97 protein-coding genes, 1 tRNA gene and 1 pseudogene (2 of these 99 running past the window's edge) are annotated in these 115,343 nt (G+C 68.3%); 42 read left to right on the top strand and 57 right to left on the bottom strand.

The features are described 5' to 3' along the window. The 5 genes from DMC64_RS36985 to DMC64_RS36965 form a co-directional block, all read right to left on the bottom strand. Positions 1-1,036, bottom strand: partial view of a hypothetical protein gene (locus DMC64_RS36985; RefSeq protein ID WP_125737293.1) — the start only. 4,448 nt of this gene lie to the left of the window's left edge; only the first 1,036 of its 5,484 coding nucleotides appear in the window; the start codon lies at positions 1,034-1,036; its stop codon lies beyond the left edge, outside the window. A 226-nt stretch (positions 1,037-1,262) separates the two neighbouring features. Next, positions 1,263-2,420 carry a homoserine O-acetyltransferase gene (locus DMC64_RS36980; protein WP_233629953.1) on the bottom strand — a complete coding sequence of 386 codons (1,158 nt, stop codon included), beginning with the start codon at positions 2,418-2,420 and terminating at the stop codon, positions 1,263-1,265. Between the two features lie 25 nt (positions 2,421-2,445). After that, on the bottom strand, positions 2,446-3,180 hold the full coding sequence (locus DMC64_RS36975) for an FAD:protein FMN transferase (RefSeq protein ID WP_199755214.1): 735 nt from the start codon (positions 3,178-3,180) through the stop codon (positions 2,446-2,448). After that, positions 3,177-3,602: an FMN-binding protein gene (locus tag DMC64_RS36970; protein ID WP_125737292.1), complete on the bottom strand. Its 426-nt coding sequence runs from the start codon at positions 3,600-3,602 to the stop codon at positions 3,177-3,179. The genes DMC64_RS36975 and DMC64_RS36970 overlap by 4 nt, the downstream gene beginning before the upstream one ends. Before the next feature lie 19 nt (positions 3,603-3,621). Continuing rightward, on the bottom strand, positions 3,622-4,965 hold the full coding sequence (locus tag DMC64_RS36965; RefSeq protein ID WP_125737344.1) for a ferric reductase-like transmembrane domain-containing protein: 1,344 nt from the start codon (positions 4,963-4,965) through the stop codon (positions 3,622-3,624). Positions 4,966-5,375: 410 nt separating this feature from the next. On the opposite strand from DMC64_RS36965, the gene DMC64_RS36960 reads away from it, so the two are divergent. Next, positions 5,376-5,846, top strand: a complete 471-nt coding sequence (locus tag DMC64_RS36960; protein ID WP_233629952.1) for a nucleoside deaminase — start codon at positions 5,376-5,378, stop codon at positions 5,844-5,846. Positions 5,847-6,105: 259 nt separating this feature from the next. Further along, the gene (locus tag DMC64_RS36955) at positions 6,106-6,591 is read left to right on the top strand and encodes a hypothetical protein (RefSeq protein WP_125737290.1); all 486 of its coding nucleotides are present in this window, start codon (positions 6,106-6,108) and stop codon (positions 6,589-6,591) included. A 123-nt stretch (positions 6,592-6,714) separates the two neighbouring features. Here DMC64_RS36955 and DMC64_RS36950 read toward each other — a convergent pair whose 3' ends face one another. Then, positions 6,715-7,263 (bottom strand): MarR family winged helix-turn-helix transcriptional regulator, encoded by a 549-nt coding sequence (locus DMC64_RS36950; RefSeq protein WP_125737289.1) that lies wholly within the window; start codon positions 7,261-7,263, stop codon positions 6,715-6,717. A gap of 72 nt (positions 7,264-7,335) precedes the next feature. Here DMC64_RS36950 and DMC64_RS36945 point away from each other — a divergent pair, with 72 nt between their 5' ends. From DMC64_RS36945 to DMC64_RS36935, 3 genes and pseudogenes are all read left to right on the top strand, one after another. After that, positions 7,336-8,193, top strand: a complete 858-nt coding sequence (locus DMC64_RS36945) for a VOC family protein (protein WP_125737288.1) — start codon at positions 7,336-7,338, stop codon at positions 8,191-8,193. Beyond that, a complete protein-coding gene (locus tag DMC64_RS36940) occupies positions 8,193-9,233 on the top strand; it encodes an alcohol dehydrogenase catalytic domain-containing protein (protein WP_125737287.1) in 1,041 nt (346 codons plus the stop codon). The genes DMC64_RS36945 and DMC64_RS36940 overlap by 1 nt, the downstream gene beginning before the upstream one ends. Positions 9,234-9,908: 675 nt before the next feature. Next, positions 9,909-11,044, top strand: a pseudogene (locus tag DMC64_RS36935) (IS256 family transposase); the annotation flags it as partial. 47 nt (positions 11,045-11,091) lie between these two features. On the opposite strand, the gene DMC64_RS36930 reads toward DMC64_RS36935, so the two are convergent. From DMC64_RS36930 to DMC64_RS36920, 4 genes are all read right to left on the bottom strand, one after another. Then, on the bottom strand, positions 11,092-12,150 hold the full coding sequence (locus DMC64_RS36930; protein ID WP_125737286.1) for a hypothetical protein: 1,059 nt from the start codon (positions 12,148-12,150) through the stop codon (positions 11,092-11,094). Between the two features lie 724 nt (positions 12,151-12,874). Beyond that, on the bottom strand, positions 12,875-13,231 hold the full coding sequence (locus tag DMC64_RS36925) for a hypothetical protein (protein ID WP_125737285.1): 357 nt from the start codon (positions 13,229-13,231) through the stop codon (positions 12,875-12,877). A 59-nt stretch (positions 13,232-13,290) separates the two neighbouring features. Then, a complete protein-coding gene (locus DMC64_RS42825) occupies positions 13,291-13,503 on the bottom strand; it encodes a hypothetical protein (RefSeq protein ID WP_158634301.1) in 213 nt (70 codons plus the stop codon). A 583-nt stretch (positions 13,504-14,086) separates the two neighbouring features. Continuing rightward, positions 14,087-14,437, bottom strand: a complete 351-nt coding sequence (locus DMC64_RS36920) for a hypothetical protein (RefSeq protein ID WP_125737284.1) — start codon at positions 14,435-14,437, stop codon at positions 14,087-14,089. A 279-nt stretch (positions 14,438-14,716) separates the two neighbouring features. Here DMC64_RS36920 and DMC64_RS36915 point away from each other — a divergent pair, with 279 nt between their 5' ends. Then, positions 14,717-16,840 (top strand): cytochrome P450, encoded by a 2,124-nt coding sequence (locus tag DMC64_RS36915; RefSeq protein WP_125737283.1) that lies wholly within the window; start codon positions 14,717-14,719, stop codon positions 16,838-16,840. A 51-nt stretch (positions 16,841-16,891) separates the two neighbouring features. On the opposite strand, the gene DMC64_RS36910 is transcribed toward DMC64_RS36915, so the two are convergent. The 6 genes from DMC64_RS36910 to DMC64_RS36885 all read right to left on the bottom strand — a co-directional run bounded on the left by DMC64_RS36910 (position 16,892) and on the right by DMC64_RS36885 (position 29,096). Then, a complete protein-coding gene (locus DMC64_RS36910; RefSeq protein ID WP_158634300.1) occupies positions 16,892-23,800 on the bottom strand; it encodes a LamG-like jellyroll fold domain-containing protein in 6,909 nt (2,302 codons plus the stop codon). 451 nt (positions 23,801-24,251) lie between these two features. Continuing rightward, positions 24,252-24,599: an antibiotic biosynthesis monooxygenase gene (locus tag DMC64_RS36905; RefSeq protein WP_158634299.1), complete on the bottom strand. Its 348-nt coding sequence runs from the start codon at positions 24,597-24,599 to the stop codon at positions 24,252-24,254. Between the two features lie 11 nt (positions 24,600-24,610). After that, positions 24,611-25,996: an MFS transporter gene (locus DMC64_RS36900; protein ID WP_158634298.1), complete on the bottom strand. Its 1,386-nt coding sequence runs from the start codon at positions 25,994-25,996 to the stop codon at positions 24,611-24,613. 883 nt (positions 25,997-26,879) lie between these two features. Then, on the bottom strand, positions 26,880-27,098 hold the full coding sequence (locus DMC64_RS36895) for a hypothetical protein (RefSeq protein WP_125737280.1): 219 nt from the start codon (positions 27,096-27,098) through the stop codon (positions 26,880-26,882). Positions 27,099-27,312: 214 nt separating this feature from the next. After that, positions 27,313-28,326, bottom strand: coding sequence for a methyltransferase (locus tag DMC64_RS36890; protein ID WP_158634297.1), 1,014 nt, complete (start codon positions 28,324-28,326; stop codon positions 27,313-27,315). An 11-nt stretch (positions 28,327-28,337) separates the two neighbouring features. Continuing rightward, entirely contained in the window at positions 28,338-29,096 is a 759-nt protein-coding gene (locus tag DMC64_RS36885; protein WP_125737278.1) for a glucose 1-dehydrogenase, read from the bottom strand. A 462-nt stretch (positions 29,097-29,558) separates the two neighbouring features. Here DMC64_RS36885 and DMC64_RS36880 point away from each other — a divergent pair, with 462 nt between their 5' ends. Both DMC64_RS36880 and DMC64_RS36875 read left to right on the top strand, forming a co-directional pair. Then, on the top strand, positions 29,559-30,260 hold the full coding sequence (locus DMC64_RS36880) for a terpene synthase family protein (protein ID WP_125737277.1): 702 nt from the start codon (positions 29,559-29,561) through the stop codon (positions 30,258-30,260). 40 nt (positions 30,261-30,300) lie between these two features. Next, positions 30,301-31,671, top strand: a complete 1,371-nt coding sequence (locus DMC64_RS36875) for a cytochrome P450 (protein WP_125737276.1) — start codon at positions 30,301-30,303, stop codon at positions 31,669-31,671. Here DMC64_RS36875 and DMC64_RS36870 read toward each other — a convergent pair whose 3' ends face one another. The 4 genes from DMC64_RS36870 to DMC64_RS36860 form a co-directional block, all read right to left on the bottom strand. Next, positions 31,672-32,325, bottom strand: coding sequence for a DMT family transporter (locus tag DMC64_RS36870; RefSeq protein WP_233629951.1), 654 nt, complete (start codon positions 32,323-32,325; stop codon positions 31,672-31,674). A gap of 64 nt (positions 32,326-32,389) precedes the next feature. Beyond that, positions 32,390-32,560, bottom strand: a complete 171-nt coding sequence (locus tag DMC64_RS43420) for a hypothetical protein (protein ID WP_233629950.1) — start codon at positions 32,558-32,560, stop codon at positions 32,390-32,392. Next, complete coding sequence (locus DMC64_RS36865; RefSeq protein WP_125737275.1) at positions 32,557-34,014, bottom strand: class I adenylate-forming enzyme family protein; 1,458 nt, start codon at positions 34,012-34,014, stop codon at positions 32,557-32,559. Before DMC64_RS36865 ends, DMC64_RS43420 begins: the two co-directional genes overlap by 4 nt. Further along, complete coding sequence (locus DMC64_RS36860; RefSeq protein WP_233629949.1) at positions 34,011-35,141, bottom strand: FkbO/Hyg5 family chorismatase; 1,131 nt, start codon at positions 35,139-35,141, stop codon at positions 34,011-34,013. Before DMC64_RS36860 ends, DMC64_RS36865 begins: the two co-directional genes overlap by 4 nt. Positions 35,142-35,567: 426 nt before the next feature. Between DMC64_RS36860 and DMC64_RS36855 the strand changes: the two genes are divergently transcribed. The 5 genes from DMC64_RS36855 to DMC64_RS36840 all read left to right on the top strand — a co-directional run bounded on the left by DMC64_RS36855 (position 35,568) and on the right by DMC64_RS36840 (position 39,785). Further along, on the top strand, positions 35,568-36,539 hold the full coding sequence (locus DMC64_RS36855) for an SDR family oxidoreductase (protein ID WP_125737274.1): 972 nt from the start codon (positions 35,568-35,570) through the stop codon (positions 36,537-36,539). Positions 36,540-36,635: 96 nt separating this feature from the next. Then, the gene (locus tag DMC64_RS42820) at positions 36,636-37,250 is read left to right on the top strand and encodes a hypothetical protein (RefSeq protein WP_158634296.1); all 615 of its coding nucleotides are present in this window, start codon (positions 36,636-36,638) and stop codon (positions 37,248-37,250) included. Further along, the gene (locus tag DMC64_RS36850) at positions 37,247-37,867 is read left to right on the top strand and encodes a maleylpyruvate isomerase N-terminal domain-containing protein (RefSeq protein WP_158634295.1); all 621 of its coding nucleotides are present in this window, start codon (positions 37,247-37,249) and stop codon (positions 37,865-37,867) included. Before DMC64_RS42820 ends, DMC64_RS36850 begins: the two co-directional genes overlap by 4 nt. Positions 37,868-37,876: 9 nt before the next feature. After that, on the top strand, positions 37,877-38,989 hold the full coding sequence (locus tag DMC64_RS36845; RefSeq protein ID WP_125737272.1) for a cupin domain-containing protein: 1,113 nt from the start codon (positions 37,877-37,879) through the stop codon (positions 38,987-38,989). Next, positions 38,976-39,785, top strand: coding sequence for a class I SAM-dependent methyltransferase (locus DMC64_RS36840; RefSeq protein ID WP_158634294.1), 810 nt, complete (start codon positions 38,976-38,978; stop codon positions 39,783-39,785). The genes DMC64_RS36845 and DMC64_RS36840 overlap by 14 nt, the downstream gene beginning before the upstream one ends. 152 nt (positions 39,786-39,937) lie before the next feature. Here the strand turns inward: DMC64_RS36840 and DMC64_RS36835 are convergent, their stop codons facing one another. The 9 genes from DMC64_RS36835 to DMC64_RS36800 form a co-directional block, all read right to left on the bottom strand. Then, complete coding sequence (locus DMC64_RS36835; protein WP_233629948.1) at positions 39,938-40,405, bottom strand: lactococcin 972 family bacteriocin; 468 nt, start codon at positions 40,403-40,405, stop codon at positions 39,938-39,940. Between the two features lie 944 nt (positions 40,406-41,349). Further along, on the bottom strand, positions 41,350-41,748 hold the full coding sequence (locus DMC64_RS42815; protein ID WP_158634293.1) for an STAS domain-containing protein: 399 nt from the start codon (positions 41,746-41,748) through the stop codon (positions 41,350-41,352). A gap of 77 nt (positions 41,749-41,825) precedes the next feature. Beyond that, positions 41,826-42,293, bottom strand: coding sequence for an ATP-binding protein (locus tag DMC64_RS42810; RefSeq protein WP_158634292.1), 468 nt, complete (start codon positions 42,291-42,293; stop codon positions 41,826-41,828). Positions 42,294-42,420: 127 nt separating this feature from the next. Then, on the bottom strand, positions 42,421-43,605 hold the full coding sequence (locus DMC64_RS36825; protein ID WP_125737269.1) for a PP2C family protein-serine/threonine phosphatase: 1,185 nt from the start codon (positions 43,603-43,605) through the stop codon (positions 42,421-42,423). Continuing rightward, complete coding sequence (locus DMC64_RS36820) at positions 43,602-44,600, bottom strand: ATP-binding protein (RefSeq protein WP_125737268.1); 999 nt, start codon at positions 44,598-44,600, stop codon at positions 43,602-43,604. Before DMC64_RS36820 ends, DMC64_RS36825 begins: the two co-directional genes overlap by 4 nt. Further along, positions 44,597-45,028, bottom strand: a complete 432-nt coding sequence (locus DMC64_RS36815; protein ID WP_125737267.1) for an anti-sigma regulatory factor — start codon at positions 45,026-45,028, stop codon at positions 44,597-44,599. Before DMC64_RS36815 ends, DMC64_RS36820 begins: the two co-directional genes overlap by 4 nt. Then, positions 45,018-45,416: an STAS domain-containing protein gene (locus tag DMC64_RS36810; protein WP_037342887.1), complete on the bottom strand. Its 399-nt coding sequence runs from the start codon at positions 45,414-45,416 to the stop codon at positions 45,018-45,020. The genes DMC64_RS36815 and DMC64_RS36810 overlap by 11 nt, the downstream gene beginning before the upstream one ends. Further along, entirely contained in the window at positions 45,413-46,276 is an 864-nt protein-coding gene (locus DMC64_RS36805) for an STAS domain-containing protein (RefSeq protein ID WP_125737266.1), read from the bottom strand. Before DMC64_RS36805 ends, DMC64_RS36810 begins: the two co-directional genes overlap by 4 nt. 105 nt (positions 46,277-46,381) lie before the next feature. Further along, complete coding sequence (locus DMC64_RS36800) at positions 46,382-46,831, bottom strand: MarR family transcriptional regulator (RefSeq protein WP_228708172.1); 450 nt, start codon at positions 46,829-46,831, stop codon at positions 46,382-46,384. Positions 46,832-46,973: 142 nt separating this feature from the next. Between DMC64_RS36800 and DMC64_RS36795 the strand changes: the two genes are divergently transcribed. Continuing rightward, positions 46,974-48,206, top strand: coding sequence for a PP2C family protein-serine/threonine phosphatase (locus DMC64_RS36795; protein WP_125737265.1), 1,233 nt, complete (start codon positions 46,974-46,976; stop codon positions 48,204-48,206). Positions 48,207-48,222: 16 nt separating this feature from the next. On the opposite strand, the gene DMC64_RS36790 is transcribed toward DMC64_RS36795, so the two are convergent. Continuing rightward, complete coding sequence (locus DMC64_RS36790) at positions 48,223-49,713, bottom strand: carboxylesterase/lipase family protein (RefSeq protein ID WP_125737264.1); 1,491 nt, start codon at positions 49,711-49,713, stop codon at positions 48,223-48,225. 92 nt (positions 49,714-49,805) lie between these two features. On the opposite strand from DMC64_RS36790, the gene DMC64_RS36785 reads away from it, so the two are divergent. Beyond that, positions 49,806-50,405: a TetR/AcrR family transcriptional regulator gene (locus DMC64_RS36785; protein ID WP_125737263.1), complete on the top strand. Its 600-nt coding sequence runs from the start codon at positions 49,806-49,808 to the stop codon at positions 50,403-50,405. Between the two features lie 121 nt (positions 50,406-50,526). Beyond that, on the top strand, positions 50,527-51,033 hold the full coding sequence (locus DMC64_RS36780) for an O-acetyl-ADP-ribose deacetylase (protein WP_125737262.1): 507 nt from the start codon (positions 50,527-50,529) through the stop codon (positions 51,031-51,033). Between the two features lie 58 nt (positions 51,034-51,091). Here the strand turns inward: DMC64_RS36780 and DMC64_RS36775 are convergent, their stop codons facing one another. Beyond that, positions 51,092-51,718 carry a helix-turn-helix domain-containing protein gene (locus DMC64_RS36775; protein WP_125737261.1) on the bottom strand — a complete coding sequence of 209 codons (627 nt, stop codon included), beginning with the start codon at positions 51,716-51,718 and terminating at the stop codon, positions 51,092-51,094. A gap of 67 nt (positions 51,719-51,785) precedes the next feature. Between DMC64_RS36775 and DMC64_RS36770 the strand changes: the two genes are divergently transcribed. Then, complete coding sequence (locus tag DMC64_RS36770) at positions 51,786-52,667, top strand: alpha/beta fold hydrolase (protein ID WP_125737260.1); 882 nt, start codon at positions 51,786-51,788, stop codon at positions 52,665-52,667. On the opposite strand, the gene DMC64_RS36765 is transcribed toward DMC64_RS36770, so the two are convergent. From DMC64_RS36765 to DMC64_RS36750, 4 genes are all read right to left on the bottom strand, one after another. Continuing rightward, complete coding sequence (locus tag DMC64_RS36765; protein WP_125737259.1) at positions 52,664-53,032, bottom strand: VOC family protein; 369 nt, start codon at positions 53,030-53,032, stop codon at positions 52,664-52,666. The two genes, DMC64_RS36770 and DMC64_RS36765, sit on opposite strands and share 4 nt — an antisense overlap. An 84-nt stretch (positions 53,033-53,116) precedes the next feature. Then, on the bottom strand, positions 53,117-53,932 hold the full coding sequence (locus DMC64_RS36760; RefSeq protein ID WP_125737258.1) for a serine hydrolase: 816 nt from the start codon (positions 53,930-53,932) through the stop codon (positions 53,117-53,119). A gap of 84 nt (positions 53,933-54,016) precedes the next feature. Continuing rightward, positions 54,017-58,891 carry an RHS repeat-associated core domain-containing protein gene (locus DMC64_RS36755; protein WP_233629947.1) on the bottom strand — a complete coding sequence of 1,625 codons (4,875 nt, stop codon included), beginning with the start codon at positions 58,889-58,891 and terminating at the stop codon, positions 54,017-54,019. A 168-nt stretch (positions 58,892-59,059) separates the two neighbouring features. Continuing rightward, entirely contained in the window at positions 59,060-59,689 is a 630-nt protein-coding gene (locus DMC64_RS36750; protein WP_037342904.1) for a helix-turn-helix domain-containing protein, read from the bottom strand. A 151-nt stretch (positions 59,690-59,840) separates the two neighbouring features. Between DMC64_RS36750 and DMC64_RS36745 the strand changes: the two genes are divergently transcribed. Next, positions 59,841-60,719 (top strand): VCBS repeat-containing protein, encoded by an 879-nt coding sequence (locus tag DMC64_RS36745; protein ID WP_125737257.1) that lies wholly within the window; start codon positions 59,841-59,843, stop codon positions 60,717-60,719. 12 nt (positions 60,720-60,731) lie between these two features. Here the strand turns inward: DMC64_RS36745 and DMC64_RS36740 are convergent, their stop codons facing one another. Further along, positions 60,732-63,422 carry an AAA family ATPase gene (locus tag DMC64_RS36740; protein ID WP_125737256.1) on the bottom strand — a complete coding sequence of 897 codons (2,691 nt, stop codon included), beginning with the start codon at positions 63,420-63,422 and terminating at the stop codon, positions 60,732-60,734. A 76-nt stretch (positions 63,423-63,498) separates the two neighbouring features. Between DMC64_RS36740 and DMC64_RS36735 the strand changes: the two genes are divergently transcribed. From DMC64_RS36735 to DMC64_RS36720, 4 genes are all read left to right on the top strand, one after another. After that, positions 63,499-64,863 carry an MFS transporter gene (locus tag DMC64_RS36735; protein WP_233629945.1) on the top strand — a complete coding sequence of 455 codons (1,365 nt, stop codon included), beginning with the start codon at positions 63,499-63,501 and terminating at the stop codon, positions 64,861-64,863. A 25-nt stretch (positions 64,864-64,888) separates the two neighbouring features. Next, positions 64,889-65,740 (top strand): NmrA family NAD(P)-binding protein, encoded by an 852-nt coding sequence (locus tag DMC64_RS36730; protein ID WP_125737255.1) that lies wholly within the window; start codon positions 64,889-64,891, stop codon positions 65,738-65,740. Positions 65,741-65,775: 35 nt separating this feature from the next. After that, positions 65,776-66,084 (top strand): Dabb family protein, encoded by a 309-nt coding sequence (locus DMC64_RS36725; RefSeq protein WP_233629944.1) that lies wholly within the window; start codon positions 65,776-65,778, stop codon positions 66,082-66,084. Between the two features lie 124 nt (positions 66,085-66,208). Continuing rightward, positions 66,209-67,462, top strand: coding sequence for an HNH endonuclease signature motif containing protein (locus DMC64_RS36720; RefSeq protein WP_125737254.1), 1,254 nt, complete (start codon positions 66,209-66,211; stop codon positions 67,460-67,462). Between the two features lie 78 nt (positions 67,463-67,540). Here the strand turns inward: DMC64_RS36720 and DMC64_RS36715 are convergent, their stop codons facing one another. Genes DMC64_RS36715 through DMC64_RS36705 form a run of 3 tightly spaced genes read right to left on the bottom strand, consistent with a single transcriptional unit; the run spans position 67,541 to position 71,532 of the window. Continuing rightward, positions 67,541-68,083, bottom strand: a complete 543-nt coding sequence (locus tag DMC64_RS36715; protein ID WP_233629943.1) for a GNAT family N-acetyltransferase — start codon at positions 68,081-68,083, stop codon at positions 67,541-67,543. Between the two features lie 53 nt (positions 68,084-68,136). Further along, positions 68,137-70,518 (bottom strand): NB-ARC domain-containing protein, encoded by a 2,382-nt coding sequence (locus tag DMC64_RS36710; RefSeq protein WP_125737253.1) that lies wholly within the window; start codon positions 70,516-70,518, stop codon positions 68,137-68,139. Between the two features lie 30 nt (positions 70,519-70,548). Continuing rightward, a complete protein-coding gene (locus DMC64_RS36705) occupies positions 70,549-71,532 on the bottom strand; it encodes a YafY family protein (RefSeq protein ID WP_125737252.1) in 984 nt (327 codons plus the stop codon). 77 nt (positions 71,533-71,609) lie between these two features. On the opposite strand from DMC64_RS36705, the gene DMC64_RS36700 reads away from it, so the two are divergent. After that, the gene (locus DMC64_RS36700) at positions 71,610-71,948 is read left to right on the top strand and encodes a nuclear transport factor 2 family protein (RefSeq protein WP_125737337.1); all 339 of its coding nucleotides are present in this window, start codon (positions 71,610-71,612) and stop codon (positions 71,946-71,948) included. A 52-nt stretch (positions 71,949-72,000) separates the two neighbouring features. Here DMC64_RS36700 and DMC64_RS36695 read toward each other — a convergent pair whose 3' ends face one another. The 4 genes from DMC64_RS36695 to DMC64_RS36680 all read right to left on the bottom strand — a co-directional run bounded on the left by DMC64_RS36695 (position 72,001) and on the right by DMC64_RS36680 (position 75,918). Continuing rightward, on the bottom strand, positions 72,001-72,735 hold the full coding sequence (locus DMC64_RS36695; RefSeq protein ID WP_125737336.1) for a hypothetical protein: 735 nt from the start codon (positions 72,733-72,735) through the stop codon (positions 72,001-72,003). Between the two features lie 314 nt (positions 72,736-73,049). After that, the gene (locus tag DMC64_RS36690; protein WP_125737251.1) at positions 73,050-74,447 is read right to left on the bottom strand and encodes an amino acid permease; all 1,398 of its coding nucleotides are present in this window, start codon (positions 74,445-74,447) and stop codon (positions 73,050-73,052) included. A gap of 42 nt (positions 74,448-74,489) precedes the next feature. Then, positions 74,490-75,104, bottom strand: a complete 615-nt coding sequence (locus DMC64_RS36685) for a DUF2238 domain-containing protein (RefSeq protein ID WP_125737250.1) — start codon at positions 75,102-75,104, stop codon at positions 74,490-74,492. Positions 75,105-75,138: 34 nt separating this feature from the next. Next, entirely contained in the window at positions 75,139-75,918 is a 780-nt protein-coding gene (locus DMC64_RS36680; RefSeq protein WP_125737249.1) for an isocitrate lyase/phosphoenolpyruvate mutase family protein, read from the bottom strand. Positions 75,919-76,032: 114 nt separating this feature from the next. Between DMC64_RS36680 and DMC64_RS36675 the strand changes: the two genes are divergently transcribed. Continuing rightward, positions 76,033-76,338, top strand: a complete 306-nt coding sequence (locus DMC64_RS36675) for a hypothetical protein (protein ID WP_037342923.1) — start codon at positions 76,033-76,035, stop codon at positions 76,336-76,338. 4 nt (positions 76,339-76,342) lie between these two features. Here the strand turns inward: DMC64_RS36675 and DMC64_RS36670 are convergent, their stop codons facing one another. Continuing rightward, positions 76,343-77,587: a CdaR family transcriptional regulator gene (locus tag DMC64_RS36670; protein ID WP_125737248.1), complete on the bottom strand. Its 1,245-nt coding sequence runs from the start codon at positions 77,585-77,587 to the stop codon at positions 76,343-76,345. A gap of 89 nt (positions 77,588-77,676) precedes the next feature. Between DMC64_RS36670 and DMC64_RS36665 the strand changes: the two genes are divergently transcribed. The 3 genes from DMC64_RS36665 to DMC64_RS36655 are packed head-to-tail and all read left to right on the top strand — an operon-like array spanning position 77,677 to position 80,911. After that, entirely contained in the window at positions 77,677-79,170 is a 1,494-nt protein-coding gene (locus DMC64_RS36665; RefSeq protein ID WP_037342927.1) for an NAD(P)/FAD-dependent oxidoreductase, read from the top strand. Next, positions 79,167-80,066: an alpha/beta fold hydrolase gene (locus DMC64_RS36660; RefSeq protein ID WP_125737247.1), complete on the top strand. Its 900-nt coding sequence runs from the start codon at positions 79,167-79,169 to the stop codon at positions 80,064-80,066. Before DMC64_RS36665 ends, DMC64_RS36660 begins: the two co-directional genes overlap by 4 nt. Then, positions 80,063-80,911, top strand: a complete 849-nt coding sequence (locus DMC64_RS36655; protein WP_125737246.1) for an SDR family oxidoreductase — start codon at positions 80,063-80,065, stop codon at positions 80,909-80,911. The genes DMC64_RS36660 and DMC64_RS36655 overlap by 4 nt, the downstream gene beginning before the upstream one ends. Here DMC64_RS36655 and DMC64_RS36650 read toward each other — a convergent pair. The 3 genes from DMC64_RS36650 to DMC64_RS36640 all read right to left on the bottom strand — a co-directional run bounded on the left by DMC64_RS36650 (position 80,908) and on the right by DMC64_RS36640 (position 84,214). Further along, positions 80,908-81,552 carry a TetR/AcrR family transcriptional regulator gene (locus tag DMC64_RS36650; protein WP_233629942.1) on the bottom strand — a complete coding sequence of 215 codons (645 nt, stop codon included), beginning with the start codon at positions 81,550-81,552 and terminating at the stop codon, positions 80,908-80,910. The two genes, DMC64_RS36655 and DMC64_RS36650, sit on opposite strands and share 4 nt — an antisense overlap. A gap of 87 nt (positions 81,553-81,639) precedes the next feature. Next, positions 81,640-82,950, bottom strand: coding sequence for a lipase family protein (locus tag DMC64_RS36645; RefSeq protein WP_037342933.1), 1,311 nt, complete (start codon positions 82,948-82,950; stop codon positions 81,640-81,642). 88 nt (positions 82,951-83,038) lie between these two features. Next, entirely contained in the window at positions 83,039-84,214 is a 1,176-nt protein-coding gene (locus DMC64_RS36640; protein ID WP_125737244.1) for an MFS transporter, read from the bottom strand. 54 nt (positions 84,215-84,268) lie between these two features. Here DMC64_RS36640 and DMC64_RS36635 point away from each other — a divergent pair, with 54 nt between their 5' ends. After that, positions 84,269-85,012 carry a helix-turn-helix transcriptional regulator gene (locus DMC64_RS36635; RefSeq protein ID WP_125737243.1) on the top strand — a complete coding sequence of 248 codons (744 nt, stop codon included), beginning with the start codon at positions 84,269-84,271 and terminating at the stop codon, positions 85,010-85,012. Between the two features lie 54 nt (positions 85,013-85,066). Here DMC64_RS36635 and DMC64_RS36630 read toward each other — a convergent pair whose 3' ends face one another. Then, positions 85,067-86,224 carry a thioester domain-containing protein gene (locus DMC64_RS36630; RefSeq protein WP_125737242.1) on the bottom strand — a complete coding sequence of 386 codons (1,158 nt, stop codon included), beginning with the start codon at positions 86,222-86,224 and terminating at the stop codon, positions 85,067-85,069. Between the two features lie 326 nt (positions 86,225-86,550). Between DMC64_RS36630 and DMC64_RS36625 the strand changes: the two genes are divergently transcribed. Further along, positions 86,551-87,735 (top strand): sorbosone dehydrogenase family protein, encoded by a 1,185-nt coding sequence (locus DMC64_RS36625; protein ID WP_125737241.1) that lies wholly within the window; start codon positions 86,551-86,553, stop codon positions 87,733-87,735. A gap of 118 nt (positions 87,736-87,853) precedes the next feature. After that, positions 87,854-89,110, top strand: a complete 1,257-nt coding sequence (locus tag DMC64_RS36620; protein ID WP_233629941.1) for an SON protein — start codon at positions 87,854-87,856, stop codon at positions 89,108-89,110. A 67-nt stretch (positions 89,111-89,177) separates the two neighbouring features. Here the strand turns inward: DMC64_RS36620 and argG are convergent, their stop codons facing one another. After that, positions 89,178-90,626 carry an argininosuccinate synthase gene (argG, locus tag DMC64_RS36615; RefSeq protein WP_037342945.1) on the bottom strand — a complete coding sequence of 483 codons (1,449 nt, stop codon included), beginning with the start codon at positions 90,624-90,626 and terminating at the stop codon, positions 89,178-89,180. A gap of 107 nt (positions 90,627-90,733) precedes the next feature. Here argG and DMC64_RS36610 point away from each other — a divergent pair, with 107 nt between their 5' ends. Continuing rightward, the gene (locus DMC64_RS36610; RefSeq protein ID WP_199755212.1) at positions 90,734-92,284 is read left to right on the top strand and encodes a molybdopterin-dependent oxidoreductase; all 1,551 of its coding nucleotides are present in this window, start codon (positions 90,734-90,736) and stop codon (positions 92,282-92,284) included. 88 nt (positions 92,285-92,372) lie between these two features. Next, a complete protein-coding gene (locus tag DMC64_RS36605) occupies positions 92,373-93,050 on the top strand; it encodes a fasciclin domain-containing protein (protein WP_125737240.1) in 678 nt (225 codons plus the stop codon). Between the two features lie 59 nt (positions 93,051-93,109). Here the strand turns inward: DMC64_RS36605 and DMC64_RS36600 are convergent, their stop codons facing one another. From DMC64_RS36600 to DMC64_RS36575, 6 genes are all read right to left on the bottom strand, one after another. Further along, on the bottom strand, positions 93,110-93,415 hold the full coding sequence (locus DMC64_RS36600) for a hypothetical protein (RefSeq protein WP_125737239.1): 306 nt from the start codon (positions 93,413-93,415) through the stop codon (positions 93,110-93,112). Continuing rightward, complete coding sequence (locus tag DMC64_RS36595) at positions 93,412-93,813, bottom strand: Asp23/Gls24 family envelope stress response protein (RefSeq protein WP_016332541.1); 402 nt, start codon at positions 93,811-93,813, stop codon at positions 93,412-93,414. The genes DMC64_RS36600 and DMC64_RS36595 overlap by 4 nt, the downstream gene beginning before the upstream one ends. Next, the gene (locus tag DMC64_RS36590) at positions 93,803-94,369 is read right to left on the bottom strand and encodes an Asp23/Gls24 family envelope stress response protein (RefSeq protein WP_125737238.1); all 567 of its coding nucleotides are present in this window, start codon (positions 94,367-94,369) and stop codon (positions 93,803-93,805) included. Before DMC64_RS36590 ends, DMC64_RS36595 begins: the two co-directional genes overlap by 11 nt. Continuing rightward, the gene (locus DMC64_RS36585; RefSeq protein ID WP_037342956.1) at positions 94,360-94,941 is read right to left on the bottom strand and encodes an RNA polymerase sigma factor; all 582 of its coding nucleotides are present in this window, start codon (positions 94,939-94,941) and stop codon (positions 94,360-94,362) included. Before DMC64_RS36585 ends, DMC64_RS36590 begins: the two co-directional genes overlap by 10 nt. Before the next feature lie 156 nt (positions 94,942-95,097). Beyond that, positions 95,098-96,261 (bottom strand): FAD-dependent monooxygenase, encoded by a 1,164-nt coding sequence (locus tag DMC64_RS36580; RefSeq protein WP_125737237.1) that lies wholly within the window; start codon positions 96,259-96,261, stop codon positions 95,098-95,100. Between the two features lie 58 nt (positions 96,262-96,319). Beyond that, positions 96,320-97,465, bottom strand: a complete 1,146-nt coding sequence (locus DMC64_RS36575; protein WP_125737236.1) for a CaiB/BaiF CoA-transferase family protein — start codon at positions 97,463-97,465, stop codon at positions 96,320-96,322. A 137-nt stretch (positions 97,466-97,602) separates the two neighbouring features. Between DMC64_RS36575 and DMC64_RS36570 the strand changes: the two genes are divergently transcribed. The 7 genes from DMC64_RS36570 to DMC64_RS36540 all read left to right on the top strand — a co-directional run bounded on the left by DMC64_RS36570 (position 97,603) and on the right by DMC64_RS36540 (position 102,783). Continuing rightward, on the top strand, positions 97,603-98,421 hold the full coding sequence (locus tag DMC64_RS36570; protein WP_125737235.1) for an NAD(P)H-binding protein: 819 nt from the start codon (positions 97,603-97,605) through the stop codon (positions 98,419-98,421). 73 nt (positions 98,422-98,494) lie between these two features. Continuing rightward, complete coding sequence (locus tag DMC64_RS36565) at positions 98,495-98,755, top strand: hypothetical protein (RefSeq protein ID WP_125737234.1); 261 nt, start codon at positions 98,495-98,497, stop codon at positions 98,753-98,755. Between the two features lie 9 nt (positions 98,756-98,764). After that, the gene (locus DMC64_RS36560) at positions 98,765-100,156 is read left to right on the top strand and encodes a cell wall metabolism sensor histidine kinase WalK (protein ID WP_037342962.1); all 1,392 of its coding nucleotides are present in this window, start codon (positions 98,765-98,767) and stop codon (positions 100,154-100,156) included. Then, positions 100,153-100,815: a response regulator transcription factor gene (locus tag DMC64_RS36555; protein ID WP_125737233.1), complete on the top strand. Its 663-nt coding sequence runs from the start codon at positions 100,153-100,155 to the stop codon at positions 100,813-100,815. The genes DMC64_RS36560 and DMC64_RS36555 overlap by 4 nt, the downstream gene beginning before the upstream one ends. 58 nt (positions 100,816-100,873) lie before the next feature. Then, a complete protein-coding gene (locus DMC64_RS36550; RefSeq protein ID WP_125737232.1) occupies positions 100,874-101,458 on the top strand; it encodes a DUF4956 domain-containing protein in 585 nt (194 codons plus the stop codon). 29 nt (positions 101,459-101,487) lie between these two features. Further along, entirely contained in the window at positions 101,488-102,219 is a 732-nt protein-coding gene (locus tag DMC64_RS36545; RefSeq protein WP_233629940.1) for a polyphosphate polymerase domain-containing protein, read from the top strand. 57 nt (positions 102,220-102,276) lie between these two features. Further along, positions 102,277-102,783, top strand: a complete 507-nt coding sequence (locus DMC64_RS36540; protein WP_125737230.1) for a hypothetical protein — start codon at positions 102,277-102,279, stop codon at positions 102,781-102,783. Positions 102,784-102,808: 25 nt separating this feature from the next. Here the strand turns inward: DMC64_RS36540 and DMC64_RS43065 are convergent, their stop codons facing one another. Beyond that, positions 102,809-102,958: a hypothetical protein gene (locus tag DMC64_RS43065; protein ID WP_162836900.1), complete on the bottom strand. Its 150-nt coding sequence runs from the start codon at positions 102,956-102,958 to the stop codon at positions 102,809-102,811. Positions 102,959-103,180: 222 nt separating this feature from the next. On the opposite strand from DMC64_RS43065, the gene DMC64_RS36535 reads away from it, so the two are divergent. Continuing rightward, a tRNA-Ile gene (locus DMC64_RS36535) sits at positions 103,181-103,257 on the top strand. A gap of 666 nt (positions 103,258-103,923) precedes the next feature. Here DMC64_RS36535 and DMC64_RS36525 read toward each other — a convergent pair. Continuing rightward, complete coding sequence (locus DMC64_RS36525) at positions 103,924-104,961, bottom strand: AraC family transcriptional regulator (RefSeq protein ID WP_233629939.1); 1,038 nt, start codon at positions 104,959-104,961, stop codon at positions 103,924-103,926. Between the two features lie 269 nt (positions 104,962-105,230). On the opposite strand from DMC64_RS36525, the gene DMC64_RS36520 reads away from it, so the two are divergent. Together DMC64_RS36520 and DMC64_RS43705 are read left to right on the top strand one after the other, a co-directional pair. Then, positions 105,231-109,859 carry a LamG-like jellyroll fold domain-containing protein gene (locus tag DMC64_RS36520; RefSeq protein WP_158634291.1) on the top strand — a complete coding sequence of 1,543 codons (4,629 nt, stop codon included), beginning with the start codon at positions 105,231-105,233 and terminating at the stop codon, positions 109,857-109,859. Between the two features lie 11 nt (positions 109,860-109,870). Further along, positions 109,871-115,343 carry the 5' portion of an RHS repeat-associated core domain-containing protein gene (locus tag DMC64_RS43705; protein ID WP_370325546.1) on the top strand. The gene runs 323 nt beyond the window's last position, so 5,473 of the gene's 5,796 nt are visible here — the first part of the coding sequence; the start codon lies at positions 109,871-109,873; the stop codon falls past the right edge of the window.

Genomic DNA, 115,343 nt, shown 5'->3' with positions numbered 1-115,343 from the left:
CATCGGTCGCGGTGTAGGCGGGTGGTTTCTCCGTGACCGGTGGGGGTCCCACGACGGTGGTGGGGATGGTGAGGGTGGGTGGTGTGGTGTGGGTGGGCGCGGTGTGGGTGGGGCCGCCGTGGGCGCTGAAGGCGGTGATGATGCCGAGGAAGGGGTTGGCTCCGGGGTGGCCGGTGAGGGTGTTGATGAGGGGTGCGGTGAGCAGGGCGATGCCGACTTGCCCGGTGCCGTAGAGGAGGTGGCCGAGGGCTTTCTGGAGGCCGGTGAACGCGGTGGTGACACCGGTGGTGACGAGGCGGCCTTCGAGGGTGAAGGCGGTGGAGCGCATCAGGCCTGCTCCGGCGTGGAAGAGCCCGGCGAACGCGCCGCCGAGCGCGCCGCTGATGGCGGAGGCGGTCAGGGAGCGGGTGTCCCAGGTATCGCGGAGGCCATCGGCGATCTGCTGGGCCTGGACACCGAAGTCGGTACCCGCCATGAGGCCGACGCCGATGACGGTGAATTTCGCGGTCTGTTCGGCGGCTTCGGCCAGGCCGCGGAGCAGGAGCGGGCGGGTGAGGGTGGCGAGGCGGGTGACGAGGGCTTTCCAGATCGCGGCGAGGCTGATCCGGGCTGCGGCGATGACGGGGGCGGTGAACAGGGCTCCGATGAGGCTGGCGAGCAGTTCGATGATGGTGGCGAGGGCGAACGCGGCGAACACGACGAACATGACTTTGGTCTTGTAGACGTCGGCGGCGGCGGTCTGGGCCATCGTGCCCAGTTCCCCGGCGCCCTCGGCGAGTGCGGCCAGGCTGTCGCCGACAGCGCCGGTCAGGTGGTCGCTGAAGAACTCGCCGGTGTCACCGGCCAGGGCGTGCCCGGCGCCGCGTCCGGCGGCGGCCACCGCGGCCTGGTAGGCGGTGACCGTTTTCTCGAACTCCGCCCACGCCAGCCACAACGCGGTCAGGCCCTGATCGTCACTCTCCGGCCACGAGAACCCCAGCGTGACCTCGAGAAACCTCCGCAAATGCGGCGGGACGTGCACACCCCCGTCACCCACCGCACAGCACCTCTTCAGCGGTCAGCTCCACAGGTGCACTGTGCGCCATCTGAGTGGCTGTTACCTGGTGGTACGGCCGATATCGGAGCGAACAGGGGGAATTACTTCACGAATCGGTAAGGGGCGGCGTCGCGAAAGCCACTTTCGCGACGTCACACGTCTTGAAAGTGGCTTTCGCGACACACCGGCCACGGGAGAGCGAGCCGGCTCGGAGGAGGTACGGCGATCACTCCAGCAGCGAACGCATCAACGGGCCGATCTGGTCGGTCGCGGTGAGGAAACCGTCGTGCCCGTGTGGCGAGACGATCTCCGAAACACCGGCGCAGCCGGGGATGCCCGTGGCCAGTTGGTCGAGTGTGGAGGGCCGGTACATCCGGTCGCCGGAAAGCCTGGCGACGACCGCCTCGGCGGCGATCCCGGCCAACGCGGCCTCGACACCGCCGCGGCCCCGGCCGAGATCATGGCTGTTCCTGACCCGGGTGAGGGTGACGTAGCTTCCCGCGTCGAACCGGCGGACGAGTTTGTCCGCGTGGTGGTCGAAGTAGGACTCGACGGCGAATCTGCCGCCCTGCAGAGGATCTTCGCCGGCCTGGGGGTCCCGGCCGAAGCGCTGGTCGATTTCGGTTTCGCTTCGGTACGCCAGATGCGCGATGCGACGGGCCGTCCCCAAGCCCCGGTGCGGACCCGCACCGGGGGGCAGATGGTGGTAATCCCCGCCAAACCAGCCAGGGTCGGCGGTGATCGCGTGGATCTGGGCGGAACCCAGTGCGATGTGCTCGGCAGGGGTGGCGGCGGCGCAGCCCAGCACCATGATCGCGGCCACCCGCTCCGGCCAGGTGGCCGCCCATTCCAGCGTCCGGTTCCCGCCCATCGAACCGCCGATCACGGCTCGCCAGCGGGGGATTCCGAGCCAGGTGGCCAGGTGTGACTCCGCCGCCACCAGATCGCGCAAGGTCAGGACGGGGAACCGGCTACCCCACGGGGTGCCGTCCGGAGCGAGGGAGGAAGGCCCGGTGGAGCCTTGGCAACCGCCGAGAGCGTTCGCCGCGACGAGGAAATACCGGTCCGTGTCCAGCGGCAACCCCGGACCGATCAACGCGGTCCACCAGCCGGGACTGGGATGTCCTGGGCCTGGCGCTCCCGCGGCGTGGCTGTCACCGGTGAAGGCGTGTTCGAGCAGGACCGCGTTCGTTCTCTCCGCGTTCAACCGTCCCCAAGTCTCGAAGGCCAGGACGAACCCAGGCAGAGCCCCGCCTCCCTCCAGTTCGAAGGTGTCCGGATGGCTGAACCACTGCCGCCGCCCCGGCGGGTCGCCCTCGCGCCAGGCACCCGTCGCAGGCGGTGGATCCGCCGCCCCGCGCAAAGCGGTCTGCTCGATGGTCAAGTTCAGGTCCTTTCACGCCAGGTGCTCACAGCAGTTTCAGCCCGGACGAGCGGTGCACTCGCCGGTCGGTGTCGACGATCAACACGGCGCAGCCGGGCTGCGAGGCGGCCCAGTCGATCCCCTCGTCGCCCATCGCGAAGGCGGCCGTCGCCAGCGCGTCCGCCCGGAGCAGATCCTCGGCGGCGATGGTCACCGACAGCAGGCCGTCGGCGGGCCGTCCGGTGCGGCCGTCGAAGATGTGTTCGCCGCGTTCATACGATGCGGAGGTCGCGACGGCACCGTCTGACCACTCCACGACCGCGCATATCTCGTCACGCAGTTCGGGATGACGGATCCCGATCCGCCAGCCGCGGCCGGGCTCCGGTTCTCCCGAGGTGACCACGTCGCCCCCGGCGTTGACGCAGAAGACCTTCAGCCCGTCGGCTTCCAGCAGCCGAGCCGCCCGCTGGACCGCCCAGCCCTTGGTGACCGCGTTGGGATCCAAGGGCCTGCCCGGGATACGGGCGGTGAACGCGCCACCGGAGAGCCGCTCGTAGTGGTCACAGATCATCAGGATGTCGAGCAGATCGTCGCTCAGCTCGGACACCGTCAGGTCGCCGCGATCGAAACGGCTCACTTCGCTGTCCGCCCTGAAGGGGCTGAACCTCCGGTCGGCCTCGTGCAGCCACGCGAAAACGCGTTCGATCGACGACCGGTGGTCGCCCTGGTCACGGACGTCGACCGAGACCGGCAAACCCATGACCTGTTCGACCCGCTTCACCTCGCGTCCAGAGCCGCCTGAAGGGACTTGAGGTACGACTCGCTCGTCATCGTCGCCCCTGAGACGGTGTCGATCTCGGCGCTCTGGGCGGCCAGCGTCGCCTGCTGGAGGACTTTGACCGCGTCGGCTCCCCTCCCGGGTTCGGGTTGCCGCAGGAAGCGGACTTCCGAGATCCGGTCACCGGACAGCAGAAGCTGCACCTGGACCGTGCCGTACTTGTCGGTCTCGGCCGACCCGTCCACCGTACGCTCGGCCGGCACGCCGGCCGGAACGCTGGTGGGAATCTCCAGGGCCTCGAAGACGCTCGGAGCGGTGGCAGGGGTGACCGTCGCGGGATCGGGCCGGCCCGGGTCGAAGACGTAGAGGCCGACGAAACCCGCTGTCGACAAAGCCACGATCAGGGCGATGACGGTCTTCTTCATGGATCGGCTGTCTCCTTGCTCAGGTGGCGAGGCTGAAGCGTTCGGCGTGGATCTGCTGGTTCGGCACGCCGACCTCCCGCAGGCTGCGCAACGTGGCCGAGGTCATGCCCGGCGGACCGCAGACGAAGACATCCCGTTCGCGGATGTCCGGCACCAGACGCCACAGGCTGTCGGGGCCCAGCAGCGGTCCGAACGGACCGGCCCGATCAGAGGGCCCCGCGAGCACGTGGACGGCCGCGCCGCGAGCCCTGGCCAGGCCCCTGATCTCCGCCAGGAGCACGGCGTCCTGTTCGGATCGGACCCGGTAGACGAGGATCACGTGCCCGGCGATCTCCTCGAGCAGCGCACGGAGGGGCGTGATACCGACTCCGCCCGCCACGAGCAGCGCCCGAGTCTTGCGCTGATGCATCGCGGTGAACGCGCCGTAGGGCCCTTCGGCGAACACCCAGGTGCCGACCTTCAGCGAGCGCAGGGACGCGCTGCCGTCGCCGGCGGCCTTCGCGGTCAGCCGGAGGGTCTTGCCGTCGGGCGCGGCCGAGAGCGAATACGGGTTGGCCTGCCACCACCGGTCTTTCGTCAGGAACCGCCATAAGAAGAACTGTCCGGCCTTGACGGGCATGCGATCGAGGTGCCTTCCGGTCATGTACACCGACACGGTTTCGGCCGACTCAGGCACCACCGCGACGATCCGCAACCGATGGCGGAGGTTCCGGGCCAGCGGCAACACCAGCCGTCCGACGAGCACCGAAGCCAGCCCGAGAATCCAAAGGACGTGCCAGTAGATCTCGGCGATGCCACCGGACGAGAACGTCTTGCCGAGCAACACCTGGTGGCCGAACCCCAGCACCACCGCGGCATAGGCGTAGAGGTGGATGAAGTGCCAGGTCTCGTAGGACATGCGCCTGCGGACGAGTCGTGCCGAAACGCCCCCGACGAGCAGGATGAGCACGAAAGCGACCACCGCGCGAAGCATGCTCTCGAGCTGGGTGACCATCGAGGCGAACTCATCGACGATTCCCTTGTCGTCGATCTGGCTGTATCCGAAGACGGTGAAGACGAAATGTGCCAGCAACGCCCAGAGAAGAGCGAAACCCGTCCACCGGTGCCAATTGGTGAGCCGGTCCATGCCGATACGCCGGTCCAGCCAGGGCAGCCGGGCGATGAGGACCAGTTGGACCACCATCGCCAAGCCACCGTAGAGACCGGTGAGCCGCCCGATGTCGACGAGCGGGTTGCCCGAAAGCCCGGCGGCGAAGAAGAGCAGTGTCACCGCGAGGACGTTGCCCGTGATCACGATGAGAAGGACCGCGGTGGCGAGGATTCTCGGCCGGACCGCAGCTCGTGACCGCTCGGCGGGCCGCATGGCAACGGTCACCCGTGTTCCTTTCTCTTCGCTCGTGGATTGTGGGTGTCGGTCAAGGACGCGCCGCGAGGTGAAGCGAACCCGCTCGCCTCCGGTTACCGGTCACCACTTTCGATGATCGAGCCACAAGGCCCCGATATGCCAGGTCTGGAAGGGCATCGCTGATAGCAGATTTGCCCGTACGCGAAATCGTCTTCACAAAGGACGGCCGGAAGTGTGGCCAGGCAGGTGGCCGGGGACACGCTCGACCTCCGGTTCGTGAGGATTTCCCCTCGGCTTCTTCGCCAGTTCCAGCCACTCCAGTGGATTCGGGAACGCTGCGCTGAAGATGTGTTGTCGGCTACGAGCCCGGTCATCCGTTATACCCGACGACAGAAGTGAGGCCTCGAATGACCCTTCGAGCAGACGGTATGGCCGAGGATCATGAGTGGCTCGTCGAAAGTGTCAAGATCGCCGCCCGTAACGTCGCGGTCGGCGGTGGCCCGTTCGGAGCCATGATCGTCAAGGGTGGTGAGGTCGTCGCCACCGGTGTCAATCAGGTCACCTCCCTCTACGATCCGACAGCCCATGCCGAAGTGGTCGCCATTCGCCAGGCATGCTGGAAATTCCAGGAATTCAAACTCGCAGGCTGCGTGCTCGTGTCCTCGTGTGAGCCTTGCCCGATGTGTTTGGCGTCCGCGCTCTGGGCCCGGGTGGATCGTGTCGTTTACGCGGCCGATCGGCATGACGCCGCCATGGCTGGTTTCGACGATCTCGCGTTCTACGAATTGTTCGAGAAACCCCGCGATACGTGGGAAGTGCCGGTGCGCGCGCTGCGCGTCGACAACAAGCGCCTGCCGTTCAAGGCCTGGGCGGGAAAAGCCGACCGTATCGATTATTGACGACTTCGCCGAGTGGAAGGGTCGTTGGTCCGAGCCGGGTACGACGGAAACCTGGACTTCGCGCACGCGGGCGATAACCGCAAGACGGGAGTTGAGTTCCCGGCGCGATGTGCTCGACCTCGTGTCCCAGCTCTTCCGATGCTCGGGCTACGGCAGGAACGGAAACCGGCTCCATGAAATCGTATAGGTGTGGCCGCCCGAAGGGGTAGCGATCCGCTCAACACCATTTCGCGGCCTGGCTGCTTGGCAGAATCGAGCCATGACTGACGTGACGATCGGTCCGGTTGACCGAATGGTCTGGCATGACGATGAGCTGAAAGCGCTGTGCTCTCCATATCTGGCCGTCGGCTATCGAAGCGAGAAACCTCGGCTGACGGATGTGCGCCGGACCGAGACGGGGGTGGCGGGTGACTTCGCGGTCGCGGATGGCGAGGTCGACTCTTTGGGCGTTTATCATCTCTCCGCGGTCACCGCGCTGGTCGTCGCTTCTCAGCTGATCGTCGTCGGCGTGCACATCGATCAGGAACTCCGGAGAAAGAGCGGAGAAGTCTTCCTGCATGATATTTCGTTACGCTGCCGCCGCCAGGTCAATGTCCGAGATGGTAGCTGCGAACTCGATTTCGTGCGCCGCAGGAAGACGGCTCATGGCATGTACTACAAGGTGTCGTGCTCCGTCGAATCAGGGGCTTTCGTCGGAACCGCCTCGGTGCTGCACAGTCTTCCCGGGGCCGCCACGGGAAGCTGATGACTTCGCCGCTCGCACGGGTGAGCCGGAAGGGATACCGATACCGGGCCTTGGGGGTGGCCGGCGGCTGCGCGACGCGGCGATCGACCAGCACATGGACCTGGCCGCGAGCCTGCTGGAGCGTCATTTGCGCCGGACCCAGGCGCTGATCGATCCGATCGTCGCCTCGGGGCTGCCCTCGGTCACGCGTGCTTGAACGTCCCCGCCGTCGGGATGCGGGAGGTCCAGTGCCGTCATGCTCTTGAGCAGCAACGCGCGAAGCTGCCGTTGTTCCCCGTCCGTCAGGGTGGCCATGGCGTGCGCGTCCACCGGCGCGGTGAGTTCTTGCGCCTGCGCCAGCACGTCGATGCCGTCTTCGGTGATGCCGATCTCGAGAACCCTGCCGTGCGTCGGGTGTGGTGACCGCTCGACGAGTTCGCGTTGTTCCAGGCCCGCGACCGCCGACCACATCGCCTGTGGGGTGACACCGGCACGACGGCCGAGTTCCGCGCCCGAGAGCCGGCCCGGTGCGCGGAGCGCCAGCTGGGCCAGTGCGGCCAGCTGCGCCTGCGTGAGTTCGAGCGGCCGCAGGGCTCGCTCGATCCTCTGGTTGAGGGTATTGGAGAGCATCCGGACCAGGTAAGCGATCCGCGTCGCCGGTTCGACAGGAATCTTCTCTACCTCCGCTCTCATGTCCTGGAACGATCACTTGGGATATTATCAACCAGTTGATAATCTTCCCGGCATGTTCAGTAGGGATCGCTCATGATCACCCATCTGCGGAACGTCGAGATCCAGACGCCGGACCCCGCTGAGCTCCTGCCGTTCTACGAGGATGTCTGGGGTCTTTCGCGCGTCGCCGAAACCGGCGGCCGGATCCGGCTGCGCGGACGGGGGCCCGAGCATCACGTCCTTACCCTCTCCACCGGTGAGGACCAGCTCCTCGGTGGCATCGGCCTGGCCGCCGGGAGCGAAGACGACGTCGCGAAACTGACCGAGCGCCTGCGTGGCGAGTCGGTCGAGATCCTCACCGCGAACGAGACACGGGTCGAGTTCCTCGATCCCGAGGGGCGCCGCATCGAAGTCACCTGCGGGATTCCCGGACACACGGATCCCTCGCCGAAGTCATACGGGCCGGATCGGCTGAGCCATATCGTGCTGAACACCGTGAACCTGGCCGCCGCCAAGGACTTCTACACCAGGGTGCTCGGCTTCCAAGTCTCGGACACCTACGAGAACGACCAGATGGTCTTCTTGCGCTGCAACGCCCAGCACCATTCCGTCGTACTCGCGCAGGGGGAATGGACCTCCCTCAACCACGTCGCGTTCGAGGTCCGGGACACCGACGAAGTGATGAAGGCACTCGGCCGGATGCGCAAGGCGGGATTCGACACCGTCTGGGGGCCCGGCAGGCACGGTCCTGGCGGCAACGTCTTCTGCTACTTCATCGACCCGGTGGGGAATGTCATCGAGTACACCGCCGAACTGCTCGAAGTGGGAGACGATTGGGTCCCCGGCGAGTGGGCCCGGACCCAGGAGAACGCCGACGTGTGGGGGACCGGTGGCGGGATCACGCCGGCGGTCGTCAAGGCGATGAGCAACCCACCACGGAAGCCGGTCTGATGAAGGCGCTCGTCATCCGCGCGTTCGGCGGCCCGGAGGTGCTGGAAGAGGCCGAGCTACCCGATCCGGTGCCCGGACCGGGAGAAGCGCGGGTGCGAGTGCACGCGGTGGTGGTCGCCCGGACGAAGGATGTCGCCGCCCGGGCGGGGAAGCCCCCCTTCGCCCAGCAGATCACGTCTCTCCCGCACGTGCTTGGCACCGAGCACGCCGGCGTGATCGACCAGGTGGGGCCGGGCCTCGATGACGACCTCGTCGGCAAGAGGGTCGCCGTCTCCGCGGTGTTGAGCTGCTCGCGGTGCCGGGCATGCGGCCTGTCTCGCGAAGAGGCGTGCAGTGAGTTCAGGCTGGTCGGGATCCACCGGCAGGGCAGCTATGCGGAGTACTGCGTCGTGCCGGTGAAAAACGTCCGTGAAATACCCGCTGAGGTCGGCTTCGTCGAGGCCGCGGCGCTTGCCGCCAATGGCGGCGTCGCCAGCGCCCAGCTCGATGCCGGCGAGGTCGGTCTCGATACCACCGTGCTGGTGCCTGGCGCCGGTGGCGCATTGGGGGCGACGGTCGCCGCGCTCGCCGCATTCCGCGGTGCCCGGGTGATCGGAGTGGACCGGCGTCCGCCGCGGTTGGCGGGGTTGCCGCTCGTCGCGCTCGACGCCGCGGCCCAGGATCTCCCGGAGCGGATCCTCGAAGCGGTCGGAAGCGCGGGGCTGGACTGCGTGGTCGACAACCTCGGCGTCACGGCGTTGTGCGAGGCCTATCTGCCCGCGCTCGGGGCGCTCGGCCGGGTCGTCGTCTCCGGCGCGATCAACCACGACCCGATACCGATCCGCCTGCTCCAGTTCTACCTGCGAAGCCAGTCGCTGATCGGCGTGCGGACGGGGAACCGGCGTCAGATCGACCGATTGTGGGCCGACGTGTCCGCGGGCTTCCGTCCTCCCGCCGGTTTCGTGCACGAGATTCCGTGGACGCAGGTATCGGACGCGCACGCGTCGATCCAGTCGGGTGGTACACACGGTCAGCTGGTGCTGACCGTGGATGGCTCGTAAGCCGCGGTCTCTGGAATCGCCTGGTACCAGCCTGGCGGCTGCGGTCATGTTCGCCGGTGACGCCGGGCAAGTGATCGAGGACGGTGATGGCGCCATCGGTGTCGATGAACCGTAGGTAAGTCGAGCCGGGAACGCGGTGGAGATCCGAGGTGTGCCGGTAGAACAGGTCGTCCATCCCGACGACGGGCCGCAGGCCATCGGTCGAACCGGACGGCACCGCGAGCTCGGTAAGCGCCTCGACATCGGCGGCGGTGATCAGCCACCCGGACAGCTGATCGATCGTCGTGGCTGGCCATGTCGCCGACTCGTACGAACCAGCCACCACGCGACCGACGACACCACCGGCTGTCAGGGAGCCCGAGACCACCTCATCGACCCTGTCCGTCAAAACGGGTCAACCCCAAGGCGGTTGGACTCGTTGGCGTGAAGAGCTTCTCGATGCCGTGGTAGTCGGTGAGAAGAAACTGTTCGAAGTTTCCGTCTCCCGCGGCGCACCCCCATCCAGCCCTCGGCATCTCCGGGATTGTTCCAAGATCGGTGTTTCCGACTCGGCACGCCTGGCTGAGGTCTGGCGGGATGGGCACTGTGAGTGATGACATCGGAGCTTGTGAGTCCACGCAAGGGTGAGTCCAAGCCGGCGCGGGAGCTGTCGCCGGAGCAGGCCGCCGCGGCGCGATGGTGGCCGAGGCGAAGGCGCGGGGCCTGGCGTTGACCGGCCCGGACGGGTTGCTGAAGCTGTTCACCAAGAACGTGCTGGAAACGGCACTGAATGATGAGATGACCGAGCATCTCGGGCATGAGAAGAACCAGGCTGACCCGGATCGTGAGTCGACGAACGTGCGCAACGGCACCCGGCCAAAACGGTGGTCTCGGATGCGGCGGGCGAGGTCGGGATTGGCTGACCGAGGTGGACGAGATCGTGCTGTCGCAATCTGCGAAAGGAACGAAGACCGGGGATATCTCGGCGCGTTTCGCCGAAATCTACGGGTCCTCGGTCAGCAAGGAAACGATCTCGCGGATCACCGACAAGGTCGTCGCCGAAAAGAACGACTGGTCCAACCGTCCACTGGATTCGGTCTACGTGGCGGTGTTCATCGACGCGATCCACGTCAAGGTCCGCGACGGTCAGGTCGCCAACCGGCCCGTCAGCGCCGCCATCGGCGTCACCGTGGACGGCCACAAGGACGTCCTGGGCTGTGGATGGGCACCGGCGGCGAGGGCGCGAAGTTCTGGATGAGCGTGCTCATCGACCTGAAGAACCGCGGCATCCGGGACGTGTTCTTCCTCGTCTGCGACGGCCTCAAAGGTCTGCCCGACGTCGTGACGAACGTGTGGCCGCGAACCGTCGTGCAGACCCGCATCGTCCACTTGATCCGCAACACCTTCCGACTCGTGTCCCACCGGGACTGGGACGCGGTGAAACGCGACATCAAACCCATCTGCACCGCACCGAGCCCGGACGCCGCCTTGGACACATTCGAAGAGAAATGGGGTGCGAAGCATGCAGCGGTGATTCGTTTGTGGCGCAACGCTCGGGATGAGTTCACGCTCCTCGTCTACGACGTCGAGATCCGGACGATGATCTGCTCCACGAACGCGATCGAGTCGCTGAACACCCGCTACCGGCGAGCGATCGGCGCTCGCGGCATTTCCCGACCGAGCAGGCCGCGATGAAGTGCCTGTTCCTTGTGACCCGCGGCCTGGACCCCACCGGCACAGGCCGCGCTCGAAGGACGATGCGGTGGAAACCAGTGATCAACGCGTTCGCCATCACGTTCGGTGACCGCTGGCCGGGAGTCGAGACCTGCTGATCAACAACGCCGGAGACACCGATCACGGGATAGACCCGCATCTTTCCTCACTGGCGCCGGACGGGCGTTGCGAGGTGGAGGGTGTTTTTGATGCCGGGGTCGGTGGTGGTGATGTGGCCTTGGAGGGTGATGTAGACGGGAGTCTCGCGGTAGGGGACATCGAGTTCGACGCCGAGGGTGGCGCGGATGGCGGGAGCGAGGCGCTCGACGAGGGCGGGGGTGAGGTCGCAGGCTAGGAGCTGGAGGGTGGTGTAGTCGCCCCATGACACGAGGCGGGCGGGGAGTTCGCGAAGCGCTACGACGAGCTGGCTGACGGAGTTCGCTTCGTGTGGACGATAGGCCTCGGGCAAGGAGAAGGCGTTGTCCCGTTGTTGCGCGACGACGCGGAAGACACCGGGCAGAGGTTCGGGGAAAGCGTTGGCGACATTGGCGGCGTAGCCGTCGGGCACGAAGGCGATGCCGCTGTTGCCGGGGAGGGGAACGGCACGCACCGGTTCGATCGCCGGAACGGCGGAGGCAGTGTCCGGCCGCACGCCCACGACGGTTTCGTCCGCGGCCCGCGGGAACGCGAGATCTGACGGGAGCGCCGGGTCGGCGGTAGTTCGCGCGTCGAGGGCCGAGGTCGTGCCCGGGGTCGAGCCGGTGAGGAAAGGCCGGGCGTCGATGTCCGTGCTTGTCGTCCCGGCGGGGTGGGCTGGGCTCGTGCCGAGATTTCCGCCGACGGTGTCGGGCTGTGCGGCGGCGGCCGCCATGGGATAGGGCACCGAACCGGTTGGGGAAACGGCATGATCGGGCAGGCTATGCGAGTGCGTCGTGTCCTGGCCCGCGGTCTTGGCCTGGTCGGCGGTGTCCAGCCGAGTCTGTCCCTGCTTCGTGTCAGCGACGACGGTACTGGCTGCTGCAGGAGTCTGCGGGCTGAGATACGCGCCGGACGAGCCACGCTCAGCCGAGGTCGTCGGGGATGTCCCGTACTTGTCCGGGGTGCGCGCTGTCGGCGTTTCGGCGGTAGATGGCGAATGCCGGGTCGTGGTGGCCGGTGGTGTGGTCGTACCGGTCTGGGGTTCGGCCACGGGCTGGGCGGCCTCCGGTGTGACGCCGCCTGCCACGGCCGATGCGCCCACATTCGGTGTGGAAGCGGTCTCCGAGGGAAGGACGTTGGCAGTGTCGCCGTTGCTCGGTGCCGTTGTACTGGGTTGGGTGTGGAGGGTGCCGAGGGGTTGCGGGCGGGTGGTGTAGGCGGGGGTTTTCTCGTCGTGGACGTTCGTGTGGCCGGGGGTGGTGGTGTAGGGGGGGTTCGGTGTGGGGTGTGGTGTCGCTGTGGATGCTGTTGGGTTTGCCGGTGGCGGCTGCTTTGCTGGTGATGTCGAGGTCGGCTGGTTTCTCGGTGGCGTGGGGTGCGGGGATGCTGAGGCGGGGCAGCACCGGGGGTGGAGGGTGTCGAGGGTGGTGCCGGTGGCCGGGCTGGTGTAGCCGCCGCCGTATCTGGACAGTGCGCCGAGGGCGCCGAGGGCGGGGTTGCCGGCAGGGGCGCCGAGGGCGAGGTTGATCAGGGGCGCGGTGGCGATGGTGGTGATGGGCCTGCCCGAGGGCGTAGGAGGCGTCACCGAGGGCGGTGAGGGGGGTGGTGATGGTGGTGATGACGTCGCGTGCGGTCACGCCGGCCGCGCCGGGGACGAGGGTGTCGAGATGTGCGGGGTCGATCTCGAGACGGTCACGCAGAGCGAACGCTGTTTTCCGGACGGCTCCGGCGCCGGAGTGGAACACTCCGGCGAACGCGCCTCCCAACGCGCCACCGACGAAGGACGAGGCCAGGGATGTGGTGTCCCAGCCTTACCGGTCGCCGTCGGCGATCTGACGGGCCTGGACACCGAAATCGGTGCCGCCCATGAGCGCGGCACCGAACGCGGCGAACCCGCCGGTCTTGATCGCGAGGTCTTTCGCGGTCTTGAGCAGGGCCTGCTTGGTGGCCTGGGACAGCCCGCCACGCACCGACGGTTCGCTCAGCCGCAGCACGAGAGCGCGCCAGATCGCGGTCAGCGCGACCCGGGCGGCGGCGATCACCACACCGGTGAACAGGGTCCCGATCACCGTGGCCAGCAAATCAATGATCGAGGCCAGGGTGAACGCGGCGAACACCACGAACATCACCTTGGTCTTGTAGACATCCGCCGCCGCGTTCTGCGACATCTTCGCCAGCTCACCCGCGGCCTCACCCAACCCGGCGAGGCCGTCGGGGATGGTGGAGCTCAGGAACTGGCCGAAGAACTCACGGTGTCACCCTGCAACGCCTGCGGGACCACACCGCCGGCTCGACGGGCCGCGGCCTCGTAGACCGCGGCCGCGTCCTTGGCCGCCTCCCACGCCTTCCACAACCCCACCAAACCCCGGTCATCCGACTCCGGCCACGACAACCCCAGCGTGACCTCAAGAAACCGCCGCACCTCCAGCGGAATACGCACACCCCCTCAACCACCGACTGACTCTCTCCCTTGCCCGACCAGCCCAACAGAACAAGGCGGTCCCGGCGGACCACCTGCAACCGTTGCAGACCGAGAACTCGCGGGAGCACCCGAACGACCCAGGTGTAGGGATTTATCGCGAACACCACTCCTGGATGGTCCACCGACCGACGGCCTCATGTGTCACACAAGCGGAATAATTCAGGCTGGACCCGGGACCTTGCTGGATGCCGGCTTCGGCGTCGCGAAGCCCGCGCCACCTGCGGCGAAGGGGACTTTCCGCGCGTGCGATCAGGGAAAGCTCCCTTCGCACCTCGCCGAGTACCCCCGAGCGCCGGTCCATGAAGGCCTCCTTCCCTACCCTGAGAGTAAGGAAGGAGGCCTTCACGGACTCGCATGGGCGCCTTGCCGTCCTTTATGGACTATTGGTGCAGTGATCAGCGTGCGCCACGAAGTCCCGCACCTCGGACTGCCCCGGACGGCAGAGTTCGCACCATGACACGTTTGCCTTGCCTCTCAATAGAACCGTCCTTACCGCTCACGAGGACCGATTCCGCGCGGGCCCGTGGTCAGCCGGACCTGATCAGTTCTGGACGATGTACTGGCCGCTGTCGTACACCGCGACGGCGGCGCCACGGCTCGCCGTGTAGCCGAATGAGCCGATGTACACGTCGGGGTTGTCCGCGTACACCACGTCGACCTGTTCCCACGAACCGTCGCCGTCGAATCTGAAGCGAACACATACCCCTTCGGCGGGGACCGTGGTGCTGCGCATTCCGGCGCGCCAGGGAAAACTGACGTAAGCGCCGTGGGTCGAGTGGTTGCACACGTCGATCTCGCCGGGGCCCGCCGCGGCGGCGACACCGGGGGCGAGCGCCATCAGTGCGACGGCGACGCTCGTGACCGAACCCCACCTGATCCATGCTCGCGACATTTCCAGTTCCTCCTAGGATTCCAGAAGCGGGACTGCGTGGTCAGTGTTCACCCGGAAGATTCGCCGGACAAGCAAAAACCAACAAGTGTCCCGAGGCGGGCGCTTTGAGGCAGGCGTGTTGGACGAAAGCATGAATCATCACCGGATTCACCGAATGCGTGGTATCTCGATCTGAGCCCATGGGGAGCTTTGCTGAGTTGCTGCTCCATTCGGGTGCGACCTGTTCCTCTTTCATTCTTCTCGCAAGAAACGTTCGATTCGAGGTTGGATGGTGTCCGAGTGCCCACATTTCGTCTCCCCGAGCTCGTTTTTCCTTTTCCGCGGAGGGAGCTTCGCCCGGAGGCCGAGCGGCTCAAGATCGAAACCTGCGAGTGGGGGATGCGGCACAATCTGATCGGGCCGCGAGGACGTGACAAACTCCTTTCGTCCGATCTGTTCGACTACGGCATCGGAGTGGCAGGCGACGCGCCCTATGACCGGGCGGCCGTGTTCGTCCGCTGGTTTCTCTGGATCTTCGTGGTGGACGATCTGGTCGATGCCGGTTCCTGGGAGCACAGCGATAGCCTCGAAGCCTTCGCGCGAACGGCGCTCGCCGCCAGGCATGCGCCGGAGCTCGCGCCGAACACCGATCCGACACTGCGCGTGCTGGCGGAGGATCTATGGCCGTCGACCGCGCGACTGGACGGTGGGGCCGAGTGGCTGGACACCTTCGCCGAGTCGGTTTCGTCCTGGTTGCTCGCGGAGGCGAAACTCGATGGGATCCGGCGCGGTCAACGGCCGTTGAGGCGGAGCGAGTATCTGGAGTTCCGTCGTCTGCTCAGCGGGATGGACATGGCCTGGGACCTGCTCGTCGTGATGACGGAGTTCGTAAGCCCGGTGGGGGACGTGGACAAGCTGACGAGGTGCGCCTCCGACATCGTGTCGTGGACGAACGACCTGTGCGGTATTGAGCGCGACCTCAGCTTCGGCGAGCCCAACCTGGTGACGCTGATCAAAGACGAAACGGCTTGCTCCTGGCAGGAAGCCGTCGACGCGGTCCATGACCGCTACCGTCGGTCGGTCCAGGAGTTCCAAGCGGAGTGCGCCGTTCCCACCGACGAGGCCACGGCTGCGTATCGCCGCCGGCTGTGTGATGCCGTGGCCACGGCGGTCGGCTGGCATCAGAGCTCCACCAGGTACCTCCAGGCCAACACCGGAACAGTGGACGTCGAACAGACGGCGCCGAGCCTTTTCTGGCGACAGTTCGACCGCGATCCGTACCCGCTGTACGCGCGGTTGCGGGACCATTTCCCGGTCGTCTGGGACGAATCGATGGAGACCTGGCTGGTCAGCCGGTACGAGGACGTCCGCACTGCCCTCACGGAGCTGAGCAGCAAACCGTACGAGTGGCAGCTGGCACCGGTGGCGGGGGTGACCATGCTCCAGCTGGACGAGCCCGAGCACCTCCCGAATCGGAAACTGGTCTCCGGGGCCTTCCACGGCCGGACGCTCGACCGCTGGGCGGAGGCCACCGAGCGGATAGTCGGGCTGCTTGTCGGACGTCTCCACGGGAAGGACCAGGTCGACCTGTTCGCGGACTTCTGCCGGGAGCTTCCGCTCAGGGTGATGCTGGTGGTGTTCGGCATCCCCGAAACCGACCTGGCGAAATGGAAGACCTGGACCGACGCGATCACCCGCTATTTCGGCAACTACCGCCAGGACCCCGAGCTGCTCCAAGCGGGATTGCGCGCGCGGCAAGCCGTGTCGGAGTATCTCGACCGGCACATCGCGGAGCGCCGCCGCGCCCCCGGCGACGATCTGCTCTCGGACGTGTGCGGCACCGTGGCGGACGGCGAGCGGCTCACCGACGAGATGATCAAGGCGTTCTGCACCGTCCTGATCGCGGCCGGCACCGAGACCGCCTACAAGGGCTTGGCGTCGCTGGTGGCCAACCTGCTCGACCATCCGGACGTGGCCGCCGCCGTGGCCGGGGACCGGGATCTGGCGCGTCAGGTGTGGGTGGAGTCGATCCGCAAGGACTCGCCCGTGCAGCTGGCGAATCGGTACACCGTCGAGGACTTCGAACTCGCGGGCACCCTGATTCCGGCGGGGGCGACCGTCACCTGTCTGCTCGGTTCCGCGAATCGGGATCCGAGCCGCTATCCCTTGCCGGAAAGGTTCGACATCCACCGTGGCACCGACGCGGCCGACGAGGTGCTCGACGCGGCCGGTCCAGGAATCGCTTTCGGCGCCGGGAGGCATACCTGTCTCGGCGCGCAGTTGACCCACATCGAGGCGCGCGCGGCGATGTCGGCCCTCCTGGACGCGATGCCACGGATGCGCTGGGCGGACGGATTCAGGCCGGCACACAGCGGGCGCGTGCTCCGTGGGCCGCGGCGGCTGCTGGTGACCACCGGCTGGTGACCCGCGACAGGCCGTGGAGAGGCTGGCGCCGCTCCACGGCCCGTCTGGCGGTCAGCTCAGCTGGTGGTAGGTCGCGAAGAGGTCGGCGACCACCTCTTTCTGGGAGGCCAATTCGGGCAGTACCCGGTCGATCGCGGCCCCGACCTGTTCGCGCAGCTCCCGCCGGTCGGTGAGCGCGGGGTCGATGTACGGCTCGATCCTGCGGACGAGCTCGTAGTCGCTGCCGATGTCGGCCGTCAGCATCGCCTTTTCGAGCGGAGCCGCGGCGCCCTCGGTCAACGGCGGGAGCTTGCGGCTGACGAAGGTGACCCGGTGCATCACCCGCCAGCACGGCGGCTTGTGCTCGGCCTGGCAGGCCCGTTTGAGTTCGATCGCGTTCGGATCGGCGGAGTCGAGCCAGGTGCGGTCGACGACCTTGCCGTAGAAGTCTTCGAAGTTCGCGTTGTCGCTGTCGAGGTAGAAGGTCATGAACCGGTAGGCGTCCACCCGGCCAGGAACCTCCTCCGGCGTTCCCTTGGCATCGAAGACGGGGTTGAAGTCCTTGTCGTACTTCTGCATGTCACCCGGTGTGTCGACTTTCACCTCCAGGCTGAACGAGCGGCTCGCCTCCTTGCTCTTGGCACGGGTCCGGCTGATGCTTCCGCCGAAGGAGGCGTCCATCTGGAACCCGAGGCCGACGCCGAAGACCTCGAACCCGGTGGACAGACCGACCGAAGCCATCCCCGTGAACCGATAGGACCCGGTGGTGGTCTCGGTGACCATGTCGGTCAACCCGGTGGATTCCGCGAAGAAGCCGCCGTCCGCGGACCAGACGTAGGTGTTGACGATGTCTCGGCGCGCGAAGCTGTCCCCTTCCTTGCCCTGACCCCCGTTGGCGCCCGGCCCGGGGATCGGCCCGGTGAAGCGGCTGAGCAGTTCACGGGCCCGTTCCTGCGTCGGATCCTCGCCCAGCGGGCTGTTGGAGACACCCGTGTAGTACGCCTGCCTGCGTTGCTGGTCTTCCACGATCCGGCGTTTGAGCCGGTAGGCCTCGGCGGGTTTGAAGTAGCTGCGTTCCCCCTGGCCCTCGACGTCGGCGTAGGCGTCGTCCTGTCGTTTGACCCACACCTCCTCTCCCGCCGTGTTCTTCTGCTTGACGTAACCGGCCATACCGTCCAAGGTGCCCTGTTTGGTGTAGCGATCGTTGATCTTGAACGGCAGCAGGTTCCAGTCGCGCGGGATGTCGGGGTTGGGCAGCATCCGGTAGGCGACGACGGCTCCGCTGTGCCGCACACGCAGAGCGAAAACGTCGGCGGTCTCGGACTGGACCAGGGCGTAACCGGTGTTGGACGGGGCGAAGCGCCGCCCGCCGTTCTCCACCATCGCCCGCTTGTCCGCCTCCGAGGCCGGTTCGGCCTCCCAGCCACCGCTGAGCCCGACCGAAGTGACGCGGCTGGTGTCGGTGTCTTCGGACACTTCGGTCTGGTCACCCCAGCCGTTTGAGAACTCCAGCGAGCCACCGCCCTCGACGGCGAAATCGGTCTCAACGGCCGGGGTCGCCGTCCCGATGCCGAACGGCGCGGTGATCAGCAGTGTGTCGGGGCCGGCGCTGGTGGACAGTTTGAACGCCGTCGCCGCGTCGAGGCTTTTCTCGCTCGCGGACGACAGGGTCTGCACGACCTGGTCGGCTTGACGGAATTCGACCGTGGTCGCGTTGATGTAGCTGAGCGAATTGGGCCTGCGAGTGGCGATGAGGTTCTCGGACGGGATCGGAGGCGCTCCTTCGATGTAGCCGATCAGCTGGGGATCGAACTGCACCTGCCCCACCCATTCCGAGACGAGGTCCCCCAGCTTGTAGCCGGTGATGAGGTTCCAGGTGCCGTCCTGGACGTAGGCGTAAGCCCGCTTGAGGACGCCCCGGGTGGACCGGTCGTGCCCGCGCTGGACGTCCGCGTACTCGCTCACCGACGGGACCGCCGAGATCGTCTGGACGAACCTGGGCTGGCCGGTCGCGAACACCGGCCGCACCTCGGGGGTCTCCGAGGAGATGGGCGCGGTGGACATCAGTGTGGTGGGCCGTCCGTCACCGGTCGCCAAAGCCAGGTCGAAACCGCGCGGGCCGTGGTCGAGCAGTTCGTCCGCGTCCTGTTCGGTGGACTCGTCGTCGAACGGATAGTAGGCGAGAAGGTCGGTGCTTTCACCGGTCAGCCGTCCGAAGAGGTTGTCGAGGATCTGTTCTTCCTCGCGTGTGGTGCGCCAGACGCGGACCTCCTCCAGCACCCCGAGATAGCGATCGGTCGTCCCGTCGGCGGCGGCTCGCCCGCCCAGGGTGAATTGCGACGGCCCGTAATCCCCGCCCGCCGGAGCCGAGGCGCCGGTGAGCGAGGTCGCCTGTGTCGCCTTGCCGTCGATGTAGAACCGGAAGGTGCTGCCCTTCGGGTCGGGGTTCTTGGTCCATTTCGGACCGTTCAGCCGGGCGACGTGGGCTCCCGATTCGTCCTTGGCCGCGTTGCCTTCGTTCTCTTCGAAACGCCAGTGGGCGATCAGCCCTTGCGGGCGGATCGTGTCTTCCACGGAGTTCGCGGTTCCTGGCGCCGACGGATCGGCGGGTGGCAGGTCGGTGCCGAGGTCTTTCGCCTCCCTGGCGACGTTCCAGATCCGGATCTCGCTGATCTCACCGGTGAAGGACGAGGTGGTCGCGCCCCGGCGGGTCCGGCCGATGTCCAGCGGCCCCGGATGGGACAGTTCAGGGGCGTCGTCATGGCGAACCGAACCGGCGCCCTTCCCGTCGATGTGGAAGGAGATCTCCGACCACTGCTTGACGACGAGGGTTTCGATCGTGTCCACCAGCATCTTCACCGGTTTGCCCGCCGCGTCGAGCGCCGAGATCTCTCGCGAGCCCTTCTTCTCCTCCCGTGAATCGCCGAGTTTCCGCACGACGGCGATCCGGTGGAACGTGCCTGCCGTGATCGCGTCCCGTGAGGTGTGGCTGACCAGCACGCCGTCGCTGTTCTCGAAGGAGAACACCAGCTTCCCCGTCGCGGAAAGCCCGAGCTGATAAGGGACTTTGTGCCCGCGCCCGTCGTCCGCGCGCCCCTTGGCCAGCAGTCCTTGCGGCGAGCCGAGCTCACCCGTCCGCAGGAAGACCTCGAGGGTGAGGTCGCGGCCGATGTTGAGGTCACTCGCGTGCGGTGCCTCGGCGTGGACTCCGTTGCCGAACTCGAGGGCCCACGACTGCCGGAACGTCGCGGCGACGTGACTCCACCGGTCAGGGGGCACGGTGGCGCTCGACGTGACGAAACGGTCACCCACCCCGGCGATCAAGGGGCGTGGCCCGTCCGCCTTGTTCGTCGCCGCCGGGCCGAAACCGAAGGTGAACCGGGAATCGGTGCTCGCGTCCCCGGTATTGGCGTGCACGACTCTGCGCAGGTCCTCCGCCGTCGCACCCGCCGCGGGACGGACCCAGGCCTCGATGGTGAGATCGTCGGCCAGCCGGGCGGCGGACAAGTCGGCCGTCGATGGCAACGCGGGCGGTGCCGAAGTGGCAGCGAAGTTCAGCGCGCGGCCGGGCAGGTCGCTCCACCATTGCGGCGGCTGGGCTTCGCCACCTTCGGCCGCCTCTCCGTCGGCGACGACCCCGTCACCGTCACCGACGGAGGAGATGACCACCGCGGTCACATAGCGCGATCCGTAGCGGGCCTGCGGCCCGGGGCGACTGTGCGTGACCAGATCGGGGCCGTGGGAAACGGACCACACCGTCGCATCATCCGGCACAGTGCCCGGATCGCCCTGCACGGATATCTCGGTCGCCCCGGGCGCCACCGCCGAGGTGACGACGAAGGTCTTTTCGCCCACGGTGACCAGGCTGCCCTCGGCGAGCGCGCGGACCGCTCCGGGAGCGGCCAAGGTGAGGCATCCCTGCTTCACCCCGGCGAGCGGTCCGACGGCGAGGGGCTCACGCCGCCGGCCGTTGAGCGTGGCGGCGAAGTCCTCGGCGGACCGGGGGAGGAGCCGCCAGGTCTCGGTGTCGCCACCGTGGACACTCAGGGTCAGTGAGCATCGATCCGGGCGTCCGGAGTCCCCCGCGGTGACGGAGATCGCCATGGTCGCCAGATCGACACTGGCGTCCCGCGCGGTCAGCAACACGGTCGTGCCGTGTCCTGCCGCCAGCCGTCTGGTCGACCGATCGACGTTGGTGTCGTAGAAGACACCGGTCAGCCTGCCTCGTTCGTCCCGGTAGTAGAGCCCCAGCGAACCGGTGCCGCTCGGCGAAAGGAACGGCGAACCCGAGGTGGTCGCGAAGCCCAGCAGCGCACCGGACCAGCCGAGGCCCAACCGGTCCTGCCCCAGATGCGACATGGGGAAGGACCGGGTGCTGCGGCCCTTCGTGCCGTCGGTGATCACGCCGAGGCGGCGTTCCTTGTTCTCGATCTCCGTGGTCAGCTCGGTGATCTCCGCGTCCCAGGCGAGGAAGGCGGCTTTCGCGCCGGAAATGGCGTCGACACGTGCGAAGGCGGCTTTCACCGCCGCGACGGCTGCTGTTTCGGCGTCACCGGAAGGAGTGATCGGAACGGGATACAGTTCGAGCATCTCCCCGTTGTAAGCCGTGTACCCCGAGTAGTCCCGGATCGCCAGTTTGCCGGACCACCAGCAGACAGCCTCTCCATAGCCGTGGCTGCCGTAGACGTATTTCCCCTCTGCCTCATCAGACGGCCTGCCGTATCCGCCGCCAATGGTGTGCGCCTGGAACAGAACTCCCGCGCCATCACCGAGGGTGACGTCGGGATAGCGCCCAGGCGCGCTCAAGGCCTTCCCCGCTTTGACGCTCGTCAGCCTGCCGAGGACCGGGTCCCACTCCCACTGATCCGCCTCGTCTTCCGTGGCGGGATCCGATACGGCGGTGGGGGTGAATTCTCCGGCTTTCGTCCCGGTTCGCACGGTTAGGTGACGCATCCCGCCCGTGGCGCCACTCGTGGCGTAGACGACACAGGACGCGCGTTTCCCGCGTCCGGTGAGGGAAGCGGTGGCTTTGGCGAGGGCGTCCTTGAGTGCCGCTTGTGCCAGGTAGGGAGCCTTCACATCATTCTGAAGAGCCCGCTTGCCCTCGTCCGCCTTCTTCAGCCGCTCTCGCAGGGTCGCGAGCTCGGCCCGTAGGCGGTTCTCCTCGCCGGGGTCCACTTCCTCCGCGGCCGTGCCGACGACCGGCAGATCGACCACGTCGGGTAGTTGGGCCGCCCGGCCGTCGCGCCCGATAGCCAGATCGAGGGCGGCGATGCGACCCGGCGCGTTGTCCGCTTCCGTCTCGCTGTGTGAGCCCCAGGCGAGGAGAAGCCGTGCCTGGCGTTTGAGCGGACGGACGGCCCCGTCGCCCACCACTCCCTCTTCCTGCTGATGGTAGAGAGTGGCGGCGAGCCCGCTCGTCACCCTGCGGCCCGCCACCACGAACGAATCACGCCGGATACCGGGGTGATCGGCGACCGGTGCCCCGGAGACGGTCCACTCGACCACCCCCGACGACGTGGCATGGGCCGCACGCGGGCTCTGGTCGAAGCAGGTCTTGCCGCTTCCCTCGTCGAAACGGTAGTAAGCCACCAAATCCGGCTCGTCGCCCACCAGGCGCCGCCTCATCGTGTCCACGATGTTCTGCGGGCGCCGGGCGCAGGTCCAGACACGCACTTCGTCCACCACCCCGGTGAACCGGTGCTCCGTGCCGGTCTTCGCGCCGATGAGCAGTTTCTTCCCGGCGACCGCCTTGCCGAGCGCCGACGGCGCGAGATGACGCCCGTCGGTGGCGAGGGTCGCTTCCGTGCCGTCGTAGCGCACGGCCACATGGGTGTACTCGCCGGCTTTCAGGGTGGCTTCCGCTGTGGCGCGCACGGCGCTCTCACCATGGCTCACCATGAGCAGCCCGGTTTCCTCCACGGTCACACCGATCCCGGCCTCGCCGGTGGACAGAACCGTTCCCGTGCCGCCGTCCCACCTGATCCAGGCCTCGATCGTGTAAGGCCCTTGCCCCAAACCCGGAGGAGCGGGCGCCTCCACGTGACCTCGGCCGGCCAGCAGCAAGGCGGATTCCGCGAAGCGATGATCGGGTTCGACCGGCACCAAAGGGCGGCGGGTGAACGGGCAGACACCAGGCGAGCGTTCGAGTACCGAGTCGCGGTGGGCGGGATCGGGGCTCGTGTACAGGAGGGAACCGCGCGTGCCGAACAGCCCGTCCTCGTCCTGATCGACGTTGATCGAATCGATCTGTCCCGAGCGGGCGTTGTACACGAAGAACTGCCAGCGGCTCGAACCCGAGACGGCGGTCGGTACCACCAGTACGGTGAACCTTCCGTCGGTGAGTGGCCCCGCGAAACCCAGTTCAAGGGTCGGTTCGAGAAAGGGTTTCTCGTTCATGTCGGTGCTGCCGAGGGTGTCCTTGGCGGACGCGGGGCGGGTCCGGTGCCTGCTGCGCCGGTACCGGACCTCCCGGACCGGACGCAATTCCCCGCCGGCAAGGACGAACCGGTCGCACAGCAGCGCGTCCGGCGCCACCGCGACCGCCGCCGCCCCCTCGCTCTTTCCTGACAACGCCCCGCTTTCGGTACGGACGACGGCGTCGGCGTGCCCCGCCGCGATCGCCTGCCGGAAGAGGAAGATGTGCTTGCCGTCCGAGACGACCTGGAACGGCGCCAAAGCCGTCAGCCTGCCTGTGCCCGACAGGAATTCGTCGATCTCGTCGTCGGGGATGACGTCGTCGGGATCTTCCGCCTCCCGCCCGCCCGCGCGCACCCGGGGCAGTGAATCCGCCCCCAAGGCGGCGTAACCCGCCCTCGCCAGTTCGCGGGGAAAGACGGCCGGGCGGGGATCATCGGCCCAGTGACGGACGTCCAGTTCCGCGTGCCCGGGCTCGTCTTCCGTGGATTCGCGTGGAGTGGCGTCCAGATCGAGGACGCTGTAGTGGAGACGCCGTTCGTCATCGAGCGCGAACGAAACCACGACCCCTTGATGCCGAAGCATCGTGGTATGTACATAAGTGCGATCGCCGTAGGTTTTCCTTCTGCTGCCGGCGGGCTTTTCGCTGGGCACGGAACACAGTCCTTCCGAGGGGTGACACGATCCTCGATCGACTGTGCAGGATGATGATCATCCGGGATAGCGTCCGCATGGGTACACCGAGCGAAATACCTGAATGGCGGGGGAATATTGCCTTTGCGTGTTCGGCGGCAATACGTCGGTACACTCGATGGAGTTCCTGCGTCACCCGGTATGTCCTTTGTGGACTATTTTGGTCGGGGGCGAATGTCGAGTCCGTGAAGGCCTCCTTGAGGGACTCTGGGTCCCTCAAGGAGGCCTTCACGGACCGGTGCCCGGGACGGTCGTGACCGTCTCTTGTGGACGGTAAAGATGAGGTATTTCGTTGAGTCGCGGCCAAGCCGAAGCTTCGTGGTCAGTCGCGGGCAGGCGTCGCGATCCAGTGTCCGGTGTCTGCCGCGCCCTCCTCGGAGTAGACGTGGCGGTGCGCTTCGTAGATCGAAGGGTGTCCTTTGATGCCGGGCACCTGGTACTCCGTGGGCGGGTACTCCTCGTGTGCCTTGCGCCAGGCTTCCGCGCTCGTCCAGCGGGCGATGTTGACGTATCGGAAGGAGCTGTCACCCACCTCGGTGTTGCGATGCAGATGCGCCTCCAGGAGCGCGCCCGTTTTCCGGAAGGTTTCCGAGGTCCGGTCCCAGTTCGCGAGGAATTCCTCCTCCCGCTCGGGCGGGACGATGAAGACGTTGATGAGGGTGGCTTCCACGAGCTTCCTTTCTATCGCGCGAGTTCTTCGAGGGATCGCTGCCGGGTCTCGATCCCGAGCTTGAGGAAGACGACGAGGCCGATGACCAGTCCCGCGCCGAAGACGACGAACGCGATGACGATGCCGTTGGGCCGTTCCACGAGCAAGCCGAGCACGACCGGCGAGACGACTGCGGCGAGGCTGCGCAGCGAACTTCCGACGTTGGTCGCCCAGGCCCGCATTCGGGTCGGGTAGAGCTCGGCGCTGTACATGTAGATCAGCGGCGCGTTGATGTTGACGCCGATCAGCACGATCGCGCCGGACGCGAACAGCATCTGCCAGCCGCTCGCGCCGAAGAGCCCGATCGAAACGACGCCGAGCACGGCTCCGACCAGGGCCAGCGAGTACCCGGTGATGAACCAGAATCGGCGTCCGATCCGGTCCAGGGTCAACGCCGCGATGTACAGCACGATCAGATCTCCGACCGTGATGGCGCCGGTCAGCAACGACGCCGCGGACGGCGAGAGGCCGCCGATCTTCACCAGCAAGGTGGGCATGAAGGTGGTGAAGCCCCACAGGGCGAAGAATGTGGTCAACCAGGTCGACCAGAGCAAGATGGTGCGACCGCGGTACTCGCGGCCGAGTAACTCGCCGAACCGGGTTCGACCGCGGGATATGGACGTGACAGCGGGCGCGGCCTGCGTGGCCGGCGCCGGGCCGTCGGGCAGGTCCACCGCGCGCTCCATTTCCGCGACGACACGGTCGGCTTCGTCGACGCGCCCTCGTTCGACGAGGTAGCGGGGTGACTCGGGCAGCCGGAACCACGCCCACGCCGCCGTCACCAGTGGGAGCGCGCCGAGCAGGAACAGGCCGCGCCAGGCTGTCTCCGGCGGGAACACCGCGAGGAACACGCCGCCGACGAGAGAGGCGAGCAGGATTCCCCAGATGAACAGGCTTTCGTACAGGGTGACGATCCGGCCTCGCGCGTTCGCCCTGACGAACTCGTTGAACATCGCCGCGGCGACCGGGACCTCGGCGCCCAGTCCGATTCCCTGCACCAGCCGTAGCACCATCAGGCTGTCGACGCTCCACGAGAACGCCGCGGCGAGGGAGAGCCCGCCGAAGATGAGCGACGAAACGATGTACGCCCACTTGCGGCCGTAGCGCTCCGACAGGATTCCGAAGCCGACAGCGCCCACCATCTGGCCGACGTAACCGGCGGCGATGAGGGGGCCCGCGACGGAGAGCGGCGCGCCGAACGTCGTGAGGATCGAGGTCATGGCGACCGCGACGACGAGGCCGTCGAAGGAGTCGATCAGCGTGCCGACGCCCAGGATCGACGCGACCCTGAGGTGGACGCGGGTGAACGGCAGGCGTTCGAGCCGGGTGAGCACGTCGGTGCCGGGAGGTGACTCCACGGTCGGACCGTGCGCGTTCGACGGGGGCGACAAATCGGGCATGGCGGATTTTCTCTCTTTGGGCGAGGCGGGGGGGAAGGTACGAGACCGGGCGAGGCCGAGTCGGGATCTCACCCGGTCTGGTGGTCCTTGCCGTTATGAGGTCCTTTTCGGACTTGGCATCGACCGGTGACCACCCTGGTGCCGAAGGAGGAATCGGGCACGATCGTGTGAGCGGCGGACTGGTCGCCCGGCGTGTCGGCGCGGTCGATCGGCCGCTGCCGTTCTGCCGGGCCCATGCCCCAGCGCAGGGAACTTGACTGGCATCCATATCCGTTTCGCTCATCCGAGGAATCGACCACCGGTACGGTCGGCACGGCGATCGGGGACGCTCATATTCGGGTACGAGACGAGAACGTGCGAACACGGGGAGCGACCGAGGGTGAGTCGTAGGGGAAGCACTCACCAACTCGGACGTCCGGTACTCGATCACCGGTGACGCGGCCGGGCGCGGGGGTCGTGAGTGCTTGGGTTCGGTCAGGTCAAGGGCGCGGAATGGACACGCCGAACCTTGATGATCTCGCGTTTCGCTTCCCCGAATGCTCGGTCTTTCAACGCGGCAGACTCGGATGAGGCGGGCCGTCGCGCCCGGTCACGTCATCACGCGCTTCCGAATGGAGCTTGTGGACTATGCGGTCCAGGTTCCCGTGTGGAAGCGGGAGTTGCGGACTCGATCCGAGGGAAACCCACAGGACGGCGAGAAGATGCGATCCGGCGGACTGTTCGGGGCAACCGACCATAGTCACTGCCTTCGGTTCGACCACCTCGATCGCCCCTCCGGTATCGGAGAGGGGCGATCGAGGATAGTGGCCGCCACGGTTCCCTGACAGCCGATGGTTGCCGATCAGCGATTGGTGAAGAGATAGACGGGCCCGCGCGGAGAAATGACGAAATCGCAGCGTTCGAATTGGCCCGCCCACTTGCCCATGATGCAGGCTCCCTGGGCCGCCTCCATTGTCGGATACTCCCCACGATTGACTGGCTCCACAGCAGAGCTGCCGGGGGCAACCGCTATCAATGTCGCAAGAGAGACCAGAAGGACGGCAAGAGACTTCTTGATCACTGGCACTCCACTCTGTCGTCGACCACATGCTTGTTATCCGGCTGTAATGTGTCAGAACGCCGATAGAGGTAGATGGATCTCATCTTCGTGCCCTGATTTCAGAGGGTCTTCCCTCACCAATGACGAGCGAGGATCGAGCAGGGCAAGGGAAGCCGACGCGGGACCTGCCGTGCTTCGGGAGCGACGTCACCGGTCTGTCCGCTCGGGCTTGCGCTCAGCGCAACGTCGCTTCAATGATCGCGAAGGGGGTCGGAGTGGGTACCACGCGATTGAGCGTGAAGCCGTTCCGGCCGAGCAGGTCGCGCCACTCGGTGGCGGTCCTTTCCCGCCCGCCGAGCATGGCCAGCATGGTGAGATCGATCGCCGCGGTGAACGCCGAAGCGGTCTCGTCGGGAAGTACCATCTCGATCAGGACGAGTCGCGCGCGAGCGGGTGCCGACCGGGCGATATTCGCCAGGATGCGGCCGGCTTGCGTGTCGTCCCAATTGTGCAGTACGACGGAGAGAATGTAGATGTCCGCGGCGGGGACGGTGTCGAAGAAACTTCCGCCGACGACGCGGACCCGGTCGTCGTCCGCCGCGGCGACCTTGCTCGTCGCGCCCGCCACCACTTCGGGCAGATCGAAGAGGATCCCGGCTCGCGCCGGATAGCGGGCCAGCAGACGGAGGAGCACCGTTCCGTCCGAACCGCCGATATCGGCGACGACCTCGCCCGGTGGGAGGTCGTATCCGTCGAAGAAGTCGTCGTCGCGGCCGCCGAGACCGGCGGCCATCGCCGAGTTCTGCAACCGGGTGAGGTGGTCCGACTCGGTGATCCAGTCGAAGAACGGCATGCCGAGATGGTGCCGCGCGGCAGGCTGCCCGGTGCGCGCCGTATGCAGCAGGTCTTGAAAAGGCAGGTAATGGGTCTGCCTGAAGTATCGCGCGATGTCCCTCACCGATCCGGGCACGCCCGAAGCGAGGCTCTTACCCAGCGGAGTCACCGAGACAAGGCCACTGGTCAGCTCGAAGACTCCATAGGGGACCAGGATCCGGATCACCCGGGTCAACGCGTCAGCGTCGGCGCCGACGCGCTGTGCGAGGTCCGCGACCGTTCGCGGCCCGTCGAGCAGCAGGGTGGCCAGGTCCAGCTCGGCCGCGACGAACACGGCCTGGGACATCTGGAACCCGGTCAGCAGCTCCATCATGCGCACCGAGTGCGCTGTCTGATCCGAGGTCTCGGTGGTCATGGGTGCCCCTCTCATCGCGCGGTCATGCCACCGTCGACGGCGAGAGGGTGACCGGTGACGAACGAAGCGGCGTCGGAGCACAACCAGGCGATCGCTTCCGCCACCTCGGACGGCTCCGCGAGCCGGCCGACGGGATGCATGCCTCGCGCGAACTCCTCGGTGACGATCCCCTGCTGAAGGAGCCGGTCGAGCATCGGGGTGCGGACCACGCCGGGGCATACGGCGTTCACCCGGATTCCTTCGGTCGCATATTCGAGCGCGGTCACACGGGTCAAGCCGATCACCCCGTGTTTCGCGGCCACGTACGCCGAGAGCCCCTCGTCCACCCCGACCAGCCCGGCGGCCGACGACATGTTCACGATCGCCCCTCGGGAAGGCTGCCGGAGCATCTGCGCCACCTCGTGTTTGAGGGCGAGGCGGACACCGGTGAGGTCGACGGCGATGACCCGGTTCCAGTTGTCGTCCGAGGAGTCGTGCAGCCGGGTACGTTCGCCGTCGACACCGGCGTTGTTCACGGCGCAGTCGAGGCTCCCGTAAGTGTCCACCGCCGACTTGATCATGGCCTTGACACCGGATTCGGTGGTCACGTCCGCGGCCACGAACGTCGCCTTACCGCCGTCGGCGATGATGCTGTCCGCGACCTTCGAGCCGTTCTCCTCGTCGATGTCGGCCACCACCACCGCGGCCCCGTGCCTGGCCAGCACCACCGCGGTGGCTTGGCCGATCCCGTTCGCCGCGCCCGTCACGAGCACTGATTTACCGGCAAGCATGAGCGGTCACCTCCGCTCGGAACCGTGACACCGCCACCGGCGATTGCGGAACGCCTGTTCCACACGATGGAATGCCGAATGTCGTATCACCCGACGTTCCATCGGGTGGTACGGCGGGTAACACCCGTTCGAGCTACTGCTTAATCTGCCCTTGCGAGGGTGGTTACCGCAGCTTGAAGGGGTGCTCCGATGGTTTCGTCCGCGACTGCCTCGCCCGTCCGGGTGGCGATGTGGTACCCGATGGCCTGGGACGAAAGGCCGGCAGCAAGCTTGCTGGAGGCAGTCGGCGGAAGTCTGCGGGAGTGGGCCGGCAGGGCCACCCTCATTCCGGGAGGCTACCCCCGTGATCTCGTCCCGCTGCGGCACGCCGAACTTTTCGCTTGCCACTCCTACCCCGAAGGTGACCCCGAACGCCTCACCGTGATCGCGCGGCTGCTGACCTTGTGGACGATGGATGACGACGTGAGCGAGCGTTGGGGGGTCGGCGAAGCCCACGCGCAAGCCGTCCTCGGCGTACTGCGAGGGACGAGCCTGCCAGGCGCCGACCCTTACCTTCGCGAGTGGGCTTCGGTGGGCGCGGCCCTGCGTGACGCCGATATGAGCGAGGACTGGCTCCAGCTGTTCTTCGGCCATCTGGAAACGTGGTACGCGAGCGCTCGGCACCCGGAGCGAGGTCGGCGGGAGGCCCTGGAACAGTACTGGCGACGACGGCTGGACGGCACCGGGGCCGTCCCCTGGCTGGACCTGCTCGAGTACGTGCACCGGCGAGAACTGACGCCCGAGCAACGGAACACCGAGCCGGTACGGAACGCCTACGTATTCGCCGCCGAGGACTACGTGCTGGCTTTCAATGATCCGACTTCGGTGGAACGGGACGCGCGACAGCAGGTGCCCAACCTCTGCACCTTGGTCGCGGACGAGCGATCCATCACTCCGGCCGAAGCCGCCGCCGAATTGGCGCGGCAGCATCTGCTTCGAGTGCGAAGGCGTCAAGCCGAGGTCAAGACCGCTCGGCGTACGCACCCGGACTTGACCTGGTGGCTCGACCGAGCCTGCGTCCACCACCTGGGCATGGCACGGGCACATGTTCCGGACCGTTCGCGGTACGGCGAACTCCAGACCGTTTCCGGGTCGTCGTTCCACATCCGGGTGATCACCAGCTGAGCGTGGGAAACCCGCCACCGCACGAGGAAGTGGAGATTTCGTGCTTCAGAAACAGGAAAGTCCCGCTGAAGCGGCGACCGCGCCGGGGGCGATACCGCTGGTCGGACACGCTCTCCGGCTTTTGAGGCCATGGTCGTTGCTGCATTCACTCCCGGCGCAGGGCGACCTGGTCCGCCTGTACATCGGCCGGCTTCCGGTGTACGTGGTGTGCAGCCCGAAGCTGGTCCAAGAGGTCCTGGTCCACGATTCGGACTACGACCGCGGGGGTGCGGTCTTCGACCAGGTTCGCACCGTGATGGGCAACGGCTTGATCACCTGCGGGCATGACCGTCACCGGCGGAGCAGGCAACTCGTGCAACCGGTGTTCAGCCGCTCCCGGCTGCCCCGATACGCGGAACTGATGGTGGAGCACAGCACCCCGGTGATCGAGTCCTGGCGGGACGGGCAAGTGCTCGACGCGCGCGCGGCGATGCACACGATCATTCGGCGCGTCTCGATCGCCACGTTGTTCTCGTCGCGGATCAACGCCGAGCAGTTCGAGCGGCTGCAACAGGACATCGGCACGATCGCGGCGGGCTGGCTCCGCAGGTTGATCACGCCGCGTCCGCTGCGCCGGCTCACCGGCGGGCGGCAATGGGCGAGCGCGAGCAAGCGCGTCCACGAAGCCATCGACGACTCGCTTCGCTCCGCAGGGGCCACGGGCTGTCCCGTCACCGGTGCGACCGCCGACGTGCCCGAAGTCCTGCTCGCGGCTCGGGACGCCGACGGTGGCGGCTTCAGCCACGAGGAGATCCACGACGAGCTGATCAGTATGTTCCTCGCGGCGGTGGAGAGTTCGTCGACCGTGCTGTCCTGGACGCTCGACCTGCTCGCGCATCACCCGGAAGTGCAGGATCGCGCGGCCGAGGAAGTCCGGCGGGTGGTGGGTGAACGGGAAATGGGCTGGCCGGACGTGGATCAGCTGCCCTACCTCAAACAGATCGTGCACGAGTCCTTGCGCCTGCACCCGCCGACCTGGCTGCTGACCCGGATCACGACGCGCGAAACCGTTCTCGGCGGGCATCCGCTCCCGGCGGGCGTCAACATCGCCTACAGCGCCTACCTGCTGGGACGCGACCCCGCGGTGTTCGCGGATCCCGACCGGTTCGACCCGGACCGCTGGACCGGGGCGGCGCCGCCCCGTGGATCGTTCGTGCCCTGGGGCGGCGGCTCCCGGTTGTGCATCGGCAACACCGTGTCACTGGCCGAGATCGTCATCGTGCTCGCGGAGATCGTGCGCTCGTGGCGATGGGAACCGGTGCGGCGCCGCCCCGCGACGGCGCGGGTCTCGATGCTCCACGTGCCGAAGTCGGTACGCGTGAAACTACGCTCGAGGAAGGAAGCCGTCGCGACGACGGGAGAAGTCCGATAGTCAATTCCCCTTCCCGCTGCGGAGCCGGGTCACCCCGATCCCGGCGAGGCAAAGCGCTCCCCCGGCGAGGGCGAGCATCGCGGGTACCTCGTCGAGAAGGAGCCACGAGAGCCCGATGACGATCACGGGTACGACGTAGGTGGTCGCCCCGAGTACCCCGGCCGGTGTCCGCGACAGGGCATAGGCCCAGGTGTAGAACGCCAGCGCGGTGGGCAGGAGGCCCAGGTACACGACCGACCACGTCGCGGAAGCCGGGGCGGTCGCGACGTCGTCGACGAGCTGTCCGGCGAAGGGCAGGCAAGCGATCGCGCCCACCGCGCAGCCGAAAGTGGTGGCCTGAAGAGCCGTGGCGTGGCGCAAGACGGGTTTCTGGGAAACCATCCCCACCGCGTACCCGGCCGCGGCCAGCAGGCACAACGCGACACCGCCCACGGTGGATTCGCCTTGGTGCGAAGCGAAACCCACGATCGCGGTGCCGCCGAAAGCGACGACCAGCCCGGCCAGGAGTTTGGCGGGCATCCCCTCCTTCAGGACGACCGCGGCCAGGATGGCGGCGAGAACGGGGCCCACGCCGACCACGAGTGAGGCAGTACCCGCGTCCGTGTACCGCTCGCCCCAGTTCAAGGTGACCATGTACAGGCCGAACCAGAACACTCCGGCACCGGCGATTCCCGGCAGGCCTTCCGGTTCGGGAGGGGAACCCCCTTCGACATGGCGATCAGGCCCAGGGCGAGCGCGCCCACCAGCAACTGCCCAAAGCGAGCGATCCCGGCTCGTAGTGGGCACCGGCGAAGCGGATTCCCACGAAGGCGGACGCCCAGAGGAACATCGTGACCGCGACCGCCGCGAGCGCTTTGACATCGAACCCGGTTTTCGCACGGATGGTCATCGGGCACCCGCCAAAGTCCGGAGTGCCCGGCGGTCCAGTTTGCCCACCGGGGTACGAGGAAGGGCGTCGGTGACGACGTACTCCTGCGGAACCTCGTACCAGCTGAGGTTCCGTGTCGCCAGCGAGGCGACTTCGGCGATCACCTGGTCCGCCTCGGTGCCGGCGGCCAGTTCGAGGTGGGCGCGCAACAAGGTCGCGCCGGTACTGCCCCGCACCGAGCACACACCGGCCGCCTGGACGGCGAAGTGGCGGGCGAGCAGATCCTCGATCTCGACCGGGTGCACGTTCTGCCCGCCCACGATCTCGATGTCGTCCAGCCGCCCATGGAGGCGAACGAAGCCATCGTGGTCCGCCGTCGCCGCGTCGCCGGTCGCGTACCAGCCGTCCGGCAGACGCCGCGGCAGGTCGGAACCCCGCGTGACGCCCGGCGCGATCGTCGGCCCGCGCACCTCCAGCCTGCCCTCGGTGTACGGGGGCAGCTCTTCACCCGCATGGCCGACGACTCGCATGCGGTACGGCGGCAGGATCCGCCCGATCGTGCCTTCCCGTTGATCGATCAGGGTATTGGCGATCACCGCGTGCCCGAGCTCGGTCGTGCCGAAGATATTGAGAAGACGCCTGCCGAGGATCGCGCGCAGTCCCGCCTCGACGGTACTCGGCAACGGCTCCCCGGCCACCAGCGCCAGGCGAAGCCGACCCAGCGACGCCACCGAAGAAAGCCGGAGCAGTCGTGCATAGAAACTGGGTTGTCCATAGAGGACTGAAACGGAATGCCGGGCGATCAGGTCGAGCGCCGCCGATTCGGTCAGGCGTTCGCGGCTCAGCACGGTGGTGGAGCCTCGGAGAAGCGGCATGAGGATCGAGTTGGCGAAACCATAGGCGAAGTACATCCGTGATGCCGACAGCGTCACGTCGTCGGGCGTCAGCCCGATCACCTCGCCGATGGCCAGGTCGTACACCGCCGGGTCGCCGTGGGTGTGGAAGCAGAGTCTCGGCCGGCCTGTGGTACCTGACGTGAAGAAAGCGAAGGCGGGTGTGTCGGGCTCCGTCGCCGCGTAGTCATCCACGGGTTCCGCGGCGAGCAGATCTTCAGGCGTGACCGAGCCGGCTCGGTCGAGCCCCGGCGTGCCCGGTGTGGCCACGGTGAGATGCGGGACCGCGATTTCGGCCGCCCGCCGTAAGGCGGACTCGTGCATGAGGGTGTTGACCGGGATCGCCACCGCGCCAAGCTGAACGGTCCCGAGTACCGCTTGCACGAGTTCGACACTGTCGGGCAGCGCCAGCAGGATCCGGTCGCCTGCGGTCGTCCCGCGGGCGGCCAGACCGCCCGCGAAGCGTTTCGCACCGGCGTGCAACTCCGCGTACGACACGGTCACTCCGTCGGCCGTGTACGCCGGGCGCGAGGGCCAGCCCTGTACACGAGCGAGTCCGGCGAGATGCGCTGCCAGGTTCACGGCACCATTCCTTCGATCTCCACGAGCAGGTCCGGGCGGCAGATGTCCACGTTGAGATAAGCGACCTGAGCCTCCGGCGAGAAGACCTCTTCACAACGAGCGCGAACCAGTGGGATGTCGGCCGCCCTGCGTACGTAGACCTTGATCAGATCCAGATCGCGCAGGGTGTAGCCGCTTCCCGTCCCGGCGCGGCGCAGGTTGTCTTCGCAGATCAGCGCCGAGATGTTGTCCAGGGTGACGGCCAGCTGGCCTGCGACGTCGTCCAGGCACACGGTCTCGTCTCCGAGGATGCTGGCCGTTCCGGAGATGTACAGAGTCCCCTCCGCCAGCGTCGCCCTGGTGAAGCTCGGCGCTTGGGGGCCGTAACGCTCCGGATAGTGGTAGGCGGGGGTCTGGCGGGGGTTCTCCAGGTGTCGCACGTTCGCATCGGCACGTCCGGCAAGGAAATACAGGTAGACACCCCGCCCGCGGGTGCCGATTCCGGTGGCGGCGGGAATCCGGCCGATACGGCCCGCCCACAACCCGAACGCTTCGGCTCTTCCGATACAGAAGTCGCGGTAGATCTCCATGCCGTCGGCGTTGTCGTCGATGATGCCGCCGACCAGGTTCCACATGCGGAGGACGTTCGGATAACCGAGACGCGTCGCTAGTTCGAAGGCTGAATCGTAGGCGATCCGGGCAGCGTCCCGATACACGGTCCGTTCGGCGACCTGGGCGGTGCAGAACAGATGACGTCCGTCAACGGCGTAGGCCAGACCGCCGTCCCGGCCCGACATCACCGGACCCGACGCGGCGAAGATCTCTTGGAACCCGGCTTCGGCGTCCGTGAGCATCGGCACGCCAAGGGTGGGCACGCCGTCACGCATTTCGGGTGCGAAACCGCGGGCACCGAAGATCACCCGGCCGAGCAGATTCGCGCCTTTCATGATTTCGTCATCGGGTTCGAATGTGATATCCGGTCTCGAGTTTCTCGGTGCCGAAGCGACTTCGACGAATCCAGGCATGAGTATTTCTTTCCGTTCAAGGAATAACGCGGCCGATTCGCGGCGGCCGGCGACGCCGGCTCGGCAGGAAGAATGGCGGATGTTTTCAGGTGGGTCAACTGTCCGGCGGCGGTGATATTTCACCCGGTCGGCCGTTGTGGCCGATGGTCGCTGGATGCGTCTACGCTCGGACTTCCTGATTCGCGAGGGATTTTCCTGAAAATCCTGGCCACCTGCGGATGTTCCGGGCCTTCGGACTTTTTCGCGGATCGGGAAAATGACACGAATCACAGTTCCCGGGCGCGTCGCGTGGAAAGGTGGACATAAGGTGATCGTCCGCCGAAACCCGCCGTGCACTCCTGGCTTTCCGGGGCACCGGCTGAGCCCTGCCGGACGGGGGCGGCGGGCATTCGGATGCTCACCGACCTCGCGCGTGCGGCGTCGTCCAGGCCGGCTTCCCATGGCCGCCGCTTACCTGGTCCTCGCCGCCATGCGCATGGGTGACAAAACTTGACCCTGGTCAGGCCGTACCTAATCTGACAGGGGTCACCCCGTGCGCAGGAGGAAGCCTTGGCCAAGATCACGCCCGACATCTCCGTGCCGGATCTCACCGGTAAACTCGCGGTGGTCACCGGCGCGAGTGACGGCCTGGGCCTGGGCCTGGCTGCCCGGCTGGCGGCGGCGGGCGCCGAGGTCGTCATGCCGGTCCGCAATCCGCGCAAGGGGCAGGCCGCTCTGACGAAGATCCGGGATCTGCACCCCGGCGCCGAAGTCTCCCTTCGAGATCTGGATCTGTCTTCGCTGGAGTCGGTCGCGGCGATGGCGGACCGGCTTGTCGGCGAAGGCAGGCCGATCCACATCCTCGTCAACAACGCCGGCGTGATGACGCCACCTGATCGTCAGACCACAAAGGACGGTTTCGAACTGCAGTTCGGCACGAACCACCTTGGTCACTTCGCCTTGGTCGCCCGGCTGTTTCCATTGCTGCGAAAAGGAAACGCCCGGATCACCTCGCAGATCAGCATCGCCGCCGACCAGCATTCCGTCAACTGGGCCGATCTCCAGTGGCAGCGGACCTACAAGGGTCAGCACGCCTATAGCCAGTCCAAGATCGCGTTCGGCCTGTTCGGGCTCGAGCTCGACCGGCGGAGCCGGGCCCAGGGGTGGGGCGTCACCAGCAATCTCTCGCACCCCGGCGTGACACCCACGAACCTGCTCGCGGCCCGTCCAGAGGTAGGCCGCGAGCGGGACACCGTGATGGTGCGCTTCATCCGCGCGCTGTCCGCACGCGGCATCGTCTTCGGGAAGGTGGAGACGGCCCTGCTGCCCGCGCTCTACGCCGCGACGTCACCCCAAGCCGAAGGCGGCCGTCTCTACGGTCCGAGCGGCTTCCGGCACCTGTCCGGGCCTCCGGCCGAGCAGAAACTGTACTCGCGCCTCCGCGACACCGACGAGGCCCGCCGGATCTGGGAGACCTCCGAGGAACTGATCGGTTTTCGATTCCCGGCGGGTGCGAGTTGCCCGAAAGTCGTGACCGAATGACCAAAGACTCCGATCTCGTCGCCTGAGGCCGCGGAAGTCGGCATGCTTCAGTACATCAAGCCATAGGACTCGCTGCCGATCGTGAGGAGCCGAGGCGTGACGACCGCTGAGCCGCAGACGCCGGTCGGCACCCGGTGGATGCCGCACGCCTCGTTGCGTTGCTGGGCGACGGCCTCCCTGAAACGACGGCTTCCCCGGGCCGAGGTGTGCTGGGATCCGCGAGACCGGCCCGGAATCACCGACGGGGTTTGCCTTCTCGAACTGGTCGTCCCGGTCGTGACCCCCGACCGGGGTTACTTGCTGCTTCTCGACACGGAGCGTCTGCGACGTCAGCTCGACCGCGAAAAGTCCGGCATCGGGCCACCCTTGTTCTACGCTTCGTCGCTCCCGATCGGTCCTGGCCCCCTGAGCTTCCGGAGTCAGTGCATGGGTTCAGGTCCTCGATGGTCCGGGTACCGGTCCCTGCCCGGCTTGATGCGCGTCATGCGCCCGGCCGACATCCTGGAAGCGGTCCGAACCCTCGCGCGGGAGCCGATCACGCCGCTTCCCTGGCCGGGTACGGTGCGCACTCGGCGGTGGACCGAATTCTGGTCCACCGCCGGGAAGGTCCGCGTTGTCGCGATCGGGCGCCCCGGTGCCGGATCGCCGGGCACCCGCTCCGGAGACGCGATGACCGTTCTCGTCGGCACACCCCGGGGGGAGCGGCGATGACCGCGCGTTCGCGTGGCACCGCCGAAGACGTCGATCTGCTCGAAGGGCTCTGGCGACGCTGGGCTCGGGCCGGTCGTGACGCACCGGCGTCGGTCTGGGAGAGGCCAGGACTCGGGGTCTGGTCGGTGAAGGAGCTTTACGCCCACGTCAGCCGGGGCGCCACGACCACCTTGGACCTGACCGGCCGGGCCACCGACGGCGCGCCGGGGATACCGGACGGAGCCGGATACTTCGGGCTACTGATGGCGAAGGGTGTGCGGCCCGATGAGGGAGTGGCGGAGCTGGCGAAGGAATGGGCTGCGCGGAACTCGGTGACCTCGCTGGCTGAGGCGTTCGACAGCGCTGCCGTTCCGGTGCTCGAAGCGGCACGGAGACGTCCGGACCGGCTGCTGCCGACGATCGCGGGCACCATGCGGACGTTGGATTACCTAGTGACCAGAGTGGTCGAAGCGACCGTGCACCTGCTCGACTTCGACGCGGTCGTGGCGGATGCGCCCACGCCACCGGAGGAAGCCCTGACGAGGACGGCCGTGGTGCTCGCAGACCTCGTAGCGCCCGACGACTTCATCCGCTCGGCGACCGGACGAGGTCCGGCCGTGTTCCCCGTCCTCCGCTGAAGGAGAACCATGTCCTTGCGTCCTGACGAGCCATCCGAAGACCGATCCCGCTGGCATCTGGGCGGTTTGCTCTCGATCCGGGCGGACGCCGCCCTCACCGACGGCATGGTGGCCGTCGTGGAGGAGAAAGTCCTGCAGGGCTACGCCACACCGCCGCACGTTCACAGCCGGGAGGACGAGATCCTCTGCGTGCTGTCCGGGGAGATCGAGTACGCGAAGAACGGGGTCAAGGGGAGGGCCGGAGCCGGCGAATCGGTCTTCCTGCCCCGTAACCAGCCGCACAACTTCGAAGTCGTTTCGCCGGAGGCTCACTTCTTCCTCGTGGTCACCCCAGCCGGATTCGAAGGTTTCTTCCGTGAAGTGAGCCCGGCCGCGGAGACCGAAGAAGTTCCCGCTGCCGGGAGCGCCGCCCTCACCGAGCCCCGGCGGATGGCCGAACAGGCTCTGCGCCACGGCTGCCGGATCTTCGGCCCCCTGCCCGAGACCTTGGCGGATCTGGGCAGGCGTGTGGTTTCGGGCCGGGAGCCGGCCGAACTCGATGAGCACTACGCCACGATCGAAGAGTTGATCGCCACCAGTCCGGAACCTTTGCCCTTTCCGCGAACTCTCGTCGCCGACCTCATTACGGCGGCGGGAAGGGCAGGCCGTGCGCCCGTACACGCTCGTGCCTTCCTGTCACTCGGCATCATCGCCGAACGCACCGGTGTCGATTTCGGTTCCGAGGCCGCCGGGCTGCTTACGCTGGCGCGAGATGAGCCGTCTGAAGCGGTTTCTCTCGGCCTGAGCTACCTCTTCGCGCACTTTCCCGGGCAAGCGCCGCTCATCGAGGCGGCCTTGTCGACACGAGTACTCGCGGAGCCGGACCGGCTGCGGCTCCTGAGGTGCCTGCGACGACCTGATTTCTCTGACCGTGCACCACTGGACAGTCTTGGCCGCGTGTGGCCGACCCCCGGGATATGGACGGATGTCGAGCGCGCGGCCGACCAAGAATGGCGAGACGCGCTCGAACTCGACGAAGTGGCGATCCGCGGCCTATGGGACGCCGAGACCCAGGCTTTGCTCGCCTTCCTCGGCGGGCGAGCCGAACACGCGATCATCAGGGGAGCCGATGTTCGATCTTGACAAGCTCACACCGGCACTTCGCCGGGCGCTCGCGTGCCCAGCCTGTCATGGCGGCCTCGCGCGAACGAGTGGCGGGCTGAGATGTGCCGCGTGCGCGAACGAATACCCGGCGAATGGCGAGTACCCCGACTTCGCCCCCGAGATGCGAATGAAATCCGGGCTGGGACCGTTCTATCTGCAGGATCCCTTGCACGTGCCGCACTACGAGGCGAAGACCCGCGTCGCGTTTCTCGAGATCATGGGCGGTAACTGGGATGGGGCCGTCACGCCGGAGGTGGAGGACGACTACCTGCGGGGACATCTCGGTGCGGGCGATGCCCCTCTGCTGGACCTGGCCTGCGGAGCAGGTCGCTGGACCCGGACGCTGGCCGGGCACCTGGGCAGCGATCAGGTGATCGGCCTTGACCTCGGCAGGGCCATGCTCACCTCGATCCGCGCCGCTCTGCCAGAAGTGCCGGTGATCCGGGCCAGCGCGCTGGCTCTGCCGTTCGCCGACGGGTCGTTGGGTGGTGTCAATTGCTCGAACGCCCTGCAGCTGCTCCCAGACCCGCGCGCCGTCCTGTTCGGAGCCGGTCGTTGCCTGCGCCCAGGAGGGGTGTTCACCGCCTTCACCTTTCTGCGGTCGGAGAGCCCCGCGCGGCGCTACTTCCAGCACCGGCACGAGCGCACCTTCAACGTCCGATCCTTCACCGCAGGAGAGCTGATCACCTGGCTCGACAGCGCCGGCCTCGCTCTGACCGACCTGACCACCGAGGCTGACATGGTGTTCCTGACCGCTCGGCGGCGACGTCTGTGAGGCGGTCGCCGGCGGGCCGATGACCGGCGCGGGCTCGCGAGAGGACGGCACCAGCCGCTCACGGTGCCGTCCTCGAGTTCGCGGCCGTCACTCGGCCCCGTCGTGATCCCCGGCATGCCGGAGTCAGCGGCACCGACGCCTTTGCCGAGCGGCTACTTGCGCCAATACGCCTTACAGGTGGCCGTGGTGTAGAAGACCAGCCTGGCGTCCGAAACCGCGCCTGGACCGACGTAGTCGGAATCCGTGCGGCCGTCCATTTCCACGGACGACCCGTGGGAGACATGGTCGTGCTTGTACTGGGAATGGCAGCCCTTCTGCCCGATCGCGTTCGGTCCGGAGCCATACGACCAGATTCCGCCGCCGACCTCCTTCACCGTCTGCGCACCCATGCTGCCGGAGGTGCCGTCGACGGTGTACACAACCCAGCCGCCGAAATCGGTCTGCTCCTGCGCGAGAACACGAATTTCGGAGCTGGGTCCCTCAGGCGCGGCGGATGCCGCAGGTGCGGCGACGAACATGGCGAGCCCGGCCAGAGCCGCGCACGCGATGGTCTGCTTGTTTTTCATGGTGTCTTCCCCTCGAATCGATTGACTGAGAAGGAAACGCATTTTGGTCTGCACGTGAGAACCGTGTTGTCGAATTCCCCGTTTACCTCGACGCTCCCCGAGATCAAGGTCGCACAAGGGGCGACGGGTGCACTAGCCTTCGGCGGCGGATTTCCCGCGTCCGGGTTAAAATGCGTCATTCGCTTGACCGAGGCGGGCAAGCGCTCCATGATCTCGCGAAACTCAGCGGGCCGGGTATCCGCGAATCGGATCTCCAGGGCGAAGGGTTCGCTGGCGGATGCCGTCCGCGAAACTTCAGTGTTTCCGTCCAAGCTCGCTGCCCACATCGACATCGGCGGTTGCCCTAGGGTGAATACCACGTGGCAGTCCTGGGCGTCACGCCCGCACCCGGGGTGCCACGATGAAGATGGAGGCGGCGGTCCGTTCTCGCCGGAAGGCCCCGGCCGATGGACGGACCGTCGCCGTTCATCCTGTGCGCCGAGGGCCACCGGGTGGGTGCGAATCCTTGAACCGCCGAGACTCGTCCGGGTTCGCGAGGGATCACCCTTCGCTTGAGCCAAGACGGGCTGCATTGGTGTAGACAACCACCCCTGTCTCCCAAGGCATGGGGGCTCGCGGCTGCCGGGTTTGCGTAAAGCGTTCCCCGCGGCGATGTCGCAGATCGAGGAGGTGATTGTGGGTGGTGGTAGTGGTGGAGGGAGCGTGGCGTGAGACACAGTCACCACCGTCGAGTCGAGCCGTATCGGACGAGCTACCCGCGTAGGCGAGTCTCGAACGAGGGAGGATTTATGGCTCACAAACGATCTCGATCGAGGGCGACCGACCGCGACTCAAAGCATGAGCGATCGCAAACGTTCCAGCTCAGGCCGATCGGCGACGACTGAGGGCCACACCCGCCGATTAACCGGAGGGTTCTTGGTTCGAGTCCAAGCGGGGGAGCACAAGCCCAGGCCACAGGCCTGGGCTTCTTCGTTTTCCGGGCTCGATGTCTTCGTCTGTCAGCGCTCGGGGTGCGGGCGCCGGTTCGAGGCGTGCAGGGCTTCGTCGACGGTGTGGTAGAGCCTCAGCACGATGTCGAGTCCGGTGATTTCGATGGGCCGGATCACCGGGCTGTTGGAGTCCACGGCGATACGCAGTGATTTTCCTTGTTCCTTCGCGTAAGCGTCGGTGTTGATCAGCGTGGCGAGGCCGGCGGAGTCGAGGAAGTCCACTGTGGTCAGATCAAGGACACAGGTACCGGCGGTGTCGTCGATCGCGGCCATGACCGCCGTGCGCAGTATCGGCGCGGCGTCGGTGTCGACTTCGCCGGTCACCGCGACCACGACGCGCCCGCTCACGACGCGGCGGACGATGTCCAGGTCGGGCGGTGGCGATTCGGCCTGGGGCGGGTGATTCACACCGGGCGACGGTACCGGACCGGCGACGCGGGGAAAGGCGACGCCGGACCGGGTTCCGCCCGTTCCGCGGCGCACCGCTAGTCCTCGCTGTCCCAGGTGCGCGCCGCCGACAAGTGCGGCGCGTGACCGCTGTTTCCCCCGTGGTGCAACGCGAGTTCGACCCACACGGTCTTGTGGTCGGCGAAATTCCGGACGCCCCAGGTGGCGGCGAGCCGGTCGATCAGCAGCAAGCCACGCCCGCCGGAACCGTCCGGGGTCCGCCGCCGCGGCCGGCGCGGCGAGGCGTCGTCGACCTCGATCCGCACGTAACGGCCCTGATGCGTGAGGCCGAGACGGCAGACGCGGGGCGCGTCACCGTGCCGGTGGGCGTTGCTGATCAGTTCGTCCGCCACCAGAACCGCGTCGTCCACGGCGAGTCCCCGGTAGTGGCACAGCAGTTGACGGACGCCATGGCGGACGTCCCTGGTCGGGGTCGTGTCCAGATCGAAGGTCACGTCGCCCGGATTCGGCTCGTTGCGCTCAGTGGTTCCCGGCTGCGTCGACATCCGTCCCACCGCCTCGTTCTAGATCTCTGATCGGAAACATCGCGCACTGAAGGCAGTACCCGGAGGTGAACAAAAGCAAACGCCAAGGGGTGCCGCGTCACTTTCACCCGCAGGCTCGGCTCAGGAGCTACGGGGCCGGTTTGCGTCTGATCGCGATGACGACGGTGTCGTCGGCGTGCAGGACGATGTCGTGCATCTCGGCGGCGAGGGTGTGCGGGATGGTCGCCGTGGATTCCCCGGCGTGGCGGCGTGCCGCGGCCAGCAGGCGGCCTTCGCCTTCCTGATGGTTTTTGCGGCTTTCGGTCAAGCCGTCGGTGTACAGGAGGAGCAGGTCGCCCGCGGCGAGGGTGCGGCCGACCAGGCTTCCGTTGCCAGGGTCGGGAAATCCGATACCTCGCCCGACGTTGGCAGGCACCAGGAGTTCGGTGTCGCCCGCCGCGGTGACGAGGACCGGGCGCGGATGGCTGCCGTTGGCGACGGTGACGTCGCCGGTCAGCGGGTCGAGCCGGGCGAGCAGCACGGTCGCCATCAGGCCGGGCTCGATGGTCGCCAAAGTGCCGGCGGCGCGGGCGATCAGATCGTGGAGGGGATGGCCTTCCAGCGCCAGCGTGCGGATGGCGTGGGTGACGGTCAGCGCGTGCCGGGTCGAGGTGACGCCGTGGCCGACGGCGTCGACGAGGGTGATGTGCACGGTCCCGTCGGGCAGCACGAACCAGTCGTAGAGATCGCCGCCGGTCGGGGAGTCCGCTTCGCTGGGCGCGTAGTGCACGGCCAGGTCGAAAGCGTCCACGGGTGGTGGTGGCGGGCGCAGCGCGTCTTCCAGTTCGCGGAAGATCACCGCGTGGGCCTGCCGGAGTCGCTCGTCCCGTTCCTCGAGTTCGACGTACATGGCGAGCACGCCGCTGTTGGTTTCGGCGAGTTCGTGTTTGAGTTCGCGCTGCTCCTGGGCGAGGGTGTCGGCGCGGGCGATGAGCGCGAGCATTTCCTCGCGGGTGGCCAGTTCGTCGTCGAGCGGAACCGTCGCCGTGTCGTGGACGGCGGGGAGGTGCCAGGTCAGGACCGCGCTGTCGCCGGCGTCGGGCAGTAGAGGCAGGGCGTTGCGGTGGTCCTGGCCGACCAGGCCGGGCAACCGGAGGGTGACGGCCAGTCTGCCGTTGCCCGCGTGGGTCGACAGCTCGGGCGGGTGCTCCGCTCGCTCGGCGAGCAGGGTCACCGCGAGGACCAGTTTGGCGCGGTCGTCGGTGGTGACCCCCGCGGCGGCGCAGGCTTCACGAAGGCGGTGGCGTAGCCGGGCGATGGGGGAGCGCGTCATGACGTGCCCGTTCCGGAGCCGACCGCGATCAGGGTGGCGTCGTCGTGCGGGTCGCGGTGCCGGTGGGCCAGGTCGGCGGCGAGGAGTGCCGGGACCGGGAGCGGGCCGAGGGGTGCGGCGCCCCGCCAGCCGGTGCCGATTCCGTCGGTGTGCAGGACGAGGACGTGGTGTTCGGGCAGGTCCACGGTCCGGACGTGGGGGTCCGGCAGGGTGAACCCGACGATGCCGGGCATGCTGAGCAGCGGCCTGCTCCGTCCCGGCGTCAGCACCATGCCGCCGATGTTCCCGACGCCGCAGAATTCGAGCAGGCCGCCGGAGACCCGGGCGAGCGCGACGGCCGCGCCGCGGGTCTGCCGCAGCGACCGGTGCATGGCGGTGAGGTGGTCGCGGAGCGGGCGGCCCGGGTTGCGGCGGAAGACGTCGATCGCGGCCACCGCCGCGTCGCCCGCGGCGGGCCCGTGGCCGAGGCCGTCCACGACGGCGATGGTCCGGACTCCGGGCACGCAGGCCAGTGCCAGGCCGTCGCCGCACCGGTCTTCGCCTTCGCGGGCCAGGCGGACGTGCGCGACGGCCGCGGCCTTGGCGCCGGTGACCAGTGTTCGTGCCGCCGCGGTGGTGCCCGAGGCCGTCGCCGACCGGATCCGGAACTCGGTGGCCAGCCTGCCGACGGCGCCGAGTCCCGTGCCGAGTGTCGCGGTCGTGCTGTGGCCGTCGATGCGCCAGTAGTCCAGGTCGGCCATGCCCGGTCCGGAGTCCGCGGCGTAGATGTCCACGCCGTCCCCGGCGAGGGAGCGGTGGATGAAGACCGTGCCGTCGGTGGCGTGTTTGTCGATGTTGCCCGCCAGCTCGGACGCGATGACGGCCGCGCGCTCGGCCAGCACCTCGGGCAATCCCGTTTCCGCGGCGACCTCCCTGGCGGCGCGCGCCGCCGTGTAGACCGCGCTGATGTGGTCGATCCGGATCTGGCGGGTGAGGTCCGCGACGGTGATGGTCATGGCTTCCAGCGCACGATCGTGACCGTGGTGCCGCGGCCGGGAGCGGTGTCGATGGTGAACTCGTCCACGAGGCGCCGGGTGCCGCCGAGACCGTGCCCGAGCCCGGCGCCGGTGCTGAACCCGTCGGCCATGGCCTGCTCGACGTCGGCGATGCCGGGGCCCTCGTCGCGCACGGTCAGCTTCAGGCCCACCCGGCCCTCTCGTACGACGGTGATCGTCATCGAGCCCCCGCCGCCGTGGATGTAGGCGTTGCGGACCAGTTCACTGGCCGCGGTGACGATTTTCGTCTGGTCGACGATGGAGAAGCCCACGGCGACCGCGCAGGCCCGCACGGCGTGGCGGGCGGTGAGGAGGTCTTCCTCGGCGCGGACGGCGTGTTCGCGCGCGGGGATGTCGTGCCCGGAACCGGTGAGTTCGTCAGGAAGCATGAGGCGCCTCTTCGGCGGCCTCGGCGGGGCGGCGCCACCCCAGCAGTTCCATGGCCTGTTCCGCGTTGAGCGCGGTCTGGACGCCGGTGAGCCGCAGGCCGAGTTCGGACAGGGTGATCGCGACCGCGGGGCGCATGCCGGCGACGATCATCCGTGCCCCGAGCAGCCGTCCGGTGGCGGCCAGCTGCATCAGCACCCGGGCGACGAAGGAATCGATGATCTCCAGCCGGGAGATGTCGAGGATGACCCCTCGGATCCCTTCGTCGGAGATGCGGGTGGTGAGTTCGTCGGTGAACCGCAGCGCGGTGGTGTCGTCCAGATCGGCCAGCAGCCCGCTGATCAGGATGTCGCCGAGCCGCAGGATCGGCAGGCCCGCGTCCGCCGTCATCCCGTCACCGCGGCGGTGCGATCGCCGAGCAGCTCCAGCGCGGCGGCGAGGGCGTCGGCCAGCGAGCCGCGGGTCACGATGTGGGAGAGATCGATGCCGAGCTGCGTGACGGTCTGCGCGATCGACGGACGGACCCCGCTGATCAGGCATTCGGCGCCCATGAGCCGCACCGCGCTGACCGTCTGCAGCAGATGCTGCGCCACCGCGGTGTCCACTGTGGACACGCCGGTGATGTCGATGATCGCCACCCGGGCTTCGTGGGTCTGGATCGCCTCCAGCAGGCTGTTCATCACGACCTGGGTGCGGGCGCTGTCGAGCGTGCCGATCAGGGGGACGGCCAGCACCTGCCGCCACAGCCGCACCACCGGGGTGGACAGCTCCAGCATCTGCTGGTGCTGGCGGCGGATGATCTCCTCGCGCCCTTCGACGTACACCGAGAAGGTGAGCAGGCTCGCGGCGTCCAAGAGCTGGTTGACCAGCAGCGACGTCTCATAGCGCATCGCCGGGTCCTCGCTCCGGCGTTCGACCGCGGCCATGGTCGTGTGTTTCAGCGCGAGGATCGCCGTGGCCGTGAGCGCCGGCGCGGTACCCGCGCGAGCGCGTCGTTCGGAAAGCCCGCGCAGGGCGGAGCGGACCGCCTGGTCGCGCTCGATGATCTGGCTCAGCGGCATCCCGATGGCGAGCGCGTCACGGAGGGCACCCAGTAGTTCGGTCGCCTCGCGCCGCAGCGCGGTCTCGTCGAGCCGGGCCGACGAGTCCGCCAGCTGCCATCGGACCCACTCGTCGACCAGCTCGTCTTGGTCTTCACCGAAGATCCGCGAAAGCAGGTCCCGGACGGCGGAGTCGTCCGTCCTCAGCACTGAGGCCTCCCAGGGGCTCCAGGCCGCTGCCCGATATCCACAGCAACCGTTGTCATATGACAATAGTTAGCCTACTGGAGAGAACCGGTCGCGCCATACCCGGACCTAGTCGCCTGCCGCGGCCTCACGGAATTCCCGGAGGCCCGTGGCGAGCGCCGCCCTGGTCTCGGGGGTGAGTTTCGCCAGCACGGCCTGCAGGCTTTCCCGCCGCCGGGCCCGCAGATCCCGCAGATACGCGCGGCCACGGTCGCTGAGCCGCAGCGTGATTTCGCGGCGGCTGGCCGAACTGGGGAGCCGTTCGAGGAACCCGACGGCCTCCAGCCGGTCGCACAGGCGACTCACCAGCGGCGGGGTGGAGCCGAGGACGTCGGCGAGGGCGCGCAGGTTCAGGCCGTCGTGGTGATCGAGCGCCACGACCGCGCGTACCTGGGACGTCGACAGCGGACGCGGTGACGCCTCGCGAGCCCGCTCGAACATGATCTCGAGCAGCTCGGCCGTCTCGGTCACGGCCGCCGCCACCGTCTCGGTGCCGGGCGGCTCGGAGGACCGATTCACAGACCCACTCTCGCATCCTTATGCTGAACTGTCAGCTCAGCTCACCGCGGCACGTCCTGCGACCGGTCCGACGGAGCGGTGCGGACTCATTCCCGTGTACTCGATCCGAGGGCCGGGTTTCGGGCGAGCGGAAGGCAACCCGGTGGACAGATCCTTGGCAGTCGAGCGTGTCCTGCGTGGCGTCCAGCCGCATGCGCTGCTCGACGGGCTGCGCGCGGCGTTGAGCGAACACTTCGGCGCGGGCGACGTCGAACTGCTGATGGCCGACTACAGTCTCACCGAACTGCGGCGAGTGACCGTCCTGCCGTACACGACCGAGCCCATGCCGGTGGCCGGCACCACGGCGGGTGAGGCCTTCACCAGCCAGTCGGCGACGTTCGAACGCGGCGAAGACGGTATCCGCGCCAACCTCCCGGTCACCGTGCGCGGCGATCGGCTGGGCGTCCTGGCCGTCACGCTGCCCGAAGAGCCGGAACCGCCGGTGTGGGCCGAACTCGGCCGGTTCGCCGAGGCGCTCGGGCACGAGGTCTTCCTCGCCGACCGGGACACCGATCTGTACGTGCAGGCCCGCCGCTCGTCCCGGCTGACGCTCGCCGCGGAGATGCAGTGGCAGCTGCTCCCCGGTCGCGCGTGCAGCCGGCCCGAATTCGCGCTCGGCGGCCAGCTGGAACCCGCCTACGCCATCTACGGCGACTGCTTCGACTGGTCGGCCTCCGCCCGCACCTTGGCGGTCACGCTGGTCAACGGCATGGGTGAGGGAAGCAGCGCCGCCCTGCTGACCAACCTCGCCGTCAACGCGCTGCGCAACGCCCGCCGCGCCGGGATTCCCCTGGAAGCACAGGCGGAACTCGCCGACCAAGCCATCTACGCGCAGCACCGCGGTCAGGAACACGTCGCCACGCTCCTGCTGGAATTCGACCTCGCGACCGGGGGGATCACCGCCGTCGACGCGGGCTCGCCGCGCCTCTGGCGGCTACGCGACGGCAAAGCGGAACGCGTCCATTTCGACGAACAGCTTCCCCTCGGCACCTTCGAAGACACCCAGTACGCCGCCGAAACCCTGCAGGCCCTGCCAGGCGACCGGTTCGTCTTCGTCAGCGACGGCGTGTACAACGCGGCCGGACCCCACGGCGAGCTTTATGGCGACAGCGAACTGACCCAGGCCATCCTCACGACCGCGGACCTGCCGGCGGCGCATGTTCCGAGCGCGGTTCTCGCCGAACTGCACGATCGGCGTCACGGCGGGCTGGCCGCCGACGACGCCATGGTCGTCTGCCTCGACTGGTTCGGCTCGAACCCCAGCGCCGACCGGGAATCCGACGTCGCTTCCGCGACCGTCGAGGACACATCGGTCCGAGTGGCGGCGTCGCGGTAGGAACCGGCCCGGACGATCACGAGAGATCGAAGGGGGCGGGGGAGTGGCCTTCCCAGATGCGGCGGGACGCCTGTTCGGGGTAGGGGAGGGTCTTCGACTCGGTGTCCAGGACACGGGTGAGGTGCTCGCCGGGCCGGTGGGCGGGCCAGCCCGCGTCGCCGGTGGTGACGAAGCGGACCCATGTCTGCTGGAGTTCGCGGGAGAGCGCGACGGCGTCGGGAGTGGGTTCCTCGCCGATGAGCTGGGTGCCGACGGGGCTGTTCAGCGTGCCGAACGCCAGGGGAACGTCGAGGCTGTGGCAGGCGCCGAGGATGCCGTCGAGGGCGGGTGCGACCCAGCACAGTTCGAACAGGTAGGAGGTGCCGCCTGCCGCGGTGTTCGCCTCGGCCAGCTGCTGTGACGGCATGCGGAAGAGGGCGTCGGAGTACAGCGTCTCCACCAGTTCCTCCGGGCTCGCTCGCGGGAACGCGGCCCGGTAGGCCTGCGCGCCGTCCGGCCGCGGGGCGTGCAGTCGCAGTGCGGCGTGGGTGTCCTCCTCGGTGAAGGTGCCGTGCCGTCCGCTGATGACGCTGAAGTACCGGAATTCGTCCCTGGTGTGGCCGACGAGCAGTTCGGTCCCGCTCGCGCGCCCGCCGGTCAGCGCGGGCCACGGCGTTTCCGGGAGGACCTCACCGTCGACGACGGGGCACAGCGCGGTGCCGGTCTCCGTGAGGCGTCCCCAGCTCTCCCGGTGCGCGTGGAGGCCGGCGTTGAAGGAGGTGAGCTCGGCGGCCAGGCGCCATGGGTCGATGTCGCGCAGGGCCTCGGCGGTGGGGGCCGTCGCGCCGACCCGGTCCGCGAACGCGGCGGTGACTCGCCGTGCCAGCGCGGGCGTGTTGTGCAGCCCCGGGACCGAATGGGCGATGGCCCGCCGGAACAGGCCGCGCGCGGACTTCATCGTCAGCAGGGCGGCGACCGAGCCCGCCCCGGCGGACACCCCGCCCACGGTGACCCGGCCGGGGTCGCCTCCGAAGGCGGCGATGTTGCGCTGCACCCATTCCAGCGCCGCGATCTGGTCGAGGAAGCCGCGGTTGGGCGGCGCGTCGTCGAGGAAGGCGAATCCCTCCGCGCCCACGCGGCAGTTGATGGTCACCACCACGACTCCGGCCTCGGCGAGTACCGCCGGGTCGTACATCGGGTCGCTCGACGCCGCCGAGAGGTAGCCGCCCACGGGGATCCACACCAGCACCGGTAGTCCCGCAGCGCCGGGATCCGGAGTGCCGACGTTGAGCGTCAGCCAGTCGGTGCCCTGCGGGGGCACGTCTATCGGCAGGGACAGCGGCACCACGGGGCCGAACTCGACCGCCTGCCTCGTCCCTTCCCAGCGGTGCGGCGGCGCGGGCGCGGCGAAACGGAGCTGTCCGACCGGGGGCTGGGCGTAGGGGATACCGCGGAACACCACGTGCCCCTCCCGCCGGAGCCCCTGCACCACGCCTTCCGTGGTCCGCACCTTCGGCTGTTCGGCCATGACGATTCCTTCCCCTCGAGCGAACCCAGGATTATGGGTCAGGTGTATTATGTCAACTGTATTGGAACAGCAGGAGCGGGAAAGGCCGGGCGATGCCGAAACAGGTGGATCACCGCGGACGCCGCGAAGCGATCGCCCGTGCACTGTGGCGGGTGGTGGAGCAGCGCGGCGTCACACAGCTGACGATGCGCGTGGTGGCGCAGGAGGCGGGTATGTCACTCGGGCAGCTGCAGCACTACTTCGCCGCCCGGACCGACATGCTCTCCTTCGCCATGGATTTCGCGTCCGAGCAGACCTCGATGCGCGTACGCCAGGGGATCGAGAAGCTCGGAGACCGTCCGCACCCTCGTGACGTGCTGCGATTGACGCTCGCGGAAATGCTCCCCCTGCACGCCGACGCCCGCGCGACCAGCCGGATGAGCACCGCCTACGTCCTGGAGGCATTGCACGACGAGGCCGTGCACGAACAGGCGCGCCGCGGCCTCGTCCAAGGGCGGGCGCTCGTCGAGCAGTTGGTCCGCCAGGCGATCGCCGACGGGCACATCGACTCCGGCCGCGACCCGGCGGCCGAGACCAACCTGCTCCTCGCCCTCACCGGCTTCGCCTCCCTGCTCGAACTCGACGTGATCAAGCCCCAGGACGCGATCGCCGCGATCGACGTGCATCTGGACCGGCTGTTCAGGAGTACGTGACCGCTGTTGTGCCGCGGGTGTTCGCTCGACGCTGAAGGCAGCCGGTTCGGTTCGCGACAAGCGGACAATGACGTGCTCCATTCGACTCATGCGCGCACCGTGCCGATGGCACCATCCGGCTATGGTCGACATTCAGGTAGTGCGTGGTGATATCACCGAAGAGAATGTGGACGCCGTGGTGACCGCTGCCAACGAGTCGTTGCTCGGCGGCGGCGGAGTCGATGGGGCCATCCATCGGGCGGCAGGATCTCGGCTGGCCGAGGCGGGTGTTGCCATCGGGCCGTGCCTGCCCGGTGACGCGATGGCAACCCCGGCCTTCGATCTCGACCCGCCCATTCGCCATGTCATCCACACGGTGGGGCCGGTCTGGGAAGGCGGTGACCAAGGCGAGGCGGAGATCCTCGCCTCGTGTTACCGCCGAAGCGTTCAAGTCGCGGATGAGCTGGGTGCCCGCAGCATGGCCTTCCCCGCCATCGCCACCGGTGTCTACGGATATCCCGCCGACCAGGCGGCGCACATCGCGATCGCCACCCTGAGGTCCACGCCGACTCGCGTCAGGCAGATCCGGCTGGTCGCGTTCGACCAAGACGTCTATGAGCACCTCGCTGCCGTAATGCGAGAACAATAGGCCGCCGTCCTCGACGTCCCTTTCGCGCTACATTTCCCGCGTCTTGACTCCGACCCCGTCAGGCGGCGAAGACCGCCCGAACGACGGACTCGTCGCCATCGATCTCGACCAGGCCGAGCGCGCGGGCGTCTTCGAGAGTGAGGGCGCCCGCGGCGAGTCCGAGGACGCAGGCGGGGACGGCGCGAACGGTGGCGTCGAGTTCGCGGCCGTCGTGTGGGTCGACCTCGAAGCCGGAGCGCGTCGCGCGGAGCTGGTAGGGCGGGCCGCCGATCTCGAGGCCGATCGTCACCGCGGAGCGGACCTTCACCCGAGTGACGAGCAAGGCGGGAAGGGCGAGCGCGAGCCACTCCGGGCGGAACGAGTCGTCTCCGGGGCCGCGGGTCATCAACGGGGCGGACCAGCGGATCAGGCTCTCGATCGGCTCGCGAAGTTCGGCGCCCCACGGCGTGAGGGCGTACTCGACCACGCTGCCCGAGCCGGCCAGCCGCCGCTCGACCACACCCGAGGACTCCAGGTCACGGAGCCGGTCGGCGAGGAGGTTGGTCGCGATACCGGGCAGGCCGTCGAGCAGCTCCCGGTACCGGGCGGGGCCGATGAGGAGCTGGCGGACGATGAGCAGATTCCACCGATCGCCCACGACTTCGAGGGAACGGGCGAGCCCGCAGTACTGGCCGTAGCTCCGCATCGAGTTCCCTCTGCTTGTTTTTCTCAAGTGCGCGTGACAAGCTCAAGTCTACCGGAGAGGGGTCGCCATGTCGGATGTCACCGCGAACGTGAGGCCCTCCTGGGTCGACGACAACCTGTTCCCGTTCGAGAGCCGTTTCGTCGACATCGACGGGAACACCGTCCACTACGTCGACGAGGGATCCGGCCCCACACTTCTGTTCCTGCACGGCAACCCGACCTGGTCGTTCCTTTGGCGCGACGTGATCCGCGCGCTGCGCGAAGACTTCCGGTGCGTCGCCCTCGACTACCCGGGCTTCGGCTTGTCGACACCGAAGCCCGGATACCGTTACTGGCCCGAGGAACACGCCGACGTGGTCACCGCGTTCGTCGACGCGCTCGGCCTCGAGGACGTCACTCTGGTCGGGCAGGACTGGGGCGGCCTGATCGGCCTGGCCACCGTGCAGCGGCGGCCTGACGTCTTCACCCGGCTGGTGCTCGCCAACACCTGGGCCTGGCCGGTCGACGGCGTCTTCCACTTCGAGTATTTTTCCCGGATCTTCGGCGGCCCTCCTGGCCGTTTTCTGGCCAGGCGACTGAACTTCGTCGTCAACATGTTCGTCCCGTTAGGACATCGACGACGCAAGCCGACCGCACTCGAGATGGCGCATTACCGGCGGCCCATGGACATTCCTGAGCGGCGCCGGGCCTCCGCCATGTTCCCGCATCGGGTCCTCGCCAGCCGCGACTTCTTCGCCGAGATCGAGGCCGGGCTCGCGGACATCGCCCACTTCCCGACGCTGATCGTATGGGGCGACAAGGACATCGCATTCCGTCGCCAGGAACGTGAACGCCTGGAAGCCACTTTCATCGACCACACGACCGTGATCGTCGAAGGCGCCGGCACCTACGTGGAATCCGACGCGCCCGAGGAGTTCGTCGCCGCGTTCCGCGACTGGGCGGCGTCTTAGGCGCGGTCGTGGAGGGTGATCCGGTAGCCGTCGGGGTCGGCGAAGGTGAACGTCCGGCCGAAGGGGCCGTCGATCGGCGCGGAGACGATGGTGTGCCCGCCGGCGACGAGCGCGTCGTGAATGGCCTGGACATCCGTGGCGTGGAGCCAGATCGCGGCGCCGATACCAGGCTGCGCGACGGATTCGAGGTCCGTGCCGGGAATGACCTCGCGGAGCGCGAAAGCGATCGGCTTCGTCTCGAAGACGACGGCGTGCGGAGGTCCGGCCGGTGAGCGGACGAGGCCTAGGTACTGCTCGTAGAACGCCTGCGAAGCGTCGAGATCACGCGCTTGCAGCGAGATGAAATCCGGGCCGGTGGCGGGCATGGTCGTGCTCCTTTTCCTCGTGTCAGTATCCTGACATAGCCGAGGGTATGTCAGGATGCTGACACGAGTCAAGGTGGGCGCCGGTCAGCCCTTGAAGTAGCCCTTGAACAGGATCTCGCTGATCTTGGTGGTGGTCTCCTGCCCGGTTTCGAAGCCGTTCTGGATGACCTTGGTGTTGTTCATCAACGCGAGGGTGTACCGCTCGTGCGGCCCGACGAAGCCGACCGAGTTCATGATCCAGGAGCCGTCGTCGTTGTCGTCGGACCAGCCGTCCTTGTTGCCCGGGCGGGCGGCGGGGCCGGCGCCCCAGACGCCCCACTGCTGGTTGACGTCGACGGTGCGCATCTCGTGGACGATGTAGTCGCGGTGATGGCGGGGGAGCTTCGTCAGGACGTGGTTGATCAGCCGGTCCAGGTCGTTCGCGGTGGTCAGGATCCAGCCCCAGTGATGCGGGTGCTGGTCGGTGAACCGCATGTCGGTCATCCCGTAGGACGGGAAGCGCCGCGCGAATTCGGCCTCGCCGCCGTAGCGGGTCCACAGGGTGTGGGCGGCGGCGTCGTCACTGGAGTTGAGCATGCGGTGCATCAGGTCGCGGTCTTCCGCGGTCAGCTGGACGGCGCCGGAATCGTTGCGCAGCAACAGATCGACGACCATGGCCAGCTTCGGCGTGGAACAGGCCCAGATGAGGGTCCCGGCGTCCGCGCTCCGGTAGACGGCGCCGGTCCACCGGTCCCGCAGGACGATCCCGGTGTCACCGGGCCTGCTGTCGGCGTAGGCCTGGGCACGGATGATGCGGGCTTGGAGTTCCCGGTCGAAGCGGGTCGTCGCGCCCGCGGGCGTGGCAGGTGTCAAGGCCAATACCACCAGCATCGCGGTCAGGACGGCGGAAAGTCTCTTCATGCGTTCCCCAGGTTTTCGGTAGTGGTTCTTCCTGAGGGACAAGACGTTCGCGGGCGGCGGAGGTTGTCACGGCCGGGCGTACGGTCACAGCGGCGGGTCGAACTTGCCGCTGATCGTGTCCATCTTCGTGCCCACAGGCGGGAATTTCGTCAGGAAGTCGTCCTTCATCCGGAAATCGATGAACTTCTGCAGATCGGGTGTCAGGTTCTTGTATTCGGCGTTGAGCACGACGTGGTCCCGGATGCCGCGCTCTTCCGGGTTGACGGCGTCCTTCCATTTGACCTTGTCGCTGGCGGTGACCGAGTAGTCCACCTCCAGGCGCCCGGCCTCTTGCCGGAACTCCGCCGGCGTCTTGTTGATACCCAACGCGTTCAGCTTTCGCTGCAGCTCCGGATCCTTCATTCCGCCGACGGCTTCCTTGACCTGGCCGATCTTGATGTCGGCCTCCTTGAGCTTCCCCTCGAAGTTGCCCGACATCTGGGCGTTCGCCTTGCGGGACAGGGTGGTCATGTTGTCCGCGGTGCCGGAGCCGCCGAGCACCTGGTTCTGCAGGTGGCCCTTGATGAAGTAGCCGTTGGGATGGTCGGGTTTGTAGCCGATCTTGTCGTTGGGGTCGGACGAGCGCAGCTTGTCGAGCTCGGCCCGCAGGCGCGGATCGTAGTTCGAGTGGCCCTTGCCGTTCAGGCCGTCGACGTCGGTGAGGTGGTTGCCCGCGGGATCGGTCCCGCCCGGGTATTCGCCCTTTCCGGAGCCGTCGAGCGTTCCCTTGCCCTCCTTGCCGCCGCCCTCCATCACCGTGCGGCCGGAATCGCCGTGCGACTTGTTGGCGTCGCCGGTGATCGGGGGTTCGTGCCTGCCCGTCTTGGGCTTCTTGGCGAAACCGGCGCCGTTGCCCGCGTTGCCCGCCCCCGGGTTCTGGTTCGCCGCGGGCCGCTTGGCTTTCTTGCACGGGGCCGGGGCGTTGAAGGTGGAGTCGTCGTCGAGGTAGGCGTACGGGTCGTCGGCGTAGTTGGTCTGCTTGCCGGAGTTCCTGGTCAGGCCGAGCGGGTCGGCCTCGAGGAACGGATCGTCGACGTAGGTCTCCGGATTCGGCCCGGGGGTCAGGCCGAGCGGGTCCGGCGAGATGTAGCGCGCGTTGACCGGGTCGTAGTAGCGGAAGAGGTTGAAATACAGCCCGGTTTCCGCGTCGTGGAACTGGCCGGGGAACCGGAGCGGCGTCTCCGGGCGGGTGCCGGGGGCGACGAGGCCCCAGACGCTCGTCCGGACCGGGCTGACCCGGCCGTCCACCGGGCCGACCAGCTCCGTGGGGGTGCCGATCTCGTCGGTGATCACCGCGGCGACCTCGGTGCGGCCGTCGGGCAGGGTGCGCGCCTGCGCCACCACGCGATCCCCGTACGGATGGCGGATCCAGGTCAGGGTCTCCACCGGGGCACCGCCGAAGGTGTGCCGGGCTTCGACGAGGTCGTTGCCGTCCCAAGTGAAATCGACCCGTTCGGCGACCGCGCCCGTGAAGTCCAGCCGCTCCTTGGCCACGCGCCGGTCCAGCGCGTCGTAGCGATAGCGCCACCGGGCGCCGTCCGGCGTGTGCACGGTGACCAGGTGGTCGTGCGCGTCCCAGCCGAACACCCAGGTCAGCTCGGTCCCGTCCGGGGCGGGCAGGGTCCGCCGGATCAGCCTGCCCTGCCCGTCGTGGACGTAACGCGCCACACCCGGGCCGAGCGACGAAGAGAGCAGATTGCCGAGCACGTCGTAGGCGTAGTGCTCCGCAGCGCCGTGATGGTGCGCCGCGGTGACCCGGCCCGCGTAGTCGTACTCGTAGCGCACTCCGCCCGCCGGGTCCTCCCGCGCGGCGACGCTGCCGTCCGGCCGCCGGTGGTAGCGCTTGGTGCCGGCCGGGGTGTGCTGCGCGACGAGCCTGCCAGCCGGGTCGAATTCCTGCCGCAGCAAAGGATTCACTCCGGCGGAGACGGCGACCGTGCGCCCGGCGGCGTCTTCGCGCAAGGTCAGTTCGGTGCCCGCGATCCGCAGCAGCTCCGCCCCGTCGTCGGTCTGTCCCCAATGGACGTCCACTCCGGACGGAGTGCGCATGGTCTTGGTGCGGGTGGAATAACCGACGGCGGTGTCCCCGGCCGTGCCCGCCTGGCGGACGACCCGGCCCGCCTCGTCGTGTTCCAGCTCGACGACGCCGTCCGGGCCGGTGGCGCGCACGAGACGCCCCACCGGGTCGTAACGGTAGGTCTCGGTGCCCGACGGGCTGATCCGCTCGATCGGGTTGCCGAGCAGGTCGTACCGCCACTCCACGGTCTCACCGGCGGCGTTGACCCGCCGCACCCGCTGCCCGGCGGCGTCGTAATCGCACCGGGTGATCCGGCCCGCGAAATCCTGCTGGGTGAGCAGCCGTCCTTCGGCGTCGTAGGTGAAGTGCCACGTCTGCCCGGCGGGGTTGGTCACCGCGACGAGCCGCAATTCGGTGTCGTAGCGCCAAAGGGTGCGCGCGCCGCCGGGGTCGATCGTGGCGGTGATCGTGCCCATCGGGCCGTTCTCGGTACGGGTCGTCCTGCCGAGTTCGTCGATGCGGGCGGTTTCCCGGCTCTCGCCGTCGAAGGCCCACCGGCGGCGGGTCCCGTTCGCGGCGACGACCTCCCGCAGGGAACCTTCCACCGTCCACGCGTACGTCGTCCGGCCGCCGGCCTCCTCGACCGCGCGCGGCCGCCCGAAGAGATCGACCTCGAGCCGGGGCACCTCGTCACCCGGGGCGGGATCGTCGACGTAGGAGTCCTCGAGGTGCTGGTCCTCGGTGACGCCGAGCGGGTCCGTGTACGGATCCGGCACGTTCGGGGCCGTGTACCGCCGCCGGAACACCCGGTCGCCGTCGGTCACCTCGATCGCGAGCTCGGTGTGGGTCCATTCCGTGAGCACCACGCGCGAGCCGTCGGCGCGGAGCACCGAGCGGAGCCGCCCGGCCGCGTCGTGCTCGAACTCCGTCCGCCTGCCGAGCTGGTCGGTGCGGTTGAGCAGCACGTCGCGCGGACCGTACTCGCTCCGGATCACGCCGCCGAGCCGGTCGGTCAGCCCCGCGGTGTTCCCGTCCTCGTCGAACTCGTACACCGTCCGAAGGCCGAAGGAATCGGTGACCGTGGTGGTCCGCTCGCCGTAGCCGAGCGAGGTGTCGAGGTAGCCCTGATCCCCGACGCCCCGGACACAGCGGCCGTGCTCGTCGTAGACGTAGCGGTACCAGGCGCCGCTGTGGTCGGTCCAGCCGGTGATCCGGCCCTCGGCGTCGTGGCTGTAGCGGGCCGGATGGGGCGAGGAATTCGTGCGGACACTGAGATGTCCGCGCGTGTCGTAGTCGTAGCGGGCGACGGGGACTTCGGTGGCTTCGCCCAGCGCGCGGATGGCGCGGATCCGGCCGTCGGAGACGTCGAAGGCGATCCACGCGCCGCCGAAGTGCCTGAGCCTGGCGGGCGCGCCGTCGTCGTCGTGCTCCAGCTCGACGTAGGCGTGCTCCTCGGTGCGGATCTCCTTGAGCAGGAACAGACCCGGGTCGCCTTCGGCCGGGACGAACCGGCGTTCGGTGCCGCGTCCCGGATCCGTCAGGAAGTACTCGGCGCCCTCGCCGCGCAGCCGTCGCGGCGGGCCGTGCACGGCGGTGGCCTCCGTTCCCGGCGCGGGCACCGGGAACCGCAGGATCATCGCGTCGGCGGAGTAATAGGTGACCGTCCCGTTCGCGACGGTCAGCCGCTCGTCCACCAGGGTCGCCCACGACGGGCCGAACCAGCGGCCGCCCCGGTAGGACGAGACGTGGTTGCGGACCACGAGCTGGCCCAGCGGTCCCGGCACGACCAGATCGCTTTCGGTGACCAGCACGTCCCCGCTCTGGACGTCGATCGGGTCACCGCTGCCTTCCTTGCAGCCCGGTTCGTTGGTCTCGGTCCGATCCCGTTTGCCTCCACCGCCTTTCGCGCCGGAGGTGGTGGTCGAGCCGTCGCCGTGCGAACCGTCGATGCCGCGCGAGTTGTCCGGCGGGTCGTTCTTCGGCGGCGGGTCGTTCTTGGGTGGCGGGTCGTTCTTCGGCGGGTCGTTCTTCGGGGAGGAGTGGTCGCCCGACGGCGTGGTGGAGTCGTCGCCGCCCTTGTCCTTGTCCTTGGGCGGTCCCTTGGGCTTCGTGTCCAGGTCCTTGGGCTTGCCTGAGGGAGTGACCTTGCCGCCCTTGAGGTTCTTCAACGCCTTCGCCGCGTCGTCGAACAGGTCCCCGGCCTTCTTCAGCAGCGGGACCAGCGCCTTGAGCGCCTTCACCAGTTTGGTCGTCAGGTCGGTGATCTTCGCCGCCGTCTTCGCCACGGCCGCCACCACCTGCGGCACCACCCAGGTCAGCCCGATGCCGAGGGTGAACACCACCTGCAGCGCCCACGAGATCAGATGCCCGATGAGCTCGGCGATGATGTCGCGCACCAGGGTCCGCACCGCGGCGACGACCTCGCCCGCGGTCTTCACCCCGGACGACGCGCCTTCGGATCCCTTTTGCGCGGATTGGATGACGGTGGCGGTGTCGGTCGCTTGTTTGCGGTAGGCGTCGGCCGCCTCGCCCTTCCACGACTCGATGTCCTTCTTGACCAGGACGGTCAGTTCCTCGCTGACCTCGCCCAGTTCCTTGGCCACGTTCGCCCACGTCTGCGCTTGCGCCTGAACCTCGTCGGCGTTGCCCGCCAACGCGTCCAGCGCGTCCTTGAGCGGGCCGACGTGCTCCATCAGCCACGACACCCCGGCCGCCAGGATCGCGCCGAACGGGTCCAGCGCCATCGACAGCGCGTCCAGCGCGGTCCCGACCGCGCCCATCGCGACGCCCGCCCAGTCCCCGGATTCGATCGCCGTCTTCAGCCCGTCCGCGGTCTCCAGCAACGAGACGCCGGTGAACCACTTCGTCGAATCCTGAGTGGGCGCGATCAACGGATTGGACACGCGACTTGCCTCGCTTCAAGGTGATCGGGACGCCGGGGTGACAACCTTGTCATTCAATCATCCCGAGCACGACCGGATCCGGCGCCCTGTGCCGGGATCGCCGGTGGGACGGGGTAAGTCTGCCCGAATGGGCAAGCGGCCCGAACGTTCGAAAACCGCGTTGTGCGCTCAAAGGGACATTGGCGACATGGTGTCGGCTTTGCGCACCAGCGCCGCGCCGAGCGTGCGGGCGGTGCGGGCGACGGTTTCGGACAGCGCGGCGAGCGGCTGCCGCGGCGCGAGCACGGCCGCGATCGAACCGACCGCGCGACCGGTCGGCAACCTGATGGCCGCTTCGATGGCGACGAGTTCGTGTTCCGCCTGCCAGACGGGGCAGAACCGGCCGATGCGCTGCGGCACGGTCGATCCAGGGCGGAAAAGGAGGTGATCCTCCGGCCGGGCAAGACTGGCGGCGGCGATCAGGAAGTGCCCGTCGCAGGGCACGGCGAGCACCGAACTGGCTCGCGTCGTCGCGGTCAGGCGCCGGAGCTCGCCGCGGGCCAGTTCCAGCAGACGTGGATAGGGTTGCCACGATTGGCCGAGCCGGAATGCCTGCGCGCCGACGCGATAGCGGTTTTCGCTGCGCTGGACAACCTCCAGCGCGGTCAATTGCTCGAGTAATCGATGTGCCGTCGCTTTCGGTATCGAGCACGAATTCGCCAGCTGGGTCAATCCCGCTTCACCTTGATGTCGTACCAAGGCATCCAATAGGGTGAAAGCGCCTTCGAGGACGCTTCTCGGTCTTCTCTTGGTCTCCATTGAAATCCCCTCGCGCGGTCCACTGGACGGAAACCTTGCTGACAAGGCCAACACGTCGGTGTCAGGGTGGAACGGTCCCGGTGCGTATCTTCGGTCAAAAAGCGCGAACTGGGAAGAGTGCATCCACCGAACGGAAAGAGGTTCGAGCAAAATGCGAAGATCCATTCGGCTGGGGACGGCGCTGGCCGGTCTGCTCGCCGGTCTGCTCGTGGCACCCGCGGCGGGCGCGGACGAGGGCGACGTCCGGATCGCCGCCTCGCCACCGTCGCAGAAGACCGCGGCGGACTTCGACGGCGACGGGTTCGCGGACAAGGCGGTTTGGCGCCCTGGCAACGGTGTCTGGTATGTGATCCGCAGCAGCGACGGCGGCGTGGTGACGCAGCAGTGGGGCGTCTCGGGTGACGTGCCGGTCGCCGCCGACTACGACGGTGACCACCGGGCCGACTTCGCCGTATGGCGGCCGGCCAACGGTATTTGGTACATCATCCAGAGCAGCAACGGCGCGGTGGTGACCCAGCAGTGGGGCGTGGCGGGCGACGTTCCGTTGACCGGCGATTTCAATGCCGACGGCCGCTCCGATTTCGCCGTCTGGCGACCGAGTAATGGGACCTGGTACGTGCTGGGTATCGCCACCGTGCAATGGGGCGTCGCCGGTGATGTTCCGGTCGCGGACGATTTCGACGCGGACGGCCGAACCGACTTCACCGTTTGGCGGCCCAGCGACGGGGTCTGGTACGTACGGGGAATCGCGACCCAGCAATGGGGCACCGTGGGCGACATTCCGGTGGCCGGCGATTTCAACGCCGACGGCCGGGCCGATTTCGCCGTTTGGCGCCCGGGTAACGGCGTCTGGTACGTGCTCGGTATCGCCACCCAGCAATGGGGTGTGGCGGGCGACGTGCCCCTGGGCGGCGATTTCGGCGGCGACCCGCGGGCGGACTTCGTGGTGTGGCGCCCATCGAACGGGACCTGGTACGGCCTGAACCTGTTCACCACCCAATGGGGGACGGCGGGCGACATCCCGGTCTGAGCGGTGTGAACGTCAAGAAGCGGCCCCCGCGTCGAGGAGATCGGGCATACCCTTCAGCTGCCTGCGCGAGGTGATGCCGAGCTTGCGGAAGATGTTGCGCAGGTGGGCGTCCACCGTGCGGGGGCTGAGGAACAGGCGCGTGGCCACCTCCTTCGACGTCGCGCCCGCGGCGACCTGGCGCGCGATATGCGTCTCCTGCATGGTCAGGTGGTCGTAGGAATGCCCGGTGCGGCTGCGGGCGACCTCCCCGGTCGCCCGCAGCTCGTCGGCGGCCCGCCGGGTGAACGCCTCCAGGCCGATGTCCGACAGCCGTTCGTGCGCGGTGCGCAGGTGTTCGCGTGCCTCGCGACGGCGGCCCTCGCGGCGCAGCCACTCGCCGTACCGCAGGCGCGCCCGCGCGAGATGTACCGAGAGCGGGCCGTTTTCCAGCTGCCCCAACGCTTCCAGGTGATCGGCCTCCGCGTCGCTGACCAACGCCCGCGCGGCCGCCGCGATCCCGAGGGCGAACGCGGTTCCGGCGGGTTCCGTGCGTTCGGTCAAGGAGTCCAGCGCCGACCGGGCGACGGCGTGCTCCCCGCACCGGACCGCGGCCTCCACGAGCTCGGGCAGCGCGATGCCGGCGAGGAAGAGATCACCGCTCGCCACGGCACGCGTCGCCGCGTCCAGCGCGGCCGGATACTCGGCGAGACCGTTGTACAGCACGGCCGTGGCCCAGTGGGCGTTCGCGGTCAGCTGGCCGCTGCCCCGCGTCGTCGCCTCGGCGAACAGGTCGAGCACTTCCTCACGACGGCCGCGCAGGGCCGCCAGATGCACTCGCGGGTAGAGCTGCGGCGCGTCGCCGACGGCGTCCGCGATCGCCTCCTCTTCCGCGATCGCGTCCATCGCCCGGCCGAAATTCCCGGTGAGCACCGCGTGCAGCGCCACCTGGGACAGACCGAGCCGGATGGTCATCGGCGATCCGGTGTCGCGCCCGGTCCGCACGAGCCAGTCGACGATCGTCGCGTGCAGCTCGATGTCCCACAGCTCGCCCGCGAGCACGGTGGCCAAGGCGGGAGTTCTGGTCCAGCCGGCGTCGTCGCCGGTGAGGACCCGGCGAAGCGCGGGCACACCGGCCTGGTGTCCCTCGGTGGTCAGCCGTACGAGCGCGTCGAGGAGGTCCGGCGGCCCCGGAGGCGCCGAGCGCGCCGCGTCGAGGACGCGGTCCAGCACTCCCGCGGCCCTGCCGACGACGAGCCCCATTTCCAGTGCCGCGACGAAGAACTCGCGCGATCGCCCCGGATCGACGGCGGCGAGCCGTTGCGCCGCCCGCAAAATGAGCTCCGGCCCCCGCACGGCGCCCTCCGCGCCTTGGGCGAACGCGATCCGCCCGCGCAGCAGGTCGACGGACGCGTGCTGCGGCACGTCCAAGGTCTCCGTGTCGACGCTGGCCAGCAGATCCGCCGCCGCCTCCGTCCCGCCCGCTTCGAGCGTCGTCCGCGCGGCCGCGAGGGTGCGCTCGGTCTGCTTGGCGGGATCGAGCGAAAGCGCCGCCGCCCGTTCGAGGAACGCGGCGGCGGCCGCCACACCACCGCGCGCCTGCGCCCGCGACGCCGACAGCTCCAGCTCCGCCGCGACCTCCTCGTCCGGTCCGGTGGTGGCCTGCGCGCGGTGCCAGGCCCGCCGGTCCCCGGCGGTTTCCGCGTCGGTGACCTCGGCCAGCGCCCGATGCGCGGTATGGCGCTGCTCCGGCTCGGCCGCGCGGTACGCGGCGGACCGCGCCAGCGGATGGCAGAAGCGCGCCCGTGTGTCGAACCGGATCAGCCCGGACGCCTCGGCGGCGGCGCTCGCGGCGGGCACGTCGATCTCCAGCCGCCCCGCGGCCGCCCACAGCAGACCGGGATCGCCGGTGGGATCGGCGCTCGCGAGGATCAACAGCCTCCGCGCGTCCACGGGCAGCTCCGCCATCCTGGCCAGGAAACTGCGTTCGATCCGGTTCGCGACCGGCGACGGCTCCGGCGGCGCGAAGCCACCCGCTTTCGGCAGTTCGATCAGGGCGAGCGGGTTGCCGCGTGCCTCGGCGAGCAGGCGGTCACGCACCCGCTCGTCCAGTGTCACGGTCTTCTCCGCGGCCAGCAAGGCGCGCGCGTGCGCGTCGGTCAGGCCGCCGACCGTCAGGCCGGGCAGCTCGTCCAGGCCGCGGACCGGATCCCGGTCGCGGGCGGCGAACACCATCGCGATCGGCTCGGCCGCGATCCGCCTCGCCAGGAACGTCAACGCCCTCGCCGACGCGGTGTCCAGCCAATGCGCGTCGTCGACCAGGCACAGCATCGGACGCGTCCCGGCGGCCGTCGACAGCAGTTCGAGCGCGGCGAGGCCGACCCGGAACGGGTCCGGCGCGCCGTCGGCCAGTCCGAAGGCGACGAGGAGGGACTCGCGGTACGGCGCCGACAGCGTGTCGAGATGCGCCAGCGCCGGAACGCACAGCTGATGCAGAGCCGCGAACGGCAGTTCTCCCTCGAACTCCGACCCGGACGCGCGGATGAGCTGGAATTCCCCGGCGGCCGCCTGCTCGACGTGGTCGAGCAGCGCGCTCTTGCCGATCCCCGGCTCACCACGGAGGACGAGCACCCCGCCCTCGCCCCGGCCGGCCGCGTGGATCAGGGCGAGGAGGCGATCGATCTCGTCGCGCCTGCCGACGAGCGGACGGGACGAGATCGTGGGCATGGCCTGAACCCTAGCGAGACGAACTAGGTGATTGTCGCCGACGCGAGCGGAGGCGGGCCCGCGCGATCGTTGCGGCATGACAGTACGAGAGACGAAACGGATCTGGCGCGGGATGGCGATGGCCGGTCTGGCGAGCGCCATGTTCCTGGTCATCCTCGATGCCGCGATGGTCAACCTGGCCGGATCCAGGATCCGGCAGGGTCTCGGACTCAGCGCCGCCGAGCTCACCGTGGTGGTGGACAGCTACCTGGTGACCTTCGCCGGTCTGCTGCTGCTCGGAGGCCGTCTCGCCGACGTGCTCGGGGCCAGGAAGGTGTTCCTGGCCGGGATGACGGGCTATCTCGCGGCGACCGCCTTCTGCGCGCTGGCCACCGGCGGCGGGATGCTGATCGCCGGGCGGATCGGGCAGGGGATCGGGGCCGCGGTCCTGATGCCCGCCGCGCTGTCGCTCGTGCTCGGCCTCTACCCGTCGCCCGCGGAACGCACCCGGGCGATGGGGATCTGGGGCGCGGTCGCGGGGGCGGGCAGCCTCGCCGGCGTCTTCCTCGGCGGAACGCTCACCGAACTGCTCGGCTGGCAGGCGGTATTCGTGACGCCGGTGCCGTTCGGTGTCCTCGGCGCGGTGGTCGTGTGGCGCGCGGTGGCGCCGGTGCCCGGCAGGCCGGGCCGGTTCGACGCGCTGGGCGCCGTCACGATCACCATCGGGATCTCCGGGCTCGCGCTGGGCATGGTCTCCGCCTCGGACGCCGGCTGGACCGCGCCCGGCACGGTCGCCGGGCGCGCCGCGGGTCTCGTTTCGCTGGCGGCGTTCGTGGTCGTCGAGCGGCGTTCCGCGCGGCCACTGGTCCCGCTGGGGGTGTTCCGCCGGAAGCCGGTGGTCACCGCGAATCTGGTGATGGTGCTGATCGGCGGCACCCTGACGAGCCTGTTCTTCTTCCTGCCCCAGTATCAGCAGGACGTGCTCGGGATGAGCCCGCTGGCGACCGGGATGACCCAGCTCCCGCTCGCCGTCATGATCATCGTCGGCAGTGTCCTCGCGCCGATACTGGCGAAACGCGTCGGACCCGGCCGCGCGCTCCCGACAGCTCTCACCGTCCTGCTCGCCGGTTTCCTGTGGCTGGCTTGGGATCCGACGACCAGTGGCTTCTCGGTCAGCTTGCTGGGCGCGTTCCTGCTGATCGGCACCGGACTCGGGCTGGGCGCCGTCAACGCCACCGCGATGGCGGTCCGCGACAGCGCGGACGGCGAGGCGGGGCTGCTCAGCGGACTGGTCAACGCCGCGCAGCAACTGGGCGGCGCGGTCGGCCTCGCCGCACTCGCCGGAATCGCCATCGGCGCCGCCGGAACCCACGGCGACATCTCGTTCACGACCGCTTTCCTCGGCGAGGCAGCCTTCGTCGTCATCGCCCTCGCGGTGTCGCTCGCCTCCGCCAAACGTTGATCTCGACCGGAAAGGACACTCCACAATGGACACCGTGTTGGTGACCGGCGCGACCGGAACCATCGGCTCCGCCTTGATCCCCGCCCTTCGAGCTCGCGGAGTCGCCGTCCGCGCCATGACCCGGGACCCGGGCCGCTCCGTTCCCGGCGCCGAAACCGTCGTCGCCGACCTGGGCGACCCGGAATCCGTCGCCGCGGCACTGAAAGGCGTCGCCGCGGCATTTCTCAACAGCCCATCCGCGGCCGACGCCGCCGCACACCAGATCCGGTTCGCCGACCTGGCCCGCGACGCCGGCGTCAACCGGCTCGTGCTGCTCTCGCAGTACGCGGCGAACGCCGACTCGCCGGTGCGATTCCTGCGCTGGCACGCCGAAGTCGAGGAATACGTCGGAAAACTCGGGATCGAGCACACCGTGCTGCGCCCCAACCTGTACCTGCAGGCGCTGCTCGCCTTCTCCCGCACCATCGCGCAGGGCTTCATCGCCGCACCCATCGGCGACGCCGCCGTCAGCGCGATCGACACCAGGGACATCGCGGACTCCGCCGCGGTCGTGCTCACCGATCCGGGGCACGCGGGAAGGACCTACACGCTGACCGGCCCGCGCGCCGTGACCCACACCGAGATCGCCCACGCGCTTTCCGCGGTTCTGGGCCGGAGCGTCGTCTTCCACGACACGTCCGCCGACCAGTTCGCCGCCGCGCTGAGCGGTCTGCTCCCGCCGTGGCAGCTCGACGGCCTCATCGAGGACTACGCCCACTACGCCCGAGGCGAAGCCGCCGAAGTGCACACGTCCGTCGCCGACCTGACCGGACACCCCGCGCGTGACGTCACCGATTTCGCCCGCGACCACGCCGCCGCCTTCGAGGCCGCCCGATGATCTACCACTGCATCCGGTTCACGCTCAAGCCCGGAGTGTCCGAAGAAGAAAAAGCGGCGGGGCTCGCGCAAATGGGCGAACACGTCAACGCGATTCCCGCGATCAAGGCACGCGTCGTCGGCCCCGATTTCGGCGGGGAATTCGACTACGGCGCGGTCACCGTGCTCGAAGACATCGAGGGGTACGAGCAGTACATGAATCACCCGGCGCATCTCGCGATGGACCGGATGTGGCGGAGTTGGTTGCTGGGCTTGGGGAGTACACCGGCAGTGCGGCGCCTGGGAGTTGCCGATTCATCATTTAGTCGACTAACCGCGTGGACCTCTTCGCATTTAGTCGACTAAATGCGAGTCGCTCAGGGTGATGCGGCGTTGGCGACTGTTTCACCCTTCAGTGTTGTCGGTGCGAGTTGGCCTGTTGCTTAAAATTACGAACGCGTGTTCGATGGATTTGCGCTATTATGGAGTTGTGTCCGAGACCTTCCTTCCCGAGTTGCCGCAGGAACTGTGGCGCGCCGGCAAGCTGGAGCTTGCCCATGGCGTGCAGCACGCTTTGCAGGTGATCCGGATCGCGACCGCTTGTCTGGGGCAGTTCCTGGCGGAGATCGAGTCTCGTGGCGTCAAAGACTTGTACGGGCATGGGAGTACGGCGAGCTGGTTCGCGGATCTGGCGGGGCTGTCGCGTGGCGAAGCGGGTGCGGTGGTGAAGCGGGCGCTCGCCCTGAATCCCACCCGCGCTCTGGATGGCACGGAAGTTCCGCCTGTCGCACCGGCGACTGCCGCGGTCGCGGCTCAGGGGTTGGTCGGGGATGAGCGGATCGATCAGATTCTGGAGATCTTGAAGAACCTCCCTGCCGATACTTCTGCCGAGGATCGGGAGAGTGCGGAGAAGATCCTCGCTGACCTTGCTCCGAACGCCGGTCCCCGCCAACTCGCTAACGCCGAAGCGAAGCTGCAGGGCTGGCTCAACCCTGACGGCAACGAACCCAAAGCCCCCGAACCGAAAGAACCACGCCGCGAGATCACCTTGGAGCGCCGCAAGGACGGGTTCTGGAAACTGACCGGTCTGCTCGACGACGAGACCGGGGCCCGGACCGCGGCCGCGTTGGAGGCGCATGCGCAGCCGCGGCCGGTGGACGAGTTCGGCCAGGCGGACTTGCGGATGAAGTGCGAGCGCATGGGAGACGCCTGGGCCGAACTGCTCGATCTGGCCATCGCCTGCCCGGACCAGCCGGGGACCAGCGGCTACCGCACCTTGGTGCATGTCACCATCGGACTCGAGGAACTGAAGTCCGGCCTCGGCACCGCCTGTCTCGACTTTGTGGGGACGATGACGGCGCGAGAAGCCCGACTCGCCGCCTGCGACTGCCTCATGTTGCCGGTCGTGATGGGTGCCTCGGGTGAGCCGCTGGATATGGGGCGGCTGAGACGATTTGTCACCCCCGGGCAGCGGCGTGCGTTGAACATTCGCGACGGGGGCTGCGCCTTCCCCGGCTGCCACCGGAAACCCAAGAACTGCCATGCTCATCATATTGAGCACTGGGCAGATGGCGGTCCGACCGATCTTCGGAATCTGGTACTGCTCTGCGGCTTCCATCATCGGCTGATTCATCACGGTGATTGGGAAGTCCGGATGGCGGCCGATGGGTTACCGGAGTTCATCCCACCCCAGTATCGAGATCCGCTCCGACAACCCCGCCGCAACACCCTGCACCACGTCTGACCACCGAGGTGCCCGCCAGCCACCCAGGCGACGGGCCCCTCGGCATGCCCGCAGTCGGTCACTGAGCCTTTAGGTCGCTCATGGCGTTCCGGGAGAATGCTCCGAGCGGAGCAGACCGTAGACGAGCACATCGACATACTCGCCGTGGTAGAAGGATCTGCCGCGCATGACCCCTTCCCGGCGGAACCCCAGGCGTTCGAGGGCTTTCTGCTCGCCGAGGTTACCGCCATTGGTGAGGGCTTCGATTCTGTTCGCGGTCGTGCGGCCGAACAGGTAGTCCACGAGCAACTTCTGCGCCGCCGTGCCCACCCCCTGTCCACGATGCTCGGGTAGCACCCCCACGCCGATCTCGTAGGTGACACCCAAGGGGAAGCCGCGGGGCTTCCAGGAGACGATACCGACAACCGTGTCGTCGGCCCGCGCGATCGCGACCGACGCGGACTCGGCGGAGATGTACCCGTCGAGCTCCCATCGCTTGCGGCGTGCCCTCGGATCACCGAATCCGGGCCACTCGAACTCGCCGAGCGCATCGGGATCCGTGCAGAGACGGTCGAGAAAGGCGAGGTCGGCCTCGGTGAACGCCCTCAAGTGGACTGTGTCCGGGCGGTTCGCTGGAATCATGAAGGCCAGTATCGCGCCCGGAACACCATTCGTCAGGCAGCCTTTGAAAGGGCTCACTGTGTGGGTTTCGGGACATCTGACGTCCCAAAGTCGAGACCACGCGCGCGTTCCCGGTCCGCGTGTGCCAACGCCGGATCGCCGCTCTCGTCGGCCAGCGCCGCTCGTTCGACGAGCGTTTCGATCTGGGCCTGTGTCAGCCCGATGCGTTCGTAGAGCTGCTCGGCCTCGGACAGGCGGCGGTGAGCGTTCGCGTGGTCGCCCTGACGGCGCAGGAGCCGTCCCGTCTCCTGCAGCGCGCGGGCCTGGCCCATGGCCGCCCCGTGCTTGCGGAACAGGGCGAGCGCCGTTTCGCATTGGGTGAGTGCCCGATCGGGTGCGTCGAGCGCGGCCAGGTTCCGCGCCGACCGCAGCAGCACGTACGCGTAGTTGGTGTCGTCCACCGGGGTCCGCGTGCCGCCGTGCTCCTGCGCGAAGTAGCGGACACAGACGTCGAACTCCTCGGCGGCGTCGGCGAACCGGCCGTTCCGGTACCAGTACGAAGCCCGCATCGTCCGCGCCACATGGACTCCGAGCGGGTAGCCGGCCTCTTCGAACAGACGCGCCGCCTCGTCGAAGAGCTTCGGTGACGTCGTGGCGTCGGCGTCGCGGGCGTGGGCGCTCGTCAGGTACACCCGCGCCCAGCCCTGTTCGCGCCGGTCGCCCGCCTCCACCGCGGCGTCCCACGCCAGCCGGGCCATCCGGATCGACTCCTCCGCCCGGTCGCGCAGCGAAGCCTGCACCCAGGACAGATAGTTCCGGTGCACCGCCTCGTCCCGTTTGCTGCCGAGCGCGATGGCCGAGTTCACCGCGAGCCCGAACACGTCGTACCAGACGCTCGCGGTACCACCGATCTCCGAATACCAGTGCATCGACTCGGCGAGGTCGAGGACCGGCCGGTGGTCACCGCGCGCGGCGACGCTTTTGACCGCGGCGAGCCAGTTCTTCAGCTCGGCTTCGAGCCATCTGCCCGCGCCGGTGTGGTCACCGAACGACGGTGTGGCGACCGGGAGCGGGCTGACCCCGTCGGTCGGGTGGAAGTAGCGGCCCGCCGCCGTCGCGGTGCGCACCAGCCAGTCCGTCAGCCGCTTTTCCGCCGCTGCGGCGACTTCGGGGGATTCCTCCCGGGCGAGCCGTTCGGTCGCGAAGACCCGCAGGAGGTCGTGGAACTGGTATCGCCCGTTCTCCTGAGACGTCTGCAGCAGGCTCGCGTCGGCCAGTTCCTCCAGGAAGACGGCGGCGTCGTCCTCGTCGGAAGCTTCGACGAGCGTCATCGCGGCACCCACTGGGAAATCCGCGGCCGGGACGAGGGACAGCCGCCGGAACATCGCGGCGGCGTTCGGGCTGAGCTGGCGGTACGACAGTTCGAACACACTGCGCACGCAGAGATCGCCGGCGGTCAGGGTGGTCAGCCGACGGCCGCGGTCGCGGAGCTGGTCCACCAGACGCGACAGCGGCCACGTCGGACGGCTCGCCAGCCGGTTGCCCGCGATCCGCAGCGCCAGCGGCAGCCTGCCGCACAGTTCGACCAGTTCGAGTGCCGCTCGCCGTTCGCGCGCGACGCGGTCCGCCCCGATAATCGCCGACAGCAGGGAGACGGCGTCGTGCTCGCCGAAGACGTCGAGAGGGAGCCTGCTCGCGCATTCCAGGCCCACCAGCATCTGACGGCCGGTGACCAGGGTGAGACATCGCGGCCCGCCGACCAGCAGCGGGCGGACCTGGGCTTCGTCGGCCGCGTCGTCCAAGACGATCAGGACGGCCCGATCCCGCAGGAGCGACCGGCACAGGCCCGCCCGGTCTTCCGGATCGGCGGGGATGCGCACGGCGTCGACACCCAGCGAACGCAGGATCAGATGCAGCACGTCCGCCGGGTTCGCCGGGTCGGCGGACATACCGCGCAGCTTCAGGAAAAGCCTGCCGTCGGGGAACTCCTCGGCGAGGTTGTGCGCCACGCGGACCGCGAGGGTGGTCTTGCCGGTCCCGGGCGGTCCGCTCAGGATCGCGACCCGCCCGGCCCGGCGCCGTCCGTCGCACAGATCCGCGGAGAGGGCGCGCAGCGCGTCGAGATCGCTCTCGCGTCCGGTGAGGTCGTCGACGTCCGCCGGGAGGACGCCGATCAGGTGCGTCTTGGGGATACCGGGGGAGGGGGTCCGGCCCCGCCTCGCGGCCTTCTGCAGGCCGGTCAGTTCTTCGTCGGTCAAGGACAGCGGTGCGGCGAGTGCTTCGATCGTCCGGCGTTGCGGGCTTTTCGCGATCCCCCGCTCCATGTCGCTGATCGCGCGGACGCTCACCCCGGACCCCTCGGCGAGCTCCTCCTGCGTGAGGTCGGCGCGGACGCGGTAACCCTTCAGCAGCACGCGGAAACTCGTGGCTGCCCGGCCAGGGGCGGCGTTCGTCATGATCGGATTATCCCGTCCCGACCTGCGGCCTCAACTTGACTTTTGTCTCACGGGATAGCGGGCCGTGATCGCCGCCGCCCTGTCCCGCAAGGAATCGCGTAACCAAGGCGGGGCAAGGGCTTCCGCTTCCGCAGCGAGGTTCCACAGCGCCCATTCGGCGTGCCGCGCGTCCTGGAACGTCACCTCCAGCCTCAGCGTGCCGTCCTCCTCGGTCTCCTCCGCGAGGACGGCCAGCGCGGTGCCCACCAGCTGGTCCCGCCGTGCCGGATCCACCCGCACCTCGACCGCGACCTGATCCCCGCCGGTCCGGAACCTCGTACTGCGTTCCTGCCAGGTCCGGTCCAGATCGACGCGCTCCGGTCGTTCCGCGGGTTCCGGGAGTTCCTCGGCGGCCCGCAGCCGGGACAGCCGGTAAGTACGGTCCTCGCCTGCCCTCGTGGCCAGCAGATAACCCTGATCCCGGACGGTGACCAGCCCGATCGGGTCCACCGTGCGCCAGCGCGCCGCCTGACCCGAGGCCGCGTAATGAATGCGCAGCTTGTGCCCGGAGAACACCGCGCGCCGGACCTCGGCGACGATGGCGTCGGACACCTCCTCGCCGGCCACCCGGCGCGAGAGGAGATCGGTCTCCGGGTCGACGAGCAGGCGCCGGGCCGCGCCCGCCGCGGTGTCCCGCTGGCCCTCAGGCAGCGCGTCGATCACCTTGAGCATGGCCGACGCGAGCGCGGAACCGAGGCCGAACGCCTGCGCGCCGCGCCGCGAACCCGCGATCAGCAGCGCGAGTGCCTCGTCGTGGTTCAGCCCGGTGAGTTCCGTCTGGAAACCGGGCAGCAGCGCGAAACCGCCGTGCCTGCCGCGTTCGGCGTACACCGGGACACCCGCCGCCGACAACGCCTCGATGTCGCGCAGCACGGTGCGGGTGGAGACCTCCAGCTCGCGGGCGAGCGTGGTCGCGGACAGCCTGCCCCGATGACGCAACAGCAACACCAGGGAGACCAGCCGGTCGGCGCGCATGTGAAAACTCTAACGGAATACACGACACAGGATGTCGTGTATTCGTTGCGAAGCTCATCCCCATGACAAGCAGGACTGTGGCCACTGAGCCGAACGATCTGGGCAGGTTCTTCATCGAACGAGGCAACGCGGGCGATGTCGACGGGCTGGTGGCGTTGTACGAACCGGACGCGGTGCTGGCGTTCCCGCCGGGCAACGTCGCGACCGGGCACACGGAGATCCGCAAGGTGTACGAGGAGTTCGTCGCGGCCGCGCCGGAACTCCTGCCGGGAAGGCAGCACCCGGCGCTGGTGAGCGGGGACCTCGCGCTCACCGCGTCCACGCTGACCACCGGTGAGATGACCGTCGAGGTCGCCCGCCGTCAGCCGGACGGCTCCTGGCTGTGGGCGCTGGACCAGCCGGTGTTCGTGCCGTGACGCCGGCGGCTCGCCGGTGACGGGTCCCGTCACCGGCGAGCCGGGTACGGCGTCAGACCGTGCAGTTCCTGGCCGTGCCGGTGTTCACCTTGGCGCCGGTGAACTCCTCGATGATCGCGATGTTCTCGGGGGCGTAGTTCTTGGCGACGATCTTGGCCACGTCCGCACTGCCGAGTTTGGCGGCATGGGGCGCGGATTGATCCAGCCAGTAGGCCGTCCGAAGGAACTCGATGAGCACGAATTCGCGTAATTCGGACTGTGCCTTGATCTTGGCCCAGTAATCGGGATGCTTCGTCTTGGCGACGCGCAGGTACAGCTGGAGGTAGCGCATGTTCGTCGCCGCGATGTCGCGGGAATTGCTCGCGCCGACTCCTTGGATGTACTCGGCGACGACGGTCGCCGCGGGCAATCCCATGAGCCCGGCGTTGAGTTCCGCGATGACCCCTTGGATCCGGTACGACCCCTGCTGCTGGTCGCGCAGGTAGATGTCGTCCATCGACCGCGTGAGATCGTCCGTGATCAGCGGGAGTATTTCGCGACGCGGGAATCCGCCGTGGATCGGGACCTTCGTCGCCTTGCGGGAAGCGTCGATCCAGGCGGAGACATAGACGTCCCACGAGGTTCTCGAAGGATCCAGATCCCACATGTGGGTCTCTTCGTGGATCGCCACCATCAGGGACTCGGCGAGCGCGTTGAAGCTGGTCTTGTTCACGAACTGGCTGAAGTACTTGTCCTTGGCCTGGGCGGTCGCGAGGCCTTCGCCGCTGGGCCAGCGCCGCTTGTACACGGCCTGGATCGTCTGAAGCCACTTCGTGGACTGGAAACCGGCCTTTATGTCACTCACATCGGCTTTCGGCTGGACGGGTTCTTCATAACAGAAGGGGGCCGCCGTCTCTTGCGCGGCGGCGGACACGGGGAATGGGGAGAGGGACAGGACGAGGCACGCGGTCAGCACGGTAATGCGATTTCGGCGCATGAATTCCTCGGTTCACGGTAGGGTTTTCCGTGGTCGGACGGAAGTGTCCCCTATCGATCACCGTCACTTCAATGATCGGGCCCGTACTGCGGCTGGACAGGCTAGGAATTATGGCGGCGAACGGGCTATTCCGCGGCCAGCCGGGATCGGCGCATGCTGTAACCGAAGTAGATCAGCAGGCCGAGCGCCATCCAGCCGGCGAAGACGATCCAGGTGGCGCCGTCGAGGCTGAGCATCATGTAGCCGCAGCACAGCACCCCGAGGACCGGCGTGACGGGGGAGAACGGCACCCGGAACGAGCGCGGTGCCTCCGGCTGCCGCCGTCGCAGCAGCAGGACTGCGACGTTCACCAGCCCGAAGGCGAAGAGCGTGCCGATGCTGGTGGCGTCGGCCAGCTTCCCGAGCGGGATGAACGCGGCCAGCGCCGCGACGAAACCGGAGACCACGAGTGTGTTGATCCGGGGCGTGCCGCTCTTGGGGTCCACTTTGGACAGCGCGGCGGGCACCAGGCCGTCGCGCGACATGGAGAACAGGATGCGTGTCTGTCCGTAGAGGACGGTCAGCACCACACTGGAGATCGCCACGATCGCGCCGACGGCGAGCAGCCCGGCCCACAACGGGTTGTCCGCCACGACGCCGAGCACATGCGAGAGCGCGGCCTCCTGGCCGTCGAACTCCTGCCACGGCAACGCGCCGACCGCGGCCACGGCGACCAGGCAGTACAGGACGGTGACGATGGCGAGCGAGAGCAGGATCGCCCGAGGCAGGTCGCGCTGCGGGTTCTTCGCCTCCTCGCCTGCCGTGGAGGCGGCGTCGAAACCGATGTAGGAGAAGAAGAGTTTCGCGGCACCCGCGCTCAGCCCGGCCAGGCCGAGCGGCAGGAACGGGGTGAAGTTCGCCGCCCGCACCGCCGAGAACGCGATCGCGCAGAACAGCACCAGCGTGCCGACCTTGATCACGACCATGATCGCGTTGGCCCGCGCGCTCTCCTTCGCGCCCGACAGCAACAGGAACATGGCGAGCAGCACGACGACGATGGCCGGGACGTTGACGATCCCGCCCGACCCCGGCGGCTGGCTCAACGCGTCGGGGATGGCGAACCCGAACGTCAGCCGCAGCAGTTCGTTGAGGTACTGCCCCCAGCCGACGGCGACCGACGCCACCGAGACGCCGTACTCGAGCACCAGACACCAGCCGCAGACCCAAGCGACCAGCTCGCCGAGCGTGGCGTACGCGTAGGAGTAGGACGAACCGGACACCGGGATCATCCCGGCCAGTTCGGCGTAGGAGAGCGCCGAGAACAGCGCGGTGACACCGGCCAGCACGAACGACAGCACGACCGCGGGACCCGCGACGGGAACCGCCTCACCGAGTACGACGAAGATCCCGCTGCCCAGCGTCGCGCCGATGCTGAGCATGGTCAGCTGCCCGAGGCCGAGGGAGCGCTTCAGCGTGCCGTGACCACTTTCGGTGATCAGGTCGGCGACCGGTTTACGCCGCACCGCCGCGGCTCGCAAATTCATGACGACGACCGTATCTGCCGCTTCGGAAGCCTCCGGGCCCGGCTATCGCCCGTCGAGCTGCCGGTCGTGCGTCCGGCGCCAGACCAGCAAGGACACCACCGCGCCGCACAGGCAGAGGAACATGTCCCACTGGGTGTCCCAGACATCCCCTTGGGTGCCCAGGAAGTCGTCCGCGCCCGAACCGGCGAGGAGTGCGCTGGACCACTCCACGAATTCGAAGCCGGCGGCGATCGACAGGCAGACACAGACGGTCAGGAACGCGACCCAGCCGCCGGGGCGCAGTGGCGTCCGTCGCAGCAGCACCTCGCGGACGGCGATCGCGGGGACGAAACCCTGGACGAAGTGGGCGAACCGGTCGTAGTTGTTCCGCTGAGTGCCCATCCAGGCCTGGAACCACTCCCCGGCCGGCGTCTCGGCGTAGGTGTACTGCCCGCCGTAACACAGCACGAACGCGTGCAGCACCAGCAGCCAGCACAGCAAACGGGTCAAGGGAAAGCGTTTGCGCAGCGCCACCACCAGCGGCAACCCGATCATCACCCAGACGACTTCCAGCAGCCACGTGCCGGGGGATTTCGCCTGGACGCCGGTCACCACGAGTGCCGCGAGCACCGCGCCTGCCAGCAGGGTCCCTTCCGTCCGGCCGACACCGCGCACCATGGAAGGGACCCTACTTCGACGGACTCCGGCCCGCTCAGTTCAGCTTGCGCATGTCGGCGGGCAGACCGCCGCCGGCGTAGACGTCCTCGGTGAGCTTCGCCAGCGCGGTGAGCGCGACGTTCTGGCTGAACGGCCCGTAGGACACGCGGGAGACGCCGAGCTTCTGCGCGGTCGCCAGCGGGATCGAGCCCGGGACGCCGATCAGGTTCACCTTGCGCTCGCCCAGCGCCTCGACCAGCCTGCCGACCTGGCTCTCGTCGAGCTTGCCGGGCACGAAGACGTTCGACGCGCCCGCGTCCAGGTACGCGCGGCCACGGGCGATCGCGTCGGCCAGCACTTCTTCGGGGTCACGGTCGCCCGCCCGGAGGAAGGCGTCGGTGCGGGCGTTGAGCACGAAGTCGACACCGGAGGACTGGGCGGCGGCGACCGCGGCCTCGACGGCCTTGACGGATTCGGCCAGCGGTTTCATCTGGTCTTCGAGGTTGCAGCCGACCGCGCCGACCTCGATCGCGCGGGCGACCGTACCGCCCGGGTCGCCGTAGCCGGCTTCCAGGTCGGCGGTGACCGGCAGATCGCCCGCCACCCGGACGATCAGGGCCACCTCGGAGATCATCTCGTCGCGGGGGATCACCTCGCCGTCGGGATAGCCGCGGGCGGCGGCGATACCGTGGCTCGGCGTGGCGAGCGCCTGGGTGCCAGGGGTTTCGGCGACGACCTTCGCGGTGATCGCGTCCCAGACGTTGACGACGAGCAGCAGCTCGGGGGCGGCGTGCAACTCCTGCAGCCGCGTGGCCTTCTCGGCGGTGGAAACCATGCCTCCAATCTAGAGGTTGCACCCGGATCACGACGAGGAGATGAGTGCGCCAAACCTGTTACGCCCTGGGCCGAGGCCACGACTGGGAGGCATAGCACGTTCGAGGGAGGCCCCATGGAGCTGACGATCAACGCCGCCGGCGACGAACAAGCGCTGACCGAGTTCTACAGCTGGCTCCGCGAAGACGCCGACGTGACGCGGTCCGCGACGCTCAGCCTCGCCGGGGCACGGAACCCCGATGTCTTCGAGGTCATCTGCATGTCCATCGGCTCCCTGACCGGACTGGCGAACCTGGGGATCGCCTGGGGCAACTTTCTTCGCTCCCGCAAGGAAACACCGCCGTTCACCATCACGGTCGAGGGCGAGCTGACGGCGGAACAACGCGCCATGATCCGGAACCTCGACCTGCCATTGTCGTGACGGCTCAAGCCCCGCTTCCCAGCCACCGCAACGTTTCCAGCGCCACGGCCACGTCCACCGCGTTCTCCGCCAACGGCCGGGGGAGCAGTTCGTCGGCCCGCGCCAGCCGCCGGACGACGGTGTTGCGGTGCGTGTAGAGCCGTTCCGCGGTCCGCGTGGTGTTGCCCAGTTCGTGCACGTAGGTCCGCACGGTCTCCCGGGTCTCGGCGTCGGCGTGCCGGAGTTCGCCGAGGGTGTCGGCGATGAACTCGCCCGCCTGCGCCGGATCACCGGTGAGCAGCACGAGCAGCTGGATGTCCTGGTACCGCGCGATCTGCTGCGGCGAGGTGAGCCGGGCGAGCATCCGCTGGGTGGCGGCGGCGTCCAGATGGCTGCGGCGGAAGCCGTCGATCCCGCTGCCGGGCCGCCCCAGTGCGACCCTGACGTCGGGATGCGGCGCGAGGTCTTCGGCGAGCCGGTCCGTGCGCGGCGGCGTCCGGCCGGGCAGCCAGACCCACAACGCGGCGGCGCTCGCGACGACGGTCAGCCGGTGTGAGGCGCCGCTGGCCCGCATGAGCGTTTCCGCGGCGGTTTCGAGCTGTTGTGACGACGGGGTGACCGAGCCACTCCAGACGATCGCGGCCGTATGCGGGCCGGCGAGCGGGTAGCCGAGCTGGGCTTCGGCGCGCGAGCGGCTGATGGGCGCGCCTTCCAGCAGCAACGTGACCGTCGCCCGCCGTTCGGCGTGGGCGCCGCGGGTCAGTTCCGTGCGTTCGGCGGCCATCCGTTCCGACACCGCGGCGACGGTGTCCTCGATGAACGTGGTGATGGACAGCGACGAGACGTCGAGCAGTTCGCGGAGCAGGACCGGATCCGACGTGAGGTCGAAACAGATCTCGATCCACCGGCGCCAGGCCACTCCTTGCGCCCGCCGGTAGGCGTCGAGGCCGCCGGAGTCGAAGCCGCGGCGCACCATGTCGCGGGCGCCGTCGAGCACTTCCTGGTTCAGGTTGGCGGAGACGCGTTTGCCGGGATGCTGCACGTTGGCGGCCGCCCAGTGCAGCAGATTCGCCAGATTCGCGCGTTTGGTCCCCTCGGTGAGCACGGGGTCCTCGGCGACCGCGCGCATGCTGTCGCCGCCGAGGGAGGCTTCGTGCAGCTCCTCGATCCATTCGGCGCGCGGATGCAGCACGATTTCCGCGCCTCGCCGGAAGAGGTCACGGGCCTCGGGCGACAGGGTCGGCCACGGCGATGCGGCACTTTGCACCATGAGTGCAGCATGATGGTGCAGATAGTGCTAGCGCAACTCCACGTCCGCCCCGCATCGTGGAGGGAACCGAGACGAGGCTGGAGTACCGCATGACGACGAGCACACCCGTCGAGCACCTCGACGTGGTCATCATCGGTGCCGGGATTTCCGGGATCGGGGCCGCGCGCTACCTGAAGACCGAGAACCCGGGCAAGACGTTCGCCATCCTGGAGGCCCGCGGCACGTCCGGCGGCACCTGGGACCTGTTCCGCTACCCGGGTATCCGCTCCGACTCCGACCTCCACACCTTCGGCTACGAGTTCAAACCGTGGCGGGACAAGCAGTCGATCGCCGACGCGCCCCGGATCCTGTCGTACCTGCGCGAGACGATCGCCGAGAACGGCATCGAGCCCAGCATCCGCTACCACCACAAGCTGCTCTCGGCCGCCTGGTCGAGTGACGAGGCGCGCTGGCTGCTGGAGATCGAGCGGACCGACACCGGCGAGCGCACCCGGCTCAGCGCGGGCTGGCTGTTCAACGCGGGCGGCTACTACCGCTACGACGAGGGCTTCACCCCGCGCTTCGAAGGCCGCGACCGCTTCGCCGGCACGATCGTGCACCCGCAACACTGGCCGGAGGACCTCGACTACGCGGGCAAACGCGTCGTCGTGATCGGCAGCGGCGCCACCGCGGTCACCCTGATCCCGGCGATGGCGGGCACCGCGGCGCACGTGACGATGCTGCAGCGCACCCCGACGTACGTGATGCCGGTGCCGCGCGAGGACAAGATCGCGAACGGCCTGCGCAAGATCCTCGGCGACGAGCGGGCGTACGCGTTGACACGCCGCAAGAACATCCGCAAGGGACTGGCGGTCTGGCAGTTCTGCCAGAAGTTCCCGAAGACCGCCCGCGGCCTCATCCGGTACGTCAACAAGAAGCAGCTTCCCAAGGACTATCCGGTCGACGAGCACTTCAACCCGCCGTACGACCCGTGGGACCAGCGGCTGTGCGCGGTGCCCGGCGGCGACCTGTTCGCCGCGATCCGCAAGGGGCAGGCCGACGTCGTCACCGACAAGATCAAGACGTTCACCGAGAAGGGGATCCTGCTCGAATCCGGGCGCGAGCTGGAGGCGGACATCATCGTCACCGCCACCGGCCTGAACCTGCAGGTGTTCGGCGGGGCGAAGTTCAGCGTCGACGGCAAGCCGGTGGTCCTGTCGGAAACGGTCGCGTACAAGGGAATGATGCTCTCGGACGTGCCGAACGTCGCTTTCGCGATCGGGTACACGAACTCGTCGTGGACGCTCAAGATCGGCCTGCTGTGCGAGCACTTCTGCCGCCTGCTGACGCATATGGACACCCACGGCTACGACGTCTGCCGCCCCGTCCTCGCCGATCCGGACATGCCGACGAAGCCGTTCCTGGACTTCGCCGCCGGATACGTGCAGCGCGCGCTCGACCAGCTCCCGCGTCAGGGTGACCGCATGCCGTGGCTGACTTCGATGAGCTACCACTCGGACATCAAACTGCTGCGCGCGGACGACATCACCGATCCCGAGCTGCACTTCTCCCGCGCCAAGGTTCGTGAGGCGGTGGGCTCGTGACCGACAGCTTCGCCGACCTCCCCGGCGGCCCGCGGCTCTGCTACCGCGAGGACGGCCCGGCCGACGGGGTGCCGCTGGTGCTGATCGCCGGCCTCGGCCTGGACCTCACGTCGTGGCCGCGGGAAATGATCGACGGTTTCACCCGCCGCGGCTTCCGTGTCATCCGGTTCGACAATCGGGACGCGGGTTGTTCGGATCGCATCAAGGCGCCGAACCCGGGCAAACTCCGGCAACTGCTGGCCAAACCGCTGCCGGGCGCGTACGACCTGGGCGACATGGCGGCGGACACCGTCGGCCTGCTGGACCACCTGGGCATCGAGAAGACGCATCTGGTCGGCATGTCGATGGGCGGCATGATCGCCCAGACCGTCGCCGCCCGGAACCCCGGCCGCGTCCTGTCGCTGACGTCGATCTTCTCCACCACCGGACATCGCCGCGTCGGGCAGCCCGCGAAGTCGACGTTGGTGCGCATGGCGAGGCGGCCCGCTCAGACGGTCGAGGAGTCCGTGGTCGGGCACCTGTCGCTCATGGGCCACCTCGGTTCGGCCTCGTTCCCGCTGGACAAGGACGTCGAAACGGCCTGGGCCGAGGGACTGTGGGAACGCGCCGGGGGACGGCGCGCCCGCAGCGGTATCGCCCGCCAGATCGGCGCGATCCAGGCCAGCGGCGACCGCACCGCCGAACTCGCCCGTATCACCTGCCCGACGGTCGTGGTCCACGGCGACACCGACCGGATGGTCCACCACAGCGGCGGCCGCGCGACCGCCAAGGCCATCAGCGGTGCTCGCTACGTCGAAATCCCCGGAATGGGGCACCACATCGCCCCGGATCTGGTGGAGCGGCTCGTCGAGCTCACCGCCGAAGTGGCCCTCGACCCGGCAGGAGAAACCCGATGAGCGGCGTTCGCGGGAAGGTCGCCGTCGTCACCGGCGCCGGTTCCGGCATCGGCCGTCAGCTGGCGCTCGAACTCGCCCGGCGCGGAGCGCGGCTCGCGGTGTCCGATGTGGACGAAGGCGGACTCGCCGAGACCGTCGCCGAGGTCAAGGCCCTCGGCGCGGAAGTGCAGGGCGCCGCACTGGACGTCAGCGACCGGGCGGCCGTGCAGGAGTACGCGACCACCGTCGCCGGGCAATTCGGTGTGGTGCACCAGATCTACAACAACGCGGGGATCGCGGGCGGCGGGCAGACCGTGCTCGACGCCGAATGGGAGCTGTACGACCGCACGCTCGCGGTCAACCTCTTCGGCGTCATCAACGGCACCAAGGCGTTCCTGCCGCATCTGATCGACTCCGGTGACGGCCAGGTCGTGAACGTCTCCAGCCTCAACGGTTTCATGGCCCAGCCGACGCTCAGCGCCTACTGCGCCAGCAAGTTCGGCGTCCGCGGGTTCACCGAAGCGCTGCGCACGGAGATGATCGCGGGCAGGCATCCGGTGCGGGTCACGGTCGTCCACCCGGGCGGCGTCAAGACCGGCATTGCCTCGGCCGCGCTGAAGGAAGCCGAGGCGCGCGGTATCGAGCCCACCGCCGAACAGCGGGAACGCGTCCGCGTGTACAACGAGAAACTGCTGAAGATGCCGGCGGATCAGGCCGCCCGCATCATCGTCGACGGGGTCGAGGCGGGGAAACCGCGGGTACTCGTCGGAAACGACGCGAAACTGGTCGACCGGCTCGTCCGGTTGCTCCCGCGGCGGTATCCGAAACTGATCGTCGACTTCGAACGGCGGCGCCTCGCCCGCTAGCCCTCGACGCTCCGATGCCCGAACAGGCCGAGCAGCCAGGTGTAACGGACGGCTTCGCGTGCCTGGTCGTAGGCGTCCGGAGTGCCGATCCAGATGGCCTGCGTGATCAGCTCGATGGTGGCGGCGACGACCGTCCGCGCGGTGAACGGCGGCGGTGACGGCAGCGCGGGATCGGTGGCGCGCAACCATTCCGCCGTGCGGTCGAAGACGGCTTCCCCGGCACGCAAGGTCTTCTCGCGTGCTTCGAGCCCCGCGCCGCCGAGCGCGTAGATCTCCAGCAGCGCGGCGCGGACCGCGGTAGGACGCCGATGCACGTAGTCGACGAGGAAATCGCAGCAGACGGCGACGGCGTCCAGCGGTGTCGCGGCCTCGGCACCCGCGGCGACGCCCTGCGTGATGAACTCGGTGGTGATCTCGCGATAGGCGGCGAGGAACGCGTCCTGTTTACCGGTGAACTGCTCGTAGAACGAGGTCCGTGACACGCCCGCCGTGGCGGTGATGTGGCCGACGGTGGTGGCGACGTAGCCGCGTTTGCCGGTGTTCTCCAGAACCGCGTCGATCAGCCGGGCCCGCTGGGTTCCGGCGACCTCGTCGCGGCTGAGGTTGTGCGGCCCCTTCGGCAGCTTGCGGTGCTCGGTCACGTGCGGCACCGTACCGGTCCCCGAAATCCGTGAAGGCCTCCTTCCCTACCTTGAGAGTAGGGAAGGAGGCCTTCACGGACCGAGCGGTCAGCTGACCGGCACCTCCGGGGCGAGGGAGTTGCCGGGCGCGATCTTCCCGCAGCTGGACGGCGCGGTCTTGCCCGCGAACCGGTCGTTGAGCCAGCCGATGGCCTGCGGCGCCCAGGCGGCGGCCGCCCCGACGTGGCTCAGCAGGTCGTACTGGTCGTACTTGATCGACTTGTTGCCGGTGTCGCAGTACTGCCGGGCGAGCGAGCGCACGTCACCGGCGACCATCACGCCGTCACCGGTCCCGATCCCCGGCGGGTTGCCGAAAGTGCCTTCCACGACACCGTTGTTGCCCTGCGCGATGTAGCCGGGCACGGTCGGCGTCGGCGCGGAACCGAGGTTGATCTTGTTCACGGCCTCGACGTACGGCAGCACCTTGTTCGGGTTCGTGTACTCGGGTTTGACGAATTTCTCCCACGTCAGCCCGGGATAGCGGCCGAGCGCGTCGACGATCGACGCCTTCTCCATGTCCTTGAGCACCTGGAGCCCGTACGAATTCGCGTACGGCTTGAGGTCGATGTCGAAAGACCGCGAGACGCCGATGAGCGCCATCGGGATGACCCCGGTCCACGCGACACTGCCGTTGACGTATTTGAGATTGTGCGACGGTTTGACGAGCACTCCGCCTTCGGTGAAACCGACGAGGTTCTTGTTGACCTCGGGCGCGTAATCCGGCGCGAGCGCGGCCGCCCAGCCGGTCGCGATGGCGCCACCCGAATAGCCGATGAGCCCGAACCGGGTCTTGTCGTTCATTCCCGTCCCCGGCGACCTCGTCGCGGCGCGGATGGAATCGAGCGTGTTCTTCCCGTATTCCGGCCCGGCGGCGAAGTTCGCCTTCTGGCCTTCGGTGTCGGGGATGACGACGTTGTAGCCCAGTAGCAGCGCGGGGGCGATGAACAGCGACTCCGCGTTGGCGATCAGGCCGCCGAGCGAGACGTCGCCGGCGATCGCCCTCGACGGGCCGTGCTCGGGATTCAGCGAATCGTAGAACGATTGGTACGAAACGGCTTTGGTGCTGTCGCCGGTGAGGCTGCGCAGCACCGAGGTGACGTTGGCGGACGGCTTCCCCTGCGCGTCGGTGGACCGGTAGAGCAACTGGGTCACCTTGAGCGGCGTGGAAATGCCGAGGACGTGGTAATTGAGCGTCCGGGTCTTCAAAACGGTCCCGGGGCTGTACGAAGACAACGGTTCGCTGCCGTCGTAGCTGTAGAACGGGTCGGTGGCGGGGGCGGCGGAGGCGGCGGGCGCGGCGGCGAAACCGACGATGAGGGCGATCGCGACGGCCAGCAGACGAGCGGGCTTTCGGGTCATGACTCCCCTTTGAATCATGAAGTGGATCACGTTTGGATTCCCGGAACCTACCAGCCGGTAACCGATGATGTACAGGGCCGTACACCATTTACTGTCGCGACATTGACTTTTCTTCCGTTCCCGTTTGGACGGAGCACGGCTCGGACAGGGTGCGGGTTGTGATCCAGCACAAAAGCGGCAGTGCGATCAACGGAATCAAGGCCGTTCGCAGAGAGGTGTGGTCGGCGACCGTTCCGATGACGGGACTCGCGAGACCGCCGATGCTGACCGTCAGGCCAAGCGTGACGCCGCTGGCGGTGCCGACCCGCGTGGGGAGGTAATCCTGGGAGAGGGTGATCTGGAGTGAGAACGGGACGTACAGGCTCACCGCGGTCAGCAGGACGAAGGCGAAGAAGGCCGGGCCCGGCACGAACACGACTCCCGCGACCGTGCCGACGGTGGCCAGATACGACCAGCGGATCACGGTGACCCGGCCCCGGCGTCCGGCCAGCCTGCTTCCCAGCAGAGTGCCCACGGCGCCGCCGACATAGAGCAGGAACAGGGCGGCGCTGCCCGTCGTCGTGCCGCCGCCGGTCCGCTGCTGGGCGTAGAGGGAGACGAACGTGCTCAGCCCGACGAACACGATCGAGCGGAAGACGACCGCCGCCGACAGTTTCGCGAACGACCTCCAGTCGTCGACGCCGACGGCGTCCGATCGCGAGCCGCCGGCGCCGGCCTTCCGCGTGAGGGCGCGCAGCACGGGAAGGCAGAGCACGGATCCCACCAGCGCGGGAACGACGAGCAGCGGCGACATCCGGAGCCCGCCCAGCGCCATGACCGCGGCGACGAGGACGGGTGCGGCGGCGAACCCGACGTTCCCGCCGAGGGAGAACCAGCCCATGGCCGTATGCCCTCCGCCGCTCGCGATCCTCGCGACCCGTGCGGCTTCGGGGTGGTAGGCGGCCACGCCGATTCCCGACAGGGCGACGAAAGCGAGCGTCAGCGCGTACGAGTCGACCAGCCCGCCGAGCCCGATCCCGAGGCCGCCGAGGAGGGTGGCCGACGGCAGCAGCCACGGCATCGCCCAGCGATCGGTCAGCGCGCCGAACAACGGCTGCGCCACCGACGAAAGCAGCGACGCGGCGAGCACGATTCCCGACACCGCCGCGTATCCGTAGGCGCGTTCGGCCGCGAAGAACGGCACCAGCGCGGCGACCGAACCCTGATACACATCCACACACGCGTGCCCGGCCGAGAGCAGGGCGATCGCTTTGATCTTCGGCATCCCGTCATGCTCGTCGCGGGCACCGGTGGCGCGCTTCCGATAAAATGACAAACGATGACGGAAATCCGCCACCTGCCCGCGGCGCCGACCCAGGTCCGCTCCCTGGCCTCCGGCACGATCGTCGACGCGCATCGCCACGACGAGCATCAAGTCGTCTACGCGGCCCGTGGCGTCCTGGCCATCACGACCGACAAGGGTTCCTGGGTCGCGCCGGCCACCAGGGCGATCTGGGTGCCCGCCGGGACCGTGCACGCCCACCAGGCGCACGGCGACCTCGAACTCCGGCTGGTCGGCCTGCCCGCCACGGTGAACCCGTTGCGGCTGAACGAACCGAGCGTGCTGGCCGTCGGCCCGCTCCTGCGCGAACTCATCCGCGCGTACACGGATCCGCCGCGCGACGACACCCCGGAACGCCGCCGGCTGCGCGCGGTCCTGCTCGATCAGCTGCGCGCCTCGCCGCAGCAACCCTTGCACCTGCCGACGCCGGACGACCCGCGGCTGCGCGCACTGTGCGAAATCCTCAGCGCCGATCCCGCCGACAACCGGACACTGGCCGCCCTCGGCGCTCTGGTCGGGGCCAGTGACCGAACGCTGGCCCGGCTCTTCAAGGCCGATCTCGGCATGACGTTCCCGCAGTGGCGCACGCAGTTGCGGCTCTACCGCGCTTTGGTCCTCCTGGCCGAGGACACTCCGGTGACCGCGGTGGCGCATGCCTGCGGCTGGTCGTCGACGAGCGCGTTCATCGACGTCTTCCGCCGCGCTTTCGGGCACACGCCGGGCACGCACTACGACCGGTGAACGCGAAAGCGGGGCCGGTCCACAATGGACCGGCCCCGCTTCGTCGTTCGCTTCTTACGCCTCGCTACGGCGACGGCGCACCAGCAGCACCATCAGCACACCCGCGCCGAGGAGCGCGCCGCCGATGACCAGCGGCATGGTCGCGGAGGCGCCGGTGTTGGCCAGCTCGTTGCCGCCACCCGACTCGGCGCCACCGGGGGTGGTGGGCGCCGGGGTGTCGGTGGCGGGGGCGCCGCCCTGCTTCCAGGTCGCGGTCGCGTTCGCGACGACCGAGGTCTTCTCGGACTCCGCCACGATCAGGGACTGGGCGGGCACCTTCGCGTAGTTCTCGCTGACGAACAGGCGGCCGGTGTCGAGGTGGCCGCTGACCTTCAGCGCGAACGAGCCGTTGCCGTCCTTGGCGTCCTTGGGGACGTCGACGTAGACCTTGGTGCCGTCCTTGACGTCGGCGGCCTTGATCTCCTTGCCGTCGGCGTCGGTGACCTTGACGCCCTCGGGCAGCTTGCTCGTCAGCTCGGTGATGTCACCGCTGGTGGCGATGCTGAACGGACCGATCCGGGAACCGGTCGCGCCCGAGGCCTTGGCCGGGCCGATGTCGAGGGTGGGCTTCGGCTGCTGGCCGATGCCGACGTTGTCCTTGCCGACGAGGTAGTCGTAGACGGCCAGCACGTCGGCGGAGTCTTCCGCGGCCGCGCCCGAAATCGGCTCCGCGCGCTTCAGGTCCTTGCCGTCACTGAAGTGCCAGACCGCGGCCTGGGTCGCGGTGATGGCCTCCTTGACGGAAAGGCCGCCGTTGAGCTTGACGTCGCTCTTGCCCAGCGTGGCTTCGAGAGCCTTCGCCGAGGCCGCCGGGTAGCCGTGGTGCAGCACCCAGTTGATCTTCTCGTTGTTCTTGTTGAACGGCGAGGCGGTGTCCGGGTACTTGTTCCACGGGCGCTCGATCATGTCCTGATCGGTGCGCATGCCGACCTCGACCTGCACGCAGTACATCTTGAGCTTGCTGCCGTCCGACAGCTTCAGCGTGAACAGCACCGTGTCGGCGTGCTTCCCGCCTTCGAAGTTCACCTTGAAACCGCCGGTGCCGGCGTCACCGTCGACCCGGCCGCGCGCCGCGCCGTCGTCGGCGAGGGCGGCCGGAGCGGCCATCGTCAGCGCGACGGCCGCGGTGGCCACCGCGATCCCGCCGCGAACCAGAACTGACCTGCCGTGCATGTGTCTCCCATCCGGATACGGACCACGAATGCCAGCGCCGCGTGCGACCACAGGCCCCGACCGCAACGGCTCGCCCGAACGGGGGATGAACAATCCCATCGAGCGAGAGCGGAGCATACAGAGGTCATACATGTGGCTACTCAGGGGTATGGCCGATGTCCGGATTGCCCCGAAAGAAGGGTGAACGCCAAGAGAATGATCTTGGGCGAGTAGATGACGGGATCCGAGGGAAAGAAACCAACGAAAACCTCGCGGATGGAGGTACCGCCGCTCCGCCGACCGCTGTTGAATTGGACCAGACCATTCACTGGCGATTGGAGTCCTTCATGACGCGACGGCACCTCCGCCGGGGGTTGTCCCTGGTGGCCGGGCTCGCCTTGGCCGGGGCGCTGCTCCCGGCCGCGAGCAGCGCGGAGACCCAGGAAGCGCGGGGTGTTCCGCTCGGCGAGCTGACCGCCACGGCGACCAAGGTCGCGTCCGGGCTGGTGAACCCGACCGCGATCACGGCGCTCGACGACGGGAGCGGCCGGATCCTCATCGTGGAGAAACGAGGGGTCGTCCGGGCTTACCACCCCAGGACGGGACTCGCCGCCAAACCGGTCCTCGACATCAGCGACAAGGTGAACGGCGCGGACGTGGAACGTGGGCTGCTCGGGCTCGCGATCGCCAAGGACCGGCGCGCGTACGTCGCGTACACCCGCAAGTCCGACAGCGCGGTGACGTTGTCCCGCGTCCGGTTCGACACCGGTGAGCTCACCGAGCTGATCACCCAGCCGCACGCCGAGTTCCCCAACCACAACGGCGGCGAGCTGGCGTTCGGCCCGGACGGCTACCTGTACTGGGGGATCGGCGACGGCGGCGGAGGCGGCGATCCGCTGGCCAGCGGGCAGCGGCTGGACACGCTGCTGGGCAAGATCCTGCGCGTCGACGTCAACCGCGCGTGCCGTCCGCTGAAGTACTGCGTGCCGCCGGGCAACCCGTTCGTCGGCGTCGCGGGCGCGCGGGCGGAGATCTGGTCGTACGGACTGCGCAATCCCTGGCGGTTCTCCTTCGACCCGGCCGACGGCTCGCTGTGGATCGGCGACGTCGGCCAGGGCCGGTTCGAGGAGGTCGACCACCTCGCCAAGGGCAAGGGCGGCGCGAACTTCGGCTGGTCCTGCAAGGAGGGGCCGGTCGTCTTCGACGAGACGCGGTGCAAGGAGGGCGTGACCTACACCGAGCCGGTCTTCCACTACATCTCCGGCGCGGAGGGCTGCGCGGTGATCGGCGGGCACGTCTACCGCGGCCGGAAGTACGCCTCGCTGGCGGGCGGGACCTATCTCGCCACCGACTTCTGCCAGGGAACGGCCTGGGCCGTCCGCAAGAAGGCCGACGGCACTTATGAAAGCGCCAAGATCGGCCAGTTCCCACTCGACGCCACCACGTTCGGCACCGATCAGAACGGCGAGCTGTACCTGGCCGACGAGACGCCGGGCGGGCTGCACCGGATCTCGTTCGCGCGCAAGGGCTGAACCGGCTTCCCCTGCCGCGTCCGCCCGGCGCGGCAGGGGACCTGATCGCGTTTCATCAAGTTTTCATCCTTCCTCCATAGCTTGGGTTCGTTCGATGAATTCAGCGATGGAGGGCGACGTGGAGCAATCATTCCCACCCGGAGGCGCGCAGTGGCCGCCGCCGCAGGGCTGGGTCCCGCAACCGGTACCGGCGCCGCCCGCCCGGAAACCCCGGTGGCCGCTGTTCGCCGGGATCGCCGGGCTGGTGGTGGTGCTCCTCGCGGGTCTGACGACCTGGCTGCTGTGGCCCTCGAACGCCGGCCGTGAACCCTTCGAGCAGGCACTGGCCGGGCTTTCCTCGGCGCCCGCCGTCCGGAACAGCACCTCCGCGGTCGGCGGGATGATCGAGACGGACGTCAAGACCACGGCGTACGGCGAGACGTCCGGCACGATGTCCTTCCAGGGCAAGAAGATCGAGATCCTCGTCGTCGGCGGCAAGGTGTTCTTCAAGGCGCCCGACGGGATGCTGCCCGGGGCGTCCACGGACTCGGCCGAGGAGCTGAAGGACCGGTGGATCACCGGTGAGGACGAGCTGTTCGGCCCGGTCCTGCAGCAGTTCGAGTCCCCGGAGAAACTCGCGACCCGGTTGCGCGAGGCGCTGGAGCGGGCGGACGAGATCACCGAGGGCCCGAGTATCCGGGACGTCCCGGCGCTCAAGGCGAGCACGCCCGCCGGTGACCTGTACGTGTCGAAGGAAGCGCCGCACCGGCTTCTCCGGTACTCCGTGAAGATGCCCGGCGGCATGCCTTCCCTGCCCGGCGCGGGTTCGCGGCCGCAGCCGCCGTCGGGTGCCGGTCTCGGTGACTCCGATGTGGACGCCTTGTCACCGCAGGAGACCGACGCCGTCTACGAAGAACTGACGTCGAACACCAAGAAGCTGACCGGCGCCGTCAATACCGGTGTGCGGTTCGACATGGACGGCGCGGCGACGGTCGCGTGCAGTGCCTCGGGCTGCACGGTGACCGCGAACGTCTCGAGTTCCGCCTCGGCGAGCGGCGGGAAGGTCACCGGCCAGGTCAACGCCACGATGACCGCGAACGTCACCATCGGCGGCCGCTCGGCGGGCAGTTGCCGGAACACGGCGACGCTGCCGATGAACGGCTCCGGTTCGATCAGCTGCGTCAACGGCGGGGCCGGCGGCGTCTTCTCGGCTGTCGAGGCGGAGAAGAAGGCGGACGCGGAAGTGCGGTCGCGGGCGTCGGGCGGCGTTCCGGTCCAGTACCAGATCGAGAGCATCGCCTCGGTTTCCGTGCTGGCCGAAGCGATCGGGCAGGTCGAGATCACCCGGCTCGTGGACGAGCTGGGGCAGCGGCGGTCCCAGCTGGGCGGCAAATAAAGAAACAGCGCCGGGCGAACGGCTTCGATGCCGCGCGCCCGGCGCTTTCGCGTCCCGTCTGTTCGGGTCAGTCCGTACCGGATTCGATCGCGGCGTGGTCGAGCAGTTCGTCCTCGCCCGAGGCCTTGCCGCGCGAGGCGATCGCCTGCGCGCCACCCGCGTCCATCGCCCCGATCAGGCCGGTCGACGCGGCCTGCGCGGCGCCGATCAGCGTCGGGTGCCCGCCGCCGACCATGCCGAGCCCGGCGTACTGCTCGAGTTTGGCGCGCGAGTCCGCGATGTCGAGGTTCCGCATGGTGAGCTGGCCGATCCGGTCCACCGGGCCGAACGCCGAGTCCTCGGTGCGCTCCATGGACAGCTTGTCCGGGTGGTAGCTGAAGAACGGGCCGGTGGTGTCGAGGATCGAGTAGTCCTCGCCGCGCCGCAGCCGCAGGGTGACCTCGCCGGTGACGGCCGCGCCGACCCACCGCTGCAGCGACTCGCGCAGCATCATCGCCTGCGGGTCCAGCCAGCGGCCTTCGTACATCAGCCTGCCGAGGCGGCGGCCCTCGTTGTGGTAGCTGGCGAGGGTGTCCTCGTTGTGGATCGCGTTGACGAGCCGCTCGTACGCCGCGTGCAGCAGCGCCATGCCCGGCGCCTCGTAGATACCGCGGCTCTTGGCCTCGATGATCCGGTTCTCGATCTGGTCGGACATGCCGAGCCCGTGCCGCCCGCCGATGGCGTTGGCTTCCAGGACCAGGTCGACCGCGGTGGCGAACTCCTTGCCGTTGATCGTCACCGGGCGGCCCTGCTCGAAGCCGATCGTGACGTCCTCGGCCGCGATCTCGACCTCGGGGTCCCAGAACCGGACGCCCATGATCGGGTTCACGATCTCGATGCCGGTGTCGAGGTGCTCCAGCGACTTGGCCTCGTGCGTCGCGCCCCAGATGTTCGCGTCGGTGGAGTAGGCCTTCTCGGTGCTGTCCCGGTACGGCAGGCCGTGGGCCTGCAGCCACTCGGACATCTCCTTGCGGCCGCCGAGTTCGCTGACGAACGCGGCGTCCAGCCACGGCTTGTAGATCCGCAGGGACGGGTTCGCGAGCAGGCCGTAGCGGTAGAACCGCTCGATGTCGTTGCCCTTGAAGGTGGACCCGTCGCCCCAGATCTGGACGTCGTCCTCGAGCATCGCGCGCACCAGCAGGGTGCCGGTGACCGCGCGGCCGAGCGGGGTCGTGTTGAAGTAGGTGCGGCCGCCGTTGCGGATGTGGAAGGCGCCGCAGGACAGCGCCGCGAGACCTTCCTCGACCAGCGCGGCCTTGCAGTCGACGGCGCGCGCGATCTCGGCGCCGTAGGCCTTCGCCCGGCCCGGGACCGACGCGATGTCGGGTTCGTCGTATTGGCCGATGTCAGCGGTGTAGGTGCACGGCACTGCACCCTTCTCGCGCATCCACGCGACCGCTACCGAGGTGTCGAGGCCGCCGGAGAAGGCGATCCCGACGCGTTCGCCGACAGGCAGAGAGGTGAGTACCTTGGACATGATGGAAGTATATGCATAGGTGTGTATGACCATGCAAGCCGGGGTGAGCGGCGCAACTCGGGTGGGTGGTCGCCTGTCCGCGGGCCCGGCCGCCTCGAATACCCGGCATGGAGACTTCGCGGGCCGCTCGGCAACCACGCCTTCCCTTCTTCGGGGCGGCGCTGATCGGGGTCGTGGCCCTCGCCGCGGCCTTGGCGGCCGGCCATCTGGTGGCCGGGTTCATCAGCGCCAACGCCTCGCCGTACCTCGCGGTCGGCAACGGGGCGATCGATCTGACGCCGGTCGGGCTGAAGGATTTCGCGGTCCGCACGTTCGGCGTCTACGACAAGCTCGTGCTGCTCGGCGGGATGGCGGTGGTGATGGTGCTCGCCGCCGCCGTGGCCGGGATCGCCTCGCGCCGGTCACCCGTTCCGGGCATCGTGCTGATCGCCGCCTTCGGCCTGCTGGGCGGGCTCGCCGTGGCGCTGCGGCCCGACCTCTCGCCGGTCGCGCTGCTCGCGCCGCTGGCCAGCCTGATCGCCGGGGTGGGCGTCTTCCTCTGGCTGCATCGCCTGGCCTCGGCCACTCCCCATGCCGAGGTCGCGGGCGCGTCACGCAGGTCGGTGCTGCTGGCCGGAGCGGGTGCCGTCGTGGCCGCAGGGGCGGCGGGGGCCGGAGGTCAGCTCCTCGCAGGCACGCGAGACGCGGAGTCTTCGCGGGCGGCCGTCGGACGGCTCGTTCCCGCCGAGCCGGCGCCGCCCATTCCGGCCGACGCGGACTTCGCGAAACTCGGCACGCCGACGTTCCTCACCTCGAACCGCGACTTCTACCGCGTCGACACGGCGCTGTCGGTGCCGCAGGTCCGGGCCGAGGACTGGAGCCTCCGGCTGCACGGCATGGTGCGCGAGGAGAAACGGTTCAGCTACGACGACATCCGCGACCGGCCGCTGATCGAACGCACGATCACCATGACCTGCGTGTCCAACGAGGTCGGCGGGACGTACGTGTCCACGGCGAACTTCATCGGCGTGGACCTCGGGGACCTGCTGCGGGAGGCCGGGATCCAGCCCGGTGCCGAGCAGATCTTCTCCACCAGTGTCGACGGCTGGACCGCGGGCAGCCCGGTCGTCGCCGCGCTCGATCCGGAGCGGGGCGCGATGCTCGCGATCGGGATGAACGGGGAACCGCTGCCGGTGGAACACGGTTTTCCCGCACGCATGGTCATCCCCGGTCTCTATGGCTACGTTTCGGCGACGAAATGGGTCAAGGACCTGGAGATCACCACGTGGAAAGCGCGCCGCGCGTACTGGCTCGATCGCGGCTGGGGTGAACAGGCCCCGATCAAAACGCAATCCAGGATCGACAGTCCGAAAGGATTCGAAACGGTACCCGCCGGCAAGGTCCGGGTCTCGGGTGTCGCCTGGGCGCAGCACACCGGGATCGAGCGGGTCGAAGTCCGGCTCGGCGCGAACGGAAGCTGGTTGCCCGCAACGCTTTCCCGTGAGGTGGGGCTGAACACCTGGCGGATGTGGTGGACCGAATTCGACGTTCCGGCGGGCAGCCATCAGATCACCGTCCGGGCTGTCGACAAATCGGGTTACACCCAGACCGACGCGCGCGCCGGAACCGTCCCCGACGGGGCGACCGGCTGGCATGTCATCAGTTTCACCGCACGGTGATCGGCGTCACTCGAATGGGTGGCAATCCGATTTCACCGTGGTTCCGAATACCCGGTAAGAGTCCGAAAAACAAATGGAGTGATTTTCCGTGAGCAAGCTTCGCGTCGCAGGAATCGGTTTCACCGCGGTCACCGCGCTGGCCCTGGCCGCCTGCAGCAGCAACGACAGCGCTTCGTCCGGCAGCTCCAGCAGCGCCCCCGCGCCCGCCCCGTCCTCGTCGATGTCGGCCCCGATGTCCAGCGCCGCTTCCGGTGACGGCGTCACCACCAACGCCGACGTGTTCGGCCCGGCCTGTTCGCAGCTGCCGCAGGGCAGTGCGCCGGGTTCGCTGGACTCGATGGGCCCGCAGCCGGTCGCCAGTGCCGCCTCGACCAACCCGCTGCTGACCAAGCTGGTCGCCGCGGTGAAGGCCACCAACCTGGTGGACACGCTCAACAGCCAGCAGGCCATCACCGTGTTCGCTCCGGCGGACCCGGCCTTCGAAGCCTTGGGCGAGGCCAAGTTCAATGAACTCGCGGGCAAGCCGGACCAGCTGGCGCCGATCCTGCAGTACCACGTCGTCGGCAAGCGTTACGACGCCAAGGGCCTGGAGTCCGCCAAGTCCGTGGAGAGCCTGAACACCGCGGGCGGCCCGGTCAAGATCGAGGGCTCCGGCGAGAACATGACCGTCAACGGCGCGAAGATCCTGTGCGGCAACATCCCCACCAAGAACGCCACCGTCTTCGTCATCGACAAGGTCCTGACCCCGGGCACCAACAAGAACTAGGTCCCCACCCCGCGATCGCGGTGGCCACGCCTCACGGCGCGGCCACCGCGATCCGCGTTTCAGGGAACGAGCGCGGCGGCGTCCACATCGGTCACCACGAGCCGCAGACTCGCGTTCTCCCAAGGGGTTCCGGCCAGCACAGCGCGCAACGCGGCCCCGGCGACCTCCGTGAGCGGCGGGATCGGCACCTCCAGCGCGACCACGCGGATCTCGACGACGTTCTCGGAGATGTCGACGGCCATCACGTCGAGATCCCACGGCACCGCCGACGCGGCGGCCGTGGTCGACGGCGTGGCCGCGCGCAGCCCCGGTATCTCGCGGAGGGCGCTGAGCAACGAAGCGGTCAGTTCGGAACGTGCGGTCACAACAGTCCTCCACGGATTTCGATGTCCAAAATGGACACCGAGACGGCGGACGGGGTGAGCCCGGTCGCCTCGGTGACCGCCTTGCCCACGGCCCGCTGCACCGCCTGCGCGGTCGCGGCGGCCTGGTCCAGGCCGGAGAGCGAAAGATCGATCTCCACCCGTACGTCCGGCGGGTCGTGCTCGACGAACGCGCGGACCCCTTCCGTGGGCGCCGGTTCGAGGCCCTTGATCCGCTGCCGCGCGATCCTGGTCAGCGAACCGGCCAGCCCGCGCAGCCCGGGTTCCAGGCGTACCACGCCGGGGACCCGGGCCGCGGCGTGCGCGGCGACCGCCGCGATCACCGGTGGGGCGATCACCGTCTCGACCAGTTGCCGGGCCGGTGCTTGCTCACGCGTCATAGAGGTCCTCCACCACCAGATCGAGCCGGGCCAGGCGGAGGCCGACCCTGGCACCCGCCGCCGCGGTGACCCGCTCGCGGACGACGTCCAGCGAGTCACCGTCGAAATCATGTGCGATCGCCAGGTTCAGCTCCACGTTCACGGCCAGTGGGTCGGCGATGTCCGGTGCGGGCAGGACCCGGCAGCGCCGCGCGCGGACGCCGTCGACGGAGTCCGCGGCGAACCGCAGCACGGCCGCGACCGCCTGATCGCTCACCTGGACCTCGCCCGGCTCCGGGCTCGCCAGCGGCACCAGATCGCGACGCCGCACCTCGGCGCGGATCGCGGACATGATGCGGCCGGTGAGATCCGGCGACGGCTCGGCGTCGTCGTCGGCCAGTTCCCTGGTCAGCCCGCGCAGCACCAAGAGGCTTTCGCGAGTCGCCCGGCAGTGCGGGCAGTCGAGTTCGTGCGCGTCCGCCCGGCCCGCGTCGACCTCGTCGAGCCGTTCCCAGACCTGTTCCACATCACGGCCGCACGGCAGCAGGTAGTCGCGGGTCGCGTGGTTCATCGCCATGGCGCCATCACCTCCGCCAACTGTGCTCGTGCTCGCGCGATGCGTCCGCGCACCGCGGTGGTGGTCGCCCCGATCGCCTTCGCGATCTCCTCGTAGGAGCGACCGTGGACCTCCCGCAACAGCCAGCAGGCCCGTTGCTCGGCGGTCAGCTGATCCAGCGCCCCGGTGAGCGCCGTCATCTGCGCGCTCGTCTCGGCCGCGCGGTCCGGACGGCCCGCCGAACCGGTGGACTCCTGCTGGTCCAGCTCGACGTCGGCCACCGGCTTCCTGGCGCGGATCACGTTCAGGCACCGGTTGGTCGTCATCCGGTAGAGCCAGCCGACGAACGCCGCGTCCTCCTGCAGCTGGTCGAGCCGCCGCCAGGCGATGAGGAACACCTCCTGGACGACGTCTTCGGCGTCGCCCTTGTTCCCCAGCATCCGCAGCGCCAGCCGGTACATCGGCCCCTGGAAGCGCAGGACGAGCTGCTCGTACGCGCGGATCTCGCCGTCGCGGGCGCGCGCCACCAGCGTCGCGTCGTCCAGCACCGTTTCGCCGGCCGCGAGCGGCTCTGTTCTCGCTGAAGTCGTCATCGAGCGCACCTGTGCAGCGCCGTCATGCCGAAGCTCCCTTCACCCCACCCGGACAGGTGGTCACCCTTCAAGACACCGCTTCCCCGGAAACGTCACGCGGGAAACCCGATCCAGCCGACCACGGCACGGCGGATCGCGCACGCCGAAGCCGGGTGGTCAGCCCTGCCGGGCGAGTGCGGGGTACTCGTCGAGGGTGATGTCGGTGGCGAACCTGTCGGTCACCCACAGCATCCCGCGCAGCAGGAACCGGCGCTTGAACATCTGGTCGCGCAGTTTGATCCGCAGCGGGGTCGGCGGTGCGAGGAACGGCCCGGCGTTGGCGTTGCGGGCGATCTTGGCGTAACCACGGAACTTCTCGTCGTACCGGCGGAAGGCGAGTTCGTGGTCACCGTCCGCCGCGGCGAGTTCACCCGCGATGACGTACGCGGCCACCACGGCGAGCCCGGTGCCGAAGCCGCCCAGCGTGTTGCCGTACGCCGCGTCGCCGAGCAGCGCCACGCGGCCGGTGGAGTAACCGTCCATCGTCACCCGGGCGATCGAGTCCAGGTAGACGTCGTCCGAGCGTTTCACCATCTCCATCAGCTCGGGCAGCCGCCAGCCACCGCCCTCGAACGCGGCGGCCAGGATCTCCTTCTGCCGGCCGGTGTCGTAGCGGTCGTAGCTGATCTCGGGGGAGGCGAACACGAAGAACGCGGTCGCCTTGGGCCCGCCGGTGGCGGCCATGCGGCCGGGCTCGTTGTACATCACGGCCGGGCCACCGTCGGTTTCGTCGGTCTCGACCAGGGCGTAGTAGTGGCCGAGGTGCTGCACGTAGTCGGCTTCCGGGCCGAACGCCAGCCGTCGCACGGTCGAGTGAATGCCGTCGGCACCGAAGACGAGGTCGAACCGCCTCGGGGCTTCGCGCTCGAAGGTGACGTCGACGCCGTCGGGGGTCTCGGTCAGCGAAGTGATCGAGTCGCCGAAGACGTACTCGCAGTCCGCCGAAGTCCGGTCGTACAGGATCCGGGCCAGATCGCCGCGCCGGATCTCGACGTCGCCGCCGGTGAACTCACCGGGCAGGACGGCGAGCGGCCGCCCCTCGGCGTCGACGATGGTCTGGTCGAGTCCGCCGGTCTGCTGCCGCTCGATCTCGTCGAGGATGCCCATCCGCTCGAGCACGGCGCGGTGGGTGGCGCCCTTGAAGTCGACCGCCTGGCCACCGCTGCGGAGTTCCCGCGATCGTTCGACGACGGTGACCGCGTAGCCCTGGCGGGAGAGCCAGAAGGCGAGTGCGGGACCGGCGATGCTGGCGCCGGAGATGAGGACTGTCTTGTTCGTCATGGCAGGAGCTTCGCGGCCGGCGTTGACGAAGCGCTGACAGTCCGCTGACCGCTCCTCGTCAGCTCCAGCCGGGGAGCGGAAGGGTGAGTTGCCCAGGGGCGTCCGGCGGCGCGGTCTCGTAGCGCGGGGGTGTCGCCGACAGCCCGATCGGGTTGCGGGTCAGCCGCACGGAGGTGCCGTCGGGCCGCGGGAGATCGACCGTCGGGTTCAGGCCGAGCCGTTCGGCCAGCGCGAACGCGCCCGCGACGTCGTTGACCTCCCCGGCGGGAACGCCCGCCGCGCTCAGCTCCGCCGCCCACTCGGCCGCGGGACGCTTGCCGAAATGGTCTTCGAGCAGCGCGCGAAGGCCGGTCCGGTGCGCGACCCGTGCCGGATTGGTGGCGAACCGGCTGTCTTCCGCGAGTTCCGGCAGGCCGATGACCTCGCACAGCGCCGCGAACTGCCGGTCGTTGCCGACGGCGAGCGCGAGTTCGTGATCGGCGCAGGGGACGAGTTCGTACGGGGCGATGCTGGGATGCCGGTTGCCCATCCGCGCCGGGACCGTCCCGCCCGAGGTGTAGGCGCTGCCCTGGTTGACCAGGGCGGCGAGCAGGCTGGACAGCAGGTCGATCTCGACGCGCTGTCCCTGTCCGGTGCGGTCGCGGTGGCGCAGGGCGGCGAGGATGCCGACGCTCGCGAACAGCCCGGCCAGGACGTCGACGAGCGCGACGCCGACTTTCTGCGGTTCACCCGCGGGGTCGCCGGTGATGCTCATCAGCCCGCCGACGGCCTGGATGAGCAGGTCGTAACCGGGCAGCGTGGCGCCGCCGCCCGAGCCGAAACCCGTGACGGAGCAGAGGACGAGACCGGGGTTCGCCGCCAGCAGCACCTCCGGGCCGAGGCCGAGGCGCTCCATCACGCCCGGCCTGAAGTTCTCGACCACGACGTCGGCCTCCAGCGCGAGCGCGCGGGCGTGCGCGAGGTCGTCCGGATTCCCGAGGTCCAGCGCCACACTCGTCTTGTTCCGGTTCACCGACTGGAAGTACGTCGCCTGACCGGCCGCGTCGTAGGGCGGGCCCCAGCTGCGGGTGTCGTCGCCGGTGCCCGGCCGCTCGACCTTGATCACCGTCGCGCCGAGGTCGGCCAGCAGCATGGTGGCGAACGGGCCGGCGAGCACCCGCGAGAAGTCGAGGACGCGAAGCGGGCCGAGAGCGGTTTCGGACATGGCCCCGACCCTAAGCGGCCGCTGCCGTCCTCGAAGTTGTGATCGCGCTCACGAACCCAATACTTTCCTCTAGGTACCTACTATCTCCAGGAAGGTAGCTTCGGTCGCGTCAACGCAACGTGATTCGAGGAGAGACCATGATCGTGGTGACCGGAGCGACCGGGAACGTGGGACGGCTGCTGGTGGAAACCCTTGCCGCGGCGGGAGAAGAGGTGACGGCGGTGTCTCGCCGGATCTCGGCGGCGGACGTCCCCGACGGCGTGCGGACCGTGCAGGCCGACCTCACGAGGTCCGACGGATTGAAGCAGGTCTTCGACGGCGCGGATCGGATTTTCCTGCTGACCTCGGGGGAATTCATGGCGGCGGGCGGCGACGTCGCGGAAATCGTCGCGGCGGCAGGGGGAGCGGGGATCGTGCTCCTGTCCTCCCAAGGAGTCGGGTCCGGACGGCACGCGCCCGCGTTCGAAGAGGCGGTCAAGGCGTCGAGTCCGGAGTGGACGGTGCTGCGTCCGGGTGGTTTCGCGTCGAACGCCTTCCAATGGGCGCCGTCGATCCGGGCCGACCGGGTGGTCGCCGCGCCGTTCGGCGACGTCGCCTTGCCCGTCATCGACCCGGCGGACATCGCCGACGTCGCGGCGGCCGTGCTGCGCGAACCCGGCCACCACGGCCGGACCTACGTGCTCACCGGACCCGAACCGATCTCGCCCCGGCGGCAGGCGGCCGACCTCGGCGAGGCGCTGGGCGAGCCGGTGCGGTTCACCGAACTGAGCGAGGACGAGGCCCGCGCCGCGATGTCGGAGTTCATGCCGCCGGTGGTCGTGGAGGCCACGCTCTCGATCCTCGGCGCGCCCACGGAGGACGAACTGCGGGTCAGCCCCGACGTCGAAAAAGTCCTCGGCCGGCCGGGACGCACGTTCGCCGAATGGGCGGCGCGGAACGCGGCGGCGTTCAAATGAGCGGGAGGGCTCGATGAGAAAGTTCTCATCGAGCCCTCATCGGCGGCTCACCCGGTCCGGGCAGCCTGGGGGTATGCGAGTCCGAATCATCGTCCTGGCCGGGGTCGCCGCCGTCGTGGTGGCGGCCACCGGCACGTTCGCCGTCATCGCGGCCACCGCGGTCTCGCCGCCCGATCTCGGCCCCGCCGTGGTCGCCCCCGCGGGCCGGGCCGTCTCCGGACCGGGGGAGGCGGGCGCCCCACCCGCCGTCGTCCCGCCCCGGCTGGCCGGGCACGACGACGACGTCGATGATGACCCTGATGACGCCGATGACCACTTCGACCTCGACGACTGAGCGGGGCCGATGAGCGCCCGCGCCCGGATCCTCGCGTGGGTCCTGCTGGTCGTGCTGCTCGCGCTCGCCGGTTCGCTGCTGGCCACCCGGACCGTCCTGCACAACCAGCTGGACCAGCGCCTCGACAACGAGATCGCGCACGAGACCGGCAAACTCCGCGCCTTCCTGGCGTCGCCGGACGCGCGCCCGGCCGGGCAGCCCGCCACCGTCGAGGCGGTCCTCGGCCGCCACCTGGAACGGAATCTGCCCGAGAAGTACGAGACGTTCTTCTCGATCAGCGACGGTGCCGCGTCGAGGCGGAGCGCGATCGAGCCGCCGGTCCGCCTCGACACGGACCCGAAATTCGTCGCCGAACTCTCCAGGGCCACGAGCCCGGCGTACGGCACGGTCACCACCGCGGTCGGGTCCGCGCGCTACGGCGTCGTCCCGGTGACCATCGAGGGCTCGCCGGGCCGCGGCGCGCTGGTGATCGTCGAGTTCGTCGACCACGCCGCGGGCGAGATCAACGACGTCGTCGGCGTGATGGCCGCGATGTCGGGGGCGGCGCTGGTGCTGGCCGGGCTGATCGGCTGGCTGGTCGCCGGCCGCATCCTCGCGCCGGTGCGGGAGGTGCGCCTGGCCGCCGAGCAGATCGGCGAGACGGATCTTTCCCGCCGGATCGAGGTCCGGGGCTCGGATGACGTCGCCGCGCTCGGCCGCACCTTCAACACGATGCTGGACCGGCTCGAAAGCGCCTTCGCCGGGCAGCGTGACTTCATCGACGACGCCGGGCACGAACTGCGCACACCGATCACGATCGTCCGTGGCCATATCGAGCTGATGGGCGAAGATCCCGAGGAGAACGCGGCGACGCGGCGGCTGGTCCTCGACGAACTCGGGCGGATGCAACGGATCGTGGACGATCTGCTGGTGCTCGCCAAATCCGGCGACCCCGGCTTCCTCGCGCCCGGTGAGACCGACCTCGCCGATCTCACCGTCGAAACCCTGGCCAAATCCCGTCCGCTGGCCGACCGCGTCTGGCGGCTCGACGCGGTGGCCGAGGTGAAGGTCCGCGCGGACGGGCAACGGCTCGCGCAGGCGCTGCTGCAGCTGGTCTCCAACGCCGTCCGGCACACCGCACCCGGCGACGAGATCGCCCTCGGCTCCGAGGTGACGGCGACGACGGCGCGGCTCTGGGTCCGTGACACCGGCGAGGGTGTCCCGCCGGATTCGAGGAGCCGGATCTTCGAACGGTTCAAACGCGGCAGCAATTCCAGCGGCGACGACGGAGCCGGTCTCGGCCTGGCGATCGTCGCCGCGATCGCCGAAGCGCACGGTGGCCGGGTGCTGCTCGACACCGTGCCCGGGGAAGGAGCGACGTTCACCATGGAGATCCCCGTCGCGGAAGGTGCGGACCGGTGACCAGTGTGCTCGTGGTGGAGGATTCCGCCAGGATCGGTGCCTTCGTCGAGAAAGGCCTGCGGGCGCAGGGTTTCGCGACCCGCTGGGTCAAGACCGGGTCCGAAGGGCTGACCGAGGCGCTGACCGGCGCGCACGACCTCGTGGTCCTCGATCTCGGTCTCCCGGACCTCGACGGCTCGGATCTGCTGCGGGCGCTGCGCGCGGCGGGCCGCACGGTGCCGGTGATCATCCTGACCGCGCGCGACAGCGTCGTCGACCGGGTCGCCGGGCTGTCCGGCGGTGCCGACGACTATCTGGCGAAACCGTTCGCCTTCGAGGAACTGCTGGCGCGGATCCGGTTGCGGCTACGGGGAAATCCCGAAGCCGAGCCGGCGGTGCTGCGGGCCGGGAACCTCGTCCTCGACCTGCGCACACGGCGGGTTTCGGTGGCCGGGGAGGAGAAGGACCTCACCGCCCGCGAGTTCGCGCTGCTGGAGACGTTGCTGCGCAACCGCGGCCAGGTGCTGTCCCGTGAGCAACTGCTCGGCGGGGTCTGGGGTTTCGACTTCGATCCGGGCTCGAACGTGGTGGACGTCTACATCCGTTACCTGCGCGGGAAGATCGGCGCCGAGCGGATCGAAACCGTGCGGGGGATGGGCTACCGGCTCGGTGAGTCCTGATGAGACGGTTCATCGCGATCTCACGACGGTCTCTTACTCGGGCGGCACAGTGGTTTCCATGACCACGACACTGCTTCATCTCGCCGTCGACCTCGTCGCCGCCGTGATCCTCGCCTACGGTATCTACGCCCGTCGCCATCATCGCGGTGACCTCGCGTGCGCCTATCTCGCGCTGAACGTCGGAGTCTGCGTTTCGGTCGCCGTGCTGCTTTCCGTGTCGACCGCGAGCGCGCTCGGGCTCGGCCTTTTCGGGGTACTGTCGATCATCCGGCTGCGGTCCGATTCGATCAGCCAGCAGGAGGTCGCGTACTACTTCGTCGCGCTGGTGCTCGGCCTGGTGAACGGGCTGCCGTCCGCGGACTGGCGGATCATCGCCGTCTTCAACGTGCTGTTGCTGGCCGTCATGTACGTCGCCGACCACCCGTCGCGCACGCGCGGTCCGCAGCGGCGGACGGTCGTGCTCGACACCGTGTATCCCGACGAGCAGACGATGCTGATGGAGCTGCGCGCGCGGCTCGGCGGAACGGTTGTGCGGCACAGTGTGTCCGAAGTGGACTATATTCGCGAGGTCACCGTCGTCGACGTCCGGTTCCGGCCGGACACCGCCGCCGTCGTCCACGGCGCTCCGGCGGCGCACCGGTGAACGGGCGCGGGACGGCCACCGTCGCCGCGGTGGCGAAGAGGCTTCCTTCGCTCTCGCTGGCCGAGGTCGTCGCCACGAGCGGGCTGATGAGCCGGACGGACCGCAAGTACGTCCTGCCGCTCAACGACTTCCTGGCCGTCGCCGACGTACTGTCGCTTCGCTGTCTGGAGATCGGCGGGCAACGGGTGTTCGGTTACTCGTCGACCTATTTCGACACACCGGATCTGGCGATCTTCCGCGCGCACCGGCAGGACCGCCGTCGCCGGTTCAAGATCCGCACGCGGACCTACACCGACTCGGCCGACACCTACTGCGAACTCAAGGTCAGCGGACGACGCGACGAAACGGTCAAGGTCCGCCGCCCGCATCCGGCCGAGGCGGCGCACGGCCTGACCGCGCCCGCGCTGACTTTCCTGGACGACGCCCTCACCGCCGCCTACGGCCGCCCCGCGCCCCGGCCGCTGCTCCCCGCGCTGGTCACCGACTACCGGCGGACCACCCTCGTCACCGCCGACACGCGAATCACCTGCGATACGTCGCTGATCTGGCGCTCCGGCCCGCGGAGCCTGGCGGCGGGGGACGACCTGGTGCTGCTGGAGGTGAAGTCGGGTTCCGAGCGCAACAGCGTCACCGAGGCGCTGGCGAAACTGCGGATCCGGGAACAATCGGTGAGCAAGTACTGCGCGGGCCTCGTGGCGCTGGGGCTGGCGACCGGCGGGAACCGGTGGCGACCGGCGCTGCGGCGACTCGGGGTGGCGTAACGATCGCGAGGCGGCCGCCGACCCTTGCCTTCGGGTTCCGAGCGAGGGAGGACGAACATGAGGACCAGGGAGAAGGCCGCGCTCGCCGTGGCGGGGCTGGCCGTCGCCGCGGCCGGGGGCACGGTGTTCGCCGGGACGTCCGGCGCCGTCGGCCCGTCGCCGGCGCCGAGCGTGCAGGCCGCGGAGACGTCGTGCGTGACCGACGGCGCCGGGATGTGCACCGTGCAGCACACGCTGGGCGCGGTCCCGGCGGTGGTGGTCGTCTCGGCGAACACGCCGGGACAGTTCAACGCGTACATGCTGAACACGGTGCAGGGTTCGTACACGGCGACCACGTTCAAGGTGCGGGCGATGTTCGACCAGACCACGCCGAAGGTGGGCGGGGCGATCTGGTTCAGCTATGCGGCCTATGGCGGGGCGCCGACGACCAGCCCGACTCCGACGAAGCCTCCGTCGTCGACGACGACGCCGAAGCCGACCACGCCCACTACGCAGACGCCGACGACGATGCCCCCTGATACGACCACCACCTCGTCGGGAGGCGGTTCGGGCTTGGGTGGCTGACCGTCCAAATTGGACCATTAATCGACTACCGCGGCGGCCGGTCGTCCAGCTCGTCGGCCAGGATCGCGTCGATCCGGAGACCGGCTCGCCGCAGTACCCGGATGCTCGCCCTCAGTGACAACACGATGCCGATGACGACCACGACACCGAGCCCGATGGCGACCGGATTCGCCACGAGCGCCTCCCTGCCCGACGGGCCCGGACGGCGAGCCGCCCGGCGCTGGTCCCTGAAACCTAGACGAGCCGGCTTTGCCCGGCGCCGTAAACCAGCTGATCGGCCTAGGCGATCGGGGCAGGTGAACGCTGTGATAGCTTGGAGCGAACTGGGACTTCTGTGCGTTCGCAAACCCGCTGTTCGGGCGGGGACGGCTCCCGCGGAGGTGTCAGGGCACCGTTGGGGCCGGTAGCTCAGTTGGTTAGAGCAGGGGACTCATAATCCCTTGGCCGTCGGTTCGAGCCCGACCCGGCCCACCATATCGATATCGTTGCCAGCCTGCGGGGATGTTGGCCCTCCGGCGGCAATTTCGCCTCGTCGTTAGTCGTGACTGGGCTCCGTTTGCTCCGGCGCGCCGAGGGGGAGGGAGCGCGCACGATATTTACTGCCCGTCGCCGGCGTGGATGTGCGCCGGCGACGGTGGTTTGTGAACCTGAGACCGCAAATCGGCTCTCGGTGTTGACGACAGCACGTTGGTACACATCAAAGCCAACACGTGTGGGAAGCCGGAGGCCGCTCCGTGGCAGGCCGTTCCCTGCGGCGCGGTCAGGAAGATCGTCGAGTTCGTCATCGACAACTTCCGAAGCTGACCGAGGAGTCACGCCCGGTGGATTCGATGAGGCTGGACGACAACGCGAGCCGACTGCTGTCACTTGCCTGCTCTGGTCAAGGCCGGTGACGTCTGCTTGATCGTGTGCCTAACATGAGCACTTCGATAATCGCGCGAGCCTCTGTCGACAACCACGACAGCGTCGGATACGGAACCAAGAGATGCACGTTCCTGGTGCGGAATTTGGCCCAGATAGACGCCAACACACCCTTCGACCGGTCGGCGTTCGAGGCAGGAGTGCGTGAATGTGCTCTGGTACTGACATGCGGGCCGCGACAGCCTCGACGTAATCTCGGGCTTCTTGTGCGCACCTGTTCTAGAAAAGCGGCCGACCGGATTCCAGTTTTGTGCCGGTGAGCGGCGCGGGCCGCAGGCTGATGAGGCTGCCGAGGTAGAGGTCTGTCGCGTTCCCGGCGCGGAGCAACGCGGTCGGGGTGCAGCCGATCAGCAGGCGGAAGTCGCGGTTGAGGTGCGCTTGATCGGTGTATCCGCACAATGCGGCGAGTGAAGGTAACGGTGGCGGGTTGGTGCCGCTGAGAAACCGGATGGCGCGGTGACATCGGGCGACCCGTGCAACGGCCTTCGGAGGCAAGCCGACCTCTCGGTGGAAGCGAGTGGTGAAATGTTGCCGGGTGAGGCCCGCCTGCTCCGCGAGGTCGTCGACCTTGACCGTCTGCTCCGCGAGGGTGAGGCTGCGCCAGCCCTGGTCGAGCGAGCGGGGCAGTTCTGGTTCGTTCAAGATCCACGTCGCCAAGCGGCAGTCGAGAATCCGGAACCGATGGTCCGTATCCTTTGCCTCCCGCAGCTCTTCCGTGAGAACTCGGGCACGTGTACCCAAGAGGTCGTCGAGTGTCACGGTGGTGGCACTGATTTCCCGCAGTGGCAGGCCGAACAGCGCTCTCGCGCCCAGCGGGGTCAACTCGATGACGATCCCTCGTTCCACGCCCGTTCGCTCGTAGGTCATCGGCTGGTTGGACAACCCGACGACGGGGGAGATCGTCGCCAGCGGTGATCCGTCGACCGGACGGCGAACCGGCGTGTCGAGGTCGATGATCACCACGACCGAGTTCAGTGCGGCGACGGTCCGAATCTCGGGCACCGGCGTGAACCGGCGGAAGGCCAGGTAGAAACTCACCCATCGGGACAGCCGGCGTTCCGGTGACCGGGTCTTCCAGAACTCGCCGTCGGATGACGGAGTCTCCTCCACCGCGCCCCCTTGCTCCTGACGATTGTGATGATCGACATTCAACCGAGGGAAAGCATGGCGCGGACAAGCCGTCCTGAAGAGGCTCGGTGCGAAAAGAAGCGGCAACGCCACGTGGTCGTGACAGAGCAGTACGGCGTCGGCAGTCACCTGTGCCGCCGTATGGGGCAACGGGCTCCGGAGAGCGGTGCTCGTTGGGCCGGCGGGCGCCTTACATTTTTACAATCCATGATCTCCGTTCGTCGCTAGCCTTGACCTCGCCGGAGCCTTCCGGGGACGCGGCACCCTGTTCCGACGCAGGGACCGCCTATGGCCTTTCCGGAATCACGTGAACCGAACCAGGGGGATGACTCATGCGCGTGTTGAGGAATGCCGGTAGATCGAAGGCGCATGTTCTTCTGCTGTGCCTCCTGTTGATCGTGAGCTCGTCCTCGGTCACGGTGCTCGACGCCGCCGGCGTGCCGGAGCGAAAAGAGAAATCCGTCGTCAAGGAAGCCGCCGACGACGCGACCGCGGTGGCCGCCGCTCTGCGGCAGGGCATCCGAGTCGAGGTGACCGATCAGCGCTCAGCCACCTCGACGGTGTACGCGGAGCCGGACGGGGCCAGGACGACGGAGATGACCGCGGTCCCGACGAGATTCAAACGCGGCGACGCTTGGATCCCGCTGGACCGAACCCTGGTTCCCCGGAGGGACGGCGCGGTCGTGCCCCGGTCGGTGGGGGAGGACGTCGTGCTGTCGGGCGGTGGCGACGACGCGCCGCTGATCCGCATGGCCGCCGGCGACAAGGAGCTGGCGTTGCACTGGCCGTCCACGCTGCCGAAGCCGATCCTGGCCGGTACGTCCGCGACTTATCCCGAGGTCCTTCAGGGGGTGGACCTCGTGATGCGGGCGGACGCCGGAGGCTACCGGCAGTTGCTGGTGGTGAAGAACGCCGACGCCGCGAAGAATCCCGCACTGTCCAAGGTCCGGTTGCGGATCGCCGCCAAGGGTGTGCGCGTCACCGCGGAATCCTCAGGGGCGCTGAAGGCGGTGGACGACAAGGGCGTCCAATTCTTCGGCTCGGCGTCGTCGATGATGTGGGACGCGAACGGGCGGGCCGAAAAGGTCGGAGTCGAAGTCTCGGGTGACGTCCTGACGCTGAAACCGGACCAGAAGTTTTTTGCGGGTGAGGGCACGGCCTATCCGGTGACGGTGGATCCGGCCTATTTCGCGCAAGGCCACAACTACTGGGCGACGGTGCTGTCCGGCGATCGCTTCCGCAACCAGGCCTTCGATCGCCGGAGCGCGGACGCGACCCACCCGGACTGGGCGCAGGTCGGGCAGTGCTGGAACGAGCACAACGAGTGCAACGGCATCGGTGAGGGCCGCGCTTACTTCTCGTTCTACGACACCGGTCAGCTCGCGGGCAAGGACATCCTGGAGGCGAAGTTCTACACCACGGTGGCCTACAGCCCGAGTTGCCAGGTCCGCAACCATCACCTCCGTCCGGTGTTCCACTCCATCGGAAACGGCACGACGTGGAACAACAAGCCCGAGAATCCGGGACAATGGATCGAGTTCGCCGCGCCCACCTCGTGCAACGGTGCCCACGGCGTGGAACTGGACATCCGCAACGCGGTGAACCAGAGCGGTGCGACGACCTTCTACCTGCATGCCATGGATTCCAACGATCAGTTCGCGTGGCGGAAGTACGCCTCGGCCGAGACCCGGATCTCGATCAAGTGGAACCGGGCCCCGAACCAGCCTGCGAACCCGCGAACGGACCCGCCGTTGCCGACGCCGTGCAAATGGTGCGCCGGCGTGCCTTACACCGCCAACCAGCATATTCAGCTGATCACCACGGTCTCGGATCCGGACAACGAACGGGTCCGGCCGAAATGGCGCGTCCGGCCCACAGGACGCCCTGAAGAAGCGTCGGACGGAGACTTCGTCCCCTCCGGCGTGGCGGTGAGCCGTGGCCTGTCGCTCACGGACAAGGACGGGCTGCAGGTCAGCTGGTGGGTACACGCCGAGGACGACGCCCCGGCGAGCAGCGCGGCGGCCCACGGTCAGCTGTTCGCGGTCGACATGGTGAAGCCCCACGCCACGCCGACCGTGGAATCGAGGATCTACACGAAGGACAACGACTGGCACGGCGGCACCGGAATCCCGGACATGTTCACGTTCGGTAGTCAGGGCGTCGGCGACATCGATCATTACCTGTACGGCTGGCAGGATCCGCCGAACGAGAAGGTCGACGCGACGGCGCTGGGAGGGCCGGCGCAGGTCAGTATCGCGCCACCGGGGGACGGCCCGCGGACCCTCTTCGTCCAAAGTGTCGACAGGGCCGGAAACAAGAGCGACCCGACGCACCACGACTTCAACGTCCGTGCCGGCGACGGAGCACGGCACCAGTGGTCTTTCGAGGGGAACGCCAAGGACAACGCTTATCAGGGCGACAAACACGGTGTCCTGAACGGCGCTGCCTCGTACGCCTCAGGAGCCGTCGGGACCGGTCTGTTGCTGGACGGGCAGCCCGGGAGCGCGATGACCGCGCCGACCACTGTCCGGACCGACACCAGTTTCTCGGTGTCGGCGTGGGCCAGGCCGGACGTGTTCCGCGCGGATCCCATGGGTGTGGTGAGCCAGGACAATCCGCAGAACGGATACAGCGGCTGGCTGCTCCACCTGCGTGACGACGGCCAAGGACCGAAGTGGGCGTTCTGGCTGCCAGGCGGGACCCCGGCGAATCCGGGAGCCGGAATCGCTCTCGAGACGTCCGCGGCCGCCCACCAGCCGCAGCAGGGAAAGTGGACCCACGTGGCAGGCGTGTTCGATCGCGGAACCGCTGAAGCCAGGCTGTATGTCGACGGTGCGTTGGCCGCGAAGAAGACAGCGCCGGCCGGATGGACGCCGTGGCAGGCCGGCGGAGAGCTGGCAGTCGGCAGGCTGCAATGGGCCGGTGTCAAGGGACATCACTGGCAAGGCGCGCTCGACGAGGTGCAGGTCTTCGACCGGCCGCTGTCCGACGCCGAGGTCGGTGCGAAGGTCAGCCGGGACAATGTCCGCACGGGACACTGGCGGTTCGACGACCGGCCCGCGTCCCCTGGTGCGCCGAACACCAAGGCACGCAACGAGATTCCCGGCGCCAGCGCGGGAACGTTGATCAACGGGGCGACCTTTGTGGACAATGGCGAACTCGGTCGCGCGGTGAAGTTCGACAGTCCGGATACGCCGAAGGCCCAGGTTGTGACCGACGGTCCGGCCGTGCGGACCGACCGGAGCTTCACAGTCTCGGCCTGGGTGACCGCGAACAGATTCGTCGCCAAACCACTGGCGATGACCGCGGTCAGTCAGGACGGCGTGTTCAACAGTGGCTTCTACCTGCAGTACAACGCCGATCAGCACAGGTGGGTGTTCTTGAAGTTCTCCGCCGACATCGCCGACGGCGCGGCCCTGCGGTGGCACGGCGTCGTCGCGAAGCAGACCCCGGCGCTGGGTGTGCCGGTGCATCTGACCGGGGTTTACGACGCGCTGACCAAGGAAATGCGGATCTACGTCAACGGCGAACTCGGCAACGACGAGAAGTTCGTCTACCCGGGAACGGACTGGGACGCAGGCGGGAAGCTGGTCATGGGCCGCGGCAAGTTCAACGGCGCCGAGAGCGACTTCTGGCCCGGCACGGTCGACGAGGTTCGCACCTACAGCCGGGTCCTGTCGCCCGATGAGATCAAAGCCGTGGTCAGCCAGAACCGCGTGTCGTCCGGCAGCTGGAAGTTCGACGGCGACCTCGGTGACTCTTCCGGCCGCGGCTTGACGGGTACCTGGGCCGGCTCGCCCGCCTACACCGACGGCCAAAGTGAAGACCCCGACGCCGCGGACAAAGCATTACGCCTGGACGGAACCAACGCTGTCGAGGCCGCGAACGCCGTCGATTCGACGGAAAGCTATACGGTGTCCGCGTGGGTCCGCCCCGACGTCGCCACGGATTGCTCCTGCACCGTCCTGTCCCAAGACCACAGCGCCCTCTCGTCGTTCGCGCTCGCCGCGGGAGCCGACGGGAAATGGCGGATGGCCGCGGCGAGCGATTCGGCGGTCGCGGGCAAGGTCCAAGCCGGAGCCTGGACCCACGTGACCGGCGTCCACAACAAACCGCGCGGACAAATCGAGCTGTACGTCAACGGGACTTTGGTCGCCACCGCGAAACACACCGTTCCGGTGCACAACAACGGCAAGTTGCAGGTCGGCCAAATGAAGTCCGGCGGGACACCGGGACAACGCTTCAAGGGCGCGATCGACGACGTCCAGGTCTACAGTCGCGCGCTGTTCGCCGACGAGATCCGTGTCATGGCAGGCCGCGACCTGGCTCTGGTGCACAACTGGAAGCTCAACGACAGCCCCGCGGACTCGATCGGCGCCCGTATCGGCGCGTTGGTCGGAGGCGCGGGCTACGGTCCCGGCAGGGCAGGCAAGGCCGCCCGGCTGGACGGCGTGGACGACGCGGTCACCGCGAGCGGAGTGGATCTCCGGACCGACCGGAGTTTCACGGTGTCGGCGTGGGTGAACTTGACCAAGCCCGGCCCCTGCGAGGACGAGTGCACCCGCGACGCGGTCAGCCTGTCCGGCGGTGCGGACGACAAGGGGCCGGTGAAATTCCGTCTTGGGCACCGGATCGACCAGGACCAGGCATCGGGCAACGGGAAGTGGATCTTCGAGATGCCGGAGGCGAACGGGACGGTCACCGAGGCCGCGGTATCGGTGCGTCCCAGCCAGTTCGGCAACTGGGTCCTGCTCGTCGGGGTGTACGAGGCGAGTTCCGGGCAGATCGAACTGTACGTCTACAACGACGATCCACTCAGTGAACCCGACCTCGACGCGGGCAAGCTGCTACGGCCGTGGCAGGGGGCGGGGGCCGTTCAGATCGGCCGCGCCGTGGCCGGCCCCGGTGCCACTGCCTCCGAGTTCTGGTCCGGAGGTGTGGACGACGTGCGTCTCTACACCGGCTCGCTATCACCGGACCGGCAAAAGGCGCTGCGCAATTCCTATCCGGCTGTGACGAGCTCGTGAGAGGCCTCCCGATGAGAGCACACCGCGTGAGATCACAGTGGACGATTCGCGGACTGGTCGTCGTCCTCGTCGCGTCGTTGGTTCCCGTACTGACCGTCATTCCACCCGCCGCGTCCGCGGCGCTCGCGGCGAGCGAGCCGTCGATACCGCCGCCGGCGCCATCGGTATCCGTGACCAAGGAGACTCAGCGGACCCGGGAGCCGGATCAGACATCACGGCGCGCACTGGCGAACAATCAGCAACCGGTTTCGGAGCGGCCGGGCTCCGGCCGCCCTACGGCCTCCCCGTTGTCGCCCACCGCCACCTGGGACATCAACACCCACACCGGCGACTTCAGCTGGTCCTACCCGATGCGGGTGCCTCCGGCACCGGGCGGTTTCGAACCCAAGGTCGCGCTCTCCTATCAGTCGTCCGCCGTCGACGGCGCGACCAGCGAGACCAACAACCAGCCATCGTGGATCGGTGACGGCTGGAGTATGTGGCCAGGCTTCATCGAGCGGTCCTATTGGTCCTGTGCCGACGACGACGCCAAGACAGGAGACCTGTGCTGGCGCAGTGACAACGCCACGGCCATGTACGGCGACGGAGGCGGCATGCTGGTCTGCTGCGACGGCGGCGGCAAGTGGCGTTCGAAGGATGACGACGGCGCACGGATCGAACGCCGGACCGGTCTTGCGAACGGCGACAAGTTCGGCGAGCACTGGGTGATCACCACGGTCGACGGAACCCAGTACTGGTTCGGCTCGCAACTGGACTCGAAGTCCACCTGGACCGTCCCGGTCTTCGGAGACGACGCCAACGAGCCGTGCCACGGAGCCACGTTCGACACCTCGCATTGCGACCGGGCCTGGCGATGGAACCTGGACAAGGTCGTCGACCGCAACGGCAACGTGATCTGCTACTACTACGCGCCGGAAACGAACTCCTACGGATTCAACACCAAGGACGTCGCGAGGTCCTACACCCGAGGCGGGACCCTTGAACGCATCGACTACGGGATCAACGAATCCGTCACCGGCCCGGCGACCGGAAGGGTGGAGTTCACCACCGCGAAGAGGTGCGTCGCCGGCTCCGTCTGTGCCGAGGATCAGCGCGGGAACTGGCCCGACACACCGTTGAAGATGTCCTGCGGCGGTCCGTCGTGCAAAGAACACTCGCCTACTTTCTGGACGACCCAGCGTCTGGACACCGTGACGACCAAGGTCTGGCGCGGCTCGTCCTACGAGCCGGTGGATCGCTGGACCCTGGATCAGACCTTTCCGCGGCTGGGCGACGTCAACATCGAACAGAAGGAAAGCGCGGTCTTGTGGCTGAAGGGCATCAAGCACAGCGGCCTGGTGGGTGGTTCCCTGGACATGCCGCCGGTCACCTTCGACGGAACGCTGATGCCCAACCGGGTCGACGGTGACAAGGACGGCTACGCCCCGCTCAACCGGTACCGAATCACCGGCGTGATCTCCGAGTACGGGGGTGTGGTCGCGGTGGACTACGCGCCGCCGGACTGCAAGGCGGGCGTCGCGATGCCCGCCAATCCGGAGACCAACCAGATGCGCTGCTTCCCGGTCAGGTGGGCACCCGCCGGGCACGAGCCGCGGGTGGACTACTTCCACAAGTATGTCGTCTCATCGGTGACGCGCACCGACATGATCGCCACCAACCCCGAACACACCACCCGGTACGAGTACCTGGACGGGGCAGCCTGGCACTGGAACACCTCCGAGTTCGTCAAGGATGACAAGAAGACATGGAACGAGTTCCGTGGCTTCAAACGCGTGCGGATCACGACGGGCGCCGATCCGGCGCAAGACCCGGGACGCAGTCCGAGAACCATGTCGGAGTTGCGGTACTACCGCGGAATGGACGCGGACCGGTTGCCGGACAACCGCAGGCGTACGGAATCGGTTGCCGACTCCGTAGGCGACGGCCAGAGCACCCGCAAGGACGAAGACTGGTTGCGGAGCTTCAATTTCGAGACGACGACCTACGGTTCCGATTCCGCTTCGAACCCACCGGTGGTCAGCAGGATCGTCAGCCACCCGGACTGGCGAGGACCGACGGCGAGCCGAGGCGAGTACCACGCCTACTTCGTCCGGCCCGGCCGCGCACGGACCTTCACGGCTCTCGCCGCGGGCGGCTGGCGAACCACGGAGGCCGTCACCGGCTACGACGACCGCGGACTGCCGGTACAGGTCAACAACTTCGGAGACATAGGCACATCGGAAGACGATTTGTGCACGACCGCGACATACTCGCGTGACGAGAACATCTGGCATCTCAGCCGCAAAGTACGCGAGGAGACCGTCTCCGTCGCGTGTGGCGCCACCGCTCGGTTCCCGGAGCACGCGGTTTCCGACGTCATCTTCGGCTACGACGGCAAAGGAAACCTGAACCGGACGGAAGTGGCCAAGGACCGACCGGCGGCAGGACCCGTCTATGTGAAGACCGGGGACTTCGCCTACGACGCCCATGGCAGGGTGACACAGTCGACCGACGCACTGGGCAACGTCAGCAAGACCGCCCATATCCCGGTGACCGGCGGCCCGGTCACGCAGATCACCACGACGAGTCCTCCGACGGCGGCGGTTCCAGCGGGGCTGGTGACCACGAAGACGCTCGAACCCGCGTTCGGAGCGCCCGTCAAGGTGGTCGATCCCAACGGCCGCGTAACCGAGACGGCCATCGACGCGTTGGGTCGCACGGAGCAGGTCTGGTTGCCCAACCGGCGACGCGCGAACAACCCGGAAGGGAGTTTCAAGTTCGGCTATCTGGTGCGGCGGGACGACGCGACCGTCGTGACGACCTCGAAGATCGGCCCGAACGGCGTGTACGTGACGAAGAACGAGGTGTACGACGGCCTGTTGCGCCTCCGGCAGACCCAGACACCAGGTGTGGGGATGCGGGAGGAGAACGGCAGGGAAGTGCCGTTCGAAGAGGGGCGGCTGATCACCGACACGCGGTACGACTCCCATGGCAGGCCGTACAAGCAGACGAATCCGTACTTCAACGACGGGCACGTCGACACGAGTCTCTGGCGAGCCGCCGACGCCGAAGTGCCGGGCATGACCAGGAAGAAGTTCGATGGCGCGGGCCGGGTCGTGGAGACGATCCACCAGGCGGGCTCCGCTGACAAGTGGTCGACCTTCACCGGCTACGACGGTGATCGTGTGCACACCACGCCCCCGGCCGGCGGGACGGCGACGACGGTCATCTCCGATGCCCGCGGCCGTACCACCGAACTTCGCCAGTATCACGGGCCCAAACCGGAGGGCGGTCACGATGTCACCCGCTACCGGTACACCTCGGCGGGCAAGCTCGCGCAGGTGACCGGGCCGGACAACGCGACCTGGTCCTACGGCTACGACTTGCGGGGGAGGAAGACGACGGCGATCGATCCTGACGCGGGCGCGGTCACCATGACCTACGACGACCTCGACCGCATGACCAGTACGAAGGACGTCCTCGGGAAGGTTCTCGCGACCGTCTACGACGGGCTCGGTCGCAAGACCGCGTTGCACGCCGACGGTCCCGGCGGCCCGAAACTGGCTGAGTGGACCTTCGACACGGCGCCGTTCGGAAAGGGCCTGGCGGCATCCGCGACCAGGTATGTCGCCGGAAACGCCTACAGCTCCGCGGTGAACGGATACACGGCGCTCAACAATCCACTGTCCACTTCGGTCACCATCCCGGCGGCGGAGGGCAAGCTGGCGGGCACCTACCAGACCAACATGTCCTACGGTCAGGACGGCACGCTCACCGGCGAAACGTATCCTCCGGTTCCCGAGGCCGGCGTGACGGAGACCTCGCTCGAGCAGACCGTCAGTTACCTCATGGACAGCAGCGGGCATCTCGTGTCGACCCAAACCGGTACAGGCACCCAGCTCGTCTTCGAAACGCACTACACCCGTTATGGGGAAGTGCAGCGTCTCGAACACGGGACGGTCGGCAGTCGCGCATGGCAGTCGTTCTACTACGACTCGAGCACCCGTCGTCCCAACAGGTTCGTCACGCACGCGGAAGTTCCGCACCCGATCCAGTCGGATGTCCAGTACACCTACGACCCGGCGGGCAACATCACGTCGATGGCCGACATACCGATCGGATCTCCCGCGGACGTGCAGTGCTTCCGGCACGACGGCTTGCGCAGACTGACGGAGGCGTGGACCGCGGCCCAGAGCGACTGGTCGGCCGGCAGCGGCTGCGCGGCGGAGCCCACGGCTGCACCGGGGCCGGCCGCGTACTGGAACTCGTATAGCTACGCGCCGGGCGGGAACCGGTTGGGAGAGACCGAACGCGGTCCCACCACGTCCGCCGGTCGTGCCTACGCCTACACGGAAAATCCGCAGGCACAGCCTCATGCGTTGCGTTCGGTCAGCGACCCGGCAGGTACAGAGACCTTCGAATACGACGCCAAGGGCCAAACCACGAAGCGAACGAAGCCCGGCCTCGATCAATCCATGGTCTGGGACGGCGAAGGCCACCTCGTCTCGATGACGGCCAATGGCGGGACGACGTCGTTCATCTACACCCCCGGCGGCTCCCGATTGCTGCGCAAGGATCCCGCTGGAACCACGCTCTATCTGGGGAAGCAGGAGATCCGTCTGCCCGTGGGGGCCACGAAACCCGTTGTCAGCCGCTATTACACGCACGGCGACAAGACCATCGCGATGCACGACGGCAACGCGTTGCACTGGCTGGCCAGTGATCACCAAGGCACGGCCCAGGTCTCCATCGACACCAAGTCCGCGACAGTGTCCAAACGGCGCCAGGATCCCTTCGGCGCACCTCGGGGCGATTCCGGCACATGGCCGGGCGAACGCGGTTTCGTGGGAGGAACGCGGGATGCCTCGACCGGGCTGACTCACCTGGGCGCCCGCGAGTACGACACCTCTACCGGAAGGTTCCTGTCCGTCGACCCGATCATGGACCCGTCCGATCCACAGCAGATGCAGGGCTACGGGTACGCCAACGGCAGCCCGGTCACCCTCAGCGACCCGACAGGGTTGTCGCCGTGCAGCGGCCCCGACGGAGTCGGATGCAGAATGGACGACGAGGTCGCGCGATGCTGCCCTGGCCCGGAGCAGGTCAGGCACAACGTTCCCCCGCCGCCTTCGCAGGACTCGTTGCGGGAGAAGAGCAAGAAGTCCAATGACGCCAAGAACCGCAGAGACGACCCGAGGCGTTTCGGCACCACGCTCCGGAACCCGGTCAATATCACGACCGACACTTCGCCTTGCCCGTGGGCGGGCCCGGGTTCTCGGATAGTCGAGTGCGGCCCATCGGTGAGGTACTCGGTGTGTGACGACTACCGCTTGCTGACTGGCACTTGTCTTTCCGGTGAGGAGGCGTACCGCGAGATCCAGCGGCTGGAACGAGAGAAGGCCGCCCTCGCCGAGTACGAGGAGAAGGAACGGAAGCGCAAGAGGGAAGTCGCCCAAGGATCCAGCGGTTCGTGCGTCGGGATCGATGCCCAAGCGATCGTCGTCG

Source organism: Amycolatopsis sp. WAC 04197, assembly GCF_003947475.1.
GTDB classification, from domain to species: Bacteria; Actinomycetota; Actinomycetes; order Mycobacteriales; family Pseudonocardiaceae; genus Amycolatopsis; species Amycolatopsis japonica.
Note: the sequence above shows the minus strand (reverse complement) of the source record. Positions and strands in the feature narration are given on the sequence as shown.

Bases quoted from the DNA above. Each gene is read 5' to 3' on its own strand.
- DMC64_RS36840 (WP_158634294.1), top strand. From the start codon at position 38,976: ATGTTCGATCTTGACAAGCTCACACCGGCACTTCGCCGGGCGCTCGCG.
- DMC64_RS36810 (WP_037342887.1), bottom strand. From the start codon at position 45,416: ATGACGGCGGACGCGGGCCTGCCGATCCTGCGGCTCGGCGACATCCTG.
- DMC64_RS36785 (WP_125737263.1), top strand. From the start codon at position 49,806: ATGCCGAAACAGGTGGATCACCGCGGACGCCGCGAAGCGATCGCCCGT.
- DMC64_RS36845 (WP_125737272.1), top strand. From the start codon at position 37,877: ATGTCCTTGCGTCCTGACGAGCCATCCGAAGACCGATCCCGCTGGCAT.
- DMC64_RS36680 (WP_125737249.1), bottom strand. From the start codon at position 75,918: ATGGTTTCCACCGCCGAGAAGGCCACGCGGCTGCAGGAGTTGCACGCC.
- DMC64_RS36945 (WP_125737288.1), top strand. From the start codon at position 7,336: ATGATCACCCATCTGCGGAACGTCGAGATCCAGACGCCGGACCCCGCT.
- DMC64_RS36815 (WP_125737267.1), bottom strand. From the start codon at position 45,028: ATGCTTCCTGACGAACTCACCGGTTCCGGGCACGACATCCCCGCGCGC.
- DMC64_RS36705 (WP_125737252.1), bottom strand. From the start codon at position 71,532: ATGCGCGCCGACCGGCTGGTCTCCCTGGTGTTGCTGTTGCGTCATCGG.
- DMC64_RS43420 (WP_233629950.1), bottom strand. From the start codon at position 32,560: ATGACCATCCGTGCGAAAACCGGGTTCGATGTCAAAGCGCTCGCGGCG.
- DMC64_RS36685 (WP_125737250.1), bottom strand. From the start codon at position 75,104: ATGGTGCGCGGTGTCGGCCGGACGGAAGGGACCCTGCTGGCAGGCGCG.
- DMC64_RS36580 (WP_125737237.1), bottom strand. From the start codon at position 96,261: ATGACGAACAAGACAGTCCTCATCTCCGGCGCCAGCATCGCCGGTCCC.
- DMC64_RS36820 (WP_125737268.1), bottom strand. From the start codon at position 44,600: ATGACCATCACCGTCGCGGACCTCACCCGCCAGATCCGGATCGACCAC.
- DMC64_RS36715 (WP_233629943.1), bottom strand. From the start codon at position 68,083: ATGATTCCAGCGAACCGCCCGGACACAGTCCACTTGAGGGCGTTCACC.
- DMC64_RS36750 (WP_037342904.1), bottom strand. From the start codon at position 59,689: ATGGAGACCAAGAGAAGACCGAGAAGCGTCCTCGAAGGCGCTTTCACC.
- DMC64_RS36885 (WP_125737278.1), bottom strand. From the start codon at position 29,096: ATGCTTGCCGGTAAATCAGTGCTCGTGACGGGCGCGGCGAACGGGATC.
- DMC64_RS36575 (WP_125737236.1), bottom strand. From the start codon at position 97,465: ATGTCCGAAACCGCTCTCGGCCCGCTTCGCGTCCTCGACTTCTCGCGG.
- DMC64_RS36595 (WP_016332541.1), bottom strand. From the start codon at position 93,813: ATGACGCGTGAGCAAGCACCGGCCCGGCAACTGGTCGAGACGGTGATC.
- DMC64_RS36665 (WP_037342927.1), top strand. From the start codon at position 77,677: ATGACGACGAGCACACCCGTCGAGCACCTCGACGTGGTCATCATCGGT.
- DMC64_RS36970 (WP_125737292.1), bottom strand. From the start codon at position 3,602: ATGAAGAAGACCGTCATCGCCCTGATCGTGGCTTTGTCGACAGCGGGT.
- DMC64_RS36560 (WP_037342962.1), top strand. From the start codon at position 98,765: ATGAGCGCCCGCGCCCGGATCCTCGCGTGGGTCCTGCTGGTCGTGCTG.
- DMC64_RS36740 (WP_125737256.1), bottom strand. From the start codon at position 63,422: ATGCCCACGATCTCGTCCCGTCCGCTCGTCGGCAGGCGCGACGAGATC.
- DMC64_RS36570 (WP_125737235.1), top strand. From the start codon at position 97,603: ATGATCGTGGTGACCGGAGCGACCGGGAACGTGGGACGGCTGCTGGTG.
- DMC64_RS36960 (WP_233629952.1), top strand. From the start codon at position 5,376: ATGGCCGAGGATCATGAGTGGCTCGTCGAAAGTGTCAAGATCGCCGCC.
- DMC64_RS36625 (WP_125737241.1), top strand. From the start codon at position 86,551: ATGACGCGACGGCACCTCCGCCGGGGGTTGTCCCTGGTGGCCGGGCTC.
- DMC64_RS36585 (WP_037342956.1), bottom strand. From the start codon at position 94,941: ATGACGACTTCAGCGAGAACAGAGCCGCTCGCGGCCGGCGAAACGGTG.
- DMC64_RS36965 (WP_125737344.1), bottom strand. From the start codon at position 4,965: ATGCGGCCCGCCGAGCGGTCACGAGCTGCGGTCCGGCCGAGAATCCTC.
- DMC64_RS36540 (WP_125737230.1), top strand. From the start codon at position 102,277: ATGAGGACCAGGGAGAAGGCCGCGCTCGCCGTGGCGGGGCTGGCCGTC.
- DMC64_RS36655 (WP_125737246.1), top strand. From the start codon at position 80,063: ATGAGCGGCGTTCGCGGGAAGGTCGCCGTCGTCACCGGCGCCGGTTCC.
- DMC64_RS36890 (WP_158634297.1), bottom strand. From the start codon at position 28,326: ATGACCACCGAGACCTCGGATCAGACAGCGCACTCGGTGCGCATGATG.
- DMC64_RS36780 (WP_125737262.1), top strand. From the start codon at position 50,527: ATGGTCGACATTCAGGTAGTGCGTGGTGATATCACCGAAGAGAATGTG.
- DMC64_RS36790 (WP_125737264.1), bottom strand. From the start codon at position 49,713: ATGGCCGAACAGCCGAAGGTGCGGACCACGGAAGGCGTGGTGCAGGGG.
- DMC64_RS36730 (WP_125737255.1), top strand. From the start codon at position 64,889: ATGGACACCGTGTTGGTGACCGGCGCGACCGGAACCATCGGCTCCGCC.
- DMC64_RS36630 (WP_125737242.1), bottom strand. From the start codon at position 86,224: ATGCACGGCAGGTCAGTTCTGGTTCGCGGCGGGATCGCGGTGGCCACC.
- DMC64_RS36920 (WP_125737284.1), bottom strand. From the start codon at position 14,437: ATGTCGCGAGCATGGATCAGGTGGGGTTCGGTCACGAGCGTCGCCGTC.
- DMC64_RS36675 (WP_037342923.1), top strand. From the start codon at position 76,033: ATGGAGCTGACGATCAACGCCGCCGGCGACGAACAAGCGCTGACCGAG.
- DMC64_RS36590 (WP_125737238.1), bottom strand. From the start codon at position 94,369: ATGGCGATGAACCACGCGACCCGCGACTACCTGCTGCCGTGCGGCCGT.
- DMC64_RS36690 (WP_125737251.1), bottom strand. From the start codon at position 74,447: ATGAATTTGCGAGCCGCGGCGGTGCGGCGTAAACCGGTCGCCGACCTG.
- DMC64_RS36640 (WP_125737244.1), bottom strand. From the start codon at position 84,214: ATGCCGAAGATCAAAGCGATCGCCCTGCTCTCGGCCGGGCACGCGTGT.
- DMC64_RS36775 (WP_125737261.1), bottom strand. From the start codon at position 51,718: ATGCGGAGCTACGGCCAGTACTGCGGGCTCGCCCGTTCCCTCGAAGTC.
- DMC64_RS36550 (WP_125737232.1), top strand. From the start codon at position 100,874: ATGACCACGACACTGCTTCATCTCGCCGTCGACCTCGTCGCCGCCGTG.
- argG (WP_037342945.1), bottom strand. From the start codon at position 90,626: ATGTCCAAGGTACTCACCTCTCTGCCTGTCGGCGAACGCGTCGGGATC.
- DMC64_RS36670 (WP_125737248.1), bottom strand. From the start codon at position 77,587: ATGGTGCAAAGTGCCGCATCGCCGTGGCCGACCCTGTCGCCCGAGGCC.
- DMC64_RS36955 (WP_125737290.1), top strand. From the start codon at position 6,106: ATGACTGACGTGACGATCGGTCCGGTTGACCGAATGGTCTGGCATGAC.
- DMC64_RS36765 (WP_125737259.1), bottom strand. From the start codon at position 53,032: ATGCCCGCCACCGGCCCGGATTTCATCTCGCTGCAAGCGCGTGATCTC.
- DMC64_RS36735 (WP_233629945.1), top strand. From the start codon at position 63,499: ATGACAGTACGAGAGACGAAACGGATCTGGCGCGGGATGGCGATGGCC.
- DMC64_RS36825 (WP_125737269.1), bottom strand. From the start codon at position 43,605: ATGACGCGCTCCCCCATCGCCCGGCTACGCCACCGCCTTCGTGAAGCC.
- DMC64_RS36850 (WP_158634295.1), top strand. From the start codon at position 37,247: ATGACCGCGCGTTCGCGTGGCACCGCCGAAGACGTCGATCTGCTCGAA.
- DMC64_RS36760 (WP_125737258.1), bottom strand. From the start codon at position 53,932: ATGAAGAGACTTTCCGCCGTCCTGACCGCGATGCTGGTGGTATTGGCC.
- DMC64_RS36645 (WP_037342933.1), bottom strand. From the start codon at position 82,950: ATGACCCGAAAGCCCGCTCGTCTGCTGGCCGTCGCGATCGCCCTCATC.
- DMC64_RS36710 (WP_125737253.1), bottom strand. From the start codon at position 70,518: ATGACGAACGCCGCCCCTGGCCGGGCAGCCACGAGTTTCCGCGTGCTG.
- DMC64_RS36940 (WP_125737287.1), top strand. From the start codon at position 8,193: ATGAAGGCGCTCGTCATCCGCGCGTTCGGCGGCCCGGAGGTGCTGGAA.
- DMC64_RS36635 (WP_125737243.1), top strand. From the start codon at position 84,269: ATGACGGAAATCCGCCACCTGCCCGCGGCGCCGACCCAGGTCCGCTCC.
- DMC64_RS42810 (WP_158634292.1), bottom strand. From the start codon at position 42,293: ATGTCGACGCAGCCGGGAACCACTGAGCGCAACGAGCCGAATCCGGGC.
- DMC64_RS36610 (WP_199755212.1), top strand. From the start codon at position 90,734: ATGGAGACTTCGCGGGCCGCTCGGCAACCACGCCTTCCCTTCTTCGGG.
- DMC64_RS36950 (WP_125737289.1), bottom strand. From the start codon at position 7,263: ATGAGAGCGGAGGTAGAGAAGATTCCTGTCGAACCGGCGACGCGGATC.
- DMC64_RS36745 (WP_125737257.1), top strand. From the start codon at position 59,841: ATGCGAAGATCCATTCGGCTGGGGACGGCGCTGGCCGGTCTGCTCGCC.
- DMC64_RS36925 (WP_125737285.1), bottom strand. From the start codon at position 13,231: ATGTCGCAGAACGCGGCGGCGGATGTCTACAAGACCAAGGTGATGTTC.
- DMC64_RS36565 (WP_125737234.1), top strand. From the start codon at position 98,495: ATGCGAGTCCGAATCATCGTCCTGGCCGGGGTCGCCGCCGTCGTGGTG.
- DMC64_RS36770 (WP_125737260.1), top strand. From the start codon at position 51,786: ATGTCGGATGTCACCGCGAACGTGAGGCCCTCCTGGGTCGACGACAAC.